The organism is Ensifer aridi, assembly GCF_002078505.1.
In the GTDB taxonomy this organism is placed as follows: Bacteria; Pseudomonadota; Alphaproteobacteria; order Rhizobiales; family Rhizobiaceae; genus Sinorhizobium; species Sinorhizobium aridi.
The window spans coordinates 56,528-169,853 of record NZ_LUAV01000032.1 but is presented as its reverse complement, the minus strand read 5'-3'; the positions used below and the strand labels follow the sequence as shown (position 1 = coordinate 169,853).

The window sequence follows — 113,326 nt, the reverse complement described above, 5'->3', positions numbered from 1 at the left end:
TGCACGCCGAGCGGATTTGGAAAGACGTCTCGCTGCTTCCTTCGATAGGGGGCGGAGTTGCGCCGCCGCGCCGGGGGCTCATCTGCGGAACCTGATTGTGCTCCGGCATCGGCACTGCGCAACTCCTTCGGCGAGCTTCACTCGCCGATTCGGGCCTGGATCGTCTCCAGCCGATCACTCACATAGTTGCCGCGGCGCAGCTTCGTGAATTCGTCGCCTGACCTTGGTCGTGCGTGCTTGAAGACGTACCACTCTCCATCGGGCTCGCGTTTCTGGTAGATGACGCCGCCCCGCTTACGGTGACTGAAGCAGGTGGTTGCGGGGGCGGAGCCGCTCTTGGCGTGCCAGTCTGCCGTGAAGCAGAGCTTTCCCGGTTCGGTTATGAACCAGCGGCCGACACCGTAGGACGGGGCGCCCTTCTCCCTGGACCAGGCGGTGAACCGGCGCTGCCGTACCGAGAAATAGCCGGCACCCTGTTTCCATATCCAGGACCTTTGACCGTAAAGGTTGTACAGTTCCGTATGCGTGAGCGGCGCGGTGATCTTGCCGTCCCCTCGCCGCGCCGCCGCCTCAGCGATGGAGGTGGCTCCGCCGATGCCGGCGGCAACGGCGACAACCAGCGATATTGGGCGAAGTATCGATTTCATCTCATGCCTCCTGTCGGGCTGCTGTTTGCTAGTTGATGGTTTCGCGGACGACCCGCCAGTCGGGCCGGCCGAAGCCGCGCGGCCAGGGATAGATCTCGTGGTCGTTGAAGTAGACGACTGCTGTCAGCTCCGGGAACTCGGCATGGCGCTCAGCAACGCTCGTCGCCCAGCTTTGCACATAGGAGGCATCCCCCTCGTAGCCGAGTTCTGCGACCATGATCGGCTTGCCGTAGTTCTTCACCCGGCCGTAGCCGGGCGCCAGTCGTTCCGAGAACGTCTGGTCGCGGCCGGTCGTGGCTCGATCGTAGGGCTGGTAGCCGAAAACCGAGAGCCCGATGATATCGACGACGTCATCGCCCGGATAAAAGGCCTCCAGCCCCTCGTTGCCCTTGGGGGACCACATGAATTTCGCGGTCTTCAGATGCGTCCGGCAGACGTTCACCATACGCCGGAAGGCCGCTTTGAAATCCGCGCCCCGCCAATGCGACCAGGAGAACTGGTTGTCCGTCTCGTCCATTTCCTGGCCCCAGCGGATGATGACCGGGCTTTTCAGCGCAGCGGCGGCGGAACAGACCTGAGCCATGTTCTCGTCGCGCTCGCCGCTGAGGATGGTCCTCAACAGTTCCTGCTCGCTCAGTCGCCATTCCGGCGACCAGGACCACGGCTCGATCGTGACCAGGAGGGTGCGTCCGCGCTCCCGCGCGTAGTCGTCGGCGAGCGTCAGCGTCGACAGATCGACATCCTCCCAAGGCAGGAAGAGATGCTCTATCTTGGAACTCCCTGGCTGGCCGAAATCGCCATGCGGATCGTAAGCCCCGAAATCGATCGACGCTTCCGTCAGCACTGGCCGCTTGTCCGACGGCGTCGCCATCGTCGGCGACTTCAGCTCCGGAATGCCGCGCGGGATAGTGGCCGCGAGCACGGTGCCCGAGAGCAGCAGGCCGGCGAACGAGAGGGCAATCGCCTTTGATTTCCTGTTCATTGCACACCTCCAAGCTCGTTCGCCTCTGCTTGCGGGCGAACGCTACGCGTTGCTGATTTCGTTTGCTTTTTGACGAGTTCCCGGATGGCCGGGAGTCTCGCACCGACCAGGTCCTCGTCGACCAGTCGCTTGAACTCGTCGTCGATGGCCGGCTTTGCATGTCTGAAGACGTACCAGCCGCCGGCGGGCTCTCTCTTCTGATAGACAGTGCGGCCAACTATCCGATGGCTGAAGCAGGTCTTGTCCTCTGCGGCGGCGCCTTGACTGTGCCAAACCGCCTTCAGGCAAAGTTGACCACGGTCATTGACGCTCCAGCGGCCTTCCGCCCAGGTCGCTCCCGTTTCCGACTGCGCCCAGGCCTTGAAGAGGCGGCCTTCGTCCTGCATGCGGCCGGCGCCGTTTTCCCAGTTCCAGGTTTTGTCCCGGAAGATCGAATAGACTTCCGCGGCGGTCATGACGCGTGCCTTCTTGGGAAGGACCTCGGCCGACGCCGAAGATTGGCAAAGGAGAACGAGAGCCGGAGCGACGCAAAGGGCAAGGCGCTTGATGAGCAGCAACCTGCCGCTGCGTCCCCTTTTATGATCGAGTGAAGCTTTTCCAGTCATGGTCCTCTCCTCAAAGTGCAGTGCCGTCGGACTGGACTGAAATCCAGCGCGGCCGAAAAACAATCTTGCGCAAGGCGGTGCCGCCCTGACCGGCGCCCGCCACGGCATAGCGCTCCTCGAAGAGGCGGAGATGCCCGGTTCCGAAGGCGAGCGCCTCGAGCCCATCCTTGCCATGCTCGGCAGTTGCGATGCCGGGCAGCGCGACGAGCGCCAGCAGCCCGGCGCCCATCGCCGGACGATAGAAGCGGGAGGCAATGGCGACCGCGTTCTCTCGCGAGTGCCGGGCGACGATGACCAGCAGAAGGAGGCAGTAGATCGCCGCATTCAGGATCGCGAACAGGTAGAAGCCCTTGGCCTTGCCGGCATCCTCGACGAGAAGAACCGGCAGCACTGCCGCAACGGCGAGAAAGACGTAGGGTGCGATCACCCGGAGGGGCAGCGGATCGACCTCCGAGGCTCCCTTCGGAGTGACGCGGAAATCGACGAAGGACCCGGTCAGCCAGTCACGCAGGGCCGCGACCGTGCCGGCAAGCGCCCAGGGCCACCGCGCAAAGAGGAAGAGCATGCATTCCCAGCTCAAGACCTTCGCATCGTAAGGCCGGAAGCAACCGCTTGCCCGCCAGCGATAGGCCAAGAGGACGAGAACGGTCGAAAGCGGTGCGAAATGCGCCAGAAAATCGGGATAGGTCACCGCCACGAAGGAGTCGCGAAGTGCAAGCGCAACGATCGGCATTGTGAACATCGACCCCATGAAGAACGCGAAGAGCGGATACCAAAGCTGCGAGAAGATGAACTGGAACTTCAGCCTGAGCGGCAAGCGGCCGACCAGACGCGGCGACCATTCGAGGAGCAGCATGACGAGGCTGCGCGACCACTGGAACTCCTGGGTCACGAGATCGCCGAAGGTGCGCGGTCCGTCGCCATGCGCGATCGCGTCTAGCGCATGCACGCCACGCCAGCCGCCCGCATTCATCATCAATGTGGTCGAATGATCCTCGGCTAGTTCCGGGCCGAGCCCGCCGATATGCTTGAGCGCTGCCGTGCGCACCGCGTAGTGCGAGCCGATGCAGAGCGGCGCGAGCCCGCCATTGTAGCCCGCCTGCAGAGCGCCGTGCATGCTCGCCTCCGCGTAGAGCCGGCCGCGCGCGGACCAGCTCTCGGACGCGTTCCGGTCGCAGATGCTTGGCGCCGAGACATAGCCCACCCGCGGGTCGGCGAAGGGGCGCAGCATCTGGAAAAGATAGCCGGGCTCGGGCACATGGTCGGCATCGAGCTGGGCGACGAAATCGTAGCGATCGTAGCCGTAACGATCGTAGAAGAAGGCGAGATTGCCTTCCTTGCAGCGCGTGCGTCTCGGCCAGGAGGTCCTGTGGTAGTCCGCCCGCCCTTTGCGGGTCGAGACGAGAACGCCGTGCCTGCGGCACCAGTCGAGCGTTGCCTCGGAAGGATCCTCGTCGGCAAGCCAGGTGTCGTGCGGCACATCCTGGGCAAGCATCGCCTTCAGCGTCTCGGACACGACCGAAAACGGCTCCGACGGCGCTTTGGTCACGACCATGGCGACGCGGCTGCCGGCCGGCAGGCGCAGCGGACCGTTCGGCTTCGCCGCCCGGTAGAAGACAATAATGAAATAGGCGGGAAGAAGGGTGACCCAGGCGAGGACTGCCGTCACGGCAAGGCTCCCCAAGGTACTGACATGGTGGCGCGGCTCGAGCCACCAGCCCCAGAAATGAATGAGGCTGGTGGCCCAGAGCCCGGCCCCCGCCAGATATTCCGCCCGCCGATATCCGGTAAGCACCGGCACGAGCAGCGGCTCGCCGGTTTTCGGGGTTTCTTTCCGTCGGCTTTCGGTAAGGCGGATCACGACCGTGCCTCCAGTCCGAAGAATGGCGCGGCGGTGCGGACGATCGTCCTGAGATCGGAGTGTTGCGGCAGGAAGCCGAGGGTTTGATAGGCGAGGCTGGCATCCGCATAGAGGACCGGCGGGTCGCCGGCTCGGCGCGGGCGGAACACGACCGGGACGTCGTGGCCCGTTACTTCGCCGACCATGCGAAGGACTTCCCTGATCGAGAAACCGCGGCCGGTGCCGAGATTCACCGCCAGGTTCTGGCCGCCCCTGACGAGATGTTCGTAGGCGAGCACATGAGCGCGCGCGAGGTCGGTTACGTGGATGTAATCGCGTATGCAGGTCCCATCGGGCGTGTCGTAGTCCGCGCCGAAGACCTCCAGATGCGGGATCTTGCCGGCGGCGGCCATGAGCGCCCGCGGAATGAGGTGGGTCTCCGGGTCGTGCCACTCGCCGAGGTCGCCTTCGGGGTCGGCGCCGCAGGCATTGAAGTAGCGCAGCGACACATAGTTGAGGTCGAAGGCCGCGGCGAAATCGGCGAGCACGTGCTCCGCGATCAGTTTCGTCCTGCCGTAGGGATTGATCGGTGCCTGCGGCGTGGCCTCGTCGATCGGCAGCACCTCGGGTACGCCGTAGGTGGCGCAGCTCGACGAGAAGATCACCTTGTTGAGGCCCACCTGCCGGCACGCATCGAGGAGCGAAAGCGTCCCGCGGACGTTGTTGCGGTAGTATTTGGCCGGATCGGCCACCGACTCGCCAACATATGCCGACGCGGCGAAATGGATGACAGCGTCCGGCAAGTAGTGTTCGAGCACGTCCGCGACGCGGACCGCATCGAGTATGTCCCCCTGGACGAAGGGTCCCCAGCGTACCGAGCTGCGATTTCCGGTCGTCAGGTTGTCGTAGACGACGGGTTCAAGACCCTCCAGGCGGAGAAGCTTGGCGGTGTGGCTGCCGATATAGCCGGCGCCGCCCGTCACGAGGATGCGTCGCGCGGCCATCAGACGGACTCCGGGACTTTCCGGTCGGACCGGGACAGAAGCTCGTCGAAGTAGCGGATGGTCTGTCCGAGGCCTTCCGAAAGTTCGACTTTCGGGCGCCAGCCGAGCTCCTGTGTTGCGAGCGAGATGTCCGGGCGGCGTTGGCGGGGATCGTCGACCGGGAGCGGCCGGCGGACGATCTTCGAGCGCGAGCCGGTCAACTCGACCACCCGTTCGGCAAGTTCGCCGATCGTGAACTCTCCGGGATTGCCGAGATTGATCGGGCCGGTGAGCGACGGCGCCGACGCCATCATGCGGATAAAACCGTCAATCAGGTCATCGACGAAGCAGAAGGAGCGCGTCTGCGAGCCGTCGCCATAAATGGTGATGTCCTCGCCCTTGAGCGCCTGCACGATGAAGTTCGAAACGACGCGGCCATCGTCCGGGCGCATCCGGGGACCATAGGTATTGAAGATGCGAACGATTTTGATCTCGAGGCCATGCAGCCTGTGGAAATCGAAGAACAGGGTTTCGGCGCTGCGTTTGCCCTCGTCGTAGCAGGAGCGCGGACCGAAGGGATTGACGTTGCCCCAATAGCTTTCGACCTGGGGATGGATGTGCGGGTCGCCATAGATTTCCGAGGTCGAGGCCTGGAAGATGCGGGCCCGCCGCCGCGCAGCGAGGTCGAGCAGGTTGAGCGACCCGACGACACAGGTCTTCATCGTCTGGATAGGATTCGCTTGATAGTGCGGCGGCGATGCCGGACAGGCGAGATTGTAGATCTCGTCGACGTCGAGGGCGATCGGCTCCACGATGTCGTGCGCGATGACGCTGAATGTGCCAAAACGCTTCAGTTGAGCGATATTGCGTCTCAGCCCGGTTGAGAAGTTGTCGAGGCAGATCACCTCGTGGCCGGCGCCAAGAAGATGCTCGCAGAGATGTGATCCCAGGAAACCTGCGCCGCCCGCAACGAGGATTCGCTTCCGCATTTCCCGGTGCCGCGGCGAATCACTCTCTTTGCCCAAATTTGAGAAAGTGTTTTTGAAGTTATTTCGGAAATAGTTCACGGAAAAACCCTCGCACTCTTTGCACTTTATTTGAGAAATGCTCCCCATCGGGCGCAATAATTAGGTAATCGAAATGGTGACCTTCAAAATTACCTTAAATCTCAGCCGACAATGTTGTGAACCGACCGTCGTTATTTGATACAATCATCGGAGGTGCTTGTCGTTATCACGCAATCCCGATAGTTATCCCGCCGTGCATTTCTACTCAAAACGGGGTATAAGCGGGAACTCCTGGGTGTGATCGATCGATTCCTTTCCACCCAGAGGCGAGTATTGCGGGCGGGGCCCCGCCTGCGCGGGACGATGATCGTCTGCGCTTCACCCTTACGGCGATCCAATGGACTGGAGGAGTTGCATGAACAAAGACTCCGGATCGGAAGATAACTCTGCCGAAGGGGCCACATGGCCGGCCCACCTGGAACGGCGCCGTTGGCCCCGTGAGCCGGCGGTCCGGAGGCAATCCCGACCGCGCGCCTCACCAACGCTCGTGCCCACGCGTTTTTCGACGCATGAGCTGCCGAAGGCGGAGCAGTTTCCCTCTTGGCACGCCCACATGGCACCGCTTGTGGATGTGCAACTCCCCGAAGGGATATCGCCGGACGACGGTTTCCCCGCCGAGCAGGTCGGCTGGCACCTCGGCGAGTTGCTCGTCGTTCAGCAACGCGCGCCTGGATTCAGCTACACGCGCTCTCGATCCATGCTGCGCTCCAGCCCGATCGACCATTGGAACGTCGGACTCGTTCGCAGCGGCCGGGCGTGGACGGAGGTCGACCGCCGCGTCGCGGAGATCGGGCCGGGAGAGGTCTTTTTCCGATCGCTCGGCTATCCCTATCGCGGGCGCACGACGGAGGCTGAAACCATCCTTCTTTTCATGCCGTATGAACTGCTGGCGGACGATGCGAGCATGCTCGAGGCAGCCAACAATTCCGTCTTATCCGGCAGCCTGGCCGATCTGCTCGTCAATTATATCAACGGCATGGAAGCCAACCTCGACAACATCACCGTCGAGGAGGTGCCGCGCATCGTCCGCACGATTCGCGACATGGTCGTCGCCTGCGCGGTCGCGGTGAGGCCGGAGACGGGAGGGCCCCAGGCGAAAATGGGGGTGATGGAGCGGGCGCACCGATACATTCATCTCAACCTGCACTCGCCCGAGCTGACACCCGAGGCGATCTGCCGCGAGCTCGGTATTTCACGCACGCGCCTCTATCAATTGTTCGAGCCGAGTGGCGGCGTGCTCAACTACATCCGCAGACGTCGTCTCCTGCAGGCCTATGCGGACCTGAGCGACCCGACGAACAATCGACCCATCGCTGAAATCGCCGAAGCCGCCGGTTTCGACGTCGCCGCCAATTTCACCCGCGCGTTCAGCCACGAATTCGGGGCGAGTCCGCGCGAGATTCGCAAGGCTGCGGCCGCAGAACGGCCGGTGGCACCGGTACCCCCTTCCGAGCGGCACGGTGGAGCCACGATCGGCGATTGGCTCAAAGCCGTCCGGAGTTAAAGCGAGATCGGCCGCGGCGCGCACCAGCGACATGGTCGGCACGGGGCAGCTCCCGTCAGGTCAGTCTAAGATCGACGCCGGGATGCAGTTTCTTCAGGTTCGGCAGTGACTTCGACTGCCAGGGAAACTCCGAGCTGCCCCTGACTGTGAACTGGATGTTCGGCCGCTTGCGCGCTTCGATCGTAAGCTTCGCGAGAAGATTGATCCCGGACGAATTGAGAAACTGCAAGCCCGTGAGGTCTATGGTCATTCGATCCGGTTCGGTCTCGAGAACGTTCATCACCAGAGACAAGATCGGGGCGTAGGCCTCGGTGCTGGGCAGGCGCATGGTCCCGTCGAAATAGATGTCTTTGCCTTCCGACCAAACGCGATATTCGTCTTCCTTGACTTCCATTTTGTCGCCCATCAATTCGAGGGATCAGGGACTGCAATCGAGGCATAGGTCTCCAGCGGAATCTCCTGTTCACCGGATCCGAAAACCCAGGCGAAGTGAGCGCCATAATCGCTCATGAGGGTCAGGAGGCCAAGCCCCGAGCCCGAACCCGCGCCCGTGGCATTCGCTTCGATCCGCTTTATTAGCAGATCGCCCGGGTCTCCGGCGGTTATTTCTGAAAGCAGATGCTGAAATTGCTCGGCCGTGTCCCTGTCGACGTAATTGGACACTTTTGTCCGAAAGCTGCTGGTCGAGATCGATGCCTCCACGACGATTTCGCCGGAGGTGCGAAACTTAACCGCGTTCTCTATGAGCTCATTGGTCAGGTATCCGACATTGTGGCGGACGTCCTTGTAGAGGTTGCGGGAGGATCTGTAGCGCAGGGCGACCAACTCGGCGACGAAGTCCGACGTCATCGCGCAATGTTTCCAGCCGAGATCGAGCGGCCCCTCAAAGAGACGAAGTCTCGTAACGTTTTCGCCCGTTCCGATCGCGAGGTCTTCCAATCCGTATAAGGTCGTCATCCGCTTACCTGTGTCTCATAACTACCAGCGTGATATCGTCGTGGATCTTCTGCGTGCCGATATGTGCCATCAGATCCTCTATGATGCCGGCTTTGACATCCTCGGCACTGCGCCCGTAACGGCGACCTGCGCTCTCGCAGAGCCTTTCGATTCCGAAGAGTTCGCCGTTTCGGTTTTCCGCCTCCGTCACCCCGTCAGTATGGAGAATGATCATGTCGCCGTGACCGAAGGAGATGTCGCGCGTCGCAACGAAGGACGAGATGTCCGGTTCCAGTCCGATGGGCAGACCAAGGTCGAGCGTGTCGATCCGCTCGACCTTTCCGGGGTCGCGGACCACAATCAGTTCCTCGTGCTGGCCGGAGAGCGTCATATGCACTCCGTCATAGTCCAGGAAGGCGAGCGACAGATGCTTGTTGGTACTGGTCCTGACGAGGTTCTTGTAGATGGCTCGGTTCATACGATTGAGGAATTGCGAGGGATCCATCTCGCCCGCTTCCTGTAGCGCGCGGGCGACGGACTGGACCATCAGCATCAGCACGCCGCTTTCGAGGCCATGACCGGTTACGTCGCCGATCCCGATCTTCAGCCGCTTGCCGCTACTCAGCACGTCGTAATAGTCGCCGCCGACCTCGTCGGCCGGCCGCATATAGGCGGCGATCTCCAGATCGGGAATTGCATCGAGTTCGGTGGTTCGCGGCAAGACCATCATCTGGATGCGACGGGCAACGTCCAGCTCGGCGCCAAGGCGCAGATTTTCGCTGCGCAACTGCTCGTTCAAGCCGGATATCTGCAGGTTCGCCTCTTCGAGTTCCTTCGTCCGATCCTCGACCAATTGTTCCAGATTCTCGGTATGGAAACTGATCTGCTCCGCCATGCGGTTGAAGGCCGCCCCCGCCTCGCCGACCTCGTCGCGCGTCGGGATGTCCACCCGAACGGAGTAGTCCTTGGCCTGAATACGCTTGGCCGCACCGGCAAGCGCGCTGATGCCGCCCGTTATCCGCTTGGATATGGCGAAGACGGCGGCGATGACGAAGCACAGGGACACGAGCAGCGCCAGGACCTGGTAGATGACGATCCTGTTCGTCGCCTGCGAAATTCCGGCCTGGGCCGCGAACAGCGAAGCGTAGATTTCCCGCTCGGGGACGATGATGCCGAGCATCATCGATTCGCGACGCACCGGCCCCGACGCCCAGAGGTTAGTCGGCTGCAATTGTTTCATCACGACCAGATACGGCACCCTCTCGCCGTTCTCGTCGAGTAGGATATGTCTTAGCAGGCCGTCCTCGCCCAGCGGCAACTGCGCGATTTCCGGCTGGACGCTTCTGCGCAGCGAACGGTCGACACCGGTCACGCCCTCGCTGCCGGCAGCGCTCGATGAGCGAAGACCGATGACCTTTTCCCCGACCGGGTTGATCGCGACGACATTGCCGTCCGACATCGTCAGAAAACCGAAGCCGCTGTCGGCGACTTTGACGTTCTCGACGATCTCTGCCAACTGATCGAGCGTGATATCCGCTCCGGCCGCACCGGCCACCCGGCTGCGATCGCGCGACCACAGCGGCTGGAAGAAGCTGACGATGAGCTTCCCGGTGATCGCGTCCGTATAGGGCGCAGTCTGGGTGATATCGTTGGCCACCGGGCGCGACTGCGGATCGCGCGCCCATTGCTCCCAGGATTCGTAAAGTCCGGGAAAGAAAAATGACCAGAACTCCGCCGTATTGTGGCCCGGGTAGAGCCTGTCGAACGTTTGGGCCTGATCGGTGTAGGGCGCGGTCCGGAAGATCGGCCGTTCCTTCGGGCCTATATAGTACATTTGCAGCTTCGACTGGCCGTTTGCGAGGAGGCTCGGGGCGACCAGGTCGAGGACCGCGCTGTTTTCGATCTCCGTTTGCACCTCGGGAAGCGGCACATGGTTCGCGTCGAGCAGATATCCCCAGACGCTGACGACCGATAGCGGGCCGGGCAAATTCTGCGCCCATCCCCCATTCTTGTCGTAGGTAACGGTGACCGTTCCCGGCGCGCCGCGCGCCATCGCCTCGCCGATCTCGGACTTCCTCACCGGCCGGTCGATCTGAGCCTGGAGAACGCCCGCCAGCGTGCCGACGTCGGAGTGTACCTGGTTGAGAAGCAGGTTGACGCGGGCGGCCGTGGTTTCGGCATAGGAGCGGATGAAGTCCTGGCTGGCCTCCTCGAGGCCGCGGCCGACTTCCGCCGCGGCGTCGCGGGAAAGCCTCTGCACGTTCCAGAGCGCAAGGCCGCCGGTGACGAGCAGGTCGAAGAGCACCGCACCGCCGACGACGAGGACGAATTTGGCGCGGAAGGAGCGCAGGCCCAAACGCGAGGTTTTATCCCCGAGCGCGCTCATGAGGGTTTTCGTCCCGAGGCTGCCCAGATGGGCCAGCCGGCGTAGCCTTTGGGATGGAGCGCCGCGAAGATGTGGTCCCGGAAGCCCTGACGGAACCGCTCGATGAATTCGCGAGAATCGCCGCGCTTCACGGCCATTTCGCCGGCATAGACGTTCTCCCAGGCGGTTATGATGTCGGCGAAGTCCTGCGGGTCTCCGTCGAGATTGGTGACCATGAAAGACTCGACCCGGATATCGTCGAAACCGGCATCGGCGAGGTAGCGTCGACTTTTCGGTCCGAGCTCGACATCCATCTCGAAATGGCTGAACAGCTTCGCGACCTCGTTATAGGTCCACTGAATGCTCTTGGATCGCGGCTCGCCAAGACAGTGCGAGTTCTTCTCGTTGGTTATGTATACCCGCCCGCCGGGTTTGCAGATCCGGTAGAGCTCCTTCAGCAGCACGTCCGGCTGATTGAATATCTGCAGCGAATGGCGGCAGGTCACGAAATCGAACTGGTTGTCCTCGAGCAGCATCTCCGACGCGTCGCCGTAGGTGTACTCGATGTCGGTGATGCCGAAACCGGATGCCACGTCGCGCGCATAGGCAAGGCTCGCCTTCGAATGGTCGAGGGCGACGATGCGTGCCGGCTGGAACTCCTTGCGCACAAGCATGGCGAAATCGCCGATGCCGCAGCAGATGTCGGCCATCGAGATTCCCGGACGCATGCCATGGCGAGGAAGGATCGTGCGCTCGTGGCGCCAGGTCATCTTGGTTTGCGTGCGCAGTATCGGGATGAAGCTCGTGTCCTCCACGAAGCTCTGGCCGGGGTAGAACTTGGAGTCATAGACCTCGACCGTCACCTGGGGCTCGATCTTGTTCAGGTGGCCGAACATGCGTTCGGTCCAGCCCACGACGCTCGACGTTACGACGACGAAGCGCAGATCCGACCGCCTCCGGCATGCATCGAGAAGGACGCGCGCAAAGGCGTGGAAGGCCGTGTTGTTCATCTGAACCAGACGCTTCACATTGATGTAGAACGTGCCCCGCACACCGTCGATCGCCTCCCTGAGCATCGAAATGCTTGCGGCGATCTCGTCGGCCGAACGCGGCCGGACCACGCCGGCAAGAGAAAACTCCTGGCTGTTCGGATCGAATTCCGCCTTGAACGGGTTTGAAAGGGCTGCCGTGCTCAACTCACTATTCCTTCAAGTGGCAGGTCGACGACGAGGGTTATCGACGGCGGATCGCTCTCGTCCAGGTGAATCTCGGCATCGAAATTGATCGCCAGATCCAGAAGAACGGCCTCCCGGCTCGGTGCGAAATCGGTTGAAATCGCATCGAGATAGCGTGCATAGGCGTTTCCCCTGCGGGTTTTCGATACCGCTTCACGATAGAACTGCCGCTGGCCGGGCGGGCACGGGAAAGTGAGCCTCACCCGCTCGGTCGAGCCCTGACGAAAGACGGCGCAGCCGATCTGGCCGTCGGCCGAAGCGCCGCGAAAGGACACCTCCAGGAGTTCGTTGAGCGCGGACGAGAAGAAATTCGAATGCCGGACGGGATCCGCCCGGTTGTGACTGATCATCCGTGCCATGAAGGTCGACAACTGGTCGCAATGCTGCCAGTCCGAAAGAAAGGTTCCCATTTCCATCTCGAATTGGAGCAAGGGTTCGAAGGGCGCTTCCGCTCGCTCTTGTTCGGCTACGGCCATGTCTCTCCTCCTTCGCATGCGAAACTCGACATGATGTTAATGGGCAAATGGAACGGCCGCCGTCCTGCCGAGAAATTCGCCGATCGCCTCTGCCGGCATCGGAAAACCGAGATGAAATCCCTGCAAGCGGTCGCATCCCTCCTTCTGCAGCCACTCTGCCTGAGCCTTGGTCTCCACCCCTTCGGCCGTGACATGCATGCCGAGGCCATGAGCCAGTCCGATGATGGAGCGCACGATCGTCTGGCTTTTCTCGTCCCTCTCGAGGTCCTTGATGAAGTACTGGTCGATTTTGATCGTATCGAACGGGAAATTCTTCAGGTAGCTCAGAGAGGAATAGTAGGTCCCGAAGTCGTCAAGAGAGATCTGGACGCCGAGAAGGTTGAGGGTATTGAGGGTGTCGAGATTGTTGATCGTTCGCTCCAGCAGCACCGACTCGGTGATCTCGAGTTCGAGCCGATCGGCGCGAATTCCGACGAGATCAAGCGTCTGGGCCACGCGATCGGTGAGCCCTTCGTGCAGGAATTCCGCCGGAGAGAGGTTGACGGCGAGCGTGAAGTGGAGCGGCCAGGTCATGGCTGTCCGGCAGGCCCGCTCCAGCAGCCATTGGCCGATTTCGCTCATGAGACCATCCGCTTCGGCCATGGGAATGAAAACGTTCGGCGGAATGTCGCCCACCAGAGGATGACGCCACCGCAGAAGCGCTTCGAAGCCGACGATCGACGAAGACGAGGTCTTTGCGAGCGGTTGGTACTCGATGAAGAACTGCCCGTCCCGAAGCGCGGTGCGCAGGCTTCGACGCAACATTTCCCGCTGTTCGAGCACGATCAGCATCGAGCGCGTGAATGTCCTTGCCCGGCGGCGGCCATCCTTCTTTGCCGCGTAGAGCGCGATGTCCGCGGCCTTCATCAGTTGCTCGACCTCGTTCCCGTCCGCTGGCGCGACGGCTATGCCGACGCTCGCACCGACAAAAACGGTAATGCCGTCGACCGCGAACGGGGCTTTGAAAGCGTTGACGAGCGCGTCGGCCAGACGCTCGGCCTCGCGCGGCTGATCCGATCGCCACTGGATGACCGCGAACTCGTCACCCGCCAGCCGATAGGCGACCTCCCGATCCCCGAGCACGCTCCTGATCCTTTCCGCCGCCATCTTGAGTACGACATCGCCGGCGCCGTGGCCGAGCGTGTCGTTAACGGGCTTGAAATCATCGAGGTCGATTTGCATGAGGGCCAGCCGCGCGCCGCCCGGCACGGGCAGTGCGCTGCGCAATTGATCGCTGAATTGGCGCCGGTTCGGCAGCCCGGTCAAGACGTCGTGGGTCGCCTGGTGAAGGAGAAGGGCGCGGTCGCTTTCGCTCTGGCTCGACGTCTCCCGGCAGGTGGAACTCCGGTCCGACTCGCTGACGCCTATGCCGCGGGCGCTGCGAAAGATGATGAGAGTGCGACGATTTCCGGTCGCAATATCGGCGATCTCGACGGTGCGCGGCAGTCCGCTTGCGGCGACGAATTCGACGGCGGACTTCGGCCCCGGTGCCAACAGCTCCGGATAGATGTGCCAGAGGGTCGCCTCGACGAGCGAATCGACAGAATATGTTCTCCTGTGCGTTGCCGAGCAGTCGACGAGGTGGAAGCTCTCGTCGTACAGGGAGACGAGCTCGTCGGTATCGGCGAGAAAATCACTCTCGGCGGAAGATAAAGCAGACATCGTAGCGTCCGCATCCGGCATCCTGGTCCTCCATACGCTTCCGGTGTGCCTCGTCCGAGGGTCTCGGTCCTATCCAGCCTCCGTTCTATTCAGCCAGCGGCCCGTGGCTTTGACCCAGGTCAATATCGTCTCGACGCAATTGTCCATTCACAAATTATCGCGGAAGGTGTCGCGGTCAATGCCGCTCGCGCAGCGACATATGGATTTCCACTCTGCCGGTTGCGGGGCATCGGCTGCGGCGCAGGGCATGGTCGCACACGGCTTTTCGCGGGATTGGTCGCCGAAACAGTCAGTTTTGAGGGTTGTTCACCGGCAACTCCCGATGGAGAGTTGAATCGATAGCGGGAGCAAGCAGACCAGCTCTCGCTCAAGTGGCAGGATCGCGCGGGAACGGTTGGTCAACAGCAAGAGACATCGTCCGAACTTGCGCTGCGACTGCCCAAGGCACGTGCAGGGACCGGCGGCATGATCCTGAACCATCGCATTACGCGCCTCACAGTCGGGATTCTACTCCTGCTGCTTGCTGCCGTCGTTCTGCTGCCTGGATTGACCGGCTTTACCAGCCTCGATGGGACAGTCAACGCGCGCTTCGCCGTCATAAACGCGCCGATCGACGGTGAAATTGCCACAGCGCCACCACGGATCGGAACACCGGTGCGCAAGGGCGAGACACTTGCCAGCATTCGCAATCCGCGTGTCAATCGGGCGATATTTGCATCCCTGCGCGCGGAATACAGATCGGCCGTCGATCGCGTCGCAGCACTGGAACGGGAGCGCGACGAGCTGGTCAAACTGCGCGGCGAGCTTGCCGAACGCCTTGACATCTTCAAAAGCGCGACAATCGCCAATCTGGAAAGGGAGCTTGAGATACTCAGGAAGCGTGTCGAAGTTTCGCGCGCGCAGGATATCGTCGCAAAGGTGGACCTCGACCGGCGGCAGGAACTGGAATCGAAGGGCATCTTCACGCGCAAGATGGTGGAAGCGGCGGAGGCTGCCGGCGCGGCTACCGGCGGCGAGGTTGAGATCAGCAATTTGACGGTCGAATTGTTGCAGCAACGGCTCGATGCGCTGCGCCGCGGCATATTCGTCGGCGGCGACGGACAGAACGACGTCCCCTATTCCCGTCAGCGCCAGGATGAGGTGATACTGCGCATCAACGATCTCAACACGCGCATTGCCGAAAACAAGACACGGGCAATTCAGGTCAGCCAGCAGATAGTCGAGGAGGAGAGGCGCGTTAACAGGTTGGGGATGGCTGTCGTCCCATCGCCGTTCGACGGTGTCGTCTGGAGCAGGAACATCGTGAGCGGCTCCAATGTCGTGTTGAACAACGAGATGATGCGCGTCCTCGATTGCCGTGAACTGTTCGTCGACATCCTCGTTCCGGAGGTCGATTACGACGAGATCTACCCCGGTCGCGAAGCGGAGGTCCGGCTCTTCGGGCGCGTAGATGTCTTCAAGGGTCAGGTGCAAGCGGTCAAGGGCTCCTCCGCCGTCGTCGAGAAAGATGCGCTCGCCGCCAACGAGCCGGAAACCGACGAGCGCAATGCCCGCATTCGCATCCTGCTGGCGCCGTCCGCCCTCAACAGCGACTTCGCCAATTTCTGTCAGGTGGGACGGACGGCGCAGGTGCGCATTTCCAAGGACAACCTCCGGCTCACACAGTGGATCAAAGGCCTGTGGTTCAACCTCTTCTAGCGCTGGTGCCGACCTTGCTGGTCGTTGCCTTCTTTCTTCTCGGCCCTTTCAACTGGTCGCGCCATCAAACCTGGGCACGGGCAACCACCTGCGCTTTCGTCGCCGCCGTCGCCTTGCGCTACACGGTCTGGCGCTTCACCGAGACCGTCCTGCCCTATCCCAATGACGGCGCCAATTTCTATTGGGTGTGGGTCGTGTTCGTCGTCGAGATCCTCGCCTTCACGGAGGTCGTGCTGTTCCTCATCCTGATGAGCCGCTATGTCGACCGCAGCGCCGAGGCGGACCGCCTCGGGCAGGCTTTCTTCGCGCGAAGGGAAAGCGAGCTGCCGACCGTCGACGTTTTCATCCCCACCTACAACGAGCCTCTTGACGTTCTCGAGAGAACAATCGTCGGGGCGCTGGCACTCGACTATCCCAAGGACAAGCTCAAGGTCTATGTGCTCGACGATGGCCGGCGCGGCTGGCTCAAGACTTTCTGCGAGGGACGAGGCGCAATCCACGTGACTCGGACCGACAACGCGCATGCCAAGGCCGGCAACATGAACAATGGATTGCGCGTAAGCTCCGGCGACTTCATCGCCGTCTTCGATGCCGACTTCGTGCCCTACAGCAGCTTTCTCCGGCGCACATTGCCCTTCTTCTCGGACGAGACCATCGGCATCGTGCAGACGCCGCAGCATTTCTTCAACGTTGATCCGGTGCAGTCCAATCTCGGTCTCGAGAACATATGGCCCGACGAGCAGCGCCTCTTCTTCGACGAGATTGCGCCAAGCCGCGACGGCTGGAACGTGAGCTTCTGCTGCGGCTCCTGCTCAATCGCCCGCCGCAAGGCGGTCGACGCAATCGGCGGTTTCCCGACCGAGTCGATCACCGAAGACCTGTTGACCACGCTTTCGATGCTCAACAGGGGCTACAAGACCCGCTATCTCAACGAACGGCTATCGATGGGTCTGGCCGCCGAGAACCTCACCGGCTATTTCGTTCAGCGCGAGCGCTGGTGCCAGGGCGGCATCCAGACCCTCTACCTGCACAATGGCCCCTTGCGCGGGCCGGGGCTCTCGCTCTTCCAGCGGATCATGTTCCTGCCGATGTCGTGGCTGGTTCAATATCTGGTCCGCTTCATCATCCTCCTCGTTCCGGTCGCCTATCTCTGGTTCGGCGCTCTGCCGCTCTACTTTACCGATGTCGCCGACTACGTCTCGAACCAGGTGCCGGTCCTGGCGGCCTATTTCCTGCTGATGCTGTGGATCACGCCGACGCGCTACCTGCCGGTGGTCTCCAGCGCCGTCGGCACCTTTTCGACCTTCCGCATGCTGCCGACCGTTCTTTCGAGCTTGGTGCGGCCCTTCGGCAAGCCCTTCAAGGTGACGCCGAAGGGCAGCGGCAACGAGGAGAGCGCGTTCGACGCTTATACTTTCACCTGGATTGCCGGATTCATTATCGTCACCGCACTCGGCCTCCTGATCAACATCGTCCCGGAAACGGCGCAGACAAACGGATCGTTTTCGACGATCGCGGTGCTTTGGTCGGGGATCAACATAGTCGTGCTCGTCATCGCTTCGCTTATTTGTTTCGAGAAACCGCGGCGGTTGCTCCAGGCCTTCAGGCTCGACGAGGCGGTGGACGTCGACGGCACCGGCGGGCGCCTGGTGAGCCTTTCCTTGGACAAGGCGGTGGTTGCGGTTCCGACCAAGGCAAGGTTCAAATCGACCCGTGTCATGCTGAAACTCGAAGGGTTCGCGCCGCTCGAAGCGGAACTGAAGCAGGTGACCCAGAGGCGCGGGGACGTTACCCGGTCGGGCGACGAGCGGCGATATCACCTTCACCTGCATTTCGATCTGCGCGGGTTCGAGCGGGACAAGATGATCATCAAGCTCTACACCGGACGTTATTCCCGGGACATTCCCGATATCGACAAGGTCGCCGTGTCCGTGAACCTGTTGCTGCGTGCTTTCGGGCGCACACGCACTGCATCCTAATCGGGGGCCGCGGAGCGCCTCTTTCAGACAGCGCGCGGAATGGCAGAAGGGGGCAGCCCGCGTCGGCCAGTGTGATTCATCAGACGGCGTTTCCCGCAGCCCCGGGGCGACACCGCTTCACGAAGAAATGCACCGTGTATCGGCGACTTCCGCGTAATACCGCCACACTTGTTACTCCCACCGATCCCATTCCGGTGCGAAACTAGCTCACGAGCAAAATGAGCAATGAGCGGCGAAAATTCGCCCAAACGAGGAGGTTTGAGCCATGCCTACATCAGCCGAAAGCGGACGGAAGGGCGGACAGCTTGCCATGCATACACCACCTATCGTATCGCCACAGGAGTGGGAGGCCGCCCGAAACGAGCTGCTCGTGAAGGAAAAGGCCCTGACCCGCGCCCGTGACGCGTTGGCCGCCGAGCGCCGGCGAATGCCGTGGATGGCCGTGGAGAAGGCCTATGCATTCGAGGGGCCTCAGGGCAAAGTGAGCCTCATCGACCTGTTCGAAGGTCGGCGTCAGCTGATCGTCTACCGCGCCTTCTTCGAGCCGGGCGTGTTCGGCTGGCCCGACCACGCCTGCCGGGGCTGCTCCATGGTGGCCGACCAGGTCGCCCATGTCGCGCATCTGAACGCCCGCGACACCACCCTCGTCTTCGTCTCGCGTGCACCTCAGGCGGACATCGCGCGGCTGAAGGCGCGGATGGGCTGGGACATGCCGTGGTTCACCCTGACGGACAGCTTCGACGCCGACTTTGGCGTGGACGAGTGGCACGGCACCAACGTGTTCTACCGCGACGGCGACCGCGTGTTCCGGACCTATTTCATCAACAACCGCGGCGACGAGCAGATGGGGAGCACCTGGAACTATCTGGACATCACGCCGCTCGGCCGGCAGGAGGTCTGGGAGGACTCTCCCGAGGGCTACCCTCAGACCCCTACCTACAAGTGGTGGAACTGGCACGACAGCTACGTCGCAGACGCACCGCCCGACGAAAAGTGGGTCGAGGTGTCGGACGCCGGAGAGGCGGCGTTCCGGAATCAGGACCCGAGCACGAAACCATGAGGCACCCCTCTTCGGCAAATCCAACGGGCGGCGAGAGTCGGTTCTAAGATGTTCGAAATCCGACCAGCGCGAGAGGAAGATCGCTCAGCCATTTTGCAGCTTTGGCATCGCGGTTGGCATGATGCCCATGCGTATCTCGTGCCGGCGGAGATTTTGCCATTCCGAACGCCCGAATATTTCGCACTGTGGTTGAATCAAGCAGCAGAGCATTTTTATGTCGCAGTGCACGGTGCGGTGCTTGGGTTCGTATCCACCAAAGGCGAAGAGGTCGTGAAGCTTTACGTGGACACCGAAGCGCGCGGAACGGGCGTTGCCGGAGGGCTGCTCGCTCATGCCGAGCAGCTTCTGTCCGGAGAGGGAGTAACGGAGGCAAAGCTGCATTGTACCGCCGGGAATATCCGTGCCCAAAGGTTCTATGAACGAGAAGGATGGACATTGTCCCGCACATTCGAGGATGCGCTTTGGTTGCCCATCGGAATCCCCGGCAGGTTTACGGTTGAAACCCATTGCTACCACAAGTTCTTGACGCCGCCGCGAAACGAAATCGGGAACGCGGTGGCGTCGTTTGAGGCGAGCCGAAGGCCGCTCACAGCGCTCCGGTCTGTTCGAGGGTCTGGTAGCCGGCCAAAAGCGTGATCAGGGATCCGACGAGCCGCAGGAGCATTTTCTCCCGTAGGGTCTTGACCATCCAGCCAGCCAGCGGCGCTGCTATCACGCCCCCAATGATCAGCCCGCCAACGGAGGTCAGATAATCGCGGAATTCGCCGGCTTCCACCCAGTGACCGGTCACGATCGTGGCGAGGAAGCTCAGCGACACTGAAAGGGCAATCAGGAACTCGCTCGCATTGACGGTGCCGATTACCAAACGCGGCTGGCCGCCCGCGCCGAGCAGACCGGTGGTTGCGACGGGCCCCCAGCCGCCTCCGCCTGCCGCATCCAGGAATCCGGCGGTTGCGCCGAGCGGCGCTACTATCCTTAGTTTCACCGGATTGGTGGGAATACGATAGAACGACCGATATAAGAGCCAGCTCCCGATGACGGCGAGATAGGCTGTCACGAATGGCTTGACCTGGTCTCCGTCAAACGAGGTGACGACGAAGGCGCCGAGCATGCTCCCGCAGACACCGAAGGGGATCAGCCGCCGGAACAGTTTCCAATCGATGTTGCGATGATAAAGATGAGCCGACCCGGAAGCGGCCGTGGTGAACAGTTCCGCAGCATGAGCGGATGCCGATGCTTGCGCCGGTGGCACGCCGAAGGCGAGGAGCACCGTCGAAGAGATCACGCCGTAGGCCATCCCAAGAGCACCGTCGACCGCCTGGGCCAGAAACCCGACTGCCGCGAACAGTAGAAATTCTTCCATGAGAGGCTCCGCCTATGAGTCGTTTGGCCTAGCGCATAACGAAGCCTCACATGTGCAATGGCACACGGAGGCTTTTTCGCTCGACCAAGTTGCGGTCGTGATGCTCTTGGCACGCAAGAAAACGGAGCATGCGTCGGGCTTGTTCCGCGAGTGCGGCTCGATAGGAGCGTGCTCTCTCCAGAATGCACGTTAATCGTATGATCTATCCCGGTGGTCTTGGGCTTCATTGAACGCTAGCCGCTCCAAGTGCGCGGCCGCTGCATCCGCGAATACATCGGCTTACAAAAGCCCGGCCCAGCCGACACATCGCCAATACATGCCTGCGCTGAAATGACCGCGGCTTCGAGACAAAAGCTCGACCAAAGTCATGAAAGGATGACCCTATGAAAAACACTCGGATCATGGCCGCAGCGTTGCTGATCGTCGGCAGCGGATTGACGCTGGCCGCAGCGCAGGCTCAGCAACCTGGACTCCGGCGCACCGATTTGTTGCAGCACGATCTCAGCGTGCCTGCGCGCGAGGTTGACCAGGTGCGCGTCGACTTCGACCCGGGCGCCGTCTCCATCAAGCACTCCCATCCGGGCGAAGAGGTCGCCTATGTCCTCGAAGGCTCGCTGGAGTATCAGCTCGAAGGGAGATCGCCGGTCACGCTTCATGCCGGCGAGACGCTGTTCATTCCGGCCGGAGTGGCCCATGTGGCAAAGAATGTCGGCAGCGGCAGCGCATCGGAGCTCGCGACGTATATCGTCGAAAAAGGAGTGCCGCTCGTCGTTCCGGTCGAGTGAACCTTTCTCGCGTCGGTCCTGATCGGCTCACACCGCATGCCAATAGGCCGCGACTGATTGCTCGTCTTTCGCAAGCCCTCGATCGCGAAGGATCGCACGAACTTTTTTCGCCGCCTTTGCTTCGCAGGCTACCCACGCAAATCGCTTCCGCGAAGCATCCGGAATGTTTGCGGTGGCGATCGCCTGCACGAGGTCACCCCGACAGTCGCCACCGCTCGCGTTCCGGTACAGCCATTTGACCTCGACTGCCGCCGGGCTCGCGAAGGGCATAACGTCCGCCGAAGTCGCAACCTCGATGATCACCGTTGCAGCCGTGGTTTCGTCGAACGATTCCAGAATGCGGGAAATCGCCGGCAGAGCAGTCTCGTCTCCGGCAAGAAGATACCACTGAGCCTCGGCGAGGCCGCCGCCGCTCGGCCCTGCTGCCCCGATCACGTCACCGTGCTTCGCGTCCCTTGCCCAACAGCAACCGGGGCCTTCCGCATCGTGCATGAGGAAATCGATGGCGATTGTGTTGCTTGCCCGATCGGCGAAACGGACTGTGTAAGCGCGCCAGATCGGCCTGATATCGGATCGTGGCGCCCCCTGCCGGCTCTGCTGCCACGCATGTTGTTCGGCGATCTCCCGGAGATTGAAGAGGATCCGCAAATGCATGTCGTCCGAAGTGTCGAAGCGGCTCGCATCCGCCACCCGAAACCTGACGCGCCTCAGCCGTGGCGTGATATCTGTAACGCTGTCGACCGTGAGGACGGAGAAGCTGGGCGGCAGATGGCGTTGAAGACCGCTCTCGGTCCACTCGACCCGAATTGTTCGAGCGTCAGGCCCATCCGTGACAGCGTCCTCGAGCCACACCTTGACGAAATAGAGGGCCTCGAGGTCGGCGGCGGAAACATCCACTTCAATGCCGCTTTCCGTCAGACTCAATGTTCCCGACACTGCCGCGAGATCGACGAACAAGCTGCCGCCCGAGAGGCTGGTATCGACATCGTGCTCGATCAAGTGTTCGTGCAGGTGCTCGAAGAGGTGCTCAGGCTTCTCCGCTATGATTTTCGCCTGCAGACCGTAAGGGAACCCCCTCATGATTCCCTCCCGTCTTGAGCGGCGGTCGGGTGCCATAGCCGGTTCGAAAAGAAGTGCTGTCTGGAGATCGACATGATTGCCGCCCGTTTCGCCGGGAGGTTGACGCTTCTTATGTGAGCGAATCCCGAGCGCTGCAAATTACGGAGCTGGCGGTGATGGGCCGCGCTCGGTTCCTGTACGATCCGCTCGGTTCGCGGGTCGTCGAGGAACATCAGATGCAGAAGAGAAGGCAGCCAAGCCGTGAACCACGGCTTCCCGCGAAAGGACTCCTCTCCGACGATGACGTGACAGCCGCGATCGTAGTCGCCGGCACTGCAGAAAGGGCCGATCACATCTTCCTTTGCCCAGTAGATCTCGAAATACGAGAAGGGCCGTTCGTCGAAGCGGCCGATGAGAGGAATGATATGGGGATCGGCGAACATGCGCTCCAGATACTGTCGGTGGTCGGTTTCGCTTCCTGCCTCGTTCCAGAATTCGTCCACCCTCGGATCGTTCATCCAGCGATGAACGTCGGGCAGGTCGGCGAGGGTTGCGACGTGGAACGACAGCGTGCCGGAGAGCCATGGTATGAACCTGGCATAGACGCATCCGACCGGCTTCGACGGCCGCAGAGGATGCTCGGCCTTTCCGTCGAAAACGTCGCGCCGTGGGAAGGCGAGTGACGGCGAGCCTGTCCAGGTCTCAGGCATCTGCCAGAACATCTCGGCAAACACAGACCGCGGCGCAACGGCGCTCTCGACCACAAGGCCGCGCTCATGCAATCCCGGCAGCAGGGGCTGCCAGCCTTCCCCCTCAAGTGAGACCGAGACCATTTCCGTTTTCGTCGCGAACAGATATTCGAAAACGGCCCAGGCAAGCCGCAAGCCATCGGCGGCGCCCAGGTCCTCAACGGTCAACGCCCCGTCCCTGAGCTCGAAGATCGCGCGGTCGTTGCTGGCCGCCGAGACCGACATGGTGGACCCCGCCTCCGACACCTCCACCGGGCCGCACGCCTGGAGCTGAAGGGATCGGAACCCGCCGCCGCAAATGTGAGCCTCGCGGCTCTCGCCCGGCGGCGAATTGCGCTCTCCTTGATGGGCCTGGTCCATCAGAAGACTTTCGTCAGCGAGACTGCGAATGTACGTCCGCGGCCCTTGTAGTCGAATATGGATTCGTCGGCCAAAGCGCCATAAAGGGCCTTGGCGCGCGAGCCCCAGACCGTGGTGTAGTCGGTGTCGAAGACGTTATGGATGCCGAAATTCAAAGTGGTATCCGTGTTCTCGAAAGTGTAGCCGCCGGTCAAATCGAAGAGCGTGTAGTCATCGATCGTGAAGCCATCGGCATCGGTGAGCTCGAAGACGTGCTGGCCGGCGAATTTCAGGCTGAGGGCGTCGTTGGTCCAGCCGACATAGCCGCCAAGCTTCGAGACGCTCGCGCTGCCGACGGAGTCCTGTTCCCAGCCGTCGTCGCCTTTGACCTCCGTTCTCACCCAATGGCCCAGCATTCCCACGTCGAAGCCGTGGTCGAGCTTTACGCCCGCCTTTCCTTCAATGCCGTAGACGCGTCTCTCTTGATCGACGACCTCAACCGCGAGCGTCGAGCGATTGAGATTAATGGAGCGGTCGGAGAACGAGTAGTAAGCCGCGGTTTCGAGATTGTAGGTGCCGTCGTCAAGACGATAGCCGATTTCGAACGAGTTGGTCTTGATCGCTTCCAGCGCTGAATCGCCGACATTCACACTGTCGACGAGCGTGTAGCGTCCGCCCGATAGCGAATAGACGCCAATCCCGTAGTACCTGGCGGGATCCGGCAGTTCGAAGCCCTGGCTGAAGTTGGCGTAAACCTGCTGCGAATTGGTCAACTCGTAGGTCGCGCCGGCGCTGAACAGGGCGGCATCATACTCGACTTCGCCGCCCGGTATGGCATCGGCGGATGTCGCTCGTCCCTGAAGAATCGCGATCTGCTGCGCCGCACCGATGAAATCGGACACCTCGGTCTTGACAAATTGGTAGCGCACGCCGCCGTTCAGCGTCAGCCTGTCGGTCGCCTCGTAGCTGGCCTCCGCAAACCCGGCAACGGTCGTAACATCGATATCCGGATAGAGGCCGGTGATGCCGATCGTGTTGAAATCCAGACCCCCGCTGCTTGCGGCCGTCCTAAGGTCGAAGATGTTCTGACGCGACTTGAACGAATCCCGATCGGCATCGATGCCATAGGTGATCTTCAACTGGTCGGTGGGTTCAGCGATCAGGGCGGCCCTGATGCTGTAGTAGTCGGTGTCTTGCGAACTACCGAAGAAATAAAGGCCGGTATCGCTCGTAACATTAGGGAAGGGATGGAAACGGATTTTCTCGTTTCTGTAAGCGCCTTGCAGCAACAGTTGTTGCCCGAAAACGTCGTCGTCGGTGTAGGTGAGGTTGAACATCGAACGGCGGGTTTGCGGGTTGAAATCGGACTCGTATCCCTCACGCGTTTCGAACAAGCTCGGATTGCCGAGCAGCGCTCCAAGGCCAGGCCCGTAATAAAGCCCGTAGTCCGACTCCTGTTTGCTGTCGAAATATTGCCCGGAGAATTCGAGCCGGCGGCCTTCGTCGATCTGGTAACCGATCGACCCCATCACGTCGATGCGCTCGTTGAACGCCGTGGAGGTCTGCGTGATGTCGGGGATCAGGATCGTGCCGCTGCCGTCGTAAAAGGCGCCGGTTTTGTTGCCTGCGATCGAGAAGCGGGCATCCCAATTGTCGCTGTTGTAGGTGACGGCGCCGGCCGCATTGCGGTCGAAATCCTGGCTGCCGGCAAAGCCGCTGCCCATGCCGCCGGTCACTTCCGCATGAAGCCCCTGCTCCGCGTCCTTACCCTTCTTCGTGATGATGTTGATGATGCCGCCGGTGGCGTTTCCGCCGTAGATCGCGGTCGCCCCGGACAGCACCTCTACCCGTTCGATATTGAAGGGATCGATCGCGTCGAACTGGCGGCTCAGCGAGCGTGCCGAATTCATCGAGACGCCGTCGATGAGGATCAGCGGTGGCCGGCCGCGCAGATTCTGCCCGAAGGAAGTGCGCGCCCCCTCGCTCGCGGGATCGAAGCTTGGGACCTTGTCGCCGAGGATCTGCTGCAGCGTCTTGCCGGAGCGGGCCTCCGCCTGGATCTCATCCGAATCGACGACATAGATGGTGCGAGCGATTTCCGATATCTGCTGGGGCGATCGGCCGCCCGTTACGACGATCTCTTCCAGGTTTGTCGCAGCCTCGGCCTGATCGGTTCCCTCCTGAGCAAGCGCACTCGTGCCAACCGCCAATGCCACGGCGAAGACGCAAAGGCCAACGCCGCCATTCTCATTCATACCCATAACGCCCCCTGCGTACAGAAAATTGCCGCCGCAGACAGCGGGCAATCCGTAAATACAAGACTATTTAAGTCATGTTTTATGGGTTAAGGGTGTTCGCCGCTTGGATAATGGCGAACCTCATTTGGACGGATGCGAACGTCAACAGGAAAGGCTGGCCACGACATGGAGATAATCCGACCGCTGAAATTCGGCACGCTTTCTCTGCCGGATCACGAAAGCAGACTCGTTTGCAGGAGCATTCTCCTGGACATGCTCGGAGAGGCGACGATCGCCACGGACGAGGGCGATCTGGCCGGTTTGACCGGATTGTTCTGGCGATATGTGTCTCTTTCGCTGGCGACGGTCTACTTTCCAAAGACGCCGCTTCGTCTGGCGGCAAATGGCGTAAGTGATGCCGGCATCGTGATCATGCGCGCGATGGACGGTCCGCTTGTCGTGCATCATCGCCGCAAGGTGGTGAAGACGCCTCGCGGAGACGTGATCTTTCTTCCCGCCGACGCGTCGTTCGAAATCACCCTGCCGGAAGGCGGTCGTTTCGATTGCGCGCACCTTCCCGCCTATGCAGTTGCCGCGGTGCGCAGTGCTTTGAAGCCGGTGATGATGCAACCGCTCGCAGCGGATTGCCTGCCGCTGCAACTCCTGACGAATTATGCCGGCTATCTTCTGAGACAGGAATACCAGAGCGAGGAGCATGCGGGCATGATGGTCGCTCATTTCTACGATCTTCTGCCGGTGCTTGCCGAGCATGTCGGGAATATGGGGCCGCGAGACGCGCCGCAGAACCGCATGGCCTCGATAAAGAGGTTGATCGAGCAGAATCTCGCGAACGGCTCTTTCTCGATCACCGACGTGGCGCAGGCCGAGGGCATCACACCCAGGGCAATCCAGAAGTTCTTCAGTCGGGAGGGAGCAACTTTCTCTCGCTATCTGCTCGGCCGGCGGCTTGCGCTTGCGAAGGACCTCATCCTGGCGGAAGGCAACTCCACCTCGATCAGCCAGATCGCCTACAATGTCGGCTTCAACGATCTTTCGTACTTCAACCGCACTTTCAGAAGCCGCTATGGCGTGCGCCCCTCCGACCTGCGCCGGCTCGCCGCCATGGCAGCCTGACAATTCCAATGCGAAGGGCCGCCCATCGGGGCAGCCCTTCCTGTTCTTCAGAGCTTGAGCGCAGCTAGGCCGCGTTGCTGCGCTTCTCGAAGGCGACCAACGGATTGTCCACCATACCCTGGAAGTCCGGGACCGGGCGTTCGTCGTCATCGGCATAGCCATGCGTGAACAAGCGAACCCGGTTCAGGCAAAGGCGCGGATATTCGTCGCCGAAGAGATCGAAGATCGCGAAACGCGATTCCATCTCCGGGAAGCGCCTTTGATACTTAAGCACCGTGTCGCGCACCAAGGCCCAAAAGGCGGCTTCGGAGAGGCCGGAGCGCTGGTCGAGCAGGACCGACATGTAGCGGAAGACGCAAATGAAAAGTGTCGTTTGGATGAAGTGGATCAGGAAGTCGGCGGGCAGGCACAGGAGGACGGCCCGAACCTTCTCCGGCACGGTGGCGGTTTCGGGAAATTCCTGATCGCAGACGACGACGTCGTCGATGAAGTCGCGTAGCGCCAGACGTTCCGGGCGGCCATTCTTCAGAATGAGCGTCGCATTCTGGCCGTGCGCCGAGAAAGCAAGGCCGTGCTTCGCAAGCAGATGAAAAACCGGCGGGATGACGACATCGAAGAAGCGCGCCATCCAATCCGATACGGTAATGCCTGTTTTCTCGGCCAGTGCCTGGATGACCGGCTTGCCGTCCGTGCCGGCATGCAGGAGAGCAGCAAGCGGCATGCCGGTCTCGCCGGGCTTCAGATGTGCGGCCAGGCTGTCGCGCCACAGGCAGCCGAGCATCTCGTTGAACTGATAGGGCGCGCCCTCGATCTGCGAGAACTGCGGGTGGACATAGTGCATGCCCGCGCGTTCGCCGAGCAGGACGAGGCCGCACTCCTCCGACAGGAAACGATCCCTGACCAGCAACTCATCGAGCCACGTCGTCAGCGGCGCCGCCGTCAGCGCGCGCTTTCCGGGTATGCCTCGGTAGACTGCCGTATTCAGGATGGTCATGCACAGTTTCAACGTCGATTTCTCCGGATGAGAGATGTTCGACAAAGTCCGCACGGATTGCTGCGGCAGATAGAGATCGTCTCCCTTGCCGAGCAGCACTATATGCCCGGAGGCGATGTCGGCGGCGAAATGCGGCACGATCATGTGATCCCACTGCCAGGGATGGACCGGCATCATGTAGTGCGTTTCGGTGGAGCCCCCATGCGCGGAGAGCTCGGCGCAGAACGCATCGTAGCGCGACACGCCGACAGCCTCGCGGACAAGCCCCTCGTTCGTGAGCGTAGGTTCCGCGACGAAAGAGGCGCGATCCTTGTCGACAGCGAGCCAAAGCACCTCCGTCGGCGTCTGGTTTTCCGGCGTAAAGGCAAGATAGTCGGAATAGCCGAGACCGATGCGGCCTTTGCTGACGGTGACCCAGGGATGGCCCGTGGTCTCGCCTTCCATGCGAACATCGTCGAGTTCAGCAAGCTCCGCACCGGTCTTCGACGCCCGGGCGGCGATATGCGCATCGGCGACGAGCGTATTGCCGAGCTCTTTGATGAAATGCGCGACCGTCATCGGCTTGACGCCGATCTTCTGCAGCACCTCCGCGCAGAAGGCAAGCGGGTCATGGATGAGGACGTCGCTGCCGCTCTCCCTCCTGACGATGCTCGCAGGATCGACCGAGAGGTTGTCGAAGACATAGCGCTTGGCTCTGAAGCGATACTGAACCTCGCCGATATCGAAGCGGTAGTGTCCCGGTTTTTCCTCTTCGACGCCGAAGACGCGCTCGTAGGCGAACTCCTCAATGACCTTGGCCAGAAGACGTCCGGAGACCTGTTGCCAGAGTTCCTTGGAAAAGGCACCGGGAAGAAGGGGATCATGACGCATGGGCATAGAAATCTCCTGAAATCGAGGACGGGCCGGTCTGGTGGAAAGGCAGGCCGAAGTTCTGGAAGGACGCCGGCGCGCTCACGCGGTAGTGCTCGCGGCCGAGAAGCCGGTTGACGATGACGGCGTTGCGGAAGGCGCCGAGGCCGAGATCGGGCGCGCCGACGCCGTGATGGAAGGTTTCGGCGTTCTGCACGAAGACATTGCCGGTGCCGCCATCGCTGCGACGCGCGCGGAAGTCCTCGCCGACGATCAGGTCGCCCCGATCGCAGGTTTCGAGAACGGCGCCCTTGAGCCTGTCCAGCCATTCCGGCCAGGCGTGCCGGTAGCCGGTCGCGGCAACGATCGCGTCCGTCTCGACGGTCGCCTTCTCGTCGAGATGGTTGTGGGCGATGCGGATGCGCAATGCTCCTGCCGATCCTGCGCTCTCCAGCGCCTCGACTTCGCAATTGGAAAAGAGCGAGAGGCCGGGATCTCGTCCCCCGACCGAGCGCTCGTACATGAGATCGAAGATCTCCCCGATGGTCGAAAAGCTGATGCCCTTGTAGAGCAGGCCCTGGTTCGCGACGATCTCGCGGCGCCTGCCCGGTGCGATCTGATGGAAATGGCGCATGTAGTCAGGCGTGAAATATTCGAGTCCGAGCTTGGAGTATTCCATCGGGAAGAAGCCTGCCGAGCGGGTAATCCATTGGATCGAGGCGCCGGCCGCGACCATATCGGGCGTGAGGTCGTTATAAAGCGCAAGAACGCACTCGGCGGCGCTTTGCCCGGAGCCGATGACGGTGACGCGGCGACATTTCGCAAGCTCGATCCGCCGCTTGCCGAAATGGCTGGAATGGAACAACGGGGCTGTCGTCTTGATCCGGGCCCATTGCGGCAGGAAAGGAGCCGTGCCGACGCCGATCGCGATGTTGCGGCTTCGATAGCGCTGCTTGCCGCCCGAGGCGGTGCGGCTTTCGACGACGAAGCTATCGGACGCCGCATCGTGCGTGACGTCGATGACGTCCTCGCCGAAGCGGCAGGAGGCAAGCTCATGCGAAGCCCAACGGCAGTAGTGATCGTATTCCTGCCGCGGAATCATGAAGTTCTCGTAGAAATAGAACTTGTAGAGACGATCGTGCACGGCAAGATAATTGAGAAAGCTCAAGCGGTGCGTCGGGTCCGCCATGGTGACGAGGTCGGCCATGAAGGGGACCTGCAGCGTCGTGCCGGGAAGGATGAGCCCCTCGTGCCAGCGAAACGCGGGCTTGCGCTCGAGGAAGACGCTCGAGAGGTTTTCGTGGGAGGAAAGAAGAGCAGCAAGGCCGAGATTGAACGGCCCGATGCCGATTCCCGCCAGATCGAAATCCGTCATGATTATAATCCGAATTGTTGGATGAAGCGTTCCCGGTGGCAAAACATCAGTTTGGCCCGCTTGTCGGGAAGATCGATTTCGCCCTGCTCCTCGAAGGCGCAGACCGGCGCATAGCGCAGCAAACGCCGGGCCGCGACGCTCGGTTCGCCGACGACTTTGCGGGTCTCGGGATCGTCGAGAAAGAGAAAGCGGGTGAAGGCGCGGATGACCGCGGGCGCGATGCCGCGGCCGAAGAAGGCGGGTTCGCCGACCAGCATGTGCCAGCCCCGGTCCTTCTCCTCGGCCGGATAATACCGGCCGAGAATATCGTCCTTCGCCCAATAGGCCTCCCAATAGCTCATCGGGGTCCCGTCGATAAAGCCGATATAAGGGTCCTGATGCGGATCGGCGAGATTGGCGTCGATGTAGGCGGCGATGTCTGCGATCGGCTTCGCCATCTTCCACTGGGGCACGACATGCGCCTGATTCATCCACCGCCACAGGAGCTCCAGATCGCGCTCCTTCTCCAGCAGCCGGAAGCTGATCGTCCGCCCGATGTCGGGATCGTAGCGCGAATAGGCGAAGGCCGTGTCCGGCTTGGTGATCTCAAGCATCGGCCAGAGCCTTTTCGGTCTCAAGCAAGGGGTTGGCGATTTCGAGATAGACCGATTGCGTTTCGAGCGGGCCGACAAGCTCGTCCATTCTGGCAACGCGCGTCTTGAGGTTCGCCTTGCATTGCAGGGTCGGCGCCAGCATCTTTCGCACGAGGCGGGAATTCGCGCCCTCCAGCGCCTCCAACCGCAGCAATTCGCTGCGCAGCATGGAAAGCAGCACCGTCTCGTCGACAAGTCCCTCCCGCCCGAGCGCTCCGATCATGCCGAGGACCGAGTTGATGAAGGCGTAATAGAGCAGGCGCTCATCCACCGCCTCCTCGCCGAAGACGGACTCGCTCGGCTCGCCGAGACCAGGCAGCGCCTCGACAAGCGCCTTGTGCGCGCGCTCATGGTGGAAGAAGCCCTGATTGTCGCGATAGAACACGCCGATCGGATAACCGTCCTCGATCTCGACCACGATGTTCTGCTGGTGAGCCTCCATGGCGATGCCGTGGCGCAGATAGAGCCCGAAGACCGGCCGCACGAAGACGGCCAAAAACCGCTCGAACCAGGCTCGCGCAACGGCATCGAGAGGACGGCCCTCCAGCCGCGCCCGATTGCGGATCAAGGCCCCGAGCCGGCTGCCGCGGCCCGGCAGGTGCTCGCATAGGGCAGCGAGCAGCGACACGTTGCGATCGGCATCCACGCCGGTGAAGGGATTCTCCCGCATCGATACGGAGAGGCCGTCGATCACGGTGCCGTCGAGCTTGACGCCCATATAGGCCGGATCAGGCACGAGTGTCAGTCCCGGATAGCTGCGCGAGAAATCCTGCCAGAGCCGATGGCGGCGGAAGCGGTACATGTCGTCGCCGCGAAGCAGCTCGCGGGCGAGATTGACACGGACGGAATTGGTGATGCCGACACCCAGCGAAAGCTTCAGCATGAAGGGCGCGTCCGGACGGTAGAGGGTGCGCACGGAGGATGTCGGGAACCACGGCTTGCCGGCTTCGCCGCAGTCGATCAGGCGGCCGTCCGCCGCAAGCGCCGCCACCGCGGGATCCTTCAGCATCTCATCCGCCTGCCAGGGATGCACCGGCAGCAAGGCGAAATCTCGCGCGGGCAAACGCGCTCTGATGCCATCGAGGTCGTGCCCCATTGCCGTCTTGAGCCACTCTTCGGCCGAAGGCGAGCCCTCGGAATGGCCGGTATGGAAAAGGCGGCGTTCGACGGCGAACCAGCGCAACGGAAATGCGGCTGCGAACTCCGGCGAATAGCGACGTGATTCCGACTCCGTCATTCCTTCCCGGCTCTTCGGGCAGGGGTGAATACCGTGGCCGGCAATTAGCCCCTGTTCCGCCGCGATGAAGGAGACCTCCTCCTCGGCGAGACCGGCGAGATCGGCCTGGCGCGCCGCAAGCGCCGCTTCGATGAAGAGCCGGCTCGAATGCGTGCGGTTCAGCAGGTCGGCCCGTCCGTCCCTTGCCGCGGCGGAAGGTTCGAGCCGTTCTATCACGGTCGTTATCGCTTCTGCCGCGCCGATCGTCGCCGAACCGTTTTCGTCCGTCAGCCTCACCGGCTCACCGAACAGGTGATGGCCCGTCGGCGAACGATAAAGGACGGGCAGATCGAGGCTGCCGCCGCCGTCCGGGAACGTCACCGTGAAGTGCGACCGTCCCGATTCGTCCGACCAACGAACGCAATCGGCATATTCGCGCGCCACGCAATTGAGAAGAGAGCGCAAGGTAAGCGTTGCAGCATCATGTGCGTGCATGGTGAGCCTCCAGTTCACGGGCCGTTTCACCGATCGCATCGAGGACACGGTGGACGACGTCGGGGGTTGAACGCGGATTGAGCAGCGTGAGCTTGAAGTGAACGCGACCGTCGAGAACGGTTGTTGCAAGCGCCGCAATGCCGGCATGGAAAAGTGCGGCTCGGGTCTTCAGCGTGATCGCATCGGAGAGTTCCGGTCCGCCCGCCGAGACGTAACGGAAAAGCACGGTCGATAGTGACGGCCGCCGGGCGAGACGCAGATAGTCGCGCGCCTCCACCGCCTCAGCCGCGGCACGGGTGTTTTCCAGTGTCTGGCAGATCAATGCGTCGAGGCCGTCGCGACCGATCGCGCGCATGGTCATCAGGACTTTCAGTGCATCGGCTCTGCGCGTGGTCTGCACCGAGCGCTCGACGAGATTGGGCGCATCGGCGAAGACGGCATCCTCCGGATTGAGGTAGTCGGCCTTGCTCGCAAGCGGGGCGAAATGCGCCCGATCGCGAATGAGAAGCGCACCGCAACTGATCGGCTGAAACAGCATCTTGTGAAAATCGAGGGCGATCGAGTGGGCGCGCTCCAGTCCTTGAAGACGGTCGCGGTGGCGGGAAAAGAGAAGCCCGCCGCCATAAGCGGCGTCCACATGCATCCAGAGATCTCGAGCGGCAGCAACGTCGGCGATTTCGACCAGCGGATCGATGGCGCCGAGGTCCGTCGTTCCCGCCGTCGCAACCACGGCAATCGGCACGCGGCCTTCGCCGACGACCCGCTGCAGTCCGGCTTCCAGCGCCGGCATCGACATCCGGCCCGCTTCGTCCGATGCGATGGAAATCACTGCATCATCCGCAAAGCCCAGCACGGCGGCACTCTTGCGGATGCTGAAATGCGAGTGTTCCGATGTGAGAATAACGCCGGACTTCCGTGCGTCGGCGCCGTAGCGCTCGGCGGCCAGATACAACGCCGTCATGTTCGACTGGCTACCGCCGCTCGTGAAATTGCCGCTTGCCGAGGCGGGCAGCCCCGCAAGTTCCGTAAGCAATGTGAGCACCCGCTCTTCGACGAGCGTGGCGAACGGCGATTGATCCCATGAATCGAGCGACTGGTTGGTGGCCGAGATCAGCACTTCGGCGGCCAATGCGGGCACGGCAACGGGGCAATGAAGATGCGCCATTGCCGCCGGATGACCGACCGTCAGCGCATGCTCAAGCGCGGGGCGCCCTATATCGGCGAGCGCAGCGGCGATCCCTGTTCCGACCTTCGGAAGCGGATCGAGATCGTCAAGAAGCGCGCGCAGTCCCGCAACGCCCGTTCCGGAGTAAAGGCTGCTTGCGGCCGCCGTTCCGTGGGCGACCATGTCGACGGCCTGCAGCATCGCGTCTTTGAAGGCACGACGCGATGGCGCGTCGGTGCCGAGTATCTGATCGGCGTGATCCGCCTCAGCGGCCGGCGCGAGCTTTAATGCGGCGACATTCATGTTCATGCGGCCTTGCGTCCGAGGCGCTCGAACGCGGAGGCAAGGACGCCCGAGACCTGATCGATCTCCTCGTCCGAGATGATGAGCGGCGGTAGAAGGCGCAGCACGCTGCCGTAGCGGCCGCCGGTTTCCAGAATGACCCCGGCGCGGAACATCTCGTTCTGGATCATCCGGGCGATCTCCGGCCCATGCGGCGGATGGCCGAGCGCATCCGGCCGCCCGGCCGGATCGACGACTTCGACGCCGAGCATTAACCCTTCGCCGCGTACTTCGCCGATATAGGGCGTCTGAGCCGCGATGCGTTCGAGATTGGCGCGCAGCCTCCGCCCGGCAATCGCGGCGCGCTCGACAAGCCCATCCCGCTCGATGATCTCCAGCGTCTTGGAGCCGGCCGCCATGGCCAACTGGTTGCCGCGGAAGGTGCCCGCATGGGCGCCCGGCTTCCAGAGGTCGAGACCCTCGCGGTAGATCACGACGGCCAGCGGCAGGCCGCCGCCGATCGCCTTCGACAGGACGACGATATCAGGGATAATGCCGGCCTTCTGAAAGGCGTAGAAGCTGCCCGTGCGGCCGATGCCGCTCTGGACTTCGTCAAGGATCAGGGGAATGCCGAGATCGCGGGTCACGCCGCGAACCGCGCGCAGCCATTCCGCCGGAGCCGGAATGACGCCGCCTTCGCCCTGCACCGCCTCGAGAATGACGGCGGCCGGGAGATTGATGCCGCCCTCGGGATCACGCAGCGCCCGCTCGAAATATTCGGCGGCAAGGCTCGCGGTTTCCTCCCCACCGCGGCCGAACGGGCACCGATAGGCATAGGGGTAGGGAAAGAAATGCGCACCCGGCACGAGTGGGCCGACCTGTGCCTTCGGTCCGAGCGAGCCCATGAGGGAAAGCGAGCCCTGCGACATGCCGTGATAGGCGCCCCGGAACGAGATTATATCGGTGCGGCCGGTCGCGGTCTTTGCAAGCTTGATGGCGGCCTCGACGGCATCAGTGCCGCTCGGGGAGCAGAACTGGATCCTGGCCTCCTCGCGCAGCCCGGAGGGAAGCGTGTCGAAGATATCCGCGATAAACTGGTCTTTTACCGGCGTCGTCAGATCCAAAGTGTGGAGCGGCAGTCCGGAGCTGAGCACCTCCTGCAGCGTCTCGATCACCTCCGGGTGATTATGGCCGAGCGCCAGCGTTCCGGCGCCCGCGAGGCAATCGAGATAGGTTCTGCCGTCGACATCGGTGACCGTGCAGCCGAAGGCCGATTTCAGCGCAACGGGAAAGCGCCGCGGATAGCTGCGGGCGTTCGACTCTCGTCTCGCCTGCCGATCGAGATAGAAGCCATTGGTGGCGCGTGCGGAAGCATCCATGAGATCAACTCCGTTCATGATTTTCCGATGAGATCTGGCGGCGGGCTCAGGCGCCCGACAGAGCGGGCGTCGGCCGCGCCTTGATCCTTTCCAGCATCCAAGCGGAGACTCCGATGCCGAGCACCGAAATGACCGTCGCCGAGGAAAAGAGCGTTGCGTAGCCGAACTGGTCGGCAAGGTAGCCTGCGATCGAAGTGCCGATCAGGTACACGACGAGTTCGGCGCAGCTCAGGATCGTGAAGTCCGTGCCCGGCTGATCGTCCGAGGAGGACGCCATGAAGAAGGAATAGATCGCGACCAGTTCCATGTAGCGGATCAGGGTCTGGGCGGCGGAGGCCGACATGGCAACCGCGACTCCGGGCCAGATGCCGAATGCATTGAGGGCGAAGGCGAGGAAGCAGAGGCTGCGAAGCCCGCCAAGTAGAATGAGCGTCGCAGTCAATCCCGCCTTGCGGATAATCAGCGCGGCGATGACTGCGCCGAGAAGTCCCGCTGTCGCGGCCGCAGCTCCGGACAGATAGCCGATCCAGGCGGTCGGCACCTTGCTGTCGACGAGATAGGCGCCTTCCATGCCGCGCACGAGACCTTCGCTCGCCCGGTATGTGAGGGCGAAGGCAAGGATCATCCAAGCGTTCGGCCGCCGGAAGAAGCCGATAAGGCTTGCGCGCTTGCGGCTTGCTTGCTTTGGCGGGGTCCCATCCGGGCTCTGCTCAACCCTGTCCTGCATCCAGATTGCCGCCACGAGCGGCAGCAGGGACAGGCCCGCGACCAGCAGGATCGTCGGCTGCCAGCCGATCTTATGAAAGAGGACCAGCGTCAGTGTGCCGCCGACGATGACGCCGAGAGCGACCGACCCCGCCTGCACCGCATTGCCGACCGGCCGCGTCCTTCCGGTCAGGTGCCGCACCGCATAGCCGTCGGTCGCGATGTCCTGCACCGAGGAAAGAAGCGTAATGCAGATGCCGATCGCGAAGAGTGCGCCGGCCTGGTCAGGTTCGAACAGGGCCATCGAGGCGATGCCGGCACTGACGAGGAGCTGCGTCGGCACCACCCAGCCGCGCCGGTGGCCGAGATTTGGCCAAAGCGCCCACCGATCGACCAGTGGCGCTATCGCGAACTTCAGCACCAGCGGCAGCATGAGCAGCGAGAACAGGCCGATCGCGGTGCGCGATGCGCCGCTCTCGCGCATCAGTGGCGGCAGCGCGACGAGCAGGAGATAAGTCGGGATCCCCTGGGCGAGATAGAGCCCGCCCAATACCGCGTAAAGCCTCCCGGCACCTTGCAAGGTCGTTCGTTCCCCGATCGCTGGAGCAGTTTGCATAATGGTCATTGCAGATACGTCCCTTGCGCGCACGGCGCCGAGCATTGGAGCTGGCTCCCGTCCGGCGAATTCCAACCGCCGTTAAAACAGGAGTATTTTTCTCATCTTTAAAGCTGCGGGCCGCGAAAGGCTTGGATGGGAACGAACCTGATTAAGACAATTGCGAACGGGCGTTGCTAGTCAGGAACGAGCCGGTGCTGAAAAAACAGCGGAACTTTACCGTCGATGCCCGGTTGCACTCTGTCGAGCACCCGATTTTTGGAGGAATGCGACATGGCTACAAACATTAAAGACGGAAAGACCGCCAAGAGCTCGAAGGGCACTCATGGCGGAAATCGCGCAGGCGATCAGGGGAAAAAGGACGACGTCAAGAAAAGCAGCCAGGCGGCCGGCAAGGATCCGCATCGGGGCAGCAAATAACACGCGTCTACTGCATGTTTCTTTAAATCGTATCCGATATAAGGATAAAAACATGCCGCACTTCAAAATGTTACAGCGACCTTAGCGCGTCTGATAAGACGCGCGGCGCTGTAAACGGCGTTTACGAGGATGGGCGAAGCCTACGCGTTTGCCGCCGACGTTCGAGTGAACGGGCGCTCCGACGGGCAATTCTGAGCTCGGCGAGGGTCGGCTGCCACCAGCCGCGGAAATGCTCGCTGAGGGCTGCCTCCCGACGGGCAGGCCAGGTGGCGATAAGCTCCGCCAGCGTCGGCGAGCGCCAAGTCCCCCAGACATAGTCGCGGTCGGCCCGGGACGTGTGAGGATAATATTCGATCATCGAGGACGGCTCGACGAGCTCTCCGGATATGTCGGTGAAGACGACAATGCCGTACTGATTCGTTGCGACAGGCCGATCAAGTGGCGGTAACTCCTCCGCAGGTAAGGGGTAGCGGCGACGCCGGCGCTCGGTTGCGCGCAGCCGGGCGGCCTTTTGCTCCTCGGAATTCTTCTTCGCTTGGCGACGCCGCTTCCTTTCCTCGGGTTCACTCCGTCGTGCAGCCTCCTCGATCTTGTGCCAACGGCGCCGAAGCTCCTCGTAGGACCGGAACGGCACCCGCCAGACGCGCAAATCGTCGTCCCAGTGAGCCCACGGAACTGCGCGCAGTTGATCAAGCACAGTTTTCGAATAAGGCGTTCGCACGCGCAGATCGTCGCCGACCTCGAGATAGGGACTCGTAATCGGATCAAACGCATAGGCATCGCGCCCCTTGAGGTCGCCATACACATCGTGAGACTCGGCTTCGCGCGCCAGCCAGCGGTTTACTCGTCGCGCAGCGGTCTTGCCCGGGACGAACCAGCTCCTTCGCTCGTCGTCCCACCTCGCGCGCGGAAAGGCCTCGCGAAAGCGCTCGACCGTCATTCGGTCATAGGGAAATGCCGCGAAGACGCCCGGCCTTTCCTCGTCTTCGCGCGCGGGTTTCTGAGTGAAGTCCTCCACGACGTGAGCCTATCGACGAAACTGGTCGGCTCACAAACGTTCGTCCCGATGTCATGGTTCAATGAGATGGACTGCAAGGGTCTGCTTTATGCGGCAAGGCGCCGCGCAGACGGAGCGCCAGATCGGGCCGGTCGGATGTCAGGTGGCCGATACCTCGATCGAGCCAGTAACGGATTTCCGCTTCTTCATTGAGGGTCCAGACGCACAGGCGCTCCAGCGGCACTGTGCTGCGGATCAGCTCCCACTCGGCCGCCATCAGCTCGTGATGGACCGCGACGATCTCGACGAGCTCGTCGACGGCAGCGAGAAAAGCGGCGAGACCTCCCTGCCGCCTCGCCCAATCGGCGTTTACGGAAACGAGGCGCGCGACGTGCGGCGCATGGCGGCGGCAATCCGCCAGCACGGATGTATCGAAAGAGGTGAGATGGGCGCGATTATCGACGCCGAAGTGCCGAAGCTCCTCCGCGACGCGCAGGGCGATGTCCGGATAAGGCGTACAGGTTTCATCGACCTTGATCTCGACATGCAGGTGCGGACCGCCCTCGGGTGCGAGAACGGCCAGCACATCCGCCAAGGTCGGAATCACCTCGTCTGTATCTCGCAGTCTCGTCGTCGCCCGCGCCTCAGGCGCCAGCCGACGCACCGGTCCGGTCGCTCGCGCAGTCCTGTCGAGCATGGCGTCGTGGATGACGAGTAGCTCGCCAGAATCGGTGAGATGCACGTCGAACTCGATCGCATCGACCCCGAGCTGCACCGCATGGCGAAAGCCCATCAGCGAGTTTTCCGGCCAAAGATTGCGGGCGCCGCGATGGCCGATGATCTTTGTCATGCCAATATTCCTCATCGCAAGGTGGGATCGAGCTTGTCGCGGAGCCAGTCTCCGACAAGGGAGATGGAAAGGGTCGTGAGCATGATGACGGCGGCCGGGGCGAGCATGATCCAGGGGGCGCGGGTCAAATATTCGCGCCCGAAGCCGACCATATTGCCGAGGCTCGTTTCCGGCGGCTGCACGCCGAGACCGAGGAAGGAGAGCCCGCTTTCCATCAGGATGATTTCCGGGAAAGTCAGCGTCATCGATACGATCAGGGTCGATGCGACATTGGGGAGGATATGACGAAGATAGACCCGCGCCGGCGTCGCGCCGAGCTGCACCACCGCGGCCGCATAGCCCTGTGCTCCGGCCGAGATCGCCAATCCGCGGGCGATGCGCGCATAGCGCTCCCATCCATAAAAACCCATCAGGCAGACGAGCAGCATCATGGAGGAACCGAAGAAAGCCAGCACCGCGAGCGACATGATGAGAAACGGCAGAGCCGCCTGGAAATCCGCAAGCACGAGCACGAGGTGCTCGACCATCCCGCGGAAGCGCGCCGCGGCGAAGCCGAGCGTCGTGCCGAAGACGGCAGACAAAATCGTCGCGCCGAAGGCGATGATCAGCGACACGCGGATCGACTGGATCAGCCTCGACAAGACGTCCCGGCCAAGTTCGTCGGTGCCGAGCCAATGCTTGAATGCGCCCGGTGAAGAAAGCCGGCTCGTCAGATCCATGGCGGTGATGTCGTAGGGCCGCAGGTAGCCGGCAAAAAGGGCAATCGCGACCATGGCCGCCAACCAGAAGACGCCGAACGCCACCGAGATCGGCATCTTTCGGCGGAGCGATGCGGTGAAGCCTCGGAGTCCCCCCGGCGACGCCCTCTCGGTCACATCAACAGACGCCATCCCGTATCTCCTCAATGAGCGGCATGCGAACGCAGGCGAGGATCGAGCCAGCCGTAGAGCAGGTCGACGACAAGGTTCGACACCACCATCGCCGCAGCGATGACCAGCAGAATGCACTGCACGACGGCGAGGTCGCGATTGCTCACCGAAACCACCAGCAAGCGCCCGATGCCCGGCCAGGAAAAGATCGATTCCACGACGACGGCGCCGGCGATCAGCGAGCCGACCATGAAGCCGACAATCGTCACGATCGGGACCGCGGCAGTGGGGAGCGCATGACTCCAGATCACGTCACGCCATTTCAATCCCTTGGCCGAAGCGGTCCGGATATAGGGTTGGCCCATCACCTCGATCATAGCACTGCGCGAGAAGCGTGCGAGAATGCCGATGCCGCCGATGCTCATCGTGATCGTCGGCAGGATGCCGTGCACCCATGTATTCTGGCCGCCGGACGGCAGTACGCCGAGAAGAACCGAAAAGACCAGCACGAGCACCAGCCCCATGACGAAGGACGGGATGGTGAAACCCATGATCGCCAGCATGATGACGCCGCGGTCGGCGAAGCTCTGGCGGTGAAGCGCGGCATAGACGCCGGCGGGAATACCGATCAGAAGCTTGAGGATCAGCGCCGGCACGGTCAGTTGCAGCGTCGCCGGCACCCGCTCCAGGACTAGATGAAGCGCCGAGGCCTTGTCACGCATGGAGACGCCGAAATCGCCGGTGAAGATCGACTTGATATAGGCGAGGTATTGTACCCACAGCGGCTGATCCAGGCCCCAGGTCCTGCGGAAGGCATCGAGCGCGTCCTGCGGAACGTCCGGACCGAGCATGACCTGCGCCGGGTCGCCGGACATGCGCAGCACGACGAAGGCGAAGGTCACGACGGCCAGAATCGTGATCACGGCCCGAAGCAGCCGCACGAGAACGAAGCGGATCATGCCCGTCTCCTCAATGTCTCGATCGACGCCGCCTCGCCCGCCACGATGTGGCAGGCTGCCGTTCGTCCGCTGCCGATCTGGCGAAGCGCCGGCACGCTCGTGCGGCAGATGTCGCGTGCAAGCGGACAGCGGGGATGGAAGGCGCAGCCCGAGGGCCGTTCGGCCGGATTGGGCGGCTCCCCCTGCAGGATCATCCGGCCTTCGAGCGGCTTGCCGGGGACCGGCACGCTCGAGACCAGCGCCTTGGTATAGGGATGCTGAGGAGACTGGAAGATCACGTCGGACGAGGCCTCCTCGACGATCCGGCCGAGATACATCACGGCGACGCGATCGGCTATGTTGCGCACGACCTTCAGGTCATGGCTGATGAAGACCATGGCGATGCCGTTCTGTTCCTGCAGGTCGCGCAGCACATTGACGACCTGCGCCTGGATCGAGACGTCGAGGGCGGAGACGGGCTCGTCGCAGACAAGCAGCTTCGGCCGCGAAGCGAGAGCGCGGGCGATGACCGCCCGCTGCCGCTGGCCGCCGGAAAGCTCGTGCGGGAAACGCCCGGCCTGATCGGGGCGAAGGCCAACGGCCGCCATCAGCTCCGCGACGCGGGCAGCGCGGTGCTCCTTCGGGATCATCCGGTGGATCTCCAGCGGCTCGCCGATCTGTGCTGTGATCGTCAGGCGCCGGTCGAGCGCCGCCAGCGGGTCCTGGTAGACGAGCTGCATTTTCGCACGGAGCGCCCGCCATTCCGCCGTCCCGGATTTCGGCATCGGGCGACCCGAAAAACGCACCTCACCGGCCTGCGCCGGATCGATGCCTAAGAGCATCCGCCCCAATGTCGACTTGCCGGACCCGGATTCGCCGACGATCCCGAGCGTCTCGCCCTGCACGACCGCGAGCGAAACGCCGTCGACGGCGCGAACCGGGCTCGTGCGGCCGAAGAGACCGCGCCGGGTTTCGTAGATACGGAGGAGATCGTTCGCTTCGATCAGCGGATTCACTGCATCACCCCTTGGGGAATTCTTCTCCTGGAGGCGGCCAAGGGCACGGGACGGGTGCATGCGAGCCGGCGGCCGTCATCCAGCGGCGTGAGAGGCGGACGCTCGCGCCCGCAGGCATCGACAGCACGCGGACAGCGAGGGGAAAAGGAACAGCCCTCCGGCAGGTGTTTCGGGTTCGGCACCGTTCCGGAAATGGGAAGGAGCCGTTGACGCGGCGCGTCGATCCGCGGAATGGCATCGAACAGCCCGCGCGTATAGGGATGCCGCGGCTCCGAGAAGAGTTGCGCCACGGTCGCCTCCTCGACGATACGGCCGGCATACATGACGCAGACGCGCTCGCAAACCTGCGACACCGCCCCGAGGTCATGGCTGATGAAGACGAGCGCCATGCCGGTCTCGGCCCGAAGCGTGTTCAGAAGATCGAGGATCTGCGCCTGGATGGTCGCATCCAGCGCCGTCGTCGGTTCGTCCGCGATCAAGAGGTCCGGCTGCCCGGCAAGCGCCATCGCGATCATCAGGCGTTGACACTGCCCGCCGGAGAACTCGTGCGGATAGAGATCGAAGCGCCGCGGCGGATCCGGGATGCCGACCATGTCCATGAGCCGCAAGGCCTCGGCTCGGGCGGCCCCACCGCGAAGGCCGCGGTGGAGGCGAAGCGCCTCGACGATCTGCCGGCCGACGCTGAGAACCGGGTTGAGCGAGCTCGACGGGTCCTGGAAAATCATTGCGATCCGCCCGCCCCGGATCTCTTCCAAGGCGGAACGCCGGGCGCCGCACAGTTCGCGGCCATCGACGCGAACGGAGCCCGTGACCGCCGCCTTGCCCGGCAGCAGTCCGAGCGCCGCGAGCCAGGTCACTGACTTGCCGCAGCCGGACTCGCCGACAAGGCCGAGCGCCTCTCCTCTGGCGACATCGAGATCGATGCCATGCAGAACTTCCACGCCGTCGAACGTGACCTTCAGATCCCGCAATTCCACCAGATTGGGATTGGCTGAGCCCATTTCTCCTCCCCGCTTGGCTCCGGCCGCGGCGGCAGCCGGGGCTGCCTCAGCCGGCCCAGTTGGAGGCCCTGAAATCCATTGCGAAGGCGGGCGCCGCCTTCCACTTCAACGAGGACTTCACACCGGTGAATACCGCGTTCTGGTGCAGCACCTGATAGACCGGGTCTTCGCGCTCACAGATCTCGAGCATGCGGGCGAAAGCCTTCTTGCGCTTGGCGTGATCGGTGCTGGTTTCGAGAATCTGGGCCATCTGGTTGGCCTCGGCATTCGTCCAGTCCTTCTTCTGCTGGACCTCGCCGTTCGGTCCGAAGCCCGCGACGATCGAGGAGACGGGGTCGCCGAACGCGGCGCCGGCCGACCAGTCGCGCACGCCCTTGACGCCCGACGGATCATGGATCTGTCCCCAGTTCTCCTTCATCTCGATCTCGACGTTGAGCCCCACCTGCCGCCACATCTCGGCCATGATCTGACCGTTGGCGGTCTGGTTCGTGTAGTAGTTGTTGAGGAGACGGAAGGGGATCGCATCGCCCTTGTAGTTGGCCTGCTTCAAAAGATCCTTGGCGAGCTGCGGGTTATATTCCGGAACGGCCCAGCCTTCGATGAACATGTCGCCGTAGAAGGGGAATTGAAGACCGGCCGGAACGGTCGTCTGGCCCGCCCAGAGCGCCTCGACGATCGCCTGCCGGTCGATCGAATGGGTCATGGCGCGACGGACCAGCGGATCCTGAAGGATCGGGTTCTGGACATTGAAGACCGAGATGCGGTGATTGTGGATGGTGGAACCCTGTACCTCGTAACCGGCCGCGCCCTGAACGGTAGCGATCTGATCCGGCGGCAGGTCGCAGGCGAAGTCGTACTCGCCGGAAAGCAGGCCATTCACGCGTGAGGAGACTTCGGGAACCTCGACGAAGCGGATTTCTTCGAGCGGCGGACGGCCGCCCCAATAGTCGTCGAAGGCGACGAGGGTCAAGGAGACATCCGGCTTGTGTTCGCCGACCATGTAGGGACCCGTGGTGGTCGGCCTGCGCGCCCAATCGATATAGGTCTTGGCCTCGTCCCAGGCGCGGCGATTGGCGATCTGGCTGCCGAAGGCGTAAAGGCGGCCCTCAATGGTGACATCCGGCGTCGCGTTGTGGAAGCGGACGGTATATTTGTCGACGGCCTCGACACCGGCGAGCGCCGGCCACAGACGGCGGCCGGTGCCCGGGACGATTGCCGGCAGCTCCTTGGCATTCGCCGGCTTGTGCTCGTCTTCGAAGATCGTCTTGCCGCCTGCCGGCTGCGTATTGCCGAAGACGCGCTGCGCCGAGAAGCTGAACACGACGTCGTCTGCGGTCAATTCGTCGCCATTGTGGAACTTCACGCCCTGACGCAGCTTCAGCTCGAGCGTCTTGTCGTCGATACGCTTCCATTCCGTGGCAAGGCCCGGGACCGGGCCCTGATCGCCCATCCAGTCGCGCAGGATCAGGCCTTCCCAGAGATTCGGAAAGAACACGCGCTCGCCGACATTCGACGTTTCGTTCCAGACGTCCAGCGTATTGTTGATGGTGATCTTCTGCACCGCAATCGTGACGGAGGGGCGCTTGCCCTGGCCCAAAGCAAAGCGCGGCAGGACCATGCTGCCTGCAGTCGCGCCAATGAGACCAAGCGCGCCGCGCCGACTAATCGAAAGCATAGAAACCTCCTTTAATGATAGAGTGACCATCCCGCGGCAGAGACGTTCAAGGTCCCTTGTAGGCGCGGCGATGCGTCGTTTTCCTGATGTTTCGGTGAAGCTTCGGTGACAGGGACAGAGGCAATGGAGGGCTTGGCTGCGCGCAGCTCCTTCGGCAGACGATCCTGCGCGGTAGCCTGACGGCGTCAGCACAGCATCGCAATCGGAAATCCGGGAAACTGCCGTCATGGGATAGAGCCCAACATGATGTCGTTGACAGCCAATTAGTTTACATATGTTACATACTTGTGACGTTTGTAACAATGGGGAACCGAACTTGTGGGGCAGCAGGAGTTAATGATCAGAGCCGCCTGGCTCTATCACGTGGAGGGGCTGACACAGGCCGAGATCGGCGAACGCATGCATCTCACGCGTCGCCGCGTGAACGAGCTTCTCGCAGCGGCGCTCGAAGAGGGGATCGTCCGCATCAGCTTCAGTTCGCCGCTCGCTGAAAATGTCGAACTCGAATCGCGGTTGCGCGACCATTTCGAATTGGAAGACGCTGTGGTCGTGCCGACCCCGGCTGACCCGCGCCAACTGCATTCCGTGATCGGCCGCGGCGCCGCCGCCTATCTGGACCGCCTGATCCAATCGCGAAGACCGGCGTCGATCGGCGTCGGCTGGGGCGCGACGCTGCGCGAGACGATGCAGCACATGACGCCCGCCAACGAGCCGGAGATTGACGTGCGCTCCATGATGGGCGGCCTGACGCACGGCTCGGAAATCAATACCTTCGAGATCGTCCGCGGCTTCGCCGAGGTTCTGAAGGCGCAGTGCCATTACTTCGCGGCGCCGATCTATGCCGAAAGCCCGGAATCGCGGGAAGCCATCATCGCCCAATCGGTGTTCCGGACGATTTTCCGCCAGACCTGCGACGTCGACATTTCCTACCTCAGCGCCGGCGACGTTTCGCAGCAATCGCTGCAGGTGCGCTACGGCCTGCCCGAAGGGACGAATGTCGCCGACCTCATTGCCGTCGGCGCAGTCGGCGACCTCTTGGGCCGCTATCTCGACGCTGAAGGCAAGCCGGTCGATCATCCGCTGAACAGGCAGGTGCTTTCGCCGGAACTGGACGACTATCACCGGATTCCTTGCCGCATCGTTGCCTCTGGCGGCCCCCACAAGCGCGACATTCTGCTGGCGCTGGCTCGAGCGAGACTGGCGACGATCATCATCACCGACGCAGAGAGCGCGAAAGCCATGCTGCTGCACGCCTTAGCGTAGCACTCAAGAGAATGGACGCGGAACGCACCAGTGCCGGGACCGGACGCCGGCGCCGATGCCGATGCCGACGGATGGCGCGGTTCCGCATGCAGGCACTTTTCAACTTGTGAGGAGCCGGATTATGTTCCAGCTTTGTTCCCGTCACTCGGGTGATTCGTCGCGTCTTGAGAATTTTCGGGCGCGGCGGAAAGCGGAAGCGAAGTGGATCCATGAGCGCGGCCTATCTGGAAAAACTCAACGAACGCCAGAGAGAAGCGGTCGAACACGGTATCGGTCTTGCAGACGGCGAGATCGGCGGACCTCTTCTCATCATCGCCGGCGCCGGCTCCGGCAAGACCAATACACTTGCCCATCGCGTGGCGCATCTGATCGTCAATGGCGCAGATCCGCGCCGGATCCTGCTCATGACCTTTTCCAGACGCGCCGCATCCGAGATGGCGCGCCGCGTGCAGCGGATCTGCCGGCAGGTTCTCGGTGACAACGCCGCTATCATGACGGATGCACTCGCCTGGGCTGGAACGTTTCACGGGATCGGCGCACGACTGCTTCGCATCTATGCGGAGCAGATCGGCTTGAATATCGACTTCACCATTCACGATCGCGAAGATTCCGCGGACCTGATGAATCTCGTCCGCCATGAACTGGGATTCTCGAAATCGGAAAGCCGCTTCCCGACGAAGAGCACGTGTCTCGCCATCTATTCGCGCGTCGTCAACTCGGAGAGCTCGATCACCGAGGTCCTGAAGTCCTCCTACCCTTGGGTGGCCGGGTGGGAAGAGCAGCTCAAGCAACTCTTCGCCGGATATGTCGAAGCCAAGCAGGCGCAAAACGTCCTCGATTACGACGACCTGCTGCTCTACTGGGCGCAGATGGTCTCCGATCCGGAGCTCGCCGACGACGTCGGCAGGCGCTTCGACCACATCCTTGTCGACGAGTATCAGGACACGAACCGCCTCCAGGCCTCGATCCTCATGTCCTTGAAACCTGGCGGTCGCGGCCTCACGGTCGTCGGCGACGACGCGCAGTCGATCTATTCCTTCAGGGCCGCGACGGTGCGCAACATCCTCGACTTCCCGAAGGAGTTCTCCCCGCGGCCGGCGGACGTCATCACGCTCGACCGCAATTACCGCTCGACGCAGCCGATCCTCGCGGCAGCCAACGGCGTCATCGACCTCGCCCGCGAGCGGTTCACCAAGAACCTCTGGACGGATCGGCAATCGGAACAGCGACCGCTTCTCGTCACCGTCAAAGACGAGACGGATCAGGCGAGCTATATCGTCGAACAGGTTCTGGCGAACCGCGAGGTCGGCATTCGGCTGAAGCAACAGGCCGTGCTGTTCCGCTCGTCCAACCATAGCGGCACATTGGAAGTCGAACTGACCCGACGAAACATCCCTTTCGTAAAATTCGGCGGCCTGAAGTTCCTGGACAGCGCTCATGTCAAAGACGTGCTGGCTGTTCTCCGCTTCGCCCAGAACCCGCGTGATCGCGTTGCCGGCTTCCGTCTTTTACAGATGCTTCCAGGGATCGGCCCGCAGACGGCCGGAAAGATCCTCGACACGATCGCCGACGATGCAGAGCCTCTCCTGTCGCTCGCCGAGATCCCCCCTCCCCCGAAGACCGGCGAAGACTGGACCAGATTCGTTACGCTCCTGTCAGGCTTGAGAAAGGCTGGGGCGGGCTGGCCAGGAGAGATCGCCCTTGCCCGCGCCTGGTACGAACCGCATCTCGACCGCATCCACGAGGATGCCGATACCCGCAAGGCCGATCTCCTCCAACTCGAGCAGATCGCCGGCGGCTATCAGAGCCGCGAGCGCTTCCTTACGGAGCTCACGCTTGACCCGCCGGACGCCACCAGCGATCAGGCCGGCGTGCCGCTACTGGACGAGGACTATCTCATCCTTTCCACAATCCATTCGGCCAAGGGCCAGGAGTGGCGCTCCGTTTTCATGCTCAACGTCGTCGACGGCTGTATTCCCTCCGATCTCGGGGCCGGCAGCAGCGCCGAGCTCGAAGAGGAACGGCGGCTGCTCTATGTCGGCATGACGCGGGCTCGCGACAGCCTTACGCTTCTGACGCCGCAGAGATTCTTCACAGGTGGGCAAAACGCGCTGGGAGACAGACACGTCTATGCGTCACGCACGCGGTTCATCCCGGCGACACTGCTTCAGTTCTTCGAAACGGCGACTTGGCCGAAGGTGCGAGCGACTGCCGGCGAGCGCAGCGCCCGGCAGGTCCGGGTCGATGTCGGAGCACGAATGCGATCCATGTGGAAGTGACGTCATCTCACTGTGGCGTCTGGCCGGCAATCAGGTTCCGGTGAAGTGTCATCCCGCCATGCCGCCGTTTCTCGCCCGCCGCGCTCGAAGCTCGCCTGGCGTGGCCGACGGCGCTTCAGTGGACATCAGCCATTTCGGCTTCGGCACGGCCTTGAGCAGGCTCTGCGTGTATTCGTGTTGCGGCGCGCCGAACAATGTCGGGGTCGGGCCCTCTTCGACGATCTGTCCTTGTTTCATCACCAGGATCCGATCGGCGAAATGGCGCACGATCGGCAGGTCATGTGTGATGAAGATATAGGAGAGGCCGAGTCTCGTGCGAAGGTCGGCCAGAAGATCGATCACCTGCGCCTGGATCGAGACATCGAGCGCGGAGACCGCCTCGTCGCAGACGATCAGTTCCGGCTCGCTCGCCAGCGCCCGGGCAATCGCGATGCGCTGCCGCTGGCCCCCGGAAAACTGGTGCGGGTAGCGCTCGGCGTGCTCCGGCTTGAGGCCGACCAGGTCCAGAAGCTCCGCGACCCGATCGCGCCATCGGCTCCTGGGCAGGAGATCGCGGTGGATGGCCCAGGGCTCTGAGATGATCGCCTGGACGTTCATGCGCGGGTTCATGGAGCCGTAAGGATCCTGGAACACCATCTGGACCTTTCGCCGAAACGCCACGAGGCCCTTCCCACTCATCTCGAAGATGTTTTCGCCTGCATAGATCGCCTTGCCGGAGCTCGGATCGTTCAGCCTGAGCAGAACGCGTGCGATGCTCGACTTGCCGGAGCCGGACTCCCCAACGATGCCGAGCGTCTCGCCTTTCCTCACTTCGAAAGTGACGTCGTCCACTGCCTTGAACGTGCGTTTACCGGCAAAGGCTCCGGATGCCAGCACATATTCCTTCGTCAGATGCTCGACCTTGAGAAGCGTCTCGCCTGTGGCGTCCGCCGATCGTCTGTGCGACGTTTCCGCCGCGTCACCATGGGGGAGTGCGGCGATCATGCGGCGCGTATAGGCGTGCTGTGGGTTGCTGAACACCTCTCGGGCGAGACCGGATTCCACAACCTTGCCCGCATTCATGACGATGATCCGGTCCGCCATGGATGCGGCAACCTCGAGATCGTGAGTAATCATGACGAGCGCCATGCCGGTCTCGCGCTGGAGGTCGCGCAAGAGATCGAGAATTTGTGCCTGGACGCTGACGTCGAGCGCCGTCGTCGGCTCGTCGGCAATCAGGATATCGGGCTTCAGCGCGATCGCCATCGCGATCATCACGCGCTGGCGCTGCCCCCCGGAGAACTGGTGCGGATAGAAATCCACCCGGCTCTCCGGCTCGGGAATGCCGACGCGCCGGAGCAGTTCGATTGTGTTGGCGCGCGCTTGCCTGCCACGTGCCGCGTCATGGCTCTCGAACACCTCGGCGATCTGCCGTCCGACGGTATAGACCGGATTGAGATAGGCGAGCGGATCCTGAAAGATCATCGCGATCCGCCGGCCGTTGATGTCGCGGCGGGCCTCCTGATTGAGGCGAGAGAGTTCGGTGCCGTCCAAGAGGCAGGAGCCGGAGACGATATCGCCCGGCGGGCAGTCGATGAGATCCATTACGGTGCTCGTGCTGACGCTCTTGCCCGAGCCGCTTTCGCCGAGGATCACGAGTGTTTCGCCGCGGTCGACGTGGAAGGAGACGTTGTCGACGGCGCGAACCGGTTTGTCGTTCGACAGGAAATCGACCGTGAGCCCTTCGATCTTCAGAATAGGCCCCTCGCCCTTCGGAATGGGATTGTGTGCGTTCTTCATCGGGCGGCCTTTCGCAAAGTCTGCAGACGCCAGCGTTGTTGCGGATCGGCGACGGTTCGCGCCCAGTTCGAGAGGATGTTGAGGGACAGCGTCGTCAGCATGATGGCAAGGCCGGGCCAGAAGGCGATCCACCAGGCGGTTGCGAGATAGCCGCGCCCGTTCGCCACCATCGCGCCCCAGGTGAAGTCCGGCGGCTGGATGCCAAGGCCGAGGAAACTCAGAGCCGATTCCGACAGGATGACGGTCGCGAAGTCGATGGCCGAGATCGTGACTAGGGTCGGCAGGACAAGCGGCGCAATGTGCCTCAGGAGGATCCGGGCGGGTCCGGCACCCATCGAGCGGGCGGCGCTGACGAACATGCGCTCACGCAGCTCCAGCACTTCGGCGCGCGCGGTCCTGAGATAGATCGGCATGCGCGTGATGGCGAGCACGACCACGAGATTGGTGATGCTAGGGCCGAGCGTGTAAAGGACGATCAGCGCCAGAAGCAGCGACGGAAAGCTCATCACCACGTCTGCGAGGCGGAGGATCAGATGGCTGTACCAGCGCTCGGAATAGCCTGCGACGAGACCGAGCGTGCCGCCGATGAGCATGGATGTGAAAACGGCCGCCGCAGCGATGCCGAGCGTGTTCTGCGCGCCGACGATCAGCCTCGCCAGCACCGGTCGGCCGAGCGTATCGGCACCAAGAAAGTAGATCCAGCCGTGCTCGAAAGCGAAAGGAGCGAGATTGCGCTGGCGCAAGCCCAGCCGCGAGGCGCCGTCGCCTACTAGCCAAGGGCCAAGGAGGGCGGCGAGCACAAGGATCGCCAGGAAGATGGCTGCCGCGAGCGCCAGCCTGTCTCGTTTCAGGTAGGTGAGCAGGACTCGCGGCTTGCTCGCACCTGCAGACCCACGGCTGTCGGGGGTGATGATCGTCATGGCTCAATACCGGATGCGCGGATCGAGGAACGCATAGAGCAAGTCGATCGCGATGTTCAGGATGAAGATGGCCGTCGCCGTGACCAGGATCGTCGATTGGACGACGGCAAAATCGCGCTGGATGATCGAGTCGATCATCAGCTTGCCGATCCCCGGCCAGCCGAAGATCGACTCGACCACGACGGCGCCGTTGACGAGGCTCGTCGCGAGATCGCCGGCAACGGTGACAACGGGCAGGAGCGAGTTGCGGAGCGCGTGTCCGAAGATGATCTTCGTTCGCCGCACGCCCTTGGCGCGGGCCGTCTTGATATAGGGCGAGGCGAGCGCCGACAGCATGGCTCCGCGCACGACCTGGACCAAGAGCCCGAAGGGGCGAAGCGTCAGCACCAGGATCGGCATGATCCAGTGCGCCCAGCTTCCAGTGCCGGAAGTCGGCAGAAGCTCGAGGCCAACCGCAAAGACGAGGATGCCGACGATGGCGACCCAGAAATCCGGAGCGCTCGCGCCGGCGAGAGACGCGACGCTAGCGACGCGGTCGAAGAGGCTGCCCGGGCGCGCTGCCGCAAGCGAACCGACGAGTATCGCCAGCGCGGACGACAACGTGATCGCGACGAATGCAAGCTTCAGCGTCTCAGGAAAAGCCTGAAGCGCGACCTCCATGGCCGAGCGGTTCTGGCGCAGCGACTGGCCGAAATCGAGCTGCAGCAGGTCCTTGAGATATTCGATGAACTGCCACGGAATCGGCTGGTCGAGTCCGTTCAATCTTGCGAATGCCGCCCGCGCCTCGGCCGTCGCGTCGAGCGGCAGGTACAAGGCGGACGGGTCGCCGGTAAGCCGCGTCAGAAAGAAGACCAGCGTCAATAGGCCGAGGACCGACACGATGCTGTGGGACGCACGGCGCCCTATATAGCTGAACATTTCCGATGCCCTTCGAAGGTATCGCGCAGAAGCATTTCAGATGGACCGCAGGGTGGCACCGGCCACCCTGCGGGTCCCGTCGATCAATCCTTGAGACGGATATTGGCCAAGGGGATTTCACTGTTGGTCGTGATATCCGGTTTCCAATCGAGTCTGGCGCCGACGCGCGTATAGCCGATCATGTGGAACATCGGGATGTCCGCGACCACCTCCTTGCGCGCCTTGTCGAAGATCGCCTTGAAGCTCTTCGTACGATCTTCGCCGGTAGCTGCGAGCGCCGCGTCGATCTCCTTGTCGAGGGCTGGGTCGGCGAGCGTCGAATAATTGCCGCTCGAACGATAGAAGATTGGGATGGTGAAGGCCGCGTCGCCCTTGTTGTTGTCGTGCATCATCTGCAGGAGGTTGGCGCCGCGCTCCTCCGGGAAGGGCTTCTGCAGGTATCTGAGCCAGTCGGCGACGTCGAGCATGGTGAGCTTGACGTTGAGACCCACGGCCTGCCACATCGTCATCATGGCTTCCATCGCTTCCGCGCCGTTCGGATAGATGCCGTTGCGGCCTATGAGCTTGATCTCGGTATCGACGGCAACGCCGTCTGCCGCCGCCTCCTCGAGCAACTTCTTCGCCTCTTCGGGATCGTAAGGCCAGGCTTCGAGCTTTTCGTCGTGGCCGTTGATGCCCGGAACGACCATCTGCGACGCACGCTTGACGTCATCGCCGAAGAGCTGGGCGAGACCTTCCCAATCGATCGCAAGATTGAGCGCCTTGCGCACCCGCAGATCGTCAAGCGGCGGCTGGGCCGTGTCGATGCGGATAGCGGTCGTTTCCGAGTTCAGATAGGCGAAGTCCGTTTCCGGATTGCTCGCATCCTGAATGGCGATCGACGGCGTCAGGTCCGCTTCGCCGGTCTCGACCATGGCGGCGCGGATCGAGGATTCCGGCCGCCAGACATAGGTCGCCTTGGTGAACTCCGGCTTCTGACCCCAATAGCCGTCGAAGGCATCGAGCACGACGGTCTCAGGCGAAAAGGTCGAAAGCTTGAAGGGGCCGGTCCCGACCGGATCGTTGACGGCCTTGTCCTCCGGCGTCTTCGGCGAAACGACCATGACCACGCTCAACAGCGTCGGGAGAATGGGTTGGGGCTTATCCGACTTGATCTCGACGGTGAGATCGTTGACGGCGGTGACCGTCAGCTTCGCATCGCCGAATTTCGCAATGTTGCTGCAGGTGAGCTTGCCGCCGGTCATCCGGTTGATCGAGAAGACGACCGCTTCCGCATTGAAGTCCGAGCCGTCCTGGAATTTCACGCCGTCGCGGAGCTTGAGCCGCCAGGTTACCGGATCGACCTGGGTCCATTCGGTGGCGAGCTTCGGCTGCGGTTGCCCGGTCTTCGGGTCGATCACCGTCAGCGGCTCGACCACATTCTGGCTGAGTATCTGCCCGACATTGGTGATGATGGTGCCGCAGGGCTCAAGATTTGCCGGCTGCTCCGGCAAAACGATGCGGATTTCCTCTGCCCCCTGCGCCATTGCCGACGAGGCGGCGGCCGTCATCAGGACGGCGGACGCCATTGCAAGAACACTTGATCTCTTCATGTTTTCCTCCCTTGGTGTTTTGAATTTCGGCCTCTCCGGCGGGCATCCTCGTCCCATTCGCCCGCCGGCCTGCCGAGATCTCTCAATCAGGCTGCAGCCTTCTCGATCAGCTCTCGCAGCGTTTCCCTCTCCTGCGGCTTCAGATCCGTCAGCGGCGGACGCACCGGACCCGGCGTCCGCCCGATGAGATCGACACCGGCCTTGATGATCGAAACCGGATAGCCCTGCTCGCGATCGCGCAGCACCGCGAAGGGGAAGAAGAAGCGGTGAAGGATCTCGTCCATGGTCGCCCGGTCGCTCGCGCGCATCGCCTTGTAAAAGCGCTGCGCCAGTTTCGGCACGAAATTGAAGACCGCAGAGGAATAGGTCGTAACGCCGACACCGTTGAAGCCCTCCGCGAAGAGCTCATGCGTCGGCATGCCGCCGATATAGGTGAGCCGGTCGCCGAGCTTCGCCGTCACGTGGCGGACGAGATCAACCTTGCCGGTGCCGTCCTTGAAGCCGATGAGGTTCGGGCAGGCATCGGCGAGACGGGCTACGGTCTCGGCATTGGCGACCGAATTGGCGCGATTGTAGATGATGACCCCAAGACCGGTGGATTCGCATACAGCCTTGACATGCCGGTAGATGCCCTCCTGCGGCGCCTCCATGAGATAGTGCGGCAAAAGCAGAAGACCGTCGGCGCCGACGGCCTCGGCGTGGCGGGCGGTCTCCTTGGCGAGTTCAGTGCCATAGCCGCAACCGGCAATGATCGGCACGTCGCCGGAAGCTTCCTTGGCCGCGCGGGTGACCTTGCCGACTTCCTCCGGCGAGAGGGAGAAAAATTCGCCCGTACCTCCGGCCGCAAAGAGTGCCGCCGCTCCGAAACCGGAGAGCCACGCGACGTGCTCGCGATAGCTCTTGAGATTGAGGCTGAAGTCGTCGTTGAAGTGTGTGACCGGAAACGACAGCAGGCCCGAGCCGATGCGCGACTTGATTTCATCTGGCGACAAAGGAATTCCTCCCACGAATTGATATGATGTCGTGGGAAATTCATATGATGACTTTCGCGACGAGTCAATCGCCCTTCTCGCGATTGCCGGTCGAGCGCCGGATCATCAATGAACGATAGCGCTTGATTCCGGTGACGAGGTGACGGCGCATCGCATCGCGCGCCTTCTCCGGATCGCGGGCGAGGATCGCTTCGGCGATCTCGCGATGCTCCTCGAGGATCGGCTGGTCGCGGTTGGGCAGCGGATCGACGCCGCCCATCACCGTCTTGAACTTCACCCGCGGGATCATCCGGCGGCCGACATGCTCCAGAAAGGCCTTGAATCGCGCATTGTTCGTGGCGGTGGCGATTGCCATGTGGAACTGGAAGTCCGCGTCGTCCGTGGGCTTGCCCTCCGCGACGAGATCGGCAAATCTCTCGACCTGCGCCTGGATCTCGGCCTCTTGCGCGGGAGAACTCCGGGCGGCGGCGAGACCTGCGGCTTCGACTTCTATGCCGATGCGAAGCTCGAGTTCCTCGATGATATCGGAAATCTTGTCCGTCTCGTCGGTGAACAGCTTCAGCCCCTCATCGGCGGGTCTCGGGCCGATCACGAAGACGCCGGCCCCTTGCCGCGATTCCACCAGCCCGTCGGCGCGCAGCGCGGCGATCGCCTCCCGGATCACGGTACGGCTGAACCCGAAACGATCGATGAGCGCGGGTTCCGTCGGAAGCTTGTCACCCGGCGCATAGAAACCGGCCTCGATCTGGCCGCGCAGCGCATCCGCGACCTGTGACGCAAGTGACCTGCGGGGTATTCGCTGTTCGGCTTGCTGCATGATTCCTCCAGACTTTGCATCGCAGATCATCCATAGCCGGAGCCGGCGCCAAAAGCCAGATCATCCTATGAAATCCTGCGAATCAGCCGGGAGTCATCTTACGACTTCGAGTCGAAGCAGGTCGCGGCGACTACAACAACGCGGACCGCAAAACAGGCGCGAGCTCACGGCGCGAGCTCCTACGCTGCGTATTCCAGCTCGGCTCCCGAAAGGCTGGTGACGACGATGGGGGTGCCGTTCGGAACCCGGTTGTAGAGATCGATCACATCCTGGTTGATCATGCGCACGCAGCCGGACGACACCGACTTGCCGATCGTCCACCATTCAGGCGATCCGTGAATGCGATAGAGCGTGTCCTCGCCGTTCTGGAATATATAAAGGGCGCGCGCCCCGAGTGGGTTCATCAATCCGGGCTCCATGCCGCCATTGGCGATGCTGTAGGGCTGGAGCTCCGGCTGACGCGCGACCATCTCGTCAGGGGGCGTCCAGCGTGGCCATTGCCGCTTGTACTGGATGACGCCCCTGCCGGCCCACTCGAAGCCTGCCCGGCCGAGGCCGACGCCGTAGCGCATGGCCTGGCCGTTCTCGTAGGTCAGATAGAGGAAATGGTTTGCGGTATCGACGACCAGCGCTCCCGGACGCTCACCGGTCGGGTTTGCGACCATCTGCCGGTAGAAGCGGGGTTCGATCTTCTCGTAAGGTACCGCCGGCAGCGGGAAGAGCTCGTTCGGCTGCGGCCCGTACATGCTGGCATAGATGGACGTGTTTACGGGCAGCGGTGCGGCGGCGACCCTCGGCGCGGGCGTCGACGTGCAGCCCGCCAGCGTCGTCACAGCTGCGCCCGCCCCAAGCAGGAACGCACGGCGGCTCATCAGTTCATTGTGCAATTGGAGTCCTCGCGTTCCATTTCGTCGATCCGGAAAACGGATCAGCCAAGGCTGCATCCGGGCGGCTGACGGGATATTTCGTCCGCGAGATGCTCGCAGCCATCTTCTCGGGACCGTTCTTCTTCAAGAGCTCGCGGAAGCTTGGATGCATGCCGCCATCGACATAGGCACTCACCGGAACCGCTTTGTCGTCTTTGAGCGCGGCATCGACCTTCTGCCTTTCCGCGTCGAGCTTCGCGACGAACTGCGGCGCGGGCTGCGTCACTACGGCCGGACATGCGGTAAGGGGATCACGCGGCTCGCCACCCTCGAACTCGGCGTTGAAGACATAGCGACGTCCGCAGGCCGACACCTTGGGCTGCCGTTTGGTCAGCTCGAACCAGTCGTATCCCTCCTTCAGGGTCCGCCAGAACGGCATGTTTTCATCACCCTTGTGCAGTGCCATGTTTTCCGCCGTCATCCGGAACGGATAGGCCTGGACCTGGAAATGCTTTTGCCCGCCCTCGAGCGCCTTCTGGACGATGGCGTAGATCTCGCCTACGCCCTGGTCGGTCATGGCATAGCAGCCGGCGGACGAGCAGGCCCCGTGCACCATCAGCGCCTCCCCCGTATATCCCAAAGCCGATTCGAGCCGGTTCGGATAGCCGAGGTTGAAGGAGACATAGTACTGCGAGTTGGGATTGAGCATTCCCGCGGTGACGTGGTAGAAGCCCTCCGGTGCCTGGCGGTCGCCATCCTTCCTCTTCGGCCCGAGCTTGCCCGACCATCGGCACATCGGATAGGTCTTGAACAGCGCATAGGTGCCGGTCCTGTCGACCTTCCAGATTTCGAGCTCGCTTTCCTGTTTGAAGATGCGGACGAGAACCGGGCTTTCCGGCCGCATCCCCTTCTTCGACATCTCCGCCACCATCTTCCGCGAGAGTTGCGGCGGTGCCTTGGATAGGTCCTCCAGGCCCATGCCGATGCATCCGGACAGCGCTGCACCGATCGCCGCCACCGCGAAGGCGCGACGCAGGATGCGGCGGGACCCGGCTAGGGCTGGATGGTCGAATTTGAAAATCGAACGCATGCTCGAGGCTCGCCCGGTTGGATTAAGGTCGAAGGCTGCAAACAGAAAACGAACACGCACGTTTCCCGCGAAGGTGTTAAGCGTCCGTTAATCATACGTACACGATCGTTTGAAGAGGTGCGGAGGTAACGATTAGTTTATGAGCCGAGTCGGTGCCATCGCCCGCGCCCTGCTCCCGGCCAAGACAGACGCATTCGTATCGCTGCGGTTTACATTTGCCGTCGGCGCTCTAGATTTTTGCTGACATGGATGCCGGCATGCCCGGCATATCGCCCGGCGCAATGGGTCTGTGAGACCCGCGGCCGCAATTTTCCTCAAGCACAAGTCGAGAGCGAGACATGACCGAAGTAAAGAACGGCGACGTCGTTCGCATTCACTACACTGCCAAGCTGGCGGACGGCTCCGCGGTCGATTCTTCTCAAGGCGGCGAGCCGCTCGAATTCCAGGTCGGCGCGGGCGAGATCATTCCCGGTCTCGATCGCCAAATCAGCGGCATGGCCGTCGGAGAATTGAACACGGTCGCCATCGCCGCCGAGGACGCCTATGGCCTTCACGACGATTCAAAAGTGCAGATAGTGCCGCGCTCGGCGGTCCCCGAAGGGGTCGCGGTCGGGACCAGACTCCAGGGAACCGCCGGTGATGGCCGGCAGGTGGCCGTCACCGTCACGGGCGTCGCTGACGAGCAAGTGACGGTGGACGGCAATCACCCGCTTGCCGGCCAGGACCTGGTCTTCGATGTCATGGTCGTCGAAGTCCTCGGCAAATCGGCGGACGGCCAGCAGCGCTGACCCATGCGATTTTCAGAGTTCAGACGCTACGCACCCGCTGAATGCCAAGCGCGCGTCGCTGATCAGAACGCCTCATAAGCCGCGATTATTGCCGCGATTTGGTTTGAATCCATCGCCTCGACCTGCGGTGTGGTGATGGCCTGCAACTGATCGCGCCTGAGGCTGAGAATATCTGTCCTGGAAAGGCCGGAGATTGCGGCCGGCCTGATGGCCGCAATGTCGCCCGTCGAGAATACTATCAGATCCTCGGTTCCGAGCGCCTCGACCTGCGCCGCACTGAGGCTTGCGACCTGTGACGGGGTCAGGGCCTCCGTTTGGGCAGTGGTCAAGGCACCGATCTGTGTGGTGGTGAGGCCCGCAACCGCCTTCGGATCGAGAGCGGCAATCTGATCGGCGGAAAGTGCGGCGATCTTGTCGGTACCCAAAGCTGCGACCTGCAGTGCGTTGAGGGCGCCGATCTGTGCCGGGCTGAAGGCGCCCAGCTGGTCTGAACTCAAGGCACGCAGCTGATAGTAGCCGAGGTTTGCGACCTGCGCCGGCTTCAAGGCCGCCGTCTGTTCAAGATCGAGCGCGGCGATATTTTCGGGAGACAATCCCGTTATGGCTGTCGCGCTGATCGCGCCGATATCCGCTGTCGAGAAGGTTGCGAGGTCTTCCGCGGCGAGCGCCGCGACCTGTGCGGAGGTAAGCGCTCCGATCTGCGCCATGGAGAAAGCATCGATCTGGCTGGGCGCGAGGGCGGCGATCTGTCCGGGAGTGAGGCCCGTGACCGCCCGCGTGTCGACGGCGGCAACCTGTTCGGTCGATAGCGCAGCGATGCTGCCGGTCGTCAGCGCGGCTACCTGGGTAGCGCTCAAGGAGCGGATCTGTGCTGCCGTGAAGGCGCCCACCTGCGACGGACTAAGCGCCTCGATCTGGCTTGCCTTCAATGCGGCGGTCTGGCCGGACGTCATCGCGGACACCTGCTCTAAGGTGAGCGCCGAAACGTTCTCGGCGGAGAGTCCCGAAATCGCGGGCGTGCTGATTGCCGCGAAATCGGCCGGAGAGAGAGTTGCCAGGTGTTGGGTGGTAAGCGCCGCGATCTGCCCCGAGGTGAGTGCTCCGATCTGAGCGGTGGAGAAGGCGTCGAGCTGAACGGTGGTGAGCGCTGCAATCTGGGCAACGGTCAGACTCGCGACCGCCTTCGCATCGAGAGCGGCAATCTGGTCGGTGGAGAGTGCAGCAATTTTTTCATTGCTGAGGCTCGCAACCTGCGTCGCGGTCAAGGCCCCGATCTGCGTTGCCGTCAAGCTATTCATCTGTGAAGGGGTGAGGGCAGCGATTTGAGCGGGCTTCAAGCCCGTGATTTGAGCCGGCGTCAGGGCGGAGACCTGCTCGATCGTGAGTGCGGCAACATTTTCGTTGGAGAGCCCCGAAATTGCGGCCGCACTGATCGCGGCGATGTCAGCCGCCGAGAACGTCGCCAGATGTGCGGTGGTAAGCGCCGCGATCTGGGTCGAGGTGAGCGCACCGATTTGCGCGCTGGAGAGGGTGTCAACCTGACCGGGGTTCAAGGCTGCGACCTGGCCGGCGGTCAAGCCGGGGATCGTCTTCGTGTTGAGGGCGGCGATCTGAGCGGTGGAGAGTGTCGCAATACTTTCAGGCGTCAGAGCGGCAACTTGGAGAGCAGTCAAGGCGCCGATCTGCGTGGTCGTCAGCGCCGCGACCTGAGCGGGCGTCAAGGCCGCGATCTGGCTGGCTTTCAGTCCGGCGATTTGGGCCGGCTTCAGGGCAGAGACCTGCTCCAAGCTAAGTGCAGCAATGATTTCGGCGGAGAGTCCGGAAATTGCAGTTCCGGTGAGCGCTGCGATCTCATCGATCGAGAAGCTAGCCAGGTCTTCGGCGCTAAGCGCCGCGACTTGTGCCGAACCGAGGCCGGCCACCTGAGAGGCGGTCAAGGCCTCCAACTGGACAGCCGTGAGGGCCGCGATCTGAGCGGCAGTAAGACCCGCGACCGCCTTCGTGTTCAAAGCGGCGATCTGTTCGCTGGAGAGTGCCGCAACGCTGTCGGTCGTCAGAGCGGCTACCTGTGCAGTGCTCAAAGCCCGGATCTGCGTCGCCGTCAAGGCGTCGACCTGCGCGGGCGTCAGCGCCCCGACCTGACTGGCTTTCAGTGCCGCGATCTGCCCCGACGTAAGGGCGGAGACCTGGTCTGGTGTGAGTGCCGCAATATTTTCGTTCGACAATCCCGGTATCGCCTTCGCCCCGATCGCCGCGATCTCGTCAGCCGAAAAAGCCGTGAGCTGCTCGGAGGTAAGCGCCGCCACCTGCGCCAGGCCCAGAGCCCCGATTTGCGCGGCGGAGAAGGCGTCTACTTGGCCGGGGGTCAAAGCTGCGACCTGGGTTGGGGTCAGGCCGGCGACGGCCTTCGCGCTCAGGGCGGCGATCTGGTCGGTCGAAAATGCCGCAATCTGGTCGGTCGTCAGAGCGGCAACCTGAGCCGCGCTCAACGCGCCGACCTGCGCCGTCGTCAAGGCCCCGATCTGAAACGGGGCAAGAGCACCGATCTGGTTCGGCTTCAGGCCTGCTATTTGAGCCGGCGTCAGGGCCGCGATCTGCTCCGGGGCGAGGGTGGCAAGCGTTTCCGGGCCCAGCCCCGAAATTGCCGTGGCGCTGATCGCCGCGATCTCGGCCGCTGAAAAGGTCTCTAAGGCTGCGGCGCTTAGCGCCGCGACCTGCTTCGAGCCGAGATTCGCAATCTGACCGGAGGTCAAAGCCTCGGTCTGAGTGGTGGTCAAGGCCGCAATCTGCGCTGGCGTCAGACCGGCGACCGCCCTGGTGTTGAGGGCAGCAATCTGGTCGGTCGAGAGTGTGGCAATCCTATCGGTCGGCAGAGCAGCAAGCTGCGTCGCGCTCAAGGCGCGGATCTGCGCCGCCGACAAGACGTCGATCTGCGTCGGGGTCAAAGCTGCGATCTGGTTGCTCTTCAGCGCTGCGATCTGAACTGCCGTCAAGGCGGAAACCTGCTCCAACGTCAGTGCGGCGACACTCGCGCTTGACAGTCCGGAAATTGCGGTCGCGCTGATCGCCGCAATATCATCGGACGAGAAGGCTGCCAGATTTTCGGAACTGAGCGCCGCGACCTGCGCCGCGCTCAGGCGTGCGACCTGAGAGGTGGTCAAGGCCTCCGCCTGGGCCGTGCTGAAGCCTGCGATCTGTGTTGGTGTCAGACCCACGATCGCCTTCGTGTTCACGGCGGCAATCTGCTCCGCCGAGAGAGCCGCAATACTGCCGGTCGTCAGGGCACCGATCTGGATCGAGCTCAGGGTGCGGATCTGCGCGGTCGTCAACGCACCTGCTTGCGTCGGAGTCAGAGCCCCGATCTGGTTAGCCTTGAGCGCGGCGATCTGGAGCGGCGTCAAGGCGGAAATCTGCTCCGGCGTGAGAGCCGCTACGCTAGCGGCGGACAGTCCCGGTATCGCTTTCGTGTTGACCGCCGCGATATCCGCAGCCGAGAAGGTCGCGAGGTCTTCGCTGCTGAGCGCCGCGACCTGCGTCGCGGTCAGGGCTCCAATTTGTGCGGGGGAGAAGGCGTCTATTTGGCTAGGCGTCAGGGCAGCGATCTGGGTGGCGGTCAGGCCCGGAACCGCTTTCGTGTTCAGGGCGTCCACTTGTTCGGTGGAGAGTGCGGCGATACTGGCGGTCGTCAGAGCAGCAAACTGGATCGCGCTCAAGGCGCGGATCTGCGCTGCATTCAAGACGCCGACCTGCGAAGGGGTCAAAGCGGCGATCTGGTCGGGCTTCAAAGCCGCAATCTGGGCCGGTGTCAGAGCGCCGATCTGCTCCAGGGTGAGTCCAGCAATTTTTTCCGGGGACAGCCCCCGTATGGCCGCCGGGTTGATCGCTGCGATATCCGCCGTTGAAAACGTCGCGAGGTCTTCGGTGCTAAGCGCCGCAATTTGCGAGGCGCTGAGGCTTCCAACCTGAGAGGACGTCAGAGCGTCCGCCTGGGCTGTCGTCAGGGCCGTAATCTGTGCCGTGCTGAGTGCGGCAACCTGAGGCGTGGCCAGGGTTGCGATTCTGTCTGTCGTCAGGGCGGCGAGTTGGTCCAAAGTCAGGCCGATGATGGCCTTCGGCAATATCGCGTTTACCTGCGTGCTCGTGAGCCTAGCGACGCCGTCGGCCTTCAGGGCGGCAATCTGAGAAGAGGAGAGCGCACTGACCTGTGCGGGAGTCAACCCCGCGACGTCGTCCGCGCTCCAGGCAGCGATCGCTGTGCTCGGAAGAGACCTGATCTGATTGGGGCTCAGGGAAGAAACGGTCATTACTGCAAGCCTTTCGCAGCGCGTTGTTCTGCCACCAGCCGCAGGAGGCGGTGCAACTGTGCTTGCGACAGCTTCAACGCCATTGAGCATGCTGCTGGCATGTCGCTCCGGCCGGATGCTGGAACCAGCGTCGACCATTGGAGCTCCATCGACGGAATTGAAGCTTTAAAGGTCATGGCTTGCCCGAGACTGAGTTTTAGTACGCTGCAGCTACTACCGGAGGCTGCGCCCGCACGGCCCTAATTTCTTGGCGGCTCGCTCGACCGAGCCGGCGTCGGAGCCGCTCATGTGGCTGGGCCCGGAGGACTTCCCGCCGCGTGCGCTCGCAGAAGCGATCGAGACATCGGGCTTGCACATCCCGCTCGTGGACGCGCCTATCGCGCGCCCATTCGCAGGGCGCCGTCCAGGCGAATGATCTCGCCGTTCAGCATGTCGTTCTCGCAGATGTGCTTGACCAGCGCAGCATATTCCGCCGGACGGCCGAGGCGCGGCGGGAAGGGCACGCTCTTGCCGAGCGAATCCTGCACCTCCTGCGGCATGCCGGCCATCATCGGCGTTTCGAAGATGCCGGGCGCGATCGACACGACGCGAATGCCGTGGCGGGCGAGCTCGCGTGCGATCGGCAGCGTCATTGCGACGACGCCGCCTTTCGATGCCGCATAGGCCGCCTGGCCGATCTGTCCGTCGAAGGCAGCGATCGAGGCGGTGTTGACGATCACGCCGCGCCCGCCCTCGGCATTCGCCTCTTGCCTCGCGATCGCCGCGGCTGCGAGCCGGATCATGTTGAAGGTGCCGATCAAATTGATGGCGATCGCCTTCGAGAAGCTTTCGAGACGGTGCGGCCCGTCGCGGCCGAGCACCTTCTCGCCGGGCGCGATGCCGGCGCAGTTCACGAGCCCGTCGAGCCGGCCGAAACTCCCGATCGCCGCGTCGACGGCCGTGGCACCTTCCGCTTCGCTCGTGACATCCGTCCTGACGAAGCGGACACGCGCTCCAAGCTCCCCCGCCATCCCCGAGCCCGCCTCCGCATTGATGTCGGCGATGACGACATTGGCCCCTTCGACGACGAACATCCGGGCGACGGCCGCCCCTAGTCCGGAGCCGCCGCCGGTCACCAGAAATACTTTGTCGCGGATCAGCATGGCCGCGCTCCACTCTCTTCAGTCATCTCATCCTCCCGCCGTTGAATTTTCACTCCGTCCCTGTGAGCGCCAGTTGCCAAGTCTGGCCCACCAGATGCTTGCCGAAGCTCAGGTGCCTCTCCTCGGCGACAAGCCGGAATCCCGCGCGCTCATAGATAGCCCGCGCCGAAGCGAGGACATCGTTCGTCCAAAGCACCACGCGCCGATATCCTGAGGCGCGCGCCTGTTCGATGCAGGCGTCGACAAGCCGCTTACCGATGCCAAGGCCGCGCGCGGCGCGCTCGACATGGAGCAGACGCAACCTTGCGGTCTCGTCATTCTCATGAACGAGGAAGACTGCGCCGACCGGCGCTCCATCAAGCTCGGCAATCCAGCAGAAGTCGCGGCCCTCACGAAAATTGCGAATGAAGGCAGCGCCGATCTCCGCCGCCAGGGCCTCATAGGTGATGTCCCAGCCATATTCCTCGGCATAAAGCATGGCCTGGCGCTGAACGACCCAGCCGATATCGCCGATACGGTGGGAACGCAGCAATATCGCCGGTCCCTCTGCGGGAGATCCACGCAGCAATTCCATCGTCTTGCCGAGCGCTCCTTCGAGTTCGCGGAGCTTCTCGTCGGAAAGATTGCGGACCAGCCGCGCTATGTCCCTTTCGGCTGCTGCCTGGAGTTCTGCGAGCGCCGCCCTGCCCTTATTCGTCAGCGACAATATGCGGCGCCGACGATCGGCACCGTCGGCATGCGCCTTGGTCAGCCCGTCGGCGGCAAACTTGCGCAGGATGCGCGCGAGATAGGCCGGGTCGAGACGCAGTTCCGCGGCGATTTCCGATGCTGCCGGGCCGTCCCTATGACCGAGCTCGAACAGAACGCGCGCCTCAGTCAGCGTAAAGGCGCTTTCCGTCAGCGTCTCGTCGAGGAGGCCGATCGTGCGCGTATAGAAGCGGTTGAAACGCCTGATTTCGCCGATAAGCGCGCTCCGATCGACCTGCATCTCCGACGTCCTCCCAGTCGGGCAATCTTCGCTCCATTAGTGGACTGAGTCAACTAATTATGGCCTCACGCGCGCCACGACCGGAACGTAGTTCTCCAGCTCCGGCGCCGGAAAATGGAGCGTCGCGCCAATCTCGGACGAACGGTAAAGCCCCATCAGGATCTCGACCACGGCAAGGCCATCCTCGAAGGTCTCGAGCGGCTTTATTCCCTTGCGGAAGCATTCGACCATGTGACGGTTTTCGTCCGTATAGCCATAAACGCCGGCCTCGTCCTCGAGCACCGGCATCAGCCCCTGCTCGGCATTCTGCTTTTCGACGAGATCCTCGCCTTCGGACCCTTCCACCGCGCGCGACAGGAAGATCTTCAGTCCCGTGCCGAGCGAATTGTATTCCAGCGCATATTCCGGCCCGAGAAGCTCGAGCTGGATGCGTAAGCCGGCTCCGACATAGGCCCAGGAGGTCGTCGCCTCGATTATCAGTTCGTGGCCGTCCTGATCCTCGAGCGTCACCGTCGCCCGGGCGAAATCCTCCGCCGGGCGCTTGCGATAGTCGACCTCGCTTCCGAAACGTTTGCGCAGTTGATCGGCATAGCCGGGCCGAGTCCATTTCAGGTTGGCGACGGTGCCGTTCACCGACTTCACCTTCAGGGAATTGCGCGGCGCGCCGGGGGCGGTCAGGAGATGGCGAGCCACCTCGACGCTGTGGCACATCATGTCGGAAAGTACCCCGCCGCCCTGCTTATCGCCCTGCCAGAACCAAGGCTCGTGCGGGCCGGAATGCTCCTCCGCTGCACGCGCGAGATAGGGCCTGCCGGTAGCAGCAGCGGCGCGGCGCCAAATGATTTCCTTGCCGCGCGCCACCGGCGTCGAGAAGACCTGGTTTTCCAGATAGCCGTGGTTGAGGCCCGCGTCCTCAGCGAGACGCAGCATTTCGCGCGCTTCCGCGACGGTGCGCGCGAGCGGCTTTTCGCAGGCAACGGCGAAGACCTTGCTCCGCCCCGCCTTGATCTCCTCGTGCAGGGTGCGCATCACCTCGAGCCGCGTGTAGTTCGGCGAGAGAATCCAGACGGCATCGACATCGCCCGCGGAGACGAGCGATTCGAGGCTCTCATGCGCGCGGCAACTGCCGAGATCGAGCGCCTCGACTTCACTGACGAAGCGCGCACGGTTTTCTGCCTTGCGGCTGTAGACGCCGGTCACCTCGACGTTGCGCACGCCAACCAGCGATTTCAAATGAAAATGCGCGATGAAGCCGGTTCCGACGAAGCCGACGCGCAAGGTCCGTTTCGGTAGCATAGGCATTTGCTCTCCTCCCTGGGCACCGGCCTCCCCTGCCGGATTGCCTTCACAGTTTCAGGATCGAGGCCGCGCCGTGCTGCCCCGAATGTTCAGAACGGTCGGCAGCACGAGCGGCTCGGCCCAACGGACGCTGCCGCCGGACAGGATCGTCAGAAGCAGCGTCATAGCCGTGCGGCCGATCTCGGCCCGCGGCTGGCTGACGGTCGTCAGCGCCGGATAGAAGGCCTTGCTCAGATAAAGATCGTCGAATCCGACGACCGATACGTCGCCCGGCACATCGCGCCCCATCCGCCTCAACTCATGAACAGCGCCGTAGGCCATTTCGTCATTGGCGACGAAGAGCGCCGTCGGCGGTTCGGCGAGCGCAAAGAGTGAGCGGCAGCATTGCTCACCGCTTTCGAGCAGGAAGTCGCCGCGGACCTCGTAGCCCGCAGGCACCGCGAGACCGGCCTCGCGCATCGCCAGACGGTAGCCTTCCCGGCGGCGGACGCTCATCGGCTCGGGAACCGGGCCCGAGATATGGGCGACCCGCCGATGACCGAGCGCGATCAAATGCTCGACTGCCCCGCGGGCGGCCGCGACATTGTCCACCTGCACATGCGGCAGGCCGGAGCCCTCGATCATTTCCAGGGCCACCACCACCGGCAAATGGCTCCAGCCGCCCGCAGGCGGCAGCTTGCCCGTCATGAGGATCATGCCGTCGGCATGGCCGTCGCGCAGCATATTGAAATACTCGGTCTCCCGGGCCGGGTCGTTTTCGGTATTGCCCATCAGCACCGAATAGCCGGCTTCCCGCGCCGTCGCCTCGACGCCCTTCAGTATGTCAAGGTAAAAAGGGTTGCCGACGTCGCGCACCACCAGCAGCACCGACATGGATTTGCGGGTGCGCAGATTCCGGGCGCTGACATTCGGCCGGTAGTTGAGCTCGCGCGCCAGATCGAGGACGCGCTGACGCGTTTCCGCCGTCACCAGCGCCGAATCGGCAAGCGCACGCGAGACGGTCGCGGCCGAAACCCCCGCCCTCTCGGCGATATCCTTGATCTTCGGCCGGTCCCTCATGCGCGCATCGCCCGGCCACGGCCGTAGAACATCATGAGGAGGAGGAGTGTCGCCCCGAAAACCATCTGGCGTCCGGACTCGTCGATGTTGATCGTCGTCAGGATGCTCTGCAGGATGACGAGCAGCACGGCGCCGGCCATTGTCCCGGTATAGCCCCCTTTGCCGCCGGCAAGCGACGTACCGCCGAAGACGACCGCGATGATCGAGGGCAGCATGTATTGTTCGCCAACATTAGCGAAGGACGTGCCGGAATAGCCGAGCAAGCACAGCCCGGCGATCGCGGCGAACATGCCCGACAGCATGAAGAGCGCGATGCGGATGAGCCGGACCGGAACGCCCGCCATATAGGCGGCATGCTCGTTCGAGCCGATCGCATAGATGCGGTGGCCGAAGACGGTGCGGTTGAGCATCAGCGCCATGAGGACGCCGATCGCAATCCAGAGCCAGATGATGCCGGGAATGCCGAAGGCGAGCGGCTGAGTCACGAAACGCGACAAAGCCGGCGCCGCCTGTCCGGAAGGGATGCCCATCCGGATGACGACCAGAAGCCCCTGCAATACGCCGAGCATGCCGAGCGTCATGACGAGCGGCGGGATGCGTAAGAGCGTGACGCCAAGGCCGTTCAGCAGGCCGAAGAACCCCCCAGCCGCAAGGCAGGCAGCGATAGCCGGCAAAATACCGCTGTCCGCGCCGTTCATGACGTTGCCGGCGATGATCGCCGAGAGCGAGACGACGCCGCCGACCGAAAGATCGATGCCCTCGCGCCCGCCGAGGATAACGACGTTCTGGCCGGCCGCGATGATGCCGAGCAGCGACGCGACGATCAGGAGGCGCAGGATCTGTCCGCCGCTCGCGAAGCCGGGCGACAGCATCTGGCCGAGATAGAGGAGGAGCACGATCAGAACGAGCGCGGCGATGATCGGCTGGCGAATAAAGGAAAGAAACCGGCTCACCACTTGGCTCATGGACGAGCCCTCCTGCCGGCGAGCACGCCGGCCATCAGGACGACGAGGATGGCGAGGCCCTGCACAAAGTTCTGCCACTCGGAAGGCGTGCCCATGAAGAAGACGACGGAGTTGATGAGCCCGATCGTCAATGCGCCGAGGAGCGACCCGACGACGGTTCCCCAGCCGCCGGAAAGCGCACTGCCCCCGAGCACGACGGCGGCGACGCTGTAGAGCGTCATCTTTCCGCCGACCAGCGGGTCGCCGCTCGCCGTGTCGCCGGTGATGCAGAAGGCGGCGAGCGCGGAGAAGAGGCCACAGAGCACATAGCCCTTGATCCTGACCGGTATCACCGGCAGCCCGCTCTGGTAGGCCGCCTGCTGGTCGTCGCCGACCGCGAGCAGTTGCGTGACGAGGCGCGTGCGGCTCATGACCGTGATAAGTACGATCAGGGCGGCTAGGACATAGAAGACGAAGGGCACGCCGAAGAGCCTGCCGCCGTAGGTACGCCAGAATATCGCCGGTGCCGGCGTGCCGGCAACGGGCAGGATGTAGAGCGCGAGGCCGGTGAAGAAAATGCTCGTCGCGAAGGTAGCGACGATCGCCTGCAGCCTGAGCGCCGCGACGACAAGACCGTTGACCAATCCACAGGCAAGCCCCAGGAGCAGGCCGATTGCGAGCGCCAGCAGGACCGCGCCGGCACCGCCGCCCCATCGCTCCATCAGGACGATGATCGCGACGTTGACGAGCGAAAGGATGGCGCCGGCCGAAAGGTCGATGTCGCCGGCATAGACCACATAAGTCTGCGCGATCGAAAGCAGGATCAGCGCCATGTAGGTGCTGAGGAGCCCCGTCAGCGCGCGGTAGCTGAGGCTCGCAGGCGAGAAAAAGCCGTTGAGCGCCAGCAGTGCGGCGACGATGACGAGCGCCGGCAGGAAGGGGTAGCGCTCCAGAAGCTTGCGGATGCGCCCCTCGCGCCGGGGCCTCGGGATGGTTGCGGTCTCTGCCATCACGCGGCCTCGTAAGCGGCTTGGTAGAGATTGTAGCGGGTGCGATCCGCGCCCGTGAGTTCGCGCGTAACCGACCCGCCGTTGAAGACGAGGATGCGGTTGGCGTTGCCGAGCAGTTCGGCGTCCTCCGACGAATAGAGGACGATGCCGAGGCCTTGCGCGGCCAATTGCCGGATGAGTGTGAATAGATCGGCCTTAGCCGACAGGTCGATGCCCTTGGTCGGATCGTCGAGAAGCAGCACGTCCGGCCGATCGATCAGCCAGCGGGCAATGATCACCTTCTGCTGATTGCCGCCGGAAAGCGAACTGATCGGGTGGAAGAGGCTCGCGAACTTGGTGTGCATGCTTTCAAGCGCCGGCGTCACCTTGTCGCGCAGCTTGCGCGGCCGGGCGATCATCAGCCGATGGCGCAGATAGTGGATCGGCGTGACGTTTTCGATGATCGGCCGGCCGCTGATCACCCCGTCGCGGCCGCGATCGCCGGAGACATAGGCGCAGCCGCGGCGGATCGCATCGCGCGGGCTCGAAGCGTCGAAGCGGCTCTCGCCGATCAGCACTTCGCCCGCGGTGATGGAGCCGGCGCCGAAGATCGCCCGGAGCAGCGCCGATTGGCCCTGCCCGTGCAGTCCGCCGAAGCCGAGGATTTCGCCGCGGGCAACCTCGAAGCTCACATTGCGGAAGCCTCGACCTGAAAGACCGCGCACCGTGAGGGCCGCGCCGTCCTTGCCGTCGACGGCCGCGGGCGCTGAGGATTGCGAAGCCGGCATGTCGCCCGCTCCGCCGACCATAAGCCGGATGACCGTCGCCGCGTCGGTTTCGGCCAAATTGAGCGTCGCGATCGTCTCGCCGTCGCGGATGATCGTGACGCGATCGCCGATCGCCTTGATCTCGTCCATCCGGTGCGAAATGAAGATGATGCCGCGGCCACGGCTTTTGAGGTCGCGCAGGATCTCGAAAAAGCGGTCCACCTGCGCCCGGTCGAGCGCCGAGGTCGGCTCATCGAAAATGAGGAGCGGTGCCTCGCTCGCAAGCGCCTTCATGATTTCGACGAGCTGTCGCTGGTCGGGCCGCAAATTGCCGACGAGTGCGTCGGCGGAAAATCCTTCGCCGGCTACGTTTTCGAACAGAAGGATGTAGCGCGCCGCGCGTTCTTTGAGCGCCGTCCTGTCGACGAAGACCCCCGATTTGACCGGCAGTGCCGCCAGCGAGATATTCTCCTCGACTGTTCGATGGGCGGCGAGGCTGAGCTCCTGATAGAAGATGCCGATTCCTTGCGCTCGCGCCGAGCGCGGCCCGGTGATCGTCACCGGCGTATCGTCGATGAGGATCTTGCCGGCATCCGGCCGCACGGCTCCGGCGATGATCTTACAGAGCGTGCTCTTGCCCGAGCCGTTCGAGCCCATGAGCACATGGACCTCGCCGGACATGACCTCGAGATCGCCGCGGCGTAACGCCAGAGTCGCGCCGTAAGCCTTGCTTACGCCGTTGAGCTTCAGTTTCGACATGGAACTTCTTCCGTCACATTTCGGCGGGATGCACTGACCGGCCGGGCCCGTGCATCGACTCCTATAGGTTAGAGCGGAATCTGGGCGGAAAACCGCGCACCGCTCTCACTTGAAGAGGGCTTCCGCCTCTTCGATCGAAAGCGAGCTCGTATAGGAATAATAGCCGGGCTTGCCCTCGAGCTGCTTTGCCGCCTCCTCGACATTCTTGCTATCGATGAACGGAATCGGCAGATAGAGTGCATTGCCGTACTGTCCGGCCTTGGCCGGCTCCTTCAGCTCCTTGCCCTGCAGCATCAGGACCGCGACGTTGAGCGCGCTCGCCATGACGCCCGGCGGATTGACGGTCGCGCCGGAATTCAGCTTCTCCTTGATCCAGAGGTCGATGAAGTCCTTGCGGATCTCGCCGGTCGCCGCGATCTGGTCCTTCTTGCCGGCATCCATGATCGATTTCCAGGCGCCGGCCGCCATGCCGTCCTGCACGACGACGCCGTTTATATCGGGATAGGTGGCGAGAACGTTCTGCATCGCCTGCTGTCCCTGGGCCTGATCCCAATTGGCGTTGACCTCGTTGACGACCTGGATATCCGGGTGCTCCTTGAAGACCCCTCTGTAGCCGGCGACGCGCATCTCGTTTGCCGGGTGGCCGGCGACACCATTGATCGCGACGACCTTGCCCTTGCCGCCCAGCGTTTCGGCGAGCCATTTCGCCCCCGCCGCACCCCAGGCGGTCTGGTCGATGCCGACATAGATCGCGTCCGGCGACGAAACCTCCGCATCGGTCGCGATCACCAGGATGCCGGCCTCCTTCGCCTGCGCGAAGATCGGGTCGAAGGCCGTCGGGCTGTTCGGATTGACGATGATGGCGTTGACGCCTTCAGCGATGAAATTGCGGATATGGGCGATCTGCCCGGGCACGTCGACATTGGCACTCTGGACGGAGACTTCGACGTCGACGCCCTTCTCCTTCCATTTCGCCGCCGCAGCCTTCGCCTCGTCGATCATCTGGGTACGCCACTCGCTGCCGACCCACCCGTTCGAAAGACCGATCTTGAAGGTCTCCGCATAAGCCGATGCCGAGATGGCGATGGACGCGACTGTGCCAAGTGCAAAAGCAATGAATTTCTTCATAAGATCCTCCCAAAATCTTGTGGGTCTCATGAAGCCAGAAAATGTAATCGATTTCAATTCCCACTTTCCGGCGGGGATGTAGTGGCCACGAGCGGACCCTTAGCCCACGACGACAGGCCAAAGCGTTAGTTCCCGGTGGCGGAAGACGGTGCTTGCATTTTGAAAGCGCATCCAAACCCAAGCAGGCTCAGGAGAATGCTGCCGCGCAGAGCTTCATCCAACCGAGAAGGACTGGGCGCGACGATGAGCACGATGGACTCCTCGATTGAGCCCAGAACGCGCTTTGTCAGCCGGTCGATGCGGCGGTGAAGACCGCCAACTGAGCGGCGAAAGCACGCTCGTATGCGGGCCGCGCTTCGCCGCGGGCGACATAGGCGGAGAGGTTCGGATATTCCTCCAGCATACCGGATCCCTGCAACCTGCGCAGCACCGTCACCATCAGCAGGTCACCGGCGCTGAACGCACCATCGAGCCAGTCGGCATCGCCAAGGCGATTGGAAAGGCCGCCCAGCCGTTTCCGGATGCTGTCCTCGAGGAAACGCAGGCGCTGCTCGTACCAGGGCTCGTCGCGCTCGAGGATCTTGGCGAGGGCGCGGTCGAAGATCGGCGGCTCCACCGTGTCGAGCGCGGCAAACATCCATGCGATCGCGCGCGCCCGGGCATTCGCATCGTTTGGCAGCAGACCCGCATGGCGCTCGGCGATATGGAGCACGATCGCCCCCGACTCGAAGAGGGCGAGATCGCCCTCTTCATAGGTCGGAATCTGCCCGAAAGGATGAAGCGCGAGATGCGCGGGTTCCTTCATCGCCTTGAACGAAAGAAGACGAACCTCGTAACGCTGCCCCACTTCTTCGAGCGCCCAGCGAACGCGCATGTCACGCGCCAGACCCCTGCCCCGATCCGGCGACCGTTCAAAGGCGGTAATCGTAATGGTCATTGCCGTTCTCCATAGCTTAGTCTGTCTTGAAGACGACTGGCTAAACGAGATTCCGACACCCCGTGCTCGGACAAATCCTCGCGGTCAATGACATGTACGAAGCGGGCGCACGGCCGAGGTGACGACCATCCAAGGCGCGCGCTCCCGTCACTGATTTGCTTCCCGTTCCCACCGACTCATTTCCGCCTGATATTGCCGCTCTCGCTCCGGCCAAGTGCTCTTGATGAAGGTGAGCACGGCCCGGATCTCTTCGTCGCTCATCACATTCCCGAAGCCCGGCATATCGCTTTGATACCCGCCGCCAACAACTCCTGCCGGTCCCTCCCTGGTAATTCGGAAGAGCACGCCGTCCGGATGATGCCAGGTGTGGCCGGATGCATCGTGCGGCGGGGCCGGCAGGCGCCCCGAAGGCAGCGGACTTTTCCAATCCGGATGACCTTCGAGGTTCGCGCCGTGGCAGCTGGCACAGCGGTCGGCATAGAGCGTCTTCCCGACTGCGATTGTGGCGGCCGAGTCATCGCCAATCGATGTCGATGCTGCGAGCCAAAGCCACGCCACCGCCAGCCCCACTACCGCCGCAGCAATCCCGAGCCCTGAGAAGAGAATTGCGGTCCTGCTCATTTGCTGCCCCGAAAGAGCGGCCTCCTGCAGAGCGCCATAGCCCGAAGGACAAGGACGATCACGAGCAGCCACATCCAGTCCGACGGCGCAGGGCCTGCCACGGGCTGAAGTGCCCTCCTTGCCGATGTCATTCCTCTGCGTAGACCGAGGGTGCCTTGCCATCCTTGGGGACGGTGTAGATCACGAATTTCTCCGTCTTCGTGCCGGACATGCCGGGCGACCCCATCGGCATTCCCGGCAGGGTGATGCCGGCGATCGGCGGCCTCTCTGTGAGGAGCTTGCGGACGACGTTCACAGGCACGTGGCCATCGATCACGTAGCCGTCGATAAATGTGGTGTGGCAGCCCTGCATTCCCTCCGGCACCCCCGCCTCACGGCTGATTTCGGCGAGGTCGTTGGTGGGCTTCACCTCGACGTTGAAGCCGTTGTCACGGAGATAGGCGGCATAGCCCTCACAGCAGCCACATTGCGGGTTCTTGTAGAGCGTCGCCTGAAGCGGCTCGGCAACAGCCGGTCCGGCGAGGGCAATGAAAGCGGTTAGGCTGACGAAGCGGATTGTGCGGTTCATTTCGATTCTCCTTGAGTAACTCGATCTGTTCAGTCGACGCGCAGCACGGTCATCAGGCCAGCCATCTGGTGGTCCATGACATGGCAGTGCAGCATCCAGTCGCCGGGATTGTCGGCGACGAAAGCGGCTTCGACGACCTCCTTCGGAGCCACCAGCACCGTATCCTGCCACTGGCGATGCGGGACGGGTTTGCCGTTGCGGCTCAGCACCCTGAGGCTGTGACCGTGGAAATGCATCGGGTGCCACCAGGCCGTTTCGTTTCGTAGCTTGAGGACGACGCTGCGGCCACGCTGGAACGTCAGGGCCGGCTCCATGCCGGCATGGCCGTCGCCCGTCATCGACATGCCGTTGATGGCCCAAGCGGCACCGCCGCCCATGCCCATCATACCGTGCATCATTCCTGCGCCCTGCATGACACCACCGCGCATCATCATAGCGCTCATCATGCCGCCCTGGAGCGTCAGGCCGTGGCGATCGGCCGTGGCAAGGTCGGGCTCCGGCAAGGGGTTGCGCGGCAGGTCAAGCGAAGCGTCGAGCGGATGGGTGCGGAGCGGCGGCCGCTCCTCATAGGCGAGCTCGGTCAGTCGGTAGGCGAGGCCGTCGTAGAAATCGTCGATGACGGCGTAACGCTTTCCAGGCTCGCCCTGCATGTCGAGCACGACGTCGATGCGCATGGCGGGACCGAGCAGGAGGCGACCGCCGGCCGGCTCGTGCGGATCGCAGGGCTGGCCGTCGATCGCCACCGTAACGGGACTGTGCCCCTCGAAACGCAGGGCCATGATCCGGGCGAGCGACGCGTTGACGAGGCGCAGGCGGACGCGCTCGCCGGTCCGGAAGTACTCAGCTTCTGAGGCGCGGCCGTTCAGCGTGACGGTGTTGCCGACACGGCCGGACATCGCCGCTTCCATCCGGTTGCCGAAGCGGGGCGCGATGCCGCCTTCCTCGGTCAGCCGCCAGTCGGCCAGAAACCAGAGAAGGTCGCGATCGACGGCCATCGGTTCACGTTCCTCCACGATCAGCGCTCCCGCGAGACCGCGGCCAAGCTGCTCCAGGCTGTTTGCGTGCGGGTGGTACCAGAACGTCCCCGCATCTTGCGGGGTGAATTCATAGACGAAGCTCTCGCCCGGCCTGATCGGCGGCTGCGTCAGGCCGGGCACGCCGTCCATCGCATTGGGAAGTCTGATGCCGTGCCAGTGGACCGTCGTCTCCTGGTCCAGCCGGTTCTCGACGAGGAGACGGGTGGGCTCGCCCTGGCGGAGGCGCACCAAAGTGCCGGGCACGGTGCCATTATAGGTCCATACATCGGTCTCCGGCCGATCCGGACCGGCAAGCCGTGCGCGGGCGGGCGCGGCGGCGATCCGGTAATGATCCGGCGACACGGACCACGCGGGCAGCGGCGGCAGCGCAGCCGCGAACAGAAGGCCCGCGCCGGCTTGGAGCACGCCCCGGCGTGCGACAAGGTATTGGGATTCTCTCTTCACATTCGATCCTTCCGATCATCGTGGATGAAGCAACGCGCGGGCTCGCACGCGTTCGCTTGCCGGCGGTCGCTGGATCGCGACCGCCGGACATCAGCCGATGTCGGAGGTTCGTGGCGGATAGGGCTCGGGCGGCAACGCTATGCCGATAAGGAGCGAAGCGCGGACGGCGACTGTAGCCGGCGTCTCCCTGGGCGGTATGAACGCGATCGCCGGCAGCGGCGCAACTACGGGTGCGGCGCAGACATTGCCGCAGGCCATGGCCTTCATGCCGCCGTCGCCTGGCTGGTCAGGGCAATCCTGGCAGTCGCCATGATCCAACGTTGCCATTTCGGACATCATCGCCATCTTGGCCGCCATGCCGCTCGCCTGGGCAACCGAAAGGCCCATCCCCGCAGCGACGAAGGTCGCGAGGAGAAAGATGACGAGATCTCTGATCAACGAGTTCTTCATAGGACGAGATAGAATCGCGCCGAATCTTTGCGAATACAAGCCACGATGTGGCTCACCGGAAGTGAGCGCCGTCAACAGTGCGTTATTCAACGCGCGTGAACGCTTCAGCGGAAGAACAGATACCTGATAAGCGCCGCAATCACCAGCACGATCACGATCGCCCCGATGATGCCCGCAAGACCCATGCCCCACATCATGCCGCTGCCCATCATATCGTTGATCATGGCCATCTCACTTCATTCGGCCGCCTCCCTTCCGCGGCCGCTGCCATGGTGCAAAAAAATCTCTACAGACCTCTTGACCTTGCCATTGTTGGAAGCCCCACCATAGTGCAGTCAAATGAAAACGGGAGACTTCCATTGCATCATCTCAACGTATCCGACATGACCTGCGGGCACTGCGTGAGCACGGTCGAGAAGGCCGTGAAATTAGTCGATCCGAACGCCAAAGTGGCCGTCGATCTTGAGGCGCAAACCGCGTCGATCGACTCTCAGATCGGCTCGGACGCATTCATCGCCGCGATCGAAGCGGCTGGCTATAAGGCTTCGTTCAAGAAATCCTGTTGCAGCCACATCGCCTGACACCGCACCACGATGACGAGCAGACGCCGTTTTGATGGCGATGGCGATGCCTGAGCGCATCCGGCATCCGGCTCTCGTCGGACGCCGGAACGGTCTCGATAATCGCCTCGTGCCGTGTGGTCGCGAGTGTTGCGCGGCTCATCCGATGCGAACGACCGTTTCGGAGATGAATTCAAACGGAGGAATGGCGAGGTTCTCCGGTGCAGGTCCTTTGCGGACGCGACCGGCTGTATCGTAATGCGATCCGTGGCAAGGGCAGAACCAGCCGCCGAAGTCGCCCGCCTGTCCGAGCGGCACACAGCCCAGGTGCGTGCAGACTCCGATCATGACGATCCAGTTCTCCTTCCCTTCCCCCGCAGAGCGTGCAAGATCGGTTGCGGCTTGGTCGGCGGCAAGATTGGCGTTCCGCGCCAGCGGATCCTTGAGATCGTCGAGCGCTGTCGCCTTTGCCGCCTCGATCTCCTGCTGGGTGCGGTTGCGAACGAAGACCGGCCGGCCCCGCCACTTGACGGTCAGCGACATACCTTCGACGAGCGAGGATAGGTCAACCTCGATCGAGGCCATCGCAAGCGTCGACGCGTCAGGTCGCATCTGGTCGATGAATGGCCAGGAGGCGGCCCCGACACCCACGACCCCGGCCATGGCTGTCACCAGGTAGAGAAAATCGCGTTTGGTTGGCTCGCTCGTCTCGTCCATCGCCACAGGATAGTGCCTTCCTACGCCGTTTTGCCCGCTACAAAGACCTTGCCGTGCCAGTGCATGAGCGTGGCGACGTGTACGCCTTGAAGGGAAGCTTTGCTGCGCGGCCATTATACGTCGAGGCGCAGGGCGATGGAATGAGAGTGACTGCAGTCGGAGTTTCGGCGTGCAGCCGACTTCAAGCAGCAAACCTTCTGCCCGCAACCGAAGGCAAGCTGTTGCGGTAAACCCGCCCGGTTCCTCTTCAGACCGCCGGCACCCGCCGATCAGGAGAAACCTGAAGCTCGTCGGAGACGAATTCCCACAGAGTTCCGATCGCTCCGGAGGAGAGCTCCTTGCCCTCACCGACGAAGAGGCCGAATTCCACGAGCGGAGCGGGCGGCATTCCGTCAGCCGTGCCGAGGACTTTCATCGTGTCGTGCCGGATACTGACGTCGAGCAGCACGGCAACGCCGAGACCGGCTTCGATGGCGGACTGAATCGACGAAAGGCTGGCGCTGGTCAACACTGTGCGCCAGGGTCTCGCGATCTCGTTGAGGGCACCGGTCATCTTGCGGTCCCAGGTGCAGATCCCGTCGAAGGTGATCAGCGGCAACGGCTCCTGATCCGGTACGACGAAGCCGCGCGCGGCCACCCACTTCAAAGGCATGCGCCAGGTCAAGACCGGCACGGCGCTGATCTCCGCCGGGTCGCCGATGGCGACATCGATGAGCCCGAGTGAAAGCTTCTGCGAAAGCGCCACGCTTTCGGCGACGGTCAGGTCGAGCGCTACATCCGGACAGGCGGCGGCGAAACGCTGCAGCGCTTTCGGCAGCGAACCGACGGCGATGTCCTCGGTCATGCCGAAGCGGACGGGGCCGTGGGGGCCGCTATCGGACAGCGCCCGCCTGGCGCTCGCGCTCAGCCCCAATATCTTCTGGGCATAGGGAAGAAGGACATGGCCGGCCTCGGTCAGATCCATGCCGCGCGGTCCGCGCTTCAACAGCTTCACCCCGAGATCATCCTCCAGGCGACGCAATTGCATGCTGACGGCCGCCTGGGTCCTTGCCAGGCGGCCGGCGGCGGCGCTGACGCTGCCGCATTCCGCCGTCGCGACCAGGGCGCGCAGCAATCCGATCTCCAGATCGCGCATAAGTATCCCTTATATCTGCATCAGAATTATCAGCATTCCTTAATGCTACCGCTTTGCTATTCCTGATCAAGAGGAAAGGGAAGGTTTCGAACATGACGGACATGGAGACGCCAACAGGCGGAGCGTGGGCTGCGCCGACCAACAGCGCAGACGATCGCCGACGCGTTTATCTCGCGATCGTCTTTTGCCTCCTTTCCATGTCGAGCGTCCAATTTGGCGCCGCGCTTTCGACGCCGGTGATGCAGGAACTGGGACCGTTCGGCACCACCTGGCTTCGGCTCTGCTTCGCAGCGGTTGCGCTCATGCTTTTCGTCCGCCCGCCCCTCCTCAGCTATGGCAAGCAGCAGTGGTTCGCCGCTGCGGCGCTCGGCACCGCCATGGCGACGATGACGCTCTGCTTCTTCGCCGCGATCGAGCGCATCCCGCTCGGCCTTGCAGTCGCCATCGATTTTCTCGGCCCCCTGACTGTCGCGACCATTTTCGGCGGCGGCGGATGGCGCCTCCTCTGCCCCGCTGTCGCTGCCGCGGGTGTTCTCTGCCTTTCCTGGGACGGCAGCGCCTGGGTGGGGGATACGCTCGGCGTGCTCTTCGCGCTCGGCGCGGCGGCCGGCTGGGGCAGCTATATCGTTCTGATGAAACAAGCCGGGCAACAGTTCACCGGGCTCGAAGGGCTCTCCGTCTCGCTCCTCTTTGCCGCCCTAGTGGCGACGCCTTTCGGCCTGCACAAAGCGGCGCTGGGCCTATCGCCTGAGCTCGCCCTTATGACCGGGCTTCTCGCTCTCCTCGTGCCGCTGCTACCCTATGCCCTGGAATTTGTCGCGCTCCGTTGGATGAAGGCGTCCGCTTTCGGCATCCTGATGAGCCTCGAGCCGGCCATCGGCGCCGGCGCCGGCTTCATCGTCTTGGGGCAGGCGCTGACGCCAAGCCAGATGCTCGGCGTGGCGCTGGTGATCACCGCAAGCGCGGCCGGTACGATGTCGAGCCAAACCTGACGTATTGAACCTGAAGGAAGAGCCGTCTGTGGCCGATGCCCTCGCAAGCGTTTCGATCCTTGCCGTCTTGCCGATGCCACAGTAGGGGGCGGACAATTGTGAGCGGGAGGTCGCGAGGTGCGCGGGAGCCGACAGCAAGTCAACCCTTTTCTTCCTCGCCTTTGGCATGCGGCTTTTGCACGACGCAGAAAAGATTGCTGTCCGGATCCTGTAAGACCACGTAATCAGCGTGTGCGGATAGCGCCACGGATATTGTTTCGCCCCGATCGTCAGCAAACGACGAACCTCCTCCCGCTGCCGGTCGGTATAAAGGTCCAAGTGCAGCCAACTTCTCCTCCAGTCGCGGCGATCGCGAGCTTGAAACGAAATATTGGGGCCACGGCCTTCGGGATCACAAAGGACAATCCATCCACCGCTCGCAGGCGCTCGCGGAACATAATGCAAGGCCTCCTGCCAGAACGCGACCATGCGCTCAAACTCGTAGCAATGGATGACGATTGAGCCAATTCTGATCATATCGGCGATTCCGCTATATCGGTCTTATTCGGGACCCCATTGTCCCGGCGGCTGATGCCAGCAGCGCTATTTCACCCCTTCTGTCGTGAAACTTCTAAAACTTGTTACATCACAGATCTTAGTCGCAAAATACGTCGGTGCGCGACAGGAGGACAAAGGATGACTGAAGCCGGCTCGAATGCCCGATTAACCGGCGGATGCCGTTGCGGCGCCGTTCGTTATGAGGTGGACCGGCCCGTTCAGGCCGCGATCTGTCACTGCGAGGATTGTCGTCGTTCGTCGGGTGCGCCGATGGTCGGCTGGATGGGTGTGGCGGCCACCAGCTTCCGCGTTACGAAAGGCGAAGCCCGTGCCTGGTCATCCAACGGCCAAGCGCACCGACATTTCTGCGCGACATGCGGAACGGGTCTCTACTATCTAAACGAAGCTCTCATTTCCGGGATCGTCGATGTGCAAATTGCCACGCTCGACGATCCGACGGCGGTTAGTCCCGACATCCAAGTTCAGGTTGCCGAGCGCCTGCCCTGGGCTGCGCATATCCATCAGCTACCGGTATTCGATCGCTATCCCGATTGAGGCGAACCTGCGTAAGCTGGACCATCGCGTCGGCTCCGGCCGCAGCGCGAACGGCCGCGTTCAAGTAGTCACTGGAACCTCTGGAAACCGACGCGCTTGTGCAAACGATTTGTCTCGACGCGACGCAGTTCCACCCATTCCGGAACTCGAATTCGACTGCACTATGGCGGAGGTAGACCCCATTGCCGACCTTCATAGACGCTACGCCACTCACTCTCGCCAGTAAACAGAAATGTAGTTACTTTGCTTTCAGTTTACAAGTATATTTAGATAGATTTACAAGATAAAAAACGGACTTTATTATTGATGGAGATGGCCTATATTTTCGTTTCCATCTTGGAGGCGCGTTTCATGGCGAAGATTATTGGCACTGGTGCGGACGATACCCTGAACGGTACGGACGAGGGCGACCGTATCTGGAGTCTTGGCGGCAATGATGTCGTGGATGGCGGCGCGGGCGACGATTTTGTCGATGGCGGCGCGGGCGACGATGTGCTGACGAGTTCGAACGGTTTCGACGAGCTCACCGGCGGCGACGGCAATGATCGGTTGATGTTCAACGGCGTCGGCGGCGCTGCACGGGGCGGAACGGGCGTCGACACGCTTGTCGGCGATTATACCGGAACGTCCGATCCGTTTCTGTACAATGGGAGGGGTGGTCACGCAGCCTTCGGCGATCTGTCCGTAGAAGGGAACCATCTTTATTTCATCGATATTGAGCGGCTCAATCTGGCGACCGGTGGTGGCGACGACAGGATCATTGCCACCGGGTTCAGCCTGATCAACGTGCGCACCGGTGCCGGTGATGACCGCGTCGAAGGCGGCAACGGCGATGATCAGATTTTTGCCGGCGACGGCAGGGATGTGCTGTTTGGCGGCGGCGGCGACGATTTCATTCGCGGCGGCCTGGGCGACGACGACATCAACGGCGGCAACGACAGCGACGAGCTTCTGGGCGAGGATGGCAACGACAGCCTTGCGGGCGGACGCGGCAACGACCGCCTCGATGGGGGCGACGGCGATGACCACTTGAACGGCGGCGACGACAATGATCAGCTGGCCGGAGGCGCGGGAGAGGATACGCTTATCGGCGGTGCAGGGGACGATTACCTGCGCAATTACCGGAGCGACGGAGACATACTGCTCGGTGGGGACGGCAACGATACTTTGTCGGCGGGCGCGGAAGACATCGCCTACAGTGGACCGTGGGTTCAGCTCTATGGTGGCGCCGGTGACGACAGCTTTCACCTCTATTCGGAAGGCTCCATTGGCACACTTGACGGCGGCGAGGGGTTCGACCGAGCGGACATCGACTTCGATGATGTATCCGCCGGCTTCGTCTTCGATGCGTCACACTATGGGTCGATCGAGGAGTTCGATATCAGTGTCAGGTCGGCCCTTCGAGGGGTCCAACTTTATGGCGGAGATGGCAACGATACTCTCATCAGTTATGACACCTACAGGGAAGGTCCGAGCGGCAACGATGTTCTGAACGGGCGCGGCGGCAATGACGTTATCTTTGGCGGCAGCGGAGCCGACAGTATGCTCGGGGGAGATGGCAACGACACGCTTAGGGGCGAATCTGGTTCTGACAGGCTTCTTGGCGGTGCCGGTTCCGACCTGCTGACAGGCGGAGCAGGAGCAGCAGACACCTTCATTTGGGATCAAGCCTCCGTCCGCAGCGGCGGCAACATCGATCGCGTCACGGATTTCGACACGGAAGGTGGCGACGTGCTCCTCTTTCGCGGGCTCGACGATACCGGAATTCACGATTTCGAAAGCTTCCTCGCGGCGTCCCGTGACACTCCCGAAGGCGTTTATGTGAGCTTCGACGGCGACTCCAACGGCATATTGATCCAGAATGCCGTGCTCGCCAATCTTTCAGGAGACGACGTTGCGTTCGCATGACCCACACGGGCGCCCGCCGGCTTTGGGTATCGCTTGACCGTTCCACTCGTTCGACCACGGTTTCATCGGCAAAGCCGCCCCAGGAGTTCGGCGTGCCGGAGCTCACTCCGGCAGTCCCGCCAGTCGCAGGCCATCGGCGAACCGCGCGAGATCTTCCGGTCGATAGATCGGAAGCCAAGCCTCGAGGTTGGAGATGCGCAGGGATGGATCGAGCATGCGCAGTCGCTGCATCGCCTGCCTCGCTTCGTCGATGCGTCCGGCAAGCGCATGGCTTGCCGCCAGCAGGGCGACCGCGACCAGCAGGCTCGGCAGATTCCCCAGCGCCTTTTCCGCCCAGTCCGACGCAGTACCGAGGCGCCCGGCGAAGAAATGTGCCAGCGCCATCCCGACCTGCATCCGGAACATTTCCGGATCCACTGGGCTCAGGCGAACGGCATGCGCCAGGTGCTCGATGGCGGCGTCCGCCTCGCCGCGGAGAGCGCGCAGGGCGCCGCCGAGGAACCAGGCGGTGGCGAGGTTCGGGTTGAGCAGCACGGCCCTGTCGATGAGCGCGATGCCGCCGTCGAGGTCGCCGGCGAGATGGGCGAACGCATGCCCACCTCTCGTCAAGGCGACCGCATCGTCCCGGCCGAGTTCCACCGCCAACCGAGCCAGCCGCACGCCCTCGGAGATTTCGTCGGCCCGGTCGGTCATCCAGCCGTTCAGCTTCCGCCAGAAATAGCACCAGGCCGCCATGCCGTAGGCCGATGCAAATTCCGGATCAAGTTCGGTGGCTCTATAGAATAACGGCAGCGCAGCCCCGATGGCTTCTCTGGTTCCGTTGTGCAGCTTCGCCATGCCGCGCAGGTAGTAGTCGTAAGCGTCCAGGCTCTCCGTCGGCTTGCGCCTGGCGCGCTCGATCTCCGCCCGTTCGAGCTGTGGCGAGATCGCGCCGACGACGCTTTCGGCCATCCGGTCCTGCAGTTCGAAGATGTCGTCGAGCGTGCCCTCGAAGCGCTCGGCCCAGAGATGTGCTCCGGACGTCGCGTCGATGAGCTGCCCGGTCAATCGCACCTTGTTCCCGGATTTGCGCAGGCTGCCTTCGAGCACATAGCGCACGCCAAGCTCGCGGCCGACTTCCTTCACATCCACCGCCCTGCCCTTGTAGGTGAAGCTCGAATTGCGCGCGATGACGAACAGCCAGCGGATGCGCGACAGGGCCGTGATGATATCCTCGACCACGCCGTCGGCGAAATACTCCTGCTCCGGATCGCCGCTGAGATTCTGGAACGGCAGGACGGTAATGGAGGGTTTGTCCGGAAGGACGAGCGCGGATGCTGGCATTTCCTTCGGCCCGACGAGGACGTGGTCGCCGACGCCCGGCCCGTCGGCCCGTTGCGCTTGCCCGATCTCGCCAAAGCTGATCTCGCCGACGAAGCGGAAGCCCTTGCGGGCAACCGTCCGGACCAGGCGCTGCTCCTCGCCGCTGTCGCAGATTGCCTTGCGAACCGCGTTGATGTGGCTGGTAATGGTCGATTCCGACACGATCCTGCCGCCCCATACCGCCTGTAGCAGCTCGTCCTTGCTGACGACGCGGTCGCTGTTCCTGACGAGATGCAGCAAAAGGTCGAAGACCTGCGGCCCGACGGCCACGACTTGACCGCTGAGCGTCAGTTCCCGGCGCTCGGGATCGAGCACGTAGTCTCCAAACGTGAATTGCAAGATCGGCATCCCCTGGCCGAGCGCCGTCGGCTACGTGTCCGAGGCAACCGGCGAATGGTATCTGACATTCATAACACGGCAGTGGGTAACTGGCTGCATCGTCCGCGGCAAGGGATGCCGGTCGAAACAACTGTTCCTTTGGACGAAAAACCAAGCTTCCCTGAAGGGCAATTCAAGCCCGTCACAGGGACTTCCCTCAAGCGCGCAGGCACTCTCCATCCACATCGACGGCAATGGTTGCGGTCGAGAGAAGTGGAGAGAACCCATGAAGATCGTCGTCATCGGAGGCACCGGCCTCATTGGATCGAAGCTTGTGAAGAACCTCCGCGAGCGCGGCCATGACGTGCTCGCAGCCGCCCCCAACACGGGCGTGAACACCATCACCCGCGAAGGACTGGCTGAAGCGATGGATGGAGCCCAGATCGTTGTCGACGTGGCGAACGCGCCGGTTTGGGAAGACAAGGCCGTCCTCGAGTTCTTCGAGACGTCGGGCCGTAACCTGCTCGCTGCGGAAGCGGCCGCCGGCGTCCGCCATCATGTTGCCCTCTCGATCGTCGGTAGCGAACGGCTTCCCGACAACGGCTATTTCCGGGCGAAGGTTGCGCAGGAAAACCTCATCAAGGCGTCCGGCATTCCCTACACGATCCTGCGTGCCACGCAGTTCTTCGAGTTTGTCGGCGGCATCGCGCAGGCGGGGACGGTCGACGACGAGATTCGCGTGTCGCCGGCGCTGTTCCAGCCGATCGCCTCGGACGACGTGGCGGCGGCGCTCGCCGATGTCGCGGTCGCGCCGCCAGTCAACGGCACCGTCGAAGTCGCCGGCCCTGAGGCGATCCCGCTCGACGAAGTGGTCAGGCGCTACCTGCGCGCAACGCAGGACACGCGCAAGGTCGTGCCGGATGTCCACGCACGCTACTTCGGCTCCGTTCTCGACGATCAATCGCTGACCCCGGGCGTCAACGCACGCATCGGCGCGATCCGCTTCGAGGATTGGGTCGGTCAGCAAGCGCGCTAAGCCCAAGGGCCAGATCAGAAAGCATCGGGCCGGCACCGGGCCTCGCCTTCACGACAAATACTCTCGAAGGAGACTTACAATGTTCACACGATTTCTCACGGCCGCTGCCTTCGCAGCCCTCTCGATAACCGCAGCTTCGGCCGGCGACCGGCCCGCGGGCAAGGTGACGGTCGTATTCGACCACCCCCTTCCGAACGTCCCCGGCAAGAGCATGAAGGGCGTGCTGGTGGAATACGGGCCCGGCGGAGGATCGCCCGCGCACACGCACCCCAAGTCCGCCTTCATCTATGCGACGGTGCTCGAGGGAGCGATCCGCAGCAGCGTCAACGGTTCGCCGGAAAAGGTCTATCAGGTCGGCGAAAACTTCTACGAAGATCCAGGCTCCCATCATGAGGTAAGCGCAAATGCCAGCGACACGGAGCCTGCGCGGCTGCTGGCGGTGTTTGTCCTCGACACCGACGAAAAGGAACTGACGACGCCCATCGGGCAATGAACGAACGCACTTCGATCGGCAGCCCTGGCGAGGCCAGGGCTGCTTCCCGGCTAGCGGCATTCAAGAGGATCGAGAAAATGGACTCGCTCGAGGACAAGGTCGCCTTCGTCACCGGCGGAAATTCCGCCATCGGTGTCGCCGTGGCGCAACCGAAAAAGAGAAAGATGATCGGCTTGGCTCTGTGCGTCGGCGCCGTGGCGGCCGTCGCTGGCGGATGGGCCTGGGCTCGTCCGAGCGGCGTCGCGTCGACCGACAACGCCTATATCCGCGGCGACGTGACCTCGCTCGCTCCAAAGGTTGCGGGCTATGTAACGGCCGTGGAGGTTGAGGACAACCAGACCGTCCGTGCGGGTGACGTCCTGTTCCGGATCGACGACAGGGACTACCGAGCACGGCTTCAGCAAGCCGTGGCCAATGTCGAGGCTGCCCAGGCGCGCCTCATCAATGTCCATGCGGAGACCGAGCTTCAGCATGCCCTCATTCGGCAGGCCGACGCCCAGAGACGTTCGGCCGTGGCCGAGCTCGATCTGGCCACCAAGGACCACGAGCGCCGCCGCGAACTTATCCGCAGCAACACCATCAGCCAGGCCCATGTCGATGAAAGCGAGGCGGCGCGATCGAGAGCCGAGGCGAGCGTGTCGGCCGCCTCCGCAACGGTCGAGGCTCAGCAGCAACGCCTCGCTGTCCTTGCCGCCCAGCGCGAAGCGGCCGTCGCTGCCGTGGCCCAGGCGGAAGCCGCGCGAGATCTCGCTGAGATCGATCTCGACAGCACCGTGGTACGTGCACCTGTCGGCGGCGTCATCGGCAACCGCCAGGTCCGCATCGGCCGGTTTGTGACACCGGGCGTCTCCCTGCTCGATATCGTTCCGGTCAAGGATGTCTGGCTTGTCGCGAATTTCAAGGAAACCCAACTCGAACATATCAAGCCCGGCCAGCGCGTTCGTGTCACCATCGACGGCTACCCGAGCGGTGCCCTGGAAGGCGTGGTCGACAGCTTTGCGCCCGGCAGCGGGTCTGCCTTCAGCTTGCTCCCCGCAGACAATGCAACAGGGAACTTCGTTCGCGTCGTCCAGCGCGTCCCGGTCAAGATCCGCTTTGCCAGCAATCCGTTGACGGGCCGCCTCGTGCCCGGCCTGTCCGCGCGCGTCGAGGTTGACCTGGCGAGCGGCTCATGACTACGGCCATCGCCACCACTGCGAGCCGCGACAGATCGACGACCGGCGTCCTTCTTGTCACGGGTATCGTGCTTGCCACGCTGACGGAGGCGATCGCCAGCACCGTGCTGTCGCTCGGACGCGGCGACATCATCGGCGACACATACGCAACTCCCGATGAGTTCGCCTGGCTCGATGTCGGATACACCGCTCTCAAGCTCATCGGATTCATGGCCGCCCCTTGGCTGATGAACCGTCTCAATCCGCTGAGCCTGATCATTGGCTCAACGCTTGCCATGGGCATGGCGTGCGGCATTGCCGCCATCACGGCTCGGCTGGACCTGCTGGTCGCGCTTCGAATTATTCAGGGCTTCTCCGGTGGCACCCTGCTGGTCGGCGGCCAGGCGCTCATTTTCCACGCCTATCCGCGATCCCGCCAACCGCTGCTGCAAGCCCTGTTCGCGATGGGGTCCGTTGTCGCTCCCGCGACGATCGCGCCAGCCCTTCAGGGGTGGTTGCTCGATAGCCAGTCCTCGACATGGATCTTCTTCAGCGTCGTTCCGGTGGCGCTCACGGCTGTTGGACTGCTGCTGATCGCCGACGCGCCGATGCCCCTTAAGACCGCGCCCCGTCGGTTCGATTGGATCGGCTTCTCGCTGATCTCCATCACGCTTTTCTGCTTCACCTACGTCTTTAGCCAAGGCAGCCGATGGGACTGGTTCGAAGAACCGCACATCCTGTGGCTGACGGTGATCGGCGCGGCCACTCTCATAGCATTTCTCGGTCAGCAGGTGTCGGCGAAAGGCCAGGGCCTCATCGACTTCACCCTGTTCAAGTCGGAGGATTTCTCTTTCGCCTTCGTCGTCAGTTTCGTCGCCGGCGCCGCCTTGTTCGGCAGCGCCTTCCTGATTCCCTCCTTTGCCGTGTCCGTCCTTGCCTTCACACCGACCGATGCCGGCCTGCTCCTGTTGCCGAGCGGCGCGCTGTTCATCGGCTCGCTATCGATTGCCGCCTTTCTCATGCAGGTGCGCCACGTTCCTCCGGTCGCCACGGTTCCGTTTGGCATCCTGATGATCATGGTTGCGATGTGGATGCTCTCCGGCTCGACCAGCGAGAGCGGCGCCGACGACATGATGGCGGCGATCCTGCTGCGCGGCTTCGGCCTGGGCTTCCTGTTTCTATCGATCACTTTGATCGCTTTCGGCAAGCTCAACAGCCGAAATCTCGCGTCCGGAATCGGCCTCTTCAATACGGGTCGCCAGCTTGGTGGTCTTATCGGGGTCGCCGCACTCCAGACGCTGATCGACCATAACGTTGCCGCCAATGTCGCGGTCCTCGGCGCTAACATCACTGCAGGAGGGACCGCGGTCATCGAGCGGCTGACGACGACGACAGCCATGCTGACGGCGAAAGGGATGGACGCAGCGGCCGCGAGCCGCGCAGCAACCAGCCTTCTCGGCCGGGCCGTGACAGGTCAGTCCACCGTGATTGCCTTCGACACGGCATTCAACGCCGTCGCCCTGCTCTTTGTGATCGCCGCCCCGGTGCTGGTCGCCATCAAGATCGCACTCTCCCGGCACGCGAAAGCACGCGCCGCGCGGTTGCTCAAGACGAGCGAACCGCAGCAGGCGTTCCCAACGTCATTGCCGGTGTGTCGCCATCGGCTTGCAGGCGTAGATAGTCGCGTAAGGTAGTCGGAAGCTTAGAGCCGCCCAATCTACCCTTTGCGGTTGTCCTGCCAAGAACCGAGCCCCGGAATGTCCGGGGCACCAGCCGAGTTCGGACAGTGGCGCGGCTCAGAGCCGCGCCTCGAGGATCAGGTTGAACGGCGTCTCCAGCGCCCGGCGGAAATGGGTGAAGCCCGCCTTGCGGAACACATCCGCCAAGCGTGCTTCGCCGGCCTGGGCACCGAGCACCATGCGGCCGCCGTCGGAGATCGCGTGTGCGCAGCAGATCGTCGTCGAGGCCGCATAATAGATCCGGGCGACCGGCGAGACGTTGTCTTCGACATGGTCATGGGCAAAAGGCTCGACGAGCATCACGGTGCCGCCGGGCGCAATCGCTTTCGCCGCATGTGCCGCCGCGGCGACCGGATCGCCCATGTCGTGCAGGCAGTCGAAAAAGCAGATCAGGTCGTAGCCCGCGCCGGGGTAGTCGTCCGCGCGCGCGGTGGTAAAGGCCGTCCGTTGCGCAACTCCCGCCTCGGCTGCGATCTTCCGCGCCTCCGTCACCGACTCCTGGTGCGTATCGAAGCCGAGGAACTCGGAGGCGGGAAAGGCCTCGGCCATGAGGACGGTCGAGTGGCCATGACCGCAACCGACATCCGCCACGAGCGCGCCGGCCCGGAGCTTCTCCACCACCCCATCGAGGGCCGGCAGCCACTCAGGAACCAGGCTCGCCCTGTAGGCATTGCGATAGAAGGCTGCGACGCCGCAGAAAAGCCGCCTGTCATGATCGCCCCAGGCAATGCCCTTGCCGGTCCGGAAAGCCTCCATTGCCTTCTCCTCGTCCGACCACATGGAAGCCGGAACCGCCCAGGCATTGGGGATGAAATAGGGGCTGTCCTCATCGGCAAGGACAAGCGCCTGTTCCGGCGTCAGCTCATAGGTATCGCTGATCGCATGATAGGCGACGTAGCCGCCCGCAACCTGCGAGCCGAGCCATTCGCGCACATAGCGTTCGGCGCAGCCGGCGCGGCTTGCGAGTTCCCGGGAAGTAAGCGGGCCGGCTTCCACCATCGCCTTGTAAAGACCGAGCCTGTGGCCGAGGCTCACCATCACGCCGCCGTAGCCGGCCGAGAGGTCACCGATCGCGCGCGTGACGATCTGGTCGAGTTTCGCCGCATCGGCTGTCCTGCTTTGGGTATGTGCCATGTTCGTCTCTCCTGCTCAAGATTATGGATGCGGAGGATCGCAGCACTGATGGGCAAAGGGCAGAGCCGAACTGTCCAGAATCGGGCCGCTTGCGCCACTGGACCTATCAAAAGGATCATTCATCTGCCGAGGCGGATTTGGCACCGCTCCTTGTCGAAGCGTCGTTCTTGCTGCACGTTCCAAAGTGCTATAGCGACCTTTGTGCGTCTGATAAGATCTACGGCGCTGTCGGCAGCCGGGGATTTGAAATGCCACGTCAGACAACCCAGACCGGCTCGGAGCCGTTCCATGTGAGCCTCGTCGCGATTCCCGAGGCGGCGGTTTCGACGCTGACCGGAATTTTCGACGTAATGAACGCCTTCGCCATCGTGCCGCAACCGGGCAACGCGGCGAACGAGCCGCCGTTTCGGGTCGAGATCGTGGGATTGCAGCAGGGTCCGCTGGAGCTCGCGAGCCGGATGCCCGTTACGGTCCAGCGCAGCATCGCCTCTCTCGAAGCGACCGACATCATCATCGTTCCCTCGGTGCTCATCGGGCCGGAAGGCTGGCGGAAGGGCCGCTATCCCGAGCTCGTCGAGTGGCTCCACGCCATGCACCGCCGGGGCGCCCTCCTATGCTCCGCCTGTTCGGGACTCTTTCTGCTTGCGGAAACCGGGCTGTTTGACGGGGTGAATACGACGGTCCATTTCGGTTATGCACGCCTCTTCAAAGAGAGCTTTCCGGACGTGCCGATCGAGCCGGAGCGCGTTCTCGTCGTCGCCGGCAACCGCGAGGAGCTGATCACGTCCGGCGCTTCGATGACCTGGCACGACCTGGTTCTCTATCTCATCGCCCGCCATGCGGGCGCCACCGCGGCGCAGGCCGTGGCGCGCTTCTTCGCTCTCCAGTGGCACCAGGACGGCCTCGCCCCCTACATCGTCTTCGAGGGACGCAACGACCATGGCGATCTCGCCGTCCGCGCAGCGCAGGACTGGGTCGCCACGCATTTCTCGGTCGCCAATCCGCTTGAAGAGATGATCCGCAACGCCGGCCTCAGCGAACGCACCTTCAAGCGCCGTTTCACCGGCGCGACCGGAATGAGCCCGATCGCCTATGTGCAGCGCCTGCGGATTGAGGAGGCGAAACGCCGGCTCGAGCGCACCGAGGCCTCGGTCGATGAAATCAGTTGGCAAGTCGGTTACGAGGAGCCAGCGTTCTTCCGCCGCCTTTTCAAGCGCGTCACCGGGCTTACGCCCGGCAGCTATCGCCGGCGCTTCAGGATCCCTGACTACGCGCAACCGCGCCGCTGAAATCCACAGGGCCTCCCCTGCAAGCGACTTGGCGGCGACTCACTCCACCAGGCCCGCCTTGCGCAGGCCGTCGGTGAACTTCTCGGCATCCGAAGGATCGCGGAATGGCAAGCGGCCGATATGCTCTGCATGCGAGTATTTCGGATTGATCTCCTTGAGCTCGCGCCAAAGCTCGCGGGCACCCTCAAGTCTGCCCAGATGGCCCAACGCCGACGCGAGAAAAGCGCGCGACAGATCGGTGCTCGGATTGACAGCGATCCTGTCGCTGAAGAGCGCCGCCGCCTTCTCGTAGTCGCCGGCCACGAAATAGGCTGTGCCGAGAAAATGCAGATACTGCTGCTGCTGTGCGGGATCGAGGCGCATGGCTCGCTCTATATAAGCAATCGCCTTTTCCGGCTGCCCCGAGTAGATGTGCACGATGCCGCGGGCGTTGAGGGCGGGAGCGAAGTTGGGGTTGAGCGTCAGTGCGTGGTCCGCTTCCTCGGCGCACCGCTGATAATCCTTCCTGAACATGGCGACGAGGGAAGCGACGTAGTGAGCGTAAGGGTCCTGCTCGTCCCTGTCGATCGCCTCGCTTACGAAGCGCGCCGCTTGGTCGAGGGAGGTCTCGGGCGCCTCGCTCCAGTGGTTCTGATAATCGAGCACATAGGCCATGCCCAGGCCGGCAAAGGGGGAGGCATAGTTCGGATCGAGCTCGATCGCCCGTAGAAAGCACCCCGTTGCCTGATCGAACATCTCGCGATCTTTCTTGACGCCGCGGAGCAATTCCCGCCCCTTCAGGAACAGATCATGGGCGTCGGTGTCCTTCGTGCCGGCCTCGGCGATGCGCGATTTTTCCGCTTCACTCAGCGTGACCTTTAAGGCCGTCACGATCTGCTGCGTGATATCGTCTTGGACCTCGAAGATATCGGTGAGCTCGCGGTCGTAACGCTCAGCCCAGATATGGCCGCCGCTCGATCCGTCGATCAGCTGAGCGGTGACGCGAACCCGGTTGCCCGCCTTGCGAATGCTACCCTCTAGCGCGAACTTGACGCCGAGCTCACGGCAGACGTGAGGGACGCTAAACGCCTTGTCCTTGTAGACGAACGCCGAATTGCGCGCGATGACGAACAAAGCGGAGACCTTGCTGAGATCGGTAATGATATCCTCGGTTATCCCGTCGCTGAAATACTCCTGATCGGCATCGCGGCTCATATTGTTGAAGGGGAGGACAACGATCGATCGCCTGTCCGGCACGGCCCTTTCCGTCCGCACGACCTTGGGACCGGTCGCGGCGGCTTCGCGCAGCCAGCGCCAAACACGAACCGGCCGATCGATGTTCTTGACCTGCTGCTTTCCGAGGTCCTCGAACTGAAGCCCGAGGCGATCACGCACCTGGTCGTGGACGGCCGCGGAAACGTAGACTCCGCCCGGCTCGGCCATCGCCTCGAGACGGGCTGCGACATTGACCCCGTCGCCATAAATGTCCTCGCCGTCGATGGCCACATCACCCAGATTGATGCCGATGCGGAACTCGATGCCCTGCCCTTCTGGCAGGGCAACATTGCGATCAGCGATCGCCTGCTGGATTTCGGTGGCAGCCCGTACAGCCTCCACGACGCTCGGGAACTCCGCCAGCAACCCATCACCCATGAGCTTGACGATACGCCCGTGATGTTCCGCGATTTTCGGACCAATGAGGTCAGTGCGCAGCGACTTGAGGGCCGCGAGCGTCCCCTCCTCGTCAGTCCGGATCAGACGCGAGTAGCCAACGACATCGGAGGCCATAATGGCGGCGAGGCGGCGTTCCAAGAACCAAGCCCTCCCACCTGCAAATGTAGAGGATCGCAGGCCGGGAATCCACGCAAGTCTTGGTCCATTATTGCCGGACTTGCGTTATCGGCATAGGCCGCCGAAGCGGGGTCGGGACCAAAAGTTCGCGCGGTTTTCGCCCTTATCCCCGGCTCAACTAATAAAAGAGGTGCCAAGGCGTCAGGAAGGCGCGGGCCCACTCCTGTTGTTTCCGATGCTGCTCCTCATCGTCGCGCGCTTCACAGATATCCCGTGGGGCCGGGCGCGACGCGATCGCTTGCTTGCGAGTTGCGGTCGTCCGGGCAGGCGGGGCGAAGTAGCCGAGTGTCATTCCGCCGAGATAGAACATGCTGCACCCTTCCCTTCCGGTCTGATGTCAACATGATCCTGCCACAATCCGCCGAGCTGTCAATAGTCTACAAAATTAGTGGTCTAACCGCATCGCTCCCCTGCATCGTGATTAACGGCATTCCACGGGCGCTGTGATCCCGGTCCGGCGGGAGAGTGAATACGCATCGGCGACGCCTCGCCGCCACATGGGCCCGCTTGCGGGCAGGCAGTTGTCCGCGGACAACCACTCAGAAGAAGTTGTCCGCGGACAACTCATGAACAGCGAAATTCATAAAACTGCGACGGCGGAGCGCGAGCAAGGCGCCTTTTGTTAAGCGTTTGTAAATTGGCAACGAATCGGCGCATAGTATATCTGCGCAGATAGGCCTTTATTGCCGAATTTTGCGCAGTTTTTCGGAGATCGGGATGTTGCAGCAGAGAATCCAGAGTCTTGAGGAGCAGGAGCATTTGCCTTCGCTGCTGGCTGCCGACGCTCAGGAACTCGCTCATCAACTGCAGGAACATCAAAAGAAGATCTTCTCCCCGACGGCACAGAAAACCATGCGGCTGTTCAGCCCGGCGGAGGCGGCCGCCTTCATCGGAATCGGTGAAGGCTACCTGCGCCAGATCGCGTCAGAAGGCCATGGGCCGCAGCCCCTGTCAAACGGCAGGCGCATGTATTCGGTCGACGACATCGACCGCATCCGCCGCGTGCTCGACGAGGGAGTCAAGACAGGGAAATACATTCCGCACCGTCGGCCGGGCGAAAAGCTGCAGGTCATCTCGGTCATGAATTTCAAGGGCGGGTCGGGCAAGACGACGACCGCGGCCCATCTTTCGCAATATCTCTCGCTGCGCGGCTATCGGGTGCTAGCGATCGACCTCGATCCCCAAGCCTCGCTCTCCGCCCTCTTCGGCCACCAGCCGGAACTCGACGTCGGTGAAGCCGAAACGCTCTACGGCGCCATACGCTATGAGAACCCGCGCCCGGTCGCCGATGTAGTCCGCTCAACCTATACCACCAATCTGCATCTCATCCCCGGCAATCTCGAACTCATGGAGTTCGAGCACGAGACGCCGAAGGCGATGATCGGCGGCTCCGCGGAGACCTTGTTCTTCGCGCGGATCGGCGAAGCGCTCTCCGAAATCGAAAGCTTCTACGACATCGTCGTGATCGATTGCCCGCCGCAGCTCGGTTTTCTGACGATGTCGGCGCTCTGCGCCGCGACGTCGGTGCTCATCACCGTTCATCCGCAGATGCTCGACGTCATGTCGATGTCGCAGTTCCTGTCGATGACGAGCGAACTCATGGCGGTGGTGGAAAAGGCCGGAGGGAGGACGAGTTACGATTGGATGCGCTACCTGGTGACGCGCTTCGAACCCAACGACGGGCCACAAAGCCAGATGACCGGCTTCATGCGGGCGATCTTCGGCAACCGCATGCTGCAGAACGCGATGGTCAAATCGACGGCGATCTCGGACGCGGGCGTGACGAAGCAGACGCTCTACGAGGTGGAGCGCTCGCAATTCATCCGCGGCACCTATGACCGGGCGATGGATTCGCTCTCACTCGTCAATGCGGAGATCGAGGAGATGGTCCGCAAGGTCTGGGGGAGGAAGTAATCCATGGCGCGAAAGAACCTGATCGGCATTTCCGACAGCCCTGCCCCTCCGGTGGACGGAGAGCGGCCGGCCGTCTCGCGCCCGATCGCCGGTCTCGCGCCAAATCATCGGCCGAGCGGCCTCGTCGGCGGCATCACCAAATCGCTCACCAACATCACCCAGAAGGTGGAACGCGCCGAAGAACTGGAACGGCGGCTGGCGCAAGGCCATGCGATCGTCGAGCTCGACCCGTCGCTGATCGATGCATCCTTCATAACCGACCGGCTGGGCGTCGCAGCCGAGACCCAGGCCGCCCTGGTCGAACAGATCCGGGACCACGGACAACAGGTCCCGATCCTTGTGCGGCCGCATCCGACGGAGAAGGATCGCTACCAGGTGGCCTATGGTCACCGACGGCTCGCCGCGGTCCGCGAGATCGGCGGCAAGGTCAAGGCGGTCATTCGCGAGTTGAGCGACGAGCAGCTCGTCATTTCGCAGGGCCAAGAGAACAACGCCCGCACCGATCTTTCCTTCATCGAGCGCGCGCTGTTCGCCGCACGCCTGGAGGAGCGCGGCTTTTCCCGCGATACGATCATGTCGGCGCTCGGCGTCGACAAGGCGGCGCTCTCGAAGATGATCACCCTGGTGAACCGCCTGCCGGTGGAAATCATCGAAGCCGTCGGTGCCGCACCCGGCTTCGGCCGCAGGCGCTGGATGGAACTTGCCGATCTCCTCGATCGCGAGGGGCACCGGTCGAAGGCGCTTAGCCTTGTGGCCGAGCCCGCGTATTCAGCGATCGAAAGCGATCAGCGCTTTGAAAAGCTCTTCGCCTTCCTCAGCATCACCAAGGAGCGGGCAAAGGCGGAGACTTGGCTTGCGCCCGATAGGAGCCGCGCCGTGCGCATTCGCGAAACGGATTCGGAGACGACGCTTGCCTTCAGCAAGAAGGCGGCGCCGGGCTTTGCAGATTTCGTGAGGCAGAGATTGGAAGCTCTGTACCTCGAATACCAACAGGAAACAGGAGATTAAACAGAGCAAAAGAAAAAGGCTTCCGAACGACTAGCGCTGCGGAAACCCTTCTCTCGTGTAGCGACTTGAGATTCCCATTTCCGCGAATCAGTGTCAAGCGTTTTTGACGTCGTTTCGGCGAACGGTTTTCTTTTGCCTTGGTAAAGGTGAAGAAAAATGGAGCGTGGAAATGTGACGACGCCCTTTGGGCGGCGGGCGATGACGCTTGGCATGCTCGCAAGTCAGATTGCTGCCAGCGATATTCCGCCGGAGCGATCGATCGACAAATGGAAAATGTTCCGTTCCGTCTGTGAAGCGAAAACGGTGATCGGCGTGTCCGATCGTTCGCTTGCAGTCTTGAACGCGCTTTTGAGCTTCTATCCCGCAGCCGAACTCTCCCGGGAGACCGGCCTCGTGGTCTTTCCCTCGAATGCGCAGCTTTCGCTTCGCGCCCACGGCATGGCGGGAACGACGCTGCGCCGCCACCTCGCCTGCCTCGTCGAAGCCGGCCTGATCCTTCGCCGCGACAGTCCCAACGGCAAGCGCTATGCCCGCAGAGCTCGCAATGGCGCTGTCGGCGAAGCCTTCGGATTCGACCTCTCTCCGCTCGTCTCCCGGGCCGAGGAATTCAAGACCGCCGCGGCAGAGCTCGCGGCGGAGAAACAGCATCTCCGGTTAATGCGCGAGAGGCTGAGCCTCCATCGGCGGGACGTCGCCAAGCTGCTCGAGCTTATCTGCGAAACCGCACCGGAAGGCGACTGGCAGGCACATCACTCCCGCTTCGAGGAACTCGCCGCGCCCCTGCCCCGCAACGCATCCGCGGCGGATTTCGAAGCCCTTTGCGAAATGCTGGCGCAGCTTCGCGACGATGTCGCCAATCAATTGGAAAAATTGCTTAATTTACGAAAAACGGACACCAATGATCGCCAGAATGGATGCCACAAACAGAATTCACATCCAGACTCTCGATCTGAATCTGAACCTCGCTTGGGAAAGGGACGGGAGGCCTTTTCGCCAGAGCGGCAAATGCTGACTGCGGACCTGGCTATGCCGCAGGCGAGGCCCACCGCAGCGTTGACCACCAACGAGCCGGAACGGCCGGTGAGCCTCGCCGTCCCGCCTTTGAGGGTGGCGGGGCTTGGTCGTGAGATCCCCCTGCCCGTCGTCCTCAACGCCTGCCCGCAGATCGCCGACTATGGCCCTCGCGGCCGGATCGAAAGCTGGAAAGATCTCCTCACCGCCGCAATCGTCGTCAGGACCATGCTGAATGTAAGTGCCGACGCCTATGACGAGGCGTGTCACGTTCTCGGCTACGAAAATGCCGCCACCGTCATCGCTTGCATTCTTGAAAGAGCCGATCGGATAAGCTCTCCGGGCGGCTACCTGCGCGATCTCACCCAAAGGGCGAGGCGACAGGCGTTCTCGATTGCACCGATGGTGAGCGCGTTGACCCGCGCTAGGAGGACAGTCTTGCCAATGGCGAGCTGACGCTGATTTCGATCTTTCGTGGGTGATCTGGAACGTTGGCCGGGGAGGGCGGGCGGCAGCACTGTCTCACCGTGGGAGCCGTGGAAACATGCCGGCTGATATTGGCGTGCCATTGCTTTACGGCCCGAAATGCCGGAGACTAGCTTGTGTGTGGATTCGCTTAGACGTCGATCCGTTACCTGTTCTTAACAGTTTTACGTCTATCGTAAGTCATTGGCAAAAAAGCCTTTCCACCTGCCTCACGGAAGCTAAACAGCCGATAATTTCCGCTAGACGGACGGCCACAATTTTGCGCCAGACGGCGGCGATCGCATCCTTTTCGTCACGGCTCGTGCTGCTCTTTCAACCGTCTTTGCGGAAGGCACGGCTGGAGACCGAAATCGAGTTCTGACAGGGGTCTTTGGCGTTAGCGGACAGATAGCCGTCAGCTTTGTGGATAGGGCCGAATTCGAGACCTTCCTCTGCGCATCGGCGGCAGAAAGCCTCGACGTCCTCCACGTCGAATACGAGCTTGATGCTTGATTGACCGGGCCGCTGCCCTTTTATAGCGGGATGCAGCATCAGGTTTGCACCGCCGCCCGTCGCCACAAGCTCCACGATTCTGTCCCCGGGCAGCCTTTTCGCTTTAAAGCCGAAGTGCTTCTCGTAGAACTGTGCCGTCTCGTCGACATCCTGGGCGTAGAGAACCAACCTGTTGAGCGGCACGTGCGGGCCTTTCATCCAGTGTGATCGGTTACACATACTCCGGGCACCAAGTCGGTGTCGAGCGTCGCCGGTTTCCGTGAAGCCGGACGCGAGGGGGATGGACATTCGGCGGGGAGCCTCCGCTAGAGGCGGGGCTCCCCATGACCGCTCCAAACGAGCCGTCGCTGCGGGATGGCCGAGTTGACAGCTGTCAACAGCGCTGGACGGTCACTCCCGCCAATGCTCCGCTACCCAAGGGCTTGGGAGTATGTAGTGGCGCAAATAACGGAAGGCGTTCTTTTCCCTGCGGTCTGGCGAAAACAGGCCGCGAAGATGGCCGAGCGGTGTCGCCGGCCGGCCTTTATAGCCGAACTGCCCGTCGATCGCATGCTGCGGCAGCAGGCCGCGTGGAAAGATGATCACACGGGCATCCGCCGGCAGCCGGGGCGCCAGGAAATAGTTCAAAGGAAAAGGCCAGCGGCAATCCTGGCGGAAGTGCAGAACGAAGCGCCGGGGGAAGAATTTCGGGCCGCCCGGCGCATTGCGGGTCACGAAGCGCTGCTCGAATTCGTATTCATCCGCCACCTTCTGCGGACGGGCGCGGAACTTCTCCTGCAATGGAACCAGCTTGCCGACCGGAAAGCGGAAGAGCGACGTCTGCCCGAGACGCTCGAAAGGAGTGGTCTGGTTGCGCGCCATGACCACGTCATCGGCGTTACCAATCTCGAAGAAAGGGTCGAGCGATCCGACGATCACCAGGTCTAGGTCGAGAAAGAGCACCGGCCCCTTGAGGCTGCCGAGCCTAGGTCCCCAGAGTCGCGCCTTGGGCCAGATGCCCTTGGCATTGACCGGCATCTTCTCGACGTCGAGCGGGGGCAGGTCCTCGCACAGAATTTCCGGACGCAAGCCATCGCGGTTGTCGTAAAGCAGGTGAAGGTGAAAGGCGGCGTGATGTTGCGCGCGACCATGGCGTAAAGCCGATTGATGAAGGGCGCGCCGTATTTCGTTCCCCAATTGATGCAGATCACCTGCTTGACGCCGCCGCTTGCGGCGAGAACGTTTGATGCCATTTGCGCATGCCTTTTTCGTTCCGCACCCGCTCGACGACCCGTTCCGCAAGCACGGACGTTCGCCGTCAGGGATATACGGTTTTTAGCGTTTGCTGACGCGGGGAGAATTGCAGGCAGTTCAATCGAATTTTCGACCCTTAAAAATAGGAATTCTCCCGCAGTTGCAAGCGGTGGGCGACAAGTTCATGACGATGCCGCGGGTGCCAGTGACTTTCGCGAAGAGAACCGGACCTTCGTCGAGGACGGCGTCGTGTCGTTGTTGACAGCTGTCAACTCCAGAGAATGGCTAGATCACCGTTTCCGTCGGCTCCAAGCTAGGGAGGATGGTATTGTGTTGACAGCTGTCAACAGGCACGTCTCACGACACCGCACGAGCCGCGACGCGCTTGCGGAAATGCCGCTCCACCCGACAAGAGCGCCACAGGATGTTGCGACTGTTGGTATGGCAGCATTGCCGGCCGCAATAGGAGTGGAAAAGCTCCGAAGAGCTGTGACGGAAGAAAATCGCGTGTTACCTTCCGTTTCGCCGACAATGCTTCGTTTACAGAATGAGATACGAGACGCCCGATCCGCTTCATCCGACCCTGTTGCCGGCCCTGATCGCCGCCGAGGATGCACTCGCACGCCTCGATGAACGGACCGCACGGCATGCGGTGGCGGAAGGCTTCCGCGAACGCGGGCAGTTCTTCGATGCCGCCGCGGCACTCTGGGTCGCCGGCGAACTCGTCCATGTCGAGGACCTTGTTCTACACGATTCGCACATGGACGCGCGCGCGCCGTCACATGAATTGACGATCGCCCATGCGGTGTTGCGGACACGGCGCCGCCTGGAGCTGGCGGAAGCCGGCTGGGCCTTGTCCGCCGCCGGGCTCGGTGTCCTTAGGGGCGAGCAGGGGAGTGCGGCCGCAAGCGACGCGCTTGCCGAAATCTCTGCTCCCGGAGCGGATACGGACGAGGCGGAATCGCGGGAGGCGGAGGATGCCGACGAAAACCCGCTCGCCAGCGAGTTTGCCGAACTCGATGCGGCGATCGCGCGGTCCGAGCGCCTCTTGGACATCCACGTCTCTGCCGTCGCCTCGGTGACGCAAACCGCGAAGCCGGAGCCGGAGGGGCAACTCGGGCTGCTCTTCGACGAGGAGTGGGATGAAGCGGCGAGACTCGATGCCTGGCGCGCCGTCCTGCCGCTCGCCGATCAGCTGCCGGCTCCACTCGGCGCGGCGATCCTCTTCGATGCCTGGGAGCGCATCGAACCGCTGCGCCGTCAGCATTGGCTCGGTTCGCTCCTTGTCGGCGTTTATCTGCGCTTTCGCGGCAAGGTCGTTTCACATGTGCTTGCGTTCAACATGGGGCTCAAGACGATCCGTCACGAGCGCCGCCGCTCGAAGGACCGGCTGACGCGGCTCGACGCCTTTCTCGAGGCCATGTCAATGACTGCGGATGTCGGCATGAAAGAGCTCGACCGGCTGTCGCTCGCCAAGACGCAGATGGAGATGCGGATCAGGGACCGCCGGTCCAACAGCAACCTGCCGGGACTGATCGACCTCGTGCTCTCACGTCCAATCGTCTCGACCGCGTTGATTTCCCGGCAGCTCGGCGTGACGCCGCGCGGCGCCCTCAATCTCGTGCGCGAACTCGGCCTGCGCGAGATGACGGGCAGGGGCCGCTATCGCGGCTGGGGCGTGCTCTGAGCTCGCCGAACCCTCAGATCCGGCGCAGATTGATCTCACTTGTCACGACGCGCTTACCCGAATTCGGGTCCTCGTCGATCGTGCTTAGCCGCATACCGTTCTCGCCGAGCTTCTGCACGATCAGGTTAGCGCTGCGGTCGCCGTTGACTTCCCTCGCCCAGCGGACGTTGAAATTGATCGCGTTGCCGCGTCGGCTGCCCGACAGAGCGGACCTGCCGCCTCTCGGGCCGACATAGACGCCGGTGTAGTTCGCGCCATTTGACCTTAAGTCCGCGCTGATCGAGCGCGATACGACAAGCAGGCCGCGGCAGGTTCCTCTCATCGAAAGAGCCGCGCCATTCGCCTGCGAATCGAAGTTGCAGGACACGTTGATCGGTGCCCTGTTGATGCGCACCAGCACCGTGCCGCCGCCGGTCCACCTGCCTTCGAGCGAACCGAGAAAGGCCGTCTCGTCGGCGATGCCAGAGCCGGTGGTGAAGGATAGCGCGCCCAAGGTCAGCAGGAGCCGGATTGTCTTTCGCTGCAACATCTTCGTCGACCTCCCCTTTCGGACGAAACGCTGGAGCGGAATGAACGGCGCAGTGCGCGGAAGGTTCCGGCCCTTCGCTCTTCTTGTTGCGGATCGGCTCGGCTGGAGTACCGCGGCATTCGCGGTTCGGCCTGAAGTCATGCGAACTTTTTTGCGCCGGCGACGCAGGCGACGATCGCAAGCGTGGCGGCAAGCATGGTCCAGCTCACCGTCTCATCGAGCAGCGTTGCCGCCAGTGCCAGTCCGAAGAAGGGCTGCAGCAATTGCAGTTGCCCGACGGCAACGATGCCGCCCTGGGCGAGACCTCGATACCAGAAGACGAAACCGATCAGCATGCTGAAGACGGAGACATAGCCAAGGCCGAACCAGGACGCGGCGTTCAAGCGCGCGAAGCTTGCCGGCATGGTGAGGAGCGCCAGCGCTGTCATGATCGGCAGGGAGAGAACGAGCGCCCAGGAGATGACTTGCCAGCCGCCGAGCTTGCGCGACAGTTGCGCACCCTCGGCATAGCCGAGCCCACAAGCGATGATGGCGGCGAGCATCAGGAGATCGCCTTTCGGCGAGGCGGAAAAACCCTGTCCGAGTGCGAAGCCGATCACGATGGCGCTGCCAAGGCTGGAAAAGAGCCAGAAGGCAGGACGCGGACGCTCGCCACCGCGAAGCACGCCGAAAATCGCGGTTGCAAGCGGCAGCAAACCGACGAAGACGATCGAATGGGCGGAGGTGACATGTTTGAGCGCGAGCGCCGTCAGCAGTGGAAAGCCGACGACGACGCCGAGCGAGACGACGCCGAGCGACAGGAGGTCGTCGCGGCCGGGCCGCTTTTCGCGAAAGGCAAGGAGCAGGCAGAGGGCGATGAGGCCGGCGATCGTCGCGCGGGCGACGGTCAGGAACACCGGATCGAAATCCATGACCGCCACCCGTGTCGCGGGCAACGAGCCGCTGAAGATCATCACGCCCACCAGCCCGTTCATCCAGCCGCTTGCCGTCCTATTCATCCCGATGCTCCTTAAATTCTCCGTCTCGGCCTTTTCTGGTATCGGGCCGCTGGCTCTTCCAGAGACAGTGGAGTACGGTTGCGAAGAACTGTAATGGTAGAAGAGCAGGTACGGATGCGACCGAAGGCGATCGACGGGGAGGGCGAAACGCTGATCGCACGAATCATGGCGACGGTCAGGCACCGGATCGCTGGCCGCAGCTTGACCCCAGGCGCGAAGCTGCCTTCCATCCGTTCCTTCGCCGTGACCATGAAGGTCTCCAAGTCGACTGTGGTAGAGGCCTATGAAAGGCTGGCGGCGGAAGGCTTGATCCGGTCGCGGCCGGGCTCCGGCTTCTTCGTCGCCGCGCCGCTCGCGCCATTGTCGCTTGCCGACATCGGTCCGCGCCTGGACCGGGCCGTCGATCCCTTGTGGATTTCGCGCCAGGCGCTCGAGCCGGGGGAGGGGGTGCTCAGACCCGGCTGCGGCTGGCTGCCGCCATCATGGATGCCGGAGGAGGGGTTGCGGCGGACCCTGCGCGGCCTTGCACGCGGCGCCTCCTCGACGCTTGTCGATTACGGTCCGCCGCTCGGCCTCCTGCCGCTGCGCCAGCTCCTCGCGCGCCGCTTGGCGCAGCACGGCATCGAGGCCCCGCCGGACCAGATCATGCTCACCGAATCCGGCACGCAGGCGATCGATCTCCTTTGCCGTTTCCTCCTGAAGCCGGGCGACGCGGTTATCGTCGACGATCCGTGCTACTTCAATTTCCATGCGCTCCTCCGGGCGCATCAAGCGAAGATCGTAGCCGTGCCCTACACGCCGTCGGGACCGGACATCGACCGTTTCGCCGCGGCTCTCGAAGAGCATCGGCCGCGCCTCTACATCACCAATTCCGCTCTCCACAATCCCACCGGGGCGATGCTCTCGCCGCTCGTCGCGCATCGCCTGCTCAAGCTCGCGGAGCAGTGGCGCCTCACGATCGTCGAGGACGACATCTTCGCCGATTTCGAAGAGACGCCGGCGCCGCGGCTCGCCGCATTCGACGGCCTCGAGCGCGTCGTCCACATAGGCAGTTTCTCCAAATCGCTCTCGGCGGCCGTGCGCTGCGGCTTCATCACGGCGCCGCGTGACTGGATCGAAGCGCTGACCGACCTCAAGATCGCCACGAGCTTCGGCGGTGCGGGTTTTTCCGCCGAGCTCGTGCTGACGCTCTTGAAGGACGGCAGCTACCGCAAGCACATGGAAACGGTCCGCCAGGATATGGCGCGGGCGATGGCCGCTACGGTCGCGAGGCTCGGCGAAATCGGAATTATCCCCTGGATCGAGCCGCGCGCGGGCATGTTCCTCTGGTGCCGGCTGCCGGACGGCATCGACGCAGCGGATCTCGCCAGAAAAGCCCTCGACAAGGGCATCGTGCTCGCGCCGGGCAACGTGTTCAGCCACGCGCAGACTGCGGGCAGTTTCCTGCGCTTCAATGTCGCCCAGTCGCAGGATGAGCGCCTGTTCGGAGAGCTTGCCGCACTCATGGCCGCCGCGCGACGTTGATCCCGAATCGACTAGACGCGCGGTGCCGTGGGTTGGCCGGGCTGCGCAGCCGGTCGAAGAGAGCGCGGCTCGGATTGGGCCGGCGTCTTCATGATGATTTCGCGCGGATCGGGCATCGAAATTCCTGCCGTCTTGAACGCATCCCAGAGCGCCATGAGGACCTGGCCGCGAATGTTCGTCAATCCGTTGCTCGGATCGGAAATCCAGAACCTTAGCCTGAAGTCGAGCGAAGTTCCGCCGAAGCCGGTCATCCAGCAGACCGGTTCGGCATAGCGGCTGGCAACCCGAGGAATGGTTTTGGCAGTCTCGATCGCGACGCGGGCAACCGCATGCGGGTCGCTGTCGTGGGAGGTTCCGAAGTTCACGTCGATGCGGACGTAGTCGCTGGAAAACGACCAGTTCACGACCTGCTTGGAAATGAAGTCCTCGTTCGGGATCAGGTATTCCTTGCCGTCTCTCGTGATGACGGAGACGAAGCGCGAGCGCAGGTCGCGGATCGATCCGAAGGTCTCGCCGAGCGTGATCGTGTCGCCCGGTTTGATGGATTTGTCGAGAAGGATGATGATTCCGGAAATGAAGTTGGACACCACCTTCTGCAGGCCGAAGCCGATGCCGACACCCACCGCGCCGGAAAAGACGGTGAGTGCCGTCAGATCGATGCCCGTGGCGGACAAGGCGACCGTGCCGGCAAAGACAATGAGCCCGATCTTCACCAGCTTGCTGATGAGGACCTTCAAGGACGGCGTGAGATCGGCGGATTTCTGGATCCAGTTCGACGACATGTTGCCGATGAGCACGGCGAGCCAGATCAGCGCCCCCGAAAGTACTATTGCCTTCAGTACGAGCAGCATCGAAAGCCGAACAGCACCGAGGTTCACGGCAACGCTGTCGAGTGCCGTCAGAGCAACGCGGTCCAGCCCAAGTGCGTAGAGCGCAAAATAGAGCCAGCCGACCACGGCAACGACACGGGCCAGCACCTGGTTTCTGATGATGCGCGTGAGGACCACGATGACGAACCAGGCAGCCACGAGGGTGAGGGCTGTGGCGACCAGCCAACGGTAGGACGGCCATCCGAACCGGAGCAGGACGACATCGACGATCCACAACCAGGCAATCAGGAAGAGCCACCGCAGCCGCCGCATGAAGGCGATGATGACGCGCAGTAGGTCCGGATTTCCCTTGATGGTGCGCGCGCGAGCCTCCAGTGTCGGCTCGATGCGCCGTGCAAGGAAACCGGAAGCAAAATAGCCGGCGACGATCAGCGCAAACTGGTAGAGTGTCCACTCGTTGAGAAGGAAAGTGTGAAGCCACGATCGGGCAGTATTGACGGCTTCGACGAAATCCATCGTCTTTCTCGTCGCAATTTTCCTGCCGCATGGGTCGCGATCAGCCCAGATCAGCGAGGGAACATGCGGCTATTCAAAGCGCGCATCCCCCGGCAGCCGAAGGATGCCGAGGCGTTGTGATAACCAGCAGGCTGGCGTTTTGTTCAATCGGAGAGCCAAGCTGTGCACCGGAGAGGGCTCGAGGGTGTCGCCACCGTTCGACCCCGACGGCAATGCCGCCTGGAAACACCAGATCCGAAAGCTCCCCTCATTCCCGCGCTGGCTCGAAGGTGCGGGTGCAGGAAGGGTCAACATTGATTGCATCCGAAATGCTGGAGGCGAAGGGACAACGCCTCCAGCAAAGACGGTGCCCGCTAATCAAGCACGGCCACAGCCTCCACCTCGAACAGCATACTGTCGAGCGCCAGTTTGGGCACGGGGATCAATGTCTGTGCCGGCAGCGCCTCGCCGAACGTTTCCTGGACGTTCTTGGTCAGCACACCCAGCTTGGACTGGTCATGATCGACCACGAAGACCGTGAGCTTGATGACCTGATTGGGTTTCGCTCCGATCCCCTCAAGTGCGGTGCGCAGGTTAGCATATGCCTGTTCCACCTGGACTGCGAAATCGGGCGACAGCGTCCCGGTGCTGTCCATTCCGCTTTGCCCGGAGATATAGGCAATCCGACTTCCGCCGGGAGCGATCACGGCGTGGCTGTAGCCATTAGGGGCGGGATCGTAGAGGCCTTGCGGATTGACGATGGTCAGCTTGAGATCATTCTCATTCGCTGTCGTCGCAGCGGGAACTCCGATGGTCATGGTGATTAGCCCTCCGATAAGCAGATGCTTGATTGCGCGTGACATGATTTTCTCTTGGCTCTGCGGACTGCGAGCAACGTACCCTCGCGGCCGGCATGATTGAACGAACGACTCGTACACGGTACGAGCCATTTGCATCGTACGGCGTACGAGTCAATGGTTTAGGATCGACATCCGTCGCATCGCCGGCCAAGATAGACGCTCTGACCAGCGAGGAAGACGGATGGCAGCAAAACGCAGCGGCGCACGGAGCAAACGATCTCAAGGGATGAGTGTGCGCCTCCAGTCCGTGCAGGAGTCGCGCGGTGAACCGCCTCTCTCTCGGGAACGTATCGTCGCGACGGCGGTAGAACTGCTGGACACCCGAGGGGTCGATGGATTGACGATGCGTCGGCTGGCCGATCGCCTCGGCTCGGGCGTGATGAGCCTATATTGGCACGTCGACAACAAAGAGGATGTCTTTGATCTGGCGCTCGACTCGGTGCTCGAATATCGCGGACCGCCGCAAACAGTCGAGTCTCAAGACTGGCGCGGAGAAGTCGTTCATATGCTCGAGGACTGGCGCGCCAGCATGCTGCGCCATCCTTGGTCGGCATCGCTGTTGCCGCGCCGGGCGCTCGGCCCGAACATCCTCGGTCGCCTGGAACTGCTGAGCAAGACTTTGTCCAAAGCCGGTGTAGCGGACGCAGATCTGAACGTCGCGATATGGTCGCTCTGGAATTATGTGATGGGCGCCACCGTCACTCGGGCGAGCTTCGACCTCTCGGACGACGACAGGGCCGCCGCGCAGCAGCGCCTTACACATCTCAGCGAACGCTATCCGACAATCGAACGCTCTCGTCTGCTGTTGGATGACGATTGGAGTGGCGCCTTCCGGAGAGGCCTCGACTTCCTGCTCGACGGGCTCGCCCCGAAACAATGAACATTCGTCATTTTCTGGACATGGATCGCAGCGACTTTGCCGTGCTCGATATCGAGTGCGGTGGTCTGGACCTCGCCGTCGGCTCCCAGCGTGATGAAGCTGTCCGCCGTCGACGAAACCCACGCGACGAAGCCTCCGAGCCAGTCGTCAACCGCACTTCTGTGCAACGTCGGCTCAAGCTATTCTGAAGAATCCCGGGGTGGAGATTTTGTAGCATGGCAAAGCTCGTCTTTGGAATGAACCAGTCTCTGGACGGTTACGTCGACCACCAGGAATTTGCGCCTGGCCCCGCCCTTTTTCGTCACTGGATAGAGCACGTGCGCGGCCTCTCCGGCAGTGTGTACGGTCGCCGCATGTACGAGGTAATGCGTTACTGGGACGAAGAGCGTCCCGAGTGGAGTGCGGAGGAGCTCGAATTCGCGGCGGCGTGGCGGAGCCAACCGAAGTGGGTCGTGTCGCGCTCGTTGAAGTCGGTTGGCCTTAACGCTACCCTTGTCGAGGACGACCTCGAGGCGGTGATACGTGGGCTGAAGGCTCGGCTCGTTGGGGAGATTGGAGTTTCCGGACCGGACCTAGCGCGAAGCCTAACCGACCTTGGTCTTATTGATGAGTATCGGCTCTACCTCCACCCCGTCGTGCTTGGTCGCGGCAAGCCATTCTTCGCCGGCGCCCGGCCACCGCTTCGCCTTGTGGCCAGCGATCTAATTGGCGAGGACGTGATCAGGTTGACGTACGTTCCTGCTTAATCGCGCGACTCGCCCCGACGGACTGGGCCGACGCGTCAGGTTCGCTTTGGCTCGATAATTGCGGACGAGAGTGTTCGGCTCGACTGGGTCGGCTCCGGCGGAATAGGCCGGCTGTCCTGGCAAGAGATCCTGCTGAGGCGGGTAGCCGCATTGTCGGAGAAAGCGAGGGGCCCATTCCTTGAGAGGACTCGGCCCGAGGGGGCTTATAGGGGCTGCTGCGTTACTGGCGGAGTGTGATGAGAACCATCGGGGAGCGCAGACACGTGAGCCGACCGCCTGGGTCTTACCGAGAAACGGAACCGCAAAGGGGGCCCAAATGCGCCTGGATATCGACCGAATCGAAGCGGCGGCTGCGACCATCAACCAGATCTTCCTCAACACGCCGCAGTACGTTTGTGAAAGTCTGAGCCGGGCGCTGGGCTGCCGGATCGTTCTTAAGGTGGAAACCCTCAATCCCGTGCGCTGCTTCAAGGGGCGCGGCACCGAGGTGGTCCTGGCGCGGCTGCAGTCCCGAGGCGACACAACATCGGTCGTCTGTGCCAGCGCAGGCAATCTGGGTCAGGCGCTCGCCTACGGTGGCCGATTGAGAAACTTCGATGTCACGGTTACTGCGTCCGCGGCGGCCAATGCTCTCAAGGTGGAGAAGATGCGGGCGCTGGGGGCGAAGGTGGTGCTCGTCGACGGGGAAATCGAAGCCGCACTTCAGGCGGCCCTGGAGCACGCCGAGAGGACCGGCGCCTTCCTAGTGTAGGACAGCAAGAATCTCGATACCTGCGAAGGTGCCGCAACGATAGGGCTCGAGCTCGCGGAGCTGCCCTATCAGCTGGATGCAGTCCTCGTCTCCCTGGGTGCCGGGGCGATGGCGACGGGCATCGGTTATGCCCTAAAGTGCCGGCGGCCCGACGTCGACGTCGTCTCCGTCCAGCCCCGGAACGCACCGGCCATGACGCTCTCCTACCGGGCCGGTCGAGTCGTGGATCCCGGCGCCCCGAACACGATCGCCGACGGCGTGGCCGGGCGCTATGTGATCCCCGAGGTTCTTGATGACTTGCTGGACGTCGCCGATGACGCTCTGCTGGTCAGCGAAGAGAGCATCAAGGAAGCCATGCGCCTTCTCTACCTGCACTCGGGATTGGTCGTGGAGCCGGCCGCGGCGCTTGGTGTCGCAGCCCTTCTCGAGGGTCCGGGGCGATATGCCGGCAAGACGGTGGCAACGGTCCTCTGCGGCAGCAATGTCGCGCCCAAGGACTTCGAAACGTGGATCAAAAAGTCCTGAACGCCAGGCCCCGGCCAGGCCAAGCCCCTGCTGAGCAGGAGTCCGCTGCGGGGACGGTTCGATCCTCCAAATGGCTCCTGCCCGCCGGATTTGACATCTGCGATTGTCCGGTTTGGCCGGGTCCGGGCCTGGATGCGATGAGCTCCCGAACGGCGGCTCTGGGTGGGAGCAGTCGTTTGCTGCGGAGTCCATGAGTGGCCGCAAGAGCGGGCGAAGCTGCCGTTAATTTGGTGACGCCCCAAATTGGAGGCGTTTATGCTGTTGCAGCAGACGCCGAGATCCGTCAGCCGCGTGCTCAGGGACTATCGGGAAGAAATTGTCGCGCTCCCCCTTGGTGTTTTGCTAGGATTGGCTTAGCCGTTGCTGCGATAATGGCGTCCGTCGGTTTGGAATTCACGGCGCGGGAGGTCAAACCTTAAAGAGGCGAGGCCCTGTGGCGCCAGCGGTATCGAGCGAGTTCTTAAGCAATCCTGGAAGCTGCTGACATCAATTCCTCAGGATTGGGTGCCTTGAACGTTTGGAGCCCGCTCTCCAGGACTTCGGTGAAACTCCAGCGTACGACGCCGTCCCTGTCGATCAGGAACTCACCGGCAAGCTGCTCCTGGTTGGAAGTCATCATCTAAGTCCTACCTTGGCCTTGCGCTGTATCATTACCATGTTAATCAAATGAGATGATAGTGCGAGCGGATCGGCGAGATGCAACAAAACACACCTGGTGATCACAAACGGCAGTTAGAGCCAAAAACCTCATCCCAAGGGTCTATTCAAACACAGCGGGCGCGCCGCTCTCTGGCGATTGCACTGTTGCGCGCTCGTGAGGCGGTGATGAGTCATTTCCGGCCAATTCTGGCCGCGCATGATGTGACCGAACAGCAATGGCGGGTCATTCGCGTTCTCTATGAAGCTGGAAAACTCGACGCAACGGAAGTGGCGGACAAAGCGTCCATTCTGGCGCCGAGCCTAACGCGGATGATCCGCTCGCTCGAGGAGCGCGGCTTTATCAGCAAGCACAAGGATGATGCCGATGGCCGACGGGTGTTGTTGCAGATCACGTCTACGGGGCGGGAGATCGTCGAGGACGTCATGCCTGAGAGCCTGAAGGTCTATGCCGATATTGATGCCCGCTTTGGCGCGGCACGTGTGGAGCGGCTTCTCGACATGCTGGAAGAGCTGGCTTCGCTGAAGATGGAAAACGGATCACTCGGCGAGGAGTGAGCACCTCGCTAGCGTTCCTTAATTTGTTAAGTATTTATTGGACGTGCCACGCCATCTGTTGCAGTCTTCGGCAGTGCCGACACTGTTGGGAGGCAGAGTTGGACCTGTTGCAGAACCGCAGCCTCGTAGATCGGACCTGGGCACCCACACCTTACGATCAGTGGGTGGCTGACCTTCACAGCATCTGTGGAAGTTTCCGCCCTGTGGGTGCCGCCTTCCTTGCCATCAGACCATTCGACCTTGCCCTTGGCGAAGGCAAGCTCAAGCGTGCGGCCATCGTCAAAGTCGATCTTGTGGGACGAGCCGGCGAGGGCCTCGGTTGCGGGCAAGCGGTTCGTGTCGATGCCGTAGGCGAATTCGTCGTAAGTTTTCCAACCCTTTGGAATTTGGTTCATCGGTACCTGCTCCTCTTAAATCAATCTGCAAAGGCGAGGGTCGGCAAGTCGACGGTGCCGGCGCCGCCATCGACGGTCAGGATCGCGCCGTTGATCATCGATGCTTCCGCCGAAGCCAGGAAGCAGACGCATTGGCGACATCCTCGGCGGTCGCCGGGCGGCCGAGCGGCACGTCCTTGGTGACGAGCGCATAGGCTTCTTCGACGTTCTTCAGCTTGAACTTGTCGACGATGACTTCCATCTGCTCGTCGGCCATCGCCGTCGTCACCCAGCCGGGGCAGACGGAATTGGTGCGTACACCCTTGCGGCCATAGTCGCGCGCCAGCGATTTCGCGAGCCCGATGCAGCCGTGCTTCATCGTGACGTAGCCCGCCGCGTCCGGCCCGGCAAAGAGCCCGGCGATTGAGGCGAGAACCACGATATTACCCTTGCTCTTGATGAGATGCGGCAGGGATTCGCGGGCGCTGACGAAGGCGGTATTGAGATTGAGCCGGACGGCGAGGTCCCAGGTCTCGTCCGACATGCTGATCGTCGGCCCGACACCGTGGCCGCCGGCATTGGCGATCAGGACGTCGAGGCTGCCGAAGGTCTCGACGACCGTTTCGACGGCGGCTCTCATCGCGGCACTGTCGGCCGCATCCGCCGCGATGACGGCGGCGCCGATCTCTTCCGCGACGCCGCGAAGGGGTTCGGGACGGCGCCCTACGAGCGTGACATTGCCGCCCTCCTGCCGGATGCGACGAGCCACCGCCGCGCCGATGCCCGTGCCGCCGCCGGTGATCAAGACAGTCTTGTTCTTGAAACGCATATTCCCTCCTCCTGGCTTTCCGGGGCATCATGATAGGTGCGTGGGGAGACGTCGCGACCGAGCGTGCAGTCCGTTTTGACTGAGCGTGCACAACGCATCACCAGCGCCGAAAATTTGCGTGAAGCACAAGGTCACGCGGCGCCAGGGAGATCGGCGTCAGCGATCAATAGACCTTTGCGTCTGCCGGCGGCTTGGCGGCGTCCGCCTTCTTGAAGTCGTCGAGGAGCCTGGTCGTCGCATTGGCGAGCAGAGTGACGTCGTTGCCGATCGCGACGAAAGTCGCGCCAAGTTCGAGATAGCGCTTGGCAAGGGAGAGATCGCCGATCAGGATGCCGGCCGCCTTGCCGTGAGACTGGATCCTGACGATCGCCTTTTCGACCTCGGCCTGCACCTGAGGTGCGCCAGGCTTACCAAGATAGCCCATGTCGGCCGCGAGATCGGCGGGTCCGATGAAGACGCCGTCGACACCGTCGGTCGAGGCGATGGCGTCGAGCGCTGCAAGTCCGGTTCGGCTTTCCACCTGCAGAAGCAGGCAGATCTCGTCGTTGGCCGTCGCCAGATAGTCGGGGACGCGATTGAAGGCAGAAGCGCGGGCAAGCGCCGCGCCGACGCCTCGCACGCCATGCGGCGGATACCGCACCGCCCTGACCATCGCTTCCGCCATGTGCCTGCTTTCGACCATGGGAATGAGCAGGGTCTGCGCCCCGATATCGAGCATCTGCTTGATGATCCAGGTCTCGCCGATCGGTGGGCGAATTACCGCATGGCTTGCCGTGCCCTTCATCGCCTGCAGTTGCGAGACGAGAAGCGGCACATCGTTCGGCGCGTGCTCGGCGTCAAGCAGCAGCCAGTCGTAGCCGGCGCCGGCGCAGATCTCCACCGTGTATGGATTGGCAAGCGCCTGCCAGAGGCCGATCTGCGCGCGGCCCTCCTTCAGTGCCTGCTTGAAGCGGTTTTTCGGGGCGGGCATCGGTGCCTCCTCAGGCAAAATGAAGGCCTATGGAGCCGTAGGGCCCGAAGTCCCCGACGATCGTATCGCCATGGCGCGCCTCGATCGGCCGGATGAAGGAACCGGCAAGGACGATCTGCCCCGCCTCAATGCCGTCGCCATATTGTGCAAGGCGATTGGCGAGCCATGCGACACCGCGGGCGGGCTGATTGAGAACGCCGGCGCCGAGTCCGGTTTCCTCGACCTCGGCATTGCGAGAGACGATTGCGCCCATCCAGCGCATATCGATCTGATCCGGCCGTACCGCGCGTCCACCCGTGACGATGCCGGCATTGGCGGCGTTGTCGGAGATCGTGTCAAAGACATTGCGGGCCTTCTTTGTTTCCGGATCGACGCGGACGATGCGTGTGTCTAGGATCTCGAGCGCCGGGGTGACGCAGTCGGTGGCATTCAGCACATCGAAGACGGTGACGCCGGGGCCTTTCAGCGGCGCCTTCATGACGAAGGCGACCTCCGCCTCGATTCGTGGCTGGATGAAGCGGTCGGCCGGAACGGTGGCGCCGTCCTCGAAGACCATGTCGTCGAAGAGCACGCCGGAATCCGGGATGTTGATGTTCAGCGCATATTGCATCGCCTTGGAGGTGAGGCCGATCTTCCAACCGATGACGTTCCGGCCGCTATCGATCTTCCGTTTCACCCAGGCTCCTTGGATCGCATAGGCGTCGTCCATATCCATGTCCGGATGTTTGAGCGACAGCAGCCCGGTCTGGAGGCGCGTGCGCTCGGCCTCGTCGAGGCTTTCGACGGCGGCTTCGATTTCGTCTCTGCTCAGCATGTCAAGCCTCGTCGGCAATGGTGTTGCGCAAGATGCCGATGCCCTCGGCTTCGACCTCGACGACGTCGCCGGGCTTGAGCCAGATCGGCGGATCGAAGCGGGCGCCGGCGCCGGTCGGCGTTCCGGTGACGATCACGTCGCCCGGAACGAGCGTGGTGAAGGTCGAGACGTAGTTGATGATCCTGCGGAAGGAGAAGATCATCCGGCTGGTGCGATCGCTCTGGCGCACCTCGCCATTGACCCGGGTCTCGAGTTTGATGTCCGCGATTTGGTCCTCACTCGCGTAAGGGATAAGCCAAGGGCCGATCGAGCCGGTTTGGTCGAAGTTCTTCCCTTGGGTGACGTTGAATTTCGCGTGGCGCACCCAGTCGCGGATCGTGCCCTCATTGCAGAGCGTCAGTGCCGCGATGTGGTTCAACGCCTCTGCTTCACGGATCCGTCGCCCACCCTTGCCAATGACGATCACGATCTCGCCCTCATAGTCGAGCTGCGGGCTCTCGGACGGGCGGATCAGCGGCCGGTCGTGACCGGTGAAGGAGCGCGGGAAGCGGATGAAGAGCGAAGGGTTGGAGGGGGCTGCCTGGCCGTCCTTGTATTCCTCGTTTCTATCGGGAAAGTTGACGCCGACGCAGATCAGTTTTTCCGGCGTCGGGATCGGGATTTCGAAGCGGACCTCTTCGACCGGAAAGTCGGGTTGCAGCGATGCCGCTTCCTCGGCCAGAGAGAGAAGTGCGCCATCTTCGATGACCTGGCGCAAGGTCGGCCACCGAGAGGCGTGACGGGCGGAAAGATCGACAACGCGATCTTCCGCCAGGACCCCATAGCCGGGTCTCCCGTCGCGAGTGAAGCTGATGAATTTCGGGCGGGGCATGCGCTCTCCTTGATCAGGCGATGCGGTCGAGGCTCTTTGCGATTTCGGTGATGACCTCGAAGGCGGTGTCGGCGTCATTCTCGGTCATATCGAACTGCCCGGCCTGGAAACGGATCGCGATCCGCCCGTCGACACGGGTCTGGGTGAGATAGATCCGTCCGTCGTCGTTGATAGCATTGACGAGGGCGAGATTATGGGCGTCGAGGTCGCCTGAGCCGAGGTGCCGGAAGGAGAACAGGGACAGGACCGGATTGGTTACAACCTCGAACCCGTCGTGCCGGCGAAGCCGCTCTGCGAGTTTCTCCGCCCAAGCGACATGGTCGCGGATCATCCCCTTCAGCCCCTCCAGTCCGTGGAAGCGCAGCAGGAACCAGAGCTTAAGCGCGCGAAAGCGCCGGCCGAGCGGCACGGTCCATTCGGAATAGTTGATGATGCCGTCGCGGCCATGGGTCTTCAGGTATTCCGGCTTGATCGCCAGCGTGCGCACCAGATCGTCCGGGGCGCGGATGAAATGCGCCGAGCAATCGAACTGGGCGCCGAGCCACTTGTGCGGGTTGAAGACCACGG

General features: G+C 62.6%; 98 protein-coding genes, 6 pseudogenes and 1 riboswitch (2 of these 105 cut by a window edge). Of the genes and pseudogenes, 30 read left to right on the top strand and 74 right to left on the bottom strand.

From position 1 onward, the window contains the following. Positions 1–48 carry the 3' portion of a hypothetical protein gene (locus AYK65_RS23220; protein WP_026615751.1) on the top strand. It extends 258 nt beyond the left edge of the window, so 48 of the gene's 306 nt are visible here — the last part of the coding sequence; the start codon falls outside the window, past its left edge; its stop codon occupies positions 46–48. Positions 49–137: 89 nt separating this feature from the next. Here AYK65_RS23220 and AYK65_RS23215 read toward each other — a convergent pair whose 3' ends face one another. From AYK65_RS23215 to AYK65_RS23190, 6 genes are read right to left on the bottom strand one after another with little or no spacing between them, the layout of a single operon-like run. Continuing rightward, positions 138–647, bottom strand: a complete 510-nt coding sequence (locus AYK65_RS23215; RefSeq protein WP_081161127.1) for a DUF995 domain-containing protein — start codon at positions 645–647, stop codon at positions 138–140. 28 nt (positions 648–675) lie between these two features. Next, positions 676–1,629 (bottom strand): glycoside hydrolase family 26 protein, encoded by a 954-nt coding sequence (locus tag AYK65_RS23210; protein ID WP_081161126.1) that lies wholly within the window; start codon positions 1,627–1,629, stop codon positions 676–678. Next, positions 1,626–2,234, bottom strand: a complete 609-nt coding sequence (locus tag AYK65_RS23205) for a DUF995 domain-containing protein (RefSeq protein WP_046117433.1) — start codon at positions 2,232–2,234, stop codon at positions 1,626–1,628. The genes AYK65_RS23210 and AYK65_RS23205 overlap by 4 nt, the downstream gene beginning before the upstream one ends. 10 nt (positions 2,235–2,244) lie before the next feature. Next, positions 2,245–4,095, bottom strand: a complete 1,851-nt coding sequence (locus AYK65_RS23200) for a glycosyltransferase (protein ID WP_046117434.1) — start codon at positions 4,093–4,095, stop codon at positions 2,245–2,247. Then, complete coding sequence (gene galE, locus AYK65_RS23195) at positions 4,092–5,078, bottom strand: UDP-glucose 4-epimerase GalE (RefSeq protein WP_026615755.1); 987 nt, start codon at positions 5,076–5,078, stop codon at positions 4,092–4,094. Before galE ends, AYK65_RS23200 begins: the two co-directional genes overlap by 4 nt. Next, the gene (locus tag AYK65_RS23190; protein WP_234706589.1) at positions 5,078–6,046 is read right to left on the bottom strand and encodes a UDP-glucuronic acid decarboxylase family protein; all 969 of its coding nucleotides are present in this window, start codon (positions 6,044–6,046) and stop codon (positions 5,078–5,080) included. Before AYK65_RS23190 ends, galE begins: the two co-directional genes overlap by 1 nt. Positions 6,047–6,479: 433 nt before the next feature. Here AYK65_RS23190 and AYK65_RS23185 point away from each other — a divergent pair, with 433 nt between their 5' ends. Beyond that, complete coding sequence (locus AYK65_RS23185; protein WP_026615757.1) at positions 6,480–7,628, top strand: helix-turn-helix domain-containing protein; 1,149 nt, start codon at positions 6,480–6,482, stop codon at positions 7,626–7,628. Positions 7,629–7,683: 55 nt separating this feature from the next. Here AYK65_RS23185 and AYK65_RS23180 read toward each other — a convergent pair whose 3' ends face one another. Genes AYK65_RS23180 through AYK65_RS23155 form a run of 6 tightly spaced genes read right to left on the bottom strand, consistent with a single transcriptional unit; the run spans position 7,684 to position 14,362 of the window. After that, positions 7,684–8,022 (bottom strand): slr1659 superfamily regulator, encoded by a 339-nt coding sequence (locus AYK65_RS23180; RefSeq protein WP_026615758.1) that lies wholly within the window; start codon positions 8,020–8,022, stop codon positions 7,684–7,686. A gap of 11 nt (positions 8,023–8,033) precedes the next feature. Next, positions 8,034–8,585, bottom strand: a complete 552-nt coding sequence (locus tag AYK65_RS23175) for a slr1658 superfamily regulator (RefSeq protein ID WP_026615759.1) — start codon at positions 8,583–8,585, stop codon at positions 8,034–8,036. Positions 8,586–8,589: 4 nt separating this feature from the next. Next, on the bottom strand, positions 8,590–10,950 hold the full coding sequence (locus AYK65_RS23170; RefSeq protein WP_026615760.1) for a SpoIIE family protein phosphatase: 2,361 nt from the start codon (positions 10,948–10,950) through the stop codon (positions 8,590–8,592). Further along, entirely contained in the window at positions 10,947–12,125 is a 1,179-nt protein-coding gene (locus tag AYK65_RS23165; RefSeq protein WP_046117438.1) for a class I SAM-dependent methyltransferase, read from the bottom strand. The genes AYK65_RS23170 and AYK65_RS23165 overlap by 4 nt, the downstream gene beginning before the upstream one ends. After that, positions 12,122–12,640 (bottom strand): hypothetical protein, encoded by a 519-nt coding sequence (locus AYK65_RS23160; protein WP_046117439.1) that lies wholly within the window; start codon positions 12,638–12,640, stop codon positions 12,122–12,124. Before AYK65_RS23160 ends, AYK65_RS23165 begins: the two co-directional genes overlap by 4 nt. A gap of 36 nt (positions 12,641–12,676) precedes the next feature. Beyond that, entirely contained in the window at positions 12,677–14,362 is a 1,686-nt protein-coding gene (locus tag AYK65_RS23155; protein ID WP_081161124.1) for a putative bifunctional diguanylate cyclase/phosphodiesterase, read from the bottom strand. A gap of 444 nt (positions 14,363–14,806) precedes the next feature. On the opposite strand from AYK65_RS23155, the gene AYK65_RS23150 reads away from it, so the two are divergent. The 4 genes from AYK65_RS23150 to AYK65_RS23135 all read left to right on the top strand — a co-directional run bounded on the left by AYK65_RS23150 (position 14,807) and on the right by AYK65_RS23135 (position 19,714). Next, positions 14,807–16,039, top strand: coding sequence for an HlyD family secretion protein (locus AYK65_RS23150; RefSeq protein WP_046117441.1), 1,233 nt, complete (start codon positions 14,807–14,809; stop codon positions 16,037–16,039). Further along, a complete protein-coding gene (locus AYK65_RS23145) occupies positions 16,021–18,018 on the top strand; it encodes a glycosyltransferase (protein WP_081161123.1) in 1,998 nt (665 codons plus the stop codon). Before AYK65_RS23150 ends, AYK65_RS23145 begins: the two co-directional genes overlap by 19 nt. A 265-nt stretch (positions 18,019–18,283) precedes the next feature. Then, positions 18,284–19,078, top strand: a complete 795-nt coding sequence (locus AYK65_RS23140) for a DUF899 domain-containing protein (RefSeq protein WP_081161122.1) — start codon at positions 18,284–18,286, stop codon at positions 19,076–19,078. 48 nt (positions 19,079–19,126) lie between these two features. Further along, the gene (locus tag AYK65_RS23135) at positions 19,127–19,714 is read left to right on the top strand and encodes a GNAT family N-acetyltransferase (protein ID WP_081161121.1); all 588 of its coding nucleotides are present in this window, start codon (positions 19,127–19,129) and stop codon (positions 19,712–19,714) included. Here AYK65_RS23135 and AYK65_RS23130 read toward each other — a convergent pair. Beyond that, positions 19,665–20,441 (bottom strand): sulfite exporter TauE/SafE family protein, encoded by a 777-nt coding sequence (locus AYK65_RS23130; protein WP_026615767.1) that lies wholly within the window; start codon positions 20,439–20,441, stop codon positions 19,665–19,667. The two genes, AYK65_RS23135 and AYK65_RS23130, sit on opposite strands and share 50 nt — an antisense overlap. Before the next feature lie 383 nt (positions 20,442–20,824). On the opposite strand from AYK65_RS23130, the gene AYK65_RS23125 reads away from it, so the two are divergent. Continuing rightward, complete coding sequence (locus AYK65_RS23125) at positions 20,825–21,226, top strand: cupin domain-containing protein (RefSeq protein ID WP_026615768.1); 402 nt, start codon at positions 20,825–20,827, stop codon at positions 21,224–21,226. A gap of 27 nt (positions 21,227–21,253) precedes the next feature. Here AYK65_RS23125 and AYK65_RS23120 read toward each other — a convergent pair whose 3' ends face one another. Genes AYK65_RS23120 through rhtA form a run of 3 tightly spaced genes read right to left on the bottom strand, consistent with a single transcriptional unit; the run spans position 21,254 to position 25,634 of the window. Next, positions 21,254–22,306: a siderophore-interacting protein gene (locus AYK65_RS23120; RefSeq protein WP_172402062.1), complete on the bottom strand. Its 1,053-nt coding sequence runs from the start codon at positions 22,304–22,306 to the stop codon at positions 21,254–21,256. Next, positions 22,303–23,394: a GNAT family N-acetyltransferase gene (locus AYK65_RS23115; protein WP_081161119.1), complete on the bottom strand. Its 1,092-nt coding sequence runs from the start codon at positions 23,392–23,394 to the stop codon at positions 22,303–22,305. Before AYK65_RS23115 ends, AYK65_RS23120 begins: the two co-directional genes overlap by 4 nt. Continuing rightward, a complete protein-coding gene (rhtA, locus tag AYK65_RS23110; RefSeq protein ID WP_081161118.1) occupies positions 23,394–25,634 on the bottom strand; it encodes a TonB-dependent siderophore receptor RhtA in 2,241 nt (746 codons plus the stop codon). Before rhtA ends, AYK65_RS23115 begins: the two co-directional genes overlap by 1 nt. A 162-nt stretch (positions 25,635–25,796) precedes the next feature. Here rhtA and rhrA point away from each other — a divergent pair, with 162 nt between their 5' ends. Then, positions 25,797–26,744, top strand: a complete 948-nt coding sequence (gene rhrA, locus AYK65_RS23105; RefSeq protein WP_081161117.1) for a rhizobactin biosynthesis transcriptional regulator RhrA — start codon at positions 25,797–25,799, stop codon at positions 26,742–26,744. Positions 26,745–26,808: 64 nt separating this feature from the next. Here the strand turns inward: rhrA and AYK65_RS23100 are convergent, their stop codons facing one another. The 7 genes from AYK65_RS23100 to AYK65_RS23070 are packed head-to-tail and all read right to left on the bottom strand — an operon-like array spanning position 26,809 to position 36,461. Further along, the gene (locus tag AYK65_RS23100; RefSeq protein WP_052728286.1) at positions 26,809–28,614 is read right to left on the bottom strand and encodes an IucA/IucC family protein; all 1,806 of its coding nucleotides are present in this window, start codon (positions 28,612–28,614) and stop codon (positions 26,809–26,811) included. Continuing rightward, positions 28,598–29,962, bottom strand: a complete 1,365-nt coding sequence (gene rhbE / locus AYK65_RS23095; protein ID WP_081161114.1) for a rhizobactin siderophore biosynthesis protein RhbE — start codon at positions 29,960–29,962, stop codon at positions 28,598–28,600. The genes AYK65_RS23100 and rhbE overlap by 17 nt, the downstream gene beginning before the upstream one ends. 2 nt (positions 29,963–29,964) lie before the next feature. Next, positions 29,965–30,555 carry a rhizobactin siderophore biosynthesis protein RhbD gene (gene rhbD / locus AYK65_RS23090; RefSeq protein WP_081161111.1) on the bottom strand — a complete coding sequence of 197 codons (591 nt, stop codon included), beginning with the start codon at positions 30,553–30,555 and terminating at the stop codon, positions 29,965–29,967. Further along, complete coding sequence (gene rhbC / locus AYK65_RS23085; protein WP_081161109.1) at positions 30,548–32,305, bottom strand: rhizobactin siderophore biosynthesis protein RhbC; 1,758 nt, start codon at positions 32,303–32,305, stop codon at positions 30,548–30,550. Before rhbC ends, rhbD begins: the two co-directional genes overlap by 8 nt. Then, complete coding sequence (gene rhbB / locus AYK65_RS23080; RefSeq protein WP_081161106.1) at positions 32,292–33,779, bottom strand: L-2,4-diaminobutyrate decarboxylase; 1,488 nt, start codon at positions 33,777–33,779, stop codon at positions 32,292–32,294. Before rhbB ends, rhbC begins: the two co-directional genes overlap by 14 nt. After that, entirely contained in the window at positions 33,776–35,149 is a 1,374-nt protein-coding gene (rhbA, locus tag AYK65_RS23075) for a diaminobutyrate--2-oxoglutarate transaminase (protein ID WP_081161102.1), read from the bottom strand. The genes rhbB and rhbA overlap by 4 nt, the downstream gene beginning before the upstream one ends. Positions 35,150–35,177: 28 nt before the next feature. Beyond that, positions 35,178–36,461 carry a RhtX/FptX family siderophore transporter gene (locus AYK65_RS23070; protein WP_081161365.1) on the bottom strand — a complete coding sequence of 428 codons (1,284 nt, stop codon included), beginning with the start codon at positions 36,459–36,461 and terminating at the stop codon, positions 35,178–35,180. A gap of 264 nt (positions 36,462–36,725) precedes the next feature. Here AYK65_RS23070 and AYK65_RS32060 point away from each other — a divergent pair, with 264 nt between their 5' ends. Continuing rightward, entirely contained in the window at positions 36,726–36,872 is a 147-nt protein-coding gene (locus AYK65_RS32060; protein ID WP_139015747.1) for a hypothetical protein, read from the top strand. Positions 36,873–36,993: 121 nt separating this feature from the next. On the opposite strand, the gene AYK65_RS23065 is transcribed toward AYK65_RS32060, so the two are convergent. Genes AYK65_RS23065 through AYK65_RS23035 form a run of 7 tightly spaced genes read right to left on the bottom strand, consistent with a single transcriptional unit; the run spans position 36,994 to position 44,218 of the window. Beyond that, positions 36,994–37,890, bottom strand: a complete 897-nt coding sequence (locus AYK65_RS23065; protein WP_081161099.1) for a hypothetical protein — start codon at positions 37,888–37,890, stop codon at positions 36,994–36,996. Between the two features lie 58 nt (positions 37,891–37,948). Further along, entirely contained in the window at positions 37,949–38,719 is a 771-nt protein-coding gene (locus AYK65_RS23060; RefSeq protein WP_081161362.1) for a glycerophosphodiester phosphodiesterase family protein, read from the bottom strand. 11 nt (positions 38,720–38,730) lie between these two features. Beyond that, positions 38,731–39,609: an ABC transporter permease gene (locus AYK65_RS23055; protein ID WP_046117446.1), complete on the bottom strand. Its 879-nt coding sequence runs from the start codon at positions 39,607–39,609 to the stop codon at positions 38,731–38,733. A gap of 11 nt (positions 39,610–39,620) precedes the next feature. Further along, complete coding sequence (locus tag AYK65_RS23050) at positions 39,621–40,547, bottom strand: ABC transporter permease (protein WP_081161098.1); 927 nt, start codon at positions 40,545–40,547, stop codon at positions 39,621–39,623. Beyond that, entirely contained in the window at positions 40,544–41,542 is a 999-nt protein-coding gene (locus AYK65_RS23045) for an ABC transporter ATP-binding protein (protein WP_139793321.1), read from the bottom strand. The genes AYK65_RS23050 and AYK65_RS23045 overlap by 4 nt, the downstream gene beginning before the upstream one ends. After that, complete coding sequence (locus AYK65_RS23040) at positions 41,539–42,543, bottom strand: ABC transporter ATP-binding protein (protein ID WP_081161358.1); 1,005 nt, start codon at positions 42,541–42,543, stop codon at positions 41,539–41,541. Before AYK65_RS23040 ends, AYK65_RS23045 begins: the two co-directional genes overlap by 4 nt. 46 nt (positions 42,544–42,589) lie before the next feature. Beyond that, complete coding sequence (locus tag AYK65_RS23035; protein WP_081161093.1) at positions 42,590–44,218, bottom strand: ABC transporter substrate-binding protein; 1,629 nt, start codon at positions 44,216–44,218, stop codon at positions 42,590–42,592. 318 nt (positions 44,219–44,536) lie between these two features. Between AYK65_RS23035 and AYK65_RS23030 the strand changes: the two genes are divergently transcribed. Further along, on the top strand, positions 44,537–45,481 hold the full coding sequence (locus AYK65_RS23030) for a sugar-binding transcriptional regulator (protein WP_026615786.1): 945 nt from the start codon (positions 44,537–44,539) through the stop codon (positions 45,479–45,481). A 209-nt stretch (positions 45,482–45,690) separates the two neighbouring features. Beyond that, the gene (locus AYK65_RS23025) at positions 45,691–47,760 is read left to right on the top strand and encodes an ATP-dependent helicase (protein ID WP_081161091.1); all 2,070 of its coding nucleotides are present in this window, start codon (positions 45,691–45,693) and stop codon (positions 47,758–47,760) included. A gap of 48 nt (positions 47,761–47,808) precedes the next feature. Here AYK65_RS23025 and AYK65_RS23020 read toward each other — a convergent pair whose 3' ends face one another. The 8 genes from AYK65_RS23020 to AYK65_RS22985 all read right to left on the bottom strand — a co-directional run bounded on the left by AYK65_RS23020 (position 47,809) and on the right by AYK65_RS22985 (position 56,734). Continuing rightward, positions 47,809–49,539 (bottom strand): ABC transporter ATP-binding protein, encoded by a 1,731-nt coding sequence (locus AYK65_RS23020; protein WP_081161089.1) that lies wholly within the window; start codon positions 49,537–49,539, stop codon positions 47,809–47,811. Continuing rightward, the gene (locus tag AYK65_RS23015) at positions 49,536–50,459 is read right to left on the bottom strand and encodes an ABC transporter permease (RefSeq protein ID WP_081161088.1); all 924 of its coding nucleotides are present in this window, start codon (positions 50,457–50,459) and stop codon (positions 49,536–49,538) included. The genes AYK65_RS23020 and AYK65_RS23015 overlap by 4 nt, the downstream gene beginning before the upstream one ends. A gap of 3 nt (positions 50,460–50,462) precedes the next feature. Further along, the gene (locus AYK65_RS23010) at positions 50,463–51,377 is read right to left on the bottom strand and encodes an ABC transporter permease (RefSeq protein WP_046117453.1); all 915 of its coding nucleotides are present in this window, start codon (positions 51,375–51,377) and stop codon (positions 50,463–50,465) included. Positions 51,378–51,460: 83 nt separating this feature from the next. Further along, entirely contained in the window at positions 51,461–52,969 is a 1,509-nt protein-coding gene (locus tag AYK65_RS23005) for an ABC transporter substrate-binding protein (protein WP_081161086.1), read from the bottom strand. An 86-nt stretch (positions 52,970–53,055) separates the two neighbouring features. Further along, positions 53,056–53,961, bottom strand: a complete 906-nt coding sequence (gene kdgD / locus AYK65_RS23000) for a 5-dehydro-4-deoxyglucarate dehydratase (protein WP_081161084.1) — start codon at positions 53,959–53,961, stop codon at positions 53,056–53,058. Between the two features lie 64 nt (positions 53,962–54,025). Further along, the gene (locus AYK65_RS22995; protein ID WP_026615792.1) at positions 54,026–54,778 is read right to left on the bottom strand and encodes a FadR/GntR family transcriptional regulator; all 753 of its coding nucleotides are present in this window, start codon (positions 54,776–54,778) and stop codon (positions 54,026–54,028) included. Positions 54,779–54,957: 179 nt separating this feature from the next. Then, positions 54,958–55,650: a L,D-transpeptidase gene (locus AYK65_RS22990; protein WP_051440561.1), complete on the bottom strand. Its 693-nt coding sequence runs from the start codon at positions 55,648–55,650 to the stop codon at positions 54,958–54,960. A gap of 4 nt (positions 55,651–55,654) precedes the next feature. After that, entirely contained in the window at positions 55,655–56,734 is a 1,080-nt protein-coding gene (locus AYK65_RS22985; RefSeq protein ID WP_081161083.1) for a L,D-transpeptidase family protein, read from the bottom strand. Between the two features lie 338 nt (positions 56,735–57,072). Between AYK65_RS22985 and AYK65_RS22980 the strand changes: the two genes are divergently transcribed. After that, positions 57,073–57,522: an FKBP-type peptidyl-prolyl cis-trans isomerase gene (locus AYK65_RS22980; RefSeq protein ID WP_026615795.1), complete on the top strand. Its 450-nt coding sequence runs from the start codon at positions 57,073–57,075 to the stop codon at positions 57,520–57,522. A gap of 62 nt (positions 57,523–57,584) precedes the next feature. Here the strand turns inward: AYK65_RS22980 and AYK65_RS22975 are convergent, their stop codons facing one another. From AYK65_RS22975 to AYK65_RS33550, 15 genes are all read right to left on the bottom strand, one after another. Continuing rightward, positions 57,585–61,826, bottom strand: coding sequence for a beta strand repeat-containing protein (locus AYK65_RS22975; RefSeq protein WP_081161080.1), 4,242 nt, complete (start codon positions 61,824–61,826; stop codon positions 57,585–57,587). A 374-nt stretch (positions 61,827–62,200) separates the two neighbouring features. After that, the gene (locus AYK65_RS22970; RefSeq protein ID WP_081161078.1) at positions 62,201–62,968 is read right to left on the bottom strand and encodes a 3-hydroxyacyl-CoA dehydrogenase; all 768 of its coding nucleotides are present in this window, start codon (positions 62,966–62,968) and stop codon (positions 62,201–62,203) included. Positions 62,969–63,017: 49 nt separating this feature from the next. Further along, complete coding sequence (locus AYK65_RS22965) at positions 63,018–63,956, bottom strand: bifunctional helix-turn-helix transcriptional regulator/GNAT family N-acetyltransferase (RefSeq protein WP_081161075.1); 939 nt, start codon at positions 63,954–63,956, stop codon at positions 63,018–63,020. 57 nt (positions 63,957–64,013) lie between these two features. Then, a complete protein-coding gene (locus tag AYK65_RS22960; protein ID WP_081161072.1) occupies positions 64,014–65,258 on the bottom strand; it encodes a Gfo/Idh/MocA family protein in 1,245 nt (414 codons plus the stop codon). 51 nt (positions 65,259–65,309) lie between these two features. Then, entirely contained in the window at positions 65,310–66,314 is a 1,005-nt protein-coding gene (locus AYK65_RS22955) for a LacI family DNA-binding transcriptional regulator (protein ID WP_081161070.1), read from the bottom strand. Further along, complete coding sequence (locus AYK65_RS22950) at positions 66,311–67,267, bottom strand: ABC transporter permease (protein WP_046117788.1); 957 nt, start codon at positions 67,265–67,267, stop codon at positions 66,311–66,313. The genes AYK65_RS22955 and AYK65_RS22950 overlap by 4 nt, the downstream gene beginning before the upstream one ends. Positions 67,268–67,275: 8 nt before the next feature. Then, positions 67,276–68,268 carry an ABC transporter permease gene (locus AYK65_RS22945; protein WP_046117460.1) on the bottom strand — a complete coding sequence of 331 codons (993 nt, stop codon included), beginning with the start codon at positions 68,266–68,268 and terminating at the stop codon, positions 67,276–67,278. Further along, entirely contained in the window at positions 68,268–69,773 is a 1,506-nt protein-coding gene (locus tag AYK65_RS22940; RefSeq protein ID WP_081161067.1) for a sugar ABC transporter ATP-binding protein, read from the bottom strand. Before AYK65_RS22940 ends, AYK65_RS22945 begins: the two co-directional genes overlap by 1 nt. A 105-nt stretch (positions 69,774–69,878) precedes the next feature. Then, positions 69,879–70,901: an ABC transporter substrate-binding protein gene (locus tag AYK65_RS22935; RefSeq protein ID WP_026615803.1), complete on the bottom strand. Its 1,023-nt coding sequence runs from the start codon at positions 70,899–70,901 to the stop codon at positions 69,879–69,881. A 286-nt stretch (positions 70,902–71,187) separates the two neighbouring features. Further along, entirely contained in the window at positions 71,188–71,838 is a 651-nt protein-coding gene (locus AYK65_RS22930) for a glutathione S-transferase family protein (protein WP_026615804.1), read from the bottom strand. A gap of 147 nt (positions 71,839–71,985) precedes the next feature. Further along, positions 71,986–72,459: a c-type cytochrome gene (locus tag AYK65_RS22925; RefSeq protein ID WP_026615805.1), complete on the bottom strand. Its 474-nt coding sequence runs from the start codon at positions 72,457–72,459 to the stop codon at positions 71,986–71,988. Positions 72,460–72,586: 127 nt separating this feature from the next. Continuing rightward, positions 72,587–73,027, bottom strand: coding sequence for a DUF411 domain-containing protein (locus tag AYK65_RS22920; protein WP_046117464.1), 441 nt, complete (start codon positions 73,025–73,027; stop codon positions 72,587–72,589). Between the two features lie 29 nt (positions 73,028–73,056). Continuing rightward, the gene (locus AYK65_RS22915) at positions 73,057–74,508 is read right to left on the bottom strand and encodes a multicopper oxidase family protein (RefSeq protein ID WP_081161064.1); all 1,452 of its coding nucleotides are present in this window, start codon (positions 74,506–74,508) and stop codon (positions 73,057–73,059) included. 90 nt (positions 74,509–74,598) lie between these two features. Beyond that, a complete protein-coding gene (locus AYK65_RS22910) occupies positions 74,599–74,946 on the bottom strand; it encodes a hypothetical protein (RefSeq protein ID WP_244560094.1) in 348 nt (115 codons plus the stop codon). A 116-nt stretch (positions 74,947–75,062) separates the two neighbouring features. Continuing rightward, positions 75,063–75,188 (bottom strand): hypothetical protein, encoded by a 126-nt coding sequence (locus AYK65_RS33550; RefSeq protein WP_275531692.1) that lies wholly within the window; start codon positions 75,186–75,188, stop codon positions 75,063–75,065. Between the two features lie 129 nt (positions 75,189–75,317). Here AYK65_RS33550 and AYK65_RS22905 point away from each other — a divergent pair, with 129 nt between their 5' ends. After that, on the top strand, positions 75,318–75,539 hold the full coding sequence (locus AYK65_RS22905; RefSeq protein ID WP_026615809.1) for a heavy-metal-associated domain-containing protein: 222 nt from the start codon (positions 75,318–75,320) through the stop codon (positions 75,537–75,539). 138 nt (positions 75,540–75,677) lie between these two features. Here AYK65_RS22905 and petA read toward each other — a convergent pair whose 3' ends face one another. Both petA and AYK65_RS22895 read right to left on the bottom strand, forming a co-directional pair. After that, positions 75,678–76,235, bottom strand: a complete 558-nt coding sequence (petA, locus tag AYK65_RS22900; protein WP_139793327.1) for a ubiquinol-cytochrome c reductase iron-sulfur subunit — start codon at positions 76,233–76,235, stop codon at positions 75,678–75,680. A 247-nt stretch (positions 76,236–76,482) separates the two neighbouring features. Continuing rightward, positions 76,483–77,370, bottom strand: coding sequence for a LysR family transcriptional regulator (locus tag AYK65_RS22895; protein ID WP_081161057.1), 888 nt, complete (start codon positions 77,368–77,370; stop codon positions 76,483–76,485). Positions 77,371–77,462: 92 nt separating this feature from the next. Here AYK65_RS22895 and AYK65_RS22890 point away from each other — a divergent pair, with 92 nt between their 5' ends. Beyond that, entirely contained in the window at positions 77,463–78,362 is a 900-nt protein-coding gene (locus AYK65_RS22890; protein ID WP_244560093.1) for an EamA family transporter, read from the top strand. Positions 78,363–78,674: 312 nt separating this feature from the next. On the opposite strand, the pseudogene AYK65_RS33980 reads toward AYK65_RS22890, so the two are convergent. After that, positions 78,675–78,830, bottom strand: a pseudogene (locus AYK65_RS33980) (VOC family protein); the annotation flags it as partial. A gap of 207 nt (positions 78,831–79,037) precedes the next feature. On the opposite strand from AYK65_RS33980, the gene AYK65_RS22880 reads away from it, so the two are divergent. Further along, positions 79,038–79,454: a GFA family protein gene (locus AYK65_RS22880; RefSeq protein ID WP_046117468.1), complete on the top strand. Its 417-nt coding sequence runs from the start codon at positions 79,038–79,040 to the stop codon at positions 79,452–79,454. 351 nt (positions 79,455–79,805) lie between these two features. Next, positions 79,806–81,362 carry a calcium-binding protein gene (locus AYK65_RS22875; protein WP_081161355.1) on the top strand — a complete coding sequence of 519 codons (1,557 nt, stop codon included), beginning with the start codon at positions 79,806–79,808 and terminating at the stop codon, positions 81,360–81,362. Between the two features lie 102 nt (positions 81,363–81,464). Here AYK65_RS22875 and AYK65_RS22870 read toward each other — a convergent pair whose 3' ends face one another. After that, positions 81,465–83,063, bottom strand: coding sequence for a winged helix-turn-helix domain-containing protein (locus AYK65_RS22870; protein ID WP_081161352.1), 1,599 nt, complete (start codon positions 83,061–83,063; stop codon positions 81,465–81,467). A gap of 265 nt (positions 83,064–83,328) precedes the next feature. Between AYK65_RS22870 and AYK65_RS22865 the strand changes: the two genes are divergently transcribed. From AYK65_RS22865 to AYK65_RS22850, 4 genes are all read left to right on the top strand, one after another. Continuing rightward, a complete protein-coding gene (locus AYK65_RS22865; RefSeq protein WP_026615816.1) occupies positions 83,329–84,078 on the top strand; it encodes an SDR family oxidoreductase in 750 nt (249 codons plus the stop codon). Between the two features lie 79 nt (positions 84,079–84,157). Continuing rightward, complete coding sequence (locus tag AYK65_RS22860) at positions 84,158–84,571, top strand: cupin domain-containing protein (protein ID WP_081161054.1); 414 nt, start codon at positions 84,158–84,160, stop codon at positions 84,569–84,571. 77 nt (positions 84,572–84,648) lie between these two features. Further along, complete coding sequence (locus AYK65_RS22855) at positions 84,649–85,746, top strand: HlyD family secretion protein (RefSeq protein ID WP_081161349.1); 1,098 nt, start codon at positions 84,649–84,651, stop codon at positions 85,744–85,746. Beyond that, complete coding sequence (locus AYK65_RS22850; RefSeq protein WP_081161051.1) at positions 85,743–87,419, top strand: DHA2 family efflux MFS transporter permease subunit; 1,677 nt, start codon at positions 85,743–85,745, stop codon at positions 87,417–87,419. The genes AYK65_RS22855 and AYK65_RS22850 overlap by 4 nt, the downstream gene beginning before the upstream one ends. A gap of 102 nt (positions 87,420–87,521) precedes the next feature. Here AYK65_RS22850 and AYK65_RS22845 read toward each other — a convergent pair whose 3' ends face one another. Next, entirely contained in the window at positions 87,522–88,598 is a 1,077-nt protein-coding gene (locus AYK65_RS22845; RefSeq protein ID WP_081161046.1) for a class I SAM-dependent methyltransferase, read from the bottom strand. A gap of 248 nt (positions 88,599–88,846) precedes the next feature. Between AYK65_RS22845 and AYK65_RS22840 the strand changes: the two genes are divergently transcribed. Continuing rightward, a complete protein-coding gene (locus AYK65_RS22840) occupies positions 88,847–89,887 on the top strand; it encodes a GlxA family transcriptional regulator (RefSeq protein ID WP_081161347.1) in 1,041 nt (346 codons plus the stop codon). A 39-nt stretch (positions 89,888–89,926) separates the two neighbouring features. Here AYK65_RS22840 and AYK65_RS22835 read toward each other — a convergent pair whose 3' ends face one another. Both AYK65_RS22835 and AYK65_RS22830 read right to left on the bottom strand, forming a co-directional pair. After that, positions 89,927–91,654, bottom strand: coding sequence for an adenylate/guanylate cyclase domain-containing protein (locus AYK65_RS22835; protein WP_081161344.1), 1,728 nt, complete (start codon positions 91,652–91,654; stop codon positions 89,927–89,929). Between the two features lie 181 nt (positions 91,655–91,835). After that, complete coding sequence (locus tag AYK65_RS22830; protein WP_026615822.1) at positions 91,836–92,027, bottom strand: hypothetical protein; 192 nt, start codon at positions 92,025–92,027, stop codon at positions 91,836–91,838. Positions 92,028–92,437: 410 nt separating this feature from the next. On the opposite strand from AYK65_RS22830, the gene repA reads away from it, so the two are divergent. The 3 genes from repA (at position 92,438) to repC (ending at position 96,106) form a co-directional block, all read left to right on the top strand. Then, the gene (gene repA / locus AYK65_RS22825) at positions 92,438–93,631 is read left to right on the top strand and encodes a plasmid partitioning protein RepA (RefSeq protein ID WP_373414905.1); all 1,194 of its coding nucleotides are present in this window, start codon (positions 92,438–92,440) and stop codon (positions 93,629–93,631) included. Between the two features lie 3 nt (positions 93,632–93,634). Further along, positions 93,635–94,639: a plasmid partitioning protein RepB gene (gene repB, locus AYK65_RS22820; protein WP_046117473.1), complete on the top strand. Its 1,005-nt coding sequence runs from the start codon at positions 93,635–93,637 to the stop codon at positions 94,637–94,639. Positions 94,640–94,795: 156 nt separating this feature from the next. Continuing rightward, positions 94,796–96,106 (top strand): plasmid replication protein RepC, encoded by a 1,311-nt coding sequence (gene repC, locus AYK65_RS22815; protein ID WP_081161042.1) that lies wholly within the window; start codon positions 94,796–94,798, stop codon positions 96,104–96,106. A 342-nt stretch (positions 96,107–96,448) separates the two neighbouring features. Here the strand turns inward: repC and AYK65_RS22810 are convergent, their stop codons facing one another. Together AYK65_RS22810 and AYK65_RS22805 are read right to left on the bottom strand one after the other, a co-directional pair. Next, positions 96,449–96,811, bottom strand: a complete 363-nt coding sequence (locus tag AYK65_RS22810; protein ID WP_081161342.1) for a VOC family protein — start codon at positions 96,809–96,811, stop codon at positions 96,449–96,451. Positions 96,812–97,018: 207 nt separating this feature from the next. Next, a pseudogene (locus AYK65_RS22805) lies at positions 97,019–97,860 on the bottom strand (glycosyl transferase). Between the two features lie 548 nt (positions 97,861–98,408). On the opposite strand from AYK65_RS22805, the gene AYK65_RS22800 reads away from it, so the two are divergent. Further along, entirely contained in the window at positions 98,409–99,548 is a 1,140-nt protein-coding gene (locus tag AYK65_RS22800; RefSeq protein ID WP_081161038.1) for an RHE_PE00001 family protein, read from the top strand. Between the two features lie 13 nt (positions 99,549–99,561). Here the strand turns inward: AYK65_RS22800 and AYK65_RS22795 are convergent, their stop codons facing one another. Together AYK65_RS22795 and AYK65_RS22790 are read right to left on the bottom strand one after the other, a co-directional pair. After that, complete coding sequence (locus AYK65_RS22795; RefSeq protein ID WP_046117792.1) at positions 99,562–100,077, bottom strand: hypothetical protein; 516 nt, start codon at positions 100,075–100,077, stop codon at positions 99,562–99,564. A gap of 137 nt (positions 100,078–100,214) precedes the next feature. Continuing rightward, the gene (locus AYK65_RS22790) at positions 100,215–101,075 is read right to left on the bottom strand and encodes a DMT family transporter (protein ID WP_026615829.1); all 861 of its coding nucleotides are present in this window, start codon (positions 101,073–101,075) and stop codon (positions 100,215–100,217) included. A 93-nt stretch (positions 101,076–101,168) separates the two neighbouring features. Between AYK65_RS22790 and AYK65_RS22785 the strand changes: the two genes are divergently transcribed. Then, a complete protein-coding gene (locus AYK65_RS22785; protein WP_081161035.1) occupies positions 101,169–102,599 on the top strand; it encodes an aminotransferase-like domain-containing protein in 1,431 nt (476 codons plus the stop codon). Between the two features lie 11 nt (positions 102,600–102,610). Here the strand turns inward: AYK65_RS22785 and AYK65_RS22780 are convergent, their stop codons facing one another. Next, positions 102,611–103,945 carry a mechanosensitive ion channel family protein gene (locus AYK65_RS22780; RefSeq protein WP_026615831.1) on the bottom strand — a complete coding sequence of 445 codons (1,335 nt, stop codon included), beginning with the start codon at positions 103,943–103,945 and terminating at the stop codon, positions 102,611–102,613. A gap of 353 nt (positions 103,946–104,298) precedes the next feature. Beyond that, positions 104,299–104,787: a RidA family protein gene (locus tag AYK65_RS22775; RefSeq protein WP_081161031.1), complete on the bottom strand. Its 489-nt coding sequence runs from the start codon at positions 104,785–104,787 to the stop codon at positions 104,299–104,301. A 178-nt stretch (positions 104,788–104,965) separates the two neighbouring features. Between AYK65_RS22775 and AYK65_RS22770 the strand changes: the two genes are divergently transcribed. Next, on the top strand, positions 104,966–105,664 hold the full coding sequence (locus tag AYK65_RS22770) for a TetR/AcrR family transcriptional regulator (RefSeq protein WP_026615833.1): 699 nt from the start codon (positions 104,966–104,968) through the stop codon (positions 105,662–105,664). Here AYK65_RS22770 and AYK65_RS33270 read toward each other — a convergent pair. Beyond that, positions 105,661–105,799 (bottom strand): annotated as a pseudogene (locus AYK65_RS33270) (RNA polymerase sigma factor SigJ); the annotation flags it as partial. The gene AYK65_RS22770 and the pseudogene AYK65_RS33270 sit on opposite strands and share 4 nt — an antisense overlap. 80 nt (positions 105,800–105,879) lie before the next feature. On the opposite strand from AYK65_RS33270, the gene AYK65_RS22760 reads away from it, so the two are divergent. Together AYK65_RS22760 and AYK65_RS33265 are read left to right on the top strand one after the other, a co-directional pair. Then, positions 105,880–106,410 (top strand): dihydrofolate reductase family protein, encoded by a 531-nt coding sequence (locus AYK65_RS22760; RefSeq protein ID WP_081161028.1) that lies wholly within the window; start codon positions 105,880–105,882, stop codon positions 106,408–106,410. A 209-nt stretch (positions 106,411–106,619) separates the two neighbouring features. After that, positions 106,620–106,699: riboswitch (ZMP/ZTP riboswitch) on the top strand. A 27-nt stretch (positions 106,700–106,726) separates the two neighbouring features. After that, a pseudogene (locus tag AYK65_RS33265) lies at positions 106,727–107,686 on the top strand (threonine ammonia-lyase). Between the two features lie 460 nt (positions 107,687–108,146). Here the strand turns inward: AYK65_RS33265 and AYK65_RS22750 are convergent. After that, positions 108,147–108,284 (bottom strand): annotated as a pseudogene (locus tag AYK65_RS22750) (AhpC/TSA family protein); the annotation flags it as partial. A gap of 98 nt (positions 108,285–108,382) precedes the next feature. Between AYK65_RS22750 and hpaR the strand changes: the two are divergent. Next, positions 108,383–108,901, top strand: a complete 519-nt coding sequence (hpaR, locus tag AYK65_RS22745) for a homoprotocatechuate degradation operon regulator HpaR (RefSeq protein WP_046118093.1) — start codon at positions 108,383–108,385, stop codon at positions 108,899–108,901. Between the two features lie 26 nt (positions 108,902–108,927). Here the strand turns inward: hpaR and AYK65_RS33975 are convergent, their stop codons facing one another. From AYK65_RS33975 to AYK65_RS22715, 6 genes and pseudogenes are all read right to left on the bottom strand, one after another. Beyond that, on the bottom strand, positions 108,928–109,296 hold the full coding sequence (locus AYK65_RS33975) for a MoaF N-terminal domain-containing protein (protein ID WP_081161024.1): 369 nt from the start codon (positions 109,294–109,296) through the stop codon (positions 108,928–108,930). Between the two features lie 20 nt (positions 109,297–109,316). Next, a pseudogene (locus AYK65_RS22735) lies at positions 109,317–110,104 on the bottom strand (SDR family NAD(P)-dependent oxidoreductase). Between the two features lie 163 nt (positions 110,105–110,267). After that, positions 110,268–111,074: a 4-hydroxy-2-oxoheptanedioate aldolase gene (gene hpaI, locus AYK65_RS22730; RefSeq protein WP_081161018.1), complete on the bottom strand. Its 807-nt coding sequence runs from the start codon at positions 111,072–111,074 to the stop codon at positions 110,268–110,270. Positions 111,075–111,084: 10 nt separating this feature from the next. Further along, complete coding sequence (gene hpaH, locus AYK65_RS22725) at positions 111,085–111,888, bottom strand: 2-oxo-hept-4-ene-1,7-dioate hydratase (protein ID WP_081161014.1); 804 nt, start codon at positions 111,886–111,888, stop codon at positions 111,085–111,087. A gap of 1 nt (position 111,889) precedes the next feature. Beyond that, on the bottom strand, positions 111,890–112,759 hold the full coding sequence (locus AYK65_RS22720; protein ID WP_081161010.1) for a fumarylacetoacetate hydrolase family protein: 870 nt from the start codon (positions 112,757–112,759) through the stop codon (positions 111,890–111,892). A gap of 13 nt (positions 112,760–112,772) precedes the next feature. Then, on the bottom strand, positions 112,773–113,326 hold the 3' end of the coding sequence (locus AYK65_RS22715; RefSeq protein WP_081161007.1) for a pyridoxal phosphate-dependent decarboxylase family protein. It continues 862 nt past the right edge of the window; 554 of the gene's 1,416 nt are visible here — the last part of the coding sequence; the start codon falls outside the window, past its right edge; the stop codon is at positions 112,773–112,775.

What these genes read in the sequence shown, in the direction of transcription:
- AYK65_RS22855 (WP_081161349.1), top strand. Translation starts at nt 84,649, where the DNA reads ATGGACTCGCTCGAGGACAAGGTCGCCTTCGTCACCGGCGGAAATTCC.
- AYK65_RS23015 (WP_081161088.1), bottom strand. Translation starts at nt 50,459, where the DNA reads ATGACGATCATCACCCCCGACAGCCGTGGGTCTGCAGGTGCGAGCAAG.
- rhbD (WP_081161111.1), bottom strand. Translation starts at nt 30,555, where the DNA reads ATGCTTGAGATCACCAAGCCGGACACGGCCTTCGCCTATTCGCGCTAC.
- AYK65_RS22835 (WP_081161344.1), bottom strand. Translation starts at nt 91,654, where the DNA reads ATGGCCTCCGATGTCGTTGGCTACTCGCGTCTGATCCGGACTGACGAG.
- AYK65_RS23215 (WP_081161127.1), bottom strand. Translation starts at nt 647, where the DNA reads ATGAAATCGATACTTCGCCCAATATCGCTGGTTGTCGCCGTTGCCGCC.
- AYK65_RS22940 (WP_081161067.1), bottom strand. Translation starts at nt 69,773, where the DNA reads ATGTCGAAACTGAAGCTCAACGGCGTAAGCAAGGCTTACGGCGCGACT.
- AYK65_RS22865 (WP_026615816.1), top strand. Translation starts at nt 83,329, where the DNA reads ATGAAGATCGTCGTCATCGGAGGCACCGGCCTCATTGGATCGAAGCTT.
- AYK65_RS22955 (WP_081161070.1), bottom strand. Translation starts at nt 66,314, where the DNA reads ATGAGGGACCGGCCGAAGATCAAGGATATCGCCGAGAGGGCGGGGGTT.
- AYK65_RS22860 (WP_081161054.1), top strand. Translation starts at nt 84,158, where the DNA reads ATGTTCACACGATTTCTCACGGCCGCTGCCTTCGCAGCCCTCTCGATA.
- repB (WP_046117473.1), top strand. Translation starts at nt 93,635, where the DNA reads ATGGCGCGAAAGAACCTGATCGGCATTTCCGACAGCCCTGCCCCTCCG.
- AYK65_RS23050 (WP_081161098.1), bottom strand. Translation starts at nt 40,547, where the DNA reads ATGATCCGCTTCGTTCTCGTGCGGCTGCTTCGGGCCGTGATCACGATT.
- AYK65_RS22925 (WP_026615805.1), bottom strand. Translation starts at nt 72,459, where the DNA reads ATGAGCAGGACCGCAATTCTCTTCTCAGGGCTCGGGATTGCTGCGGCG.
- AYK65_RS22980 (WP_026615795.1), top strand. Translation starts at nt 57,073, where the DNA reads ATGACCGAAGTAAAGAACGGCGACGTCGTTCGCATTCACTACACTGCC.
- AYK65_RS22935 (WP_026615803.1), bottom strand. Translation starts at nt 70,901, where the DNA reads ATGAAGAAATTCATTGCTTTTGCACTTGGCACAGTCGCGTCCATCGCC.
- AYK65_RS33975 (WP_081161024.1), bottom strand. Translation starts at nt 109,296, where the DNA reads ATGAACCAAATTCCAAAGGGTTGGAAAACTTACGACGAATTCGCCTAC.
- AYK65_RS23070 (WP_081161365.1), bottom strand. Translation starts at nt 36,461, where the DNA reads ATGACCATTATGCAAACTGCTCCAGCGATCGGGGAACGAACGACCTTG.
- AYK65_RS22720 (WP_081161010.1), bottom strand. Translation starts at nt 112,759, where the DNA reads ATGCCCCGCCCGAAATTCATCAGCTTCACTCGCGACGGGAGACCCGGC.
- AYK65_RS23115 (WP_081161119.1), bottom strand. Translation starts at nt 23,394, where the DNA reads ATGGACCAGGCCCATCAAGGAGAGCGCAATTCGCCGCCGGGCGAGAGC.
- galE (WP_026615755.1), bottom strand. Translation starts at nt 5,078, where the DNA reads ATGGCCGCGCGACGCATCCTCGTGACGGGCGGCGCCGGCTATATCGGC.
- AYK65_RS23205 (WP_046117433.1), bottom strand. Translation starts at nt 2,234, where the DNA reads ATGACTGGAAAAGCTTCACTCGATCATAAAAGGGGACGCAGCGGCAGG.
- AYK65_RS22840 (WP_081161347.1), top strand. Translation starts at nt 88,847, where the DNA reads ATGCCACGTCAGACAACCCAGACCGGCTCGGAGCCGTTCCATGTGAGC.
- AYK65_RS22850 (WP_081161051.1), top strand. Translation starts at nt 85,743, where the DNA reads ATGACTACGGCCATCGCCACCACTGCGAGCCGCGACAGATCGACGACC.
- AYK65_RS23175 (WP_026615759.1), bottom strand. Translation starts at nt 8,585, where the DNA reads ATGACGACCTTATACGGATTGGAAGACCTCGCGATCGGAACGGGCGAA.
- hpaR (WP_046118093.1), top strand. Translation starts at nt 108,383, where the DNA reads ATGCAACAAAACACACCTGGTGATCACAAACGGCAGTTAGAGCCAAAA.
- AYK65_RS22800 (WP_081161038.1), top strand. Translation starts at nt 98,409, where the DNA reads ATGAGATACGAGACGCCCGATCCGCTTCATCCGACCCTGTTGCCGGCC.
- AYK65_RS32060 (WP_139015747.1), top strand. Translation starts at nt 36,726, where the DNA reads ATGGCTACAAACATTAAAGACGGAAAGACCGCCAAGAGCTCGAAGGGC.
- AYK65_RS23010 (WP_046117453.1), bottom strand. Translation starts at nt 51,377, where the DNA reads ATGTTCAGCTATATAGGGCGCCGTGCGTCCCACAGCATCGTGTCGGTC.
- AYK65_RS22895 (WP_081161057.1), bottom strand. Translation starts at nt 77,370, where the DNA reads ATGCGCGATCTGGAGATCGGATTGCTGCGCGCCCTGGTCGCGACGGCG.
- AYK65_RS23180 (WP_026615758.1), bottom strand. Translation starts at nt 8,022, where the DNA reads ATGGAAGTCAAGGAAGACGAATATCGCGTTTGGTCGGAAGGCAAAGAC.
- AYK65_RS22985 (WP_081161083.1), bottom strand. Translation starts at nt 56,734, where the DNA reads ATGCGTTCGATTTTCAAATTCGACCATCCAGCCCTAGCCGGGTCCCGC.
- AYK65_RS22960 (WP_081161072.1), bottom strand. Translation starts at nt 65,258, where the DNA reads ATGCCTATGCTACCGAAACGGACCTTGCGCGTCGGCTTCGTCGGAACC.
- AYK65_RS22890 (WP_244560093.1), top strand. Translation starts at nt 77,463, where the DNA reads ATGACGGACATGGAGACGCCAACAGGCGGAGCGTGGGCTGCGCCGACC.
- AYK65_RS23125 (WP_026615768.1), top strand. Translation starts at nt 20,825, where the DNA reads ATGAAAAACACTCGGATCATGGCCGCAGCGTTGCTGATCGTCGGCAGC.
- rhbC (WP_081161109.1), bottom strand. Translation starts at nt 32,305, where the DNA reads ATGCACGCACATGATGCTGCAACGCTTACCTTGCGCTCTCTTCTCAAT.
- AYK65_RS22965 (WP_081161075.1), bottom strand. Translation starts at nt 63,956, where the DNA reads ATGCAGGTCGATCGGAGCGCGCTTATCGGCGAAATCAGGCGTTTCAAC.
- AYK65_RS22880 (WP_046117468.1), top strand. Translation starts at nt 79,038, where the DNA reads ATGACTGAAGCCGGCTCGAATGCCCGATTAACCGGCGGATGCCGTTGC.
- AYK65_RS23150 (WP_046117441.1), top strand. Translation starts at nt 14,807, where the DNA reads ATGATCCTGAACCATCGCATTACGCGCCTCACAGTCGGGATTCTACTC.
- AYK65_RS23120 (WP_172402062.1), bottom strand. Translation starts at nt 22,306, where the DNA reads ATGAGGGGGTTCCCTTACGGTCTGCAGGCGAAAATCATAGCGGAGAAG.
- AYK65_RS22970 (WP_081161078.1), bottom strand. Translation starts at nt 62,968, where the DNA reads ATGCTGATCCGCGACAAAGTATTTCTGGTGACCGGCGGCGGCTCCGGA.
- AYK65_RS22845 (WP_081161046.1), bottom strand. Translation starts at nt 88,598, where the DNA reads ATGGCACATACCCAAAGCAGGACAGCCGATGCGGCGAAACTCGACCAG.
- AYK65_RS22760 (WP_081161028.1), top strand. Translation starts at nt 105,880, where the DNA reads ATGGCAAAGCTCGTCTTTGGAATGAACCAGTCTCTGGACGGTTACGTC.
- petA (WP_139793327.1), bottom strand. Translation starts at nt 76,235, where the DNA reads ATGGACGAGACGAGCGAGCCAACCAAACGCGATTTTCTCTACCTGGTG.
- AYK65_RS22770 (WP_026615833.1), top strand. Translation starts at nt 104,966, where the DNA reads ATGGCAGCAAAACGCAGCGGCGCACGGAGCAAACGATCTCAAGGGATG.
- AYK65_RS22790 (WP_026615829.1), bottom strand. Translation starts at nt 101,075, where the DNA reads ATGAATAGGACGGCAAGCGGCTGGATGAACGGGCTGGTGGGCGTGATG.
- AYK65_RS23040 (WP_081161358.1), bottom strand. Translation starts at nt 42,543, where the DNA reads ATGGGCTCAGCCAATCCCAATCTGGTGGAATTGCGGGATCTGAAGGTC.
- AYK65_RS22920 (WP_046117464.1), bottom strand. Translation starts at nt 73,027, where the DNA reads ATGAACCGCACAATCCGCTTCGTCAGCCTAACCGCTTTCATTGCCCTC.
- AYK65_RS22780 (WP_026615831.1), bottom strand. Translation starts at nt 103,945, where the DNA reads ATGGATTTCGTCGAAGCCGTCAATACTGCCCGATCGTGGCTTCACACT.
- AYK65_RS23060 (WP_081161362.1), bottom strand. Translation starts at nt 38,719, where the DNA reads ATGACAAAGATCATCGGCCATCGCGGCGCCCGCAATCTTTGGCCGGAA.
- AYK65_RS23020 (WP_081161089.1), bottom strand. Translation starts at nt 49,539, where the DNA reads ATGAAGAACGCACACAATCCCATTCCGAAGGGCGAGGGGCCTATTCTG.
- AYK65_RS22945 (WP_046117460.1), bottom strand. Translation starts at nt 68,268, where the DNA reads ATGGCAGAGACCGCAACCATCCCGAGGCCCCGGCGCGAGGGGCGCATC.
- AYK65_RS22995 (WP_026615792.1), bottom strand. Translation starts at nt 54,778, where the DNA reads ATGCAGCAAGCCGAACAGCGAATACCCCGCAGGTCACTTGCGTCACAG.
- AYK65_RS22875 (WP_081161355.1), top strand. Translation starts at nt 79,806, where the DNA reads ATGGCGAAGATTATTGGCACTGGTGCGGACGATACCCTGAACGGTACG.
- AYK65_RS23035 (WP_081161093.1), bottom strand. Translation starts at nt 44,218, where the DNA reads ATGCTTTCGATTAGTCGGCGCGGCGCGCTTGGTCTCATTGGCGCGACT.
- AYK65_RS23190 (WP_234706589.1), bottom strand. Translation starts at nt 6,046, where the DNA reads ATGCGGAAGCGAATCCTCGTTGCGGGCGGCGCAGGTTTCCTGGGATCA.
- AYK65_RS23100 (WP_052728286.1), bottom strand. Translation starts at nt 28,614, where the DNA reads ATGCCCATGCGTCATGATCCCCTTCTTCCCGGTGCCTTTTCCAAGGAA.
- AYK65_RS23185 (WP_026615757.1), top strand. Translation starts at nt 6,480, where the DNA reads ATGAACAAAGACTCCGGATCGGAAGATAACTCTGCCGAAGGGGCCACA.
- AYK65_RS23210 (WP_081161126.1), bottom strand. Translation starts at nt 1,629, where the DNA reads ATGAACAGGAAATCAAAGGCGATTGCCCTCTCGTTCGCCGGCCTGCTG.
- rhrA (WP_081161117.1), top strand. Translation starts at nt 25,797, where the DNA reads ATGGAGATAATCCGACCGCTGAAATTCGGCACGCTTTCTCTGCCGGAT.
- AYK65_RS23055 (WP_046117446.1), bottom strand. Translation starts at nt 39,609, where the DNA reads ATGGCGTCTGTTGATGTGACCGAGAGGGCGTCGCCGGGGGGACTCCGA.
- AYK65_RS23160 (WP_046117439.1), bottom strand. Translation starts at nt 12,640, where the DNA reads ATGGCCGTAGCCGAACAAGAGCGAGCGGAAGCGCCCTTCGAACCCTTG.
- AYK65_RS22975 (WP_081161080.1), bottom strand. Translation starts at nt 61,826, where the DNA reads ATGACCGTTTCTTCCCTGAGCCCCAATCAGATCAGGTCTCTTCCGAGC.
- rhbE (WP_081161114.1), bottom strand. Translation starts at nt 29,962, where the DNA reads ATGACGGATTTCGATCTGGCGGGAATCGGCATCGGGCCGTTCAATCTC.
- AYK65_RS23170 (WP_026615760.1), bottom strand. Translation starts at nt 10,950, where the DNA reads ATGAGCGCGCTCGGGGATAAAACCTCGCGTTTGGGCCTGCGCTCCTTC.
- AYK65_RS22785 (WP_081161035.1), top strand. Translation starts at nt 101,169, where the DNA reads ATGGTAGAAGAGCAGGTACGGATGCGACCGAAGGCGATCGACGGGGAG.
- AYK65_RS33550 (WP_275531692.1), bottom strand. Translation starts at nt 75,188, where the DNA reads ATGGCCATGATCAACGATATGATGGGCAGCGGCATGATGTGGGGCATG.
- rhtA (WP_081161118.1), bottom strand. Translation starts at nt 25,634, where the DNA reads ATGGGTATGAATGAGAATGGCGGCGTTGGCCTTTGCGTCTTCGCCGTG.
- hpaI (WP_081161018.1), bottom strand. Translation starts at nt 111,074, where the DNA reads ATGCCCGCCCCGAAAAACCGCTTCAAGCAGGCACTGAAGGAGGGCCGC.
- AYK65_RS23025 (WP_081161091.1), top strand. Translation starts at nt 45,691, where the DNA reads ATGAGCGCGGCCTATCTGGAAAAACTCAACGAACGCCAGAGAGAAGCG.
- AYK65_RS23155 (WP_081161124.1), bottom strand. Translation starts at nt 14,362, where the DNA reads ATGCCGGATGCGGACGCTACGATGTCTGCTTTATCTTCCGCCGAGAGT.
- repC (WP_081161042.1), top strand. Translation starts at nt 94,796, where the DNA reads ATGGAGCGTGGAAATGTGACGACGCCCTTTGGGCGGCGGGCGATGACG.
- hpaH (WP_081161014.1), bottom strand. Translation starts at nt 111,888, where the DNA reads ATGCTGAGCAGAGACGAAATCGAAGCCGCCGTCGAAAGCCTCGACGAG.
- rhbA (WP_081161102.1), bottom strand. Translation starts at nt 35,149, where the DNA reads ATGAACGGAGTTGATCTCATGGATGCTTCCGCACGCGCCACCAATGGC.
- rhbB (WP_081161106.1), bottom strand. Translation starts at nt 33,779, where the DNA reads ATGAACATGAATGTCGCCGCATTAAAGCTCGCGCCGGCCGCTGAGGCG.
- AYK65_RS23140 (WP_081161122.1), top strand. Translation starts at nt 18,284, where the DNA reads ATGCCTACATCAGCCGAAAGCGGACGGAAGGGCGGACAGCTTGCCATG.
- AYK65_RS22795 (WP_046117792.1), bottom strand. Translation starts at nt 100,077, where the DNA reads ATGTTGCAGCGAAAGACAATCCGGCTCCTGCTGACCTTGGGCGCGCTA.
- AYK65_RS23135 (WP_081161121.1), top strand. Translation starts at nt 19,127, where the DNA reads ATGTTCGAAATCCGACCAGCGCGAGAGGAAGATCGCTCAGCCATTTTG.
- AYK65_RS23005 (WP_081161086.1), bottom strand. Translation starts at nt 52,969, where the DNA reads ATGAAGAGATCAAGTGTTCTTGCAATGGCGTCCGCCGTCCTGATGACG.
- AYK65_RS23130 (WP_026615767.1), bottom strand. Translation starts at nt 20,441, where the DNA reads ATGGAAGAATTTCTACTGTTCGCGGCAGTCGGGTTTCTGGCCCAGGCG.
- AYK65_RS22830 (WP_026615822.1), bottom strand. Translation starts at nt 92,027, where the DNA reads ATGTTCTATCTCGGCGGAATGACACTCGGCTACTTCGCCCCGCCTGCC.
- AYK65_RS22930 (WP_026615804.1), bottom strand. Translation starts at nt 71,838, where the DNA reads ATGACCATTACGATTACCGCCTTTGAACGGTCGCCGGATCGGGGCAGG.
- AYK65_RS22990 (WP_051440561.1), bottom strand. Translation starts at nt 55,650, where the DNA reads ATGAGCCGCCGTGCGTTCCTGCTTGGGGCGGGCGCAGCTGTGACGACG.
- AYK65_RS22775 (WP_081161031.1), bottom strand. Translation starts at nt 104,787, where the DNA reads ATGTCACGCGCAATCAAGCATCTGCTTATCGGAGGGCTAATCACCATG.